Source organism: Photobacterium nomapromontoriensis, assembly GCF_050336815.1.
Taxonomy (GTDB): Bacteria; Pseudomonadota; Gammaproteobacteria; order Enterobacterales; family Vibrionaceae; genus Photobacterium; species Photobacterium nomapromontoriensis.
The window spans coordinates 1-115,343 of the sequence record NZ_JAKJSL010000024.1; the positions used below are offsets into that span (position 1 = coordinate 1).

The 115,343-nt window shown below is 42.8% G+C and carries 105 protein-coding genes and 2 pseudogenes (1 of these 107 running past the window's edge); 55 read left to right on the forward strand and 52 right to left on the reverse strand.

Annotated features, from left to right (window positions below):
• The 5 genes from L4D12_RS09340 to L4D12_RS09360 form a co-directional block, all read right to left on the reverse strand.
• Positions 1-363: phage protein (locus L4D12_RS09340; protein ID WP_428447565.1), on the reverse strand; the 363-nt coding region annotated here is incomplete at its 3' end.
• 645 nt (positions 364-1,008) lie between these two features.
• Positions 1,009-1,470, reverse strand: a complete 462-nt coding sequence (locus L4D12_RS09345; protein WP_428447566.1) for a hypothetical protein — start codon at positions 1,468-1,470, stop codon at positions 1,009-1,011.
• A 9-nt stretch (positions 1,471-1,479) separates the two neighbouring features.
• A complete protein-coding gene (locus tag L4D12_RS09350; RefSeq protein ID WP_428447567.1) occupies positions 1,480-1,932 on the reverse strand; it encodes a BAR domain-containing protein in 453 nt (150 codons plus the stop codon).
• An 84-nt stretch (positions 1,933-2,016) separates the two neighbouring features.
• Positions 2,017-2,787 carry a hypothetical protein gene (locus tag L4D12_RS09355; protein ID WP_428447568.1) on the reverse strand — a complete coding sequence of 257 codons (771 nt, stop codon included), beginning with the start codon at positions 2,785-2,787 and terminating at the stop codon, positions 2,017-2,019.
• A gap of 219 nt (positions 2,788-3,006) precedes the next feature.
• Complete coding sequence (locus tag L4D12_RS09360) at positions 3,007-4,923, reverse strand: ATP-binding protein (protein ID WP_428447569.1); 1,917 nt, start codon at positions 4,921-4,923, stop codon at positions 3,007-3,009.
• Between the two features lie 155 nt (positions 4,924-5,078).
• Between L4D12_RS09360 and L4D12_RS09365 the strand changes: the two genes are divergently transcribed.
• Together L4D12_RS09365 and L4D12_RS09370 are read left to right on the forward strand one after the other, a co-directional pair.
• Positions 5,079-5,204 carry a hypothetical protein gene (locus L4D12_RS09365; RefSeq protein ID WP_428447570.1) on the forward strand — a complete coding sequence of 42 codons (126 nt, stop codon included), beginning with the start codon at positions 5,079-5,081 and terminating at the stop codon, positions 5,202-5,204.
• Positions 5,205-5,218: 14 nt separating this feature from the next.
• Positions 5,219-5,800: an SDR family oxidoreductase gene (locus tag L4D12_RS09370; RefSeq protein ID WP_428447571.1), complete on the forward strand. Its 582-nt coding sequence runs from the start codon at positions 5,219-5,221 to the stop codon at positions 5,798-5,800.
• Between the two features lie 130 nt (positions 5,801-5,930).
• On the opposite strand, the gene L4D12_RS09375 is transcribed toward L4D12_RS09370, so the two are convergent.
• The gene (locus L4D12_RS09375) at positions 5,931-6,374 is read right to left on the reverse strand and encodes a hypothetical protein (protein WP_428447572.1); all 444 of its coding nucleotides are present in this window, start codon (positions 6,372-6,374) and stop codon (positions 5,931-5,933) included.
• A gap of 276 nt (positions 6,375-6,650) precedes the next feature.
• Here L4D12_RS09375 and ccoN point away from each other — a divergent pair, with 276 nt between their 5' ends.
• From ccoN to L4D12_RS09430, 11 genes are all read left to right on the forward strand, one after another.
• Complete coding sequence (gene ccoN, locus L4D12_RS09380) at positions 6,651-8,078, forward strand: cytochrome-c oxidase, cbb3-type subunit I (protein ID WP_428447573.1); 1,428 nt, start codon at positions 6,651-6,653, stop codon at positions 8,076-8,078.
• A gap of 12 nt (positions 8,079-8,090) precedes the next feature.
• Positions 8,091-8,699: a cytochrome-c oxidase, cbb3-type subunit II gene (ccoO, locus tag L4D12_RS09385; protein ID WP_428447574.1), complete on the forward strand. Its 609-nt coding sequence runs from the start codon at positions 8,091-8,093 to the stop codon at positions 8,697-8,699.
• Positions 8,700-8,708: 9 nt separating this feature from the next.
• Entirely contained in the window at positions 8,709-8,882 is a 174-nt protein-coding gene (locus tag L4D12_RS09390; RefSeq protein WP_428447575.1) for a cbb3-type cytochrome oxidase subunit 3, read from the forward strand.
• Between the two features lie 5 nt (positions 8,883-8,887).
• Entirely contained in the window at positions 8,888-9,868 is a 981-nt protein-coding gene (gene ccoP, locus L4D12_RS09395) for a cytochrome-c oxidase, cbb3-type subunit III (protein WP_428447576.1), read from the forward strand.
• 109 nt (positions 9,869-9,977) lie between these two features.
• On the forward strand, positions 9,978-10,469 hold the full coding sequence (locus L4D12_RS09400; protein WP_428447577.1) for a FixH family protein: 492 nt from the start codon (positions 9,978-9,980) through the stop codon (positions 10,467-10,469).
• Positions 10,466-12,859: a heavy metal translocating P-type ATPase gene (locus tag L4D12_RS09405; protein ID WP_428447578.1), complete on the forward strand. Its 2,394-nt coding sequence runs from the start codon at positions 10,466-10,468 to the stop codon at positions 12,857-12,859. The genes L4D12_RS09400 and L4D12_RS09405 overlap by 4 nt, the downstream gene beginning before the upstream one ends.
• On the forward strand, positions 12,852-13,052 hold the full coding sequence (ccoS, locus tag L4D12_RS09410) for a cbb3-type cytochrome oxidase assembly protein CcoS (RefSeq protein ID WP_428447579.1): 201 nt from the start codon (positions 12,852-12,854) through the stop codon (positions 13,050-13,052). Before L4D12_RS09405 ends, ccoS begins: the two co-directional genes overlap by 8 nt.
• The gene (locus tag L4D12_RS09415) at positions 13,042-13,719 is read left to right on the forward strand and encodes a sulfite exporter TauE/SafE family protein (protein ID WP_428447580.1); all 678 of its coding nucleotides are present in this window, start codon (positions 13,042-13,044) and stop codon (positions 13,717-13,719) included. The genes ccoS and L4D12_RS09415 overlap by 11 nt, the downstream gene beginning before the upstream one ends.
• Positions 13,720-13,794: 75 nt before the next feature.
• Complete coding sequence (gene fnr / locus L4D12_RS09420; RefSeq protein ID WP_428447581.1) at positions 13,795-14,550, forward strand: fumarate/nitrate reduction transcriptional regulator Fnr; 756 nt, start codon at positions 13,795-13,797, stop codon at positions 14,548-14,550.
• 270 nt (positions 14,551-14,820) lie between these two features.
• The gene (uspE, locus tag L4D12_RS09425; protein ID WP_428447582.1) at positions 14,821-15,759 is read left to right on the forward strand and encodes a universal stress protein UspE; all 939 of its coding nucleotides are present in this window, start codon (positions 14,821-14,823) and stop codon (positions 15,757-15,759) included.
• A gap of 311 nt (positions 15,760-16,070) precedes the next feature.
• Positions 16,071-16,241 (forward strand): hypothetical protein, encoded by a 171-nt coding sequence (locus L4D12_RS09430; protein ID WP_428447583.1) that lies wholly within the window; start codon positions 16,071-16,073, stop codon positions 16,239-16,241.
• Positions 16,242-16,846: 605 nt separating this feature from the next.
• On the opposite strand, the gene ttcA is transcribed toward L4D12_RS09430, so the two are convergent.
• Both ttcA and L4D12_RS09440 read right to left on the reverse strand, forming a co-directional pair.
• The gene (gene ttcA, locus L4D12_RS09435) at positions 16,847-17,740 is read right to left on the reverse strand and encodes a tRNA 2-thiocytidine(32) synthetase TtcA (RefSeq protein WP_428447584.1); all 894 of its coding nucleotides are present in this window, start codon (positions 17,738-17,740) and stop codon (positions 16,847-16,849) included.
• Positions 17,741-17,922: 182 nt separating this feature from the next.
• The gene (locus L4D12_RS09440; RefSeq protein WP_428447585.1) at positions 17,923-19,098 is read right to left on the reverse strand and encodes a serine hydrolase; all 1,176 of its coding nucleotides are present in this window, start codon (positions 19,096-19,098) and stop codon (positions 17,923-17,925) included.
• A gap of 309 nt (positions 19,099-19,407) precedes the next feature.
• Here L4D12_RS09440 and L4D12_RS09445 point away from each other — a divergent pair, with 309 nt between their 5' ends.
• On the forward strand, positions 19,408-20,892 hold the full coding sequence (locus L4D12_RS09445) for a carboxypeptidase M32 (RefSeq protein WP_428447586.1): 1,485 nt from the start codon (positions 19,408-19,410) through the stop codon (positions 20,890-20,892).
• Between the two features lie 149 nt (positions 20,893-21,041).
• A complete protein-coding gene (locus L4D12_RS09450) occupies positions 21,042-21,317 on the forward strand; it encodes a hypothetical protein (RefSeq protein ID WP_428447587.1) in 276 nt (91 codons plus the stop codon).
• Between the two features lie 78 nt (positions 21,318-21,395).
• Here L4D12_RS09450 and pepT read toward each other — a convergent pair whose 3' ends face one another.
• From pepT to L4D12_RS09465, 3 genes are all read right to left on the reverse strand, one after another.
• The gene (gene pepT / locus L4D12_RS09455; RefSeq protein WP_428447588.1) at positions 21,396-22,625 is read right to left on the reverse strand and encodes a peptidase T; all 1,230 of its coding nucleotides are present in this window, start codon (positions 22,623-22,625) and stop codon (positions 21,396-21,398) included.
• 265 nt (positions 22,626-22,890) lie between these two features.
• A complete protein-coding gene (locus L4D12_RS09460) occupies positions 22,891-23,553 on the reverse strand; it encodes a DUF2987 domain-containing protein (protein WP_428447589.1) in 663 nt (220 codons plus the stop codon).
• A gap of 98 nt (positions 23,554-23,651) precedes the next feature.
• Positions 23,652-24,476: a hypothetical protein gene (locus tag L4D12_RS09465; protein ID WP_428447590.1), complete on the reverse strand. Its 825-nt coding sequence runs from the start codon at positions 24,474-24,476 to the stop codon at positions 23,652-23,654.
• 388 nt (positions 24,477-24,864) lie between these two features.
• On the opposite strand from L4D12_RS09465, the gene potA reads away from it, so the two are divergent.
• The 5 genes from potA (at position 24,865) to L4D12_RS09490 (ending at position 30,127) form a co-directional block, all read left to right on the forward strand.
• Positions 24,865-25,983, forward strand: coding sequence for a spermidine/putrescine ABC transporter ATP-binding protein PotA (gene potA / locus L4D12_RS09470; protein WP_428447679.1), 1,119 nt, complete (start codon positions 24,865-24,867; stop codon positions 25,981-25,983).
• Positions 25,967-26,824: a spermidine/putrescine ABC transporter permease PotB gene (potB, locus tag L4D12_RS09475; protein ID WP_428447591.1), complete on the forward strand. Its 858-nt coding sequence runs from the start codon at positions 25,967-25,969 to the stop codon at positions 26,822-26,824. Before potA ends, potB begins: the two co-directional genes overlap by 17 nt.
• Complete coding sequence (potC, locus tag L4D12_RS09480) at positions 26,824-27,594, forward strand: spermidine/putrescine ABC transporter permease PotC (protein ID WP_428447592.1); 771 nt, start codon at positions 26,824-26,826, stop codon at positions 27,592-27,594. The genes potB and potC overlap by 1 nt, the downstream gene beginning before the upstream one ends.
• Before the next feature lie 110 nt (positions 27,595-27,704).
• Complete coding sequence (locus L4D12_RS09485) at positions 27,705-28,736, forward strand: extracellular solute-binding protein (protein WP_428447593.1); 1,032 nt, start codon at positions 27,705-27,707, stop codon at positions 28,734-28,736.
• Between the two features lie 368 nt (positions 28,737-29,104).
• Positions 29,105-30,127: an extracellular solute-binding protein gene (locus tag L4D12_RS09490; RefSeq protein ID WP_428447680.1), complete on the forward strand. Its 1,023-nt coding sequence runs from the start codon at positions 29,105-29,107 to the stop codon at positions 30,125-30,127.
• Positions 30,128-30,195: 68 nt separating this feature from the next.
• Here the strand turns inward: L4D12_RS09490 and L4D12_RS09495 are convergent, their stop codons facing one another.
• Positions 30,196-31,077, reverse strand: coding sequence for a LysR family transcriptional regulator (locus tag L4D12_RS09495; protein ID WP_428447594.1), 882 nt, complete (start codon positions 31,075-31,077; stop codon positions 30,196-30,198).
• 155 nt (positions 31,078-31,232) lie between these two features.
• Between L4D12_RS09495 and L4D12_RS09500 the strand changes: the two genes are divergently transcribed.
• On the forward strand, positions 31,233-31,658 hold the full coding sequence (locus tag L4D12_RS09500) for a PACE efflux transporter (RefSeq protein ID WP_428447595.1): 426 nt from the start codon (positions 31,233-31,235) through the stop codon (positions 31,656-31,658).
• A gap of 174 nt (positions 31,659-31,832) precedes the next feature.
• On the forward strand, positions 31,833-33,839 hold the full coding sequence (locus L4D12_RS09505) for an LTA synthase family protein (protein ID WP_428447596.1): 2,007 nt from the start codon (positions 31,833-31,835) through the stop codon (positions 33,837-33,839).
• An 89-nt stretch (positions 33,840-33,928) separates the two neighbouring features.
• Here the strand turns inward: L4D12_RS09505 and cobB are convergent, their stop codons facing one another.
• The 9 genes and pseudogenes from cobB to L4D12_RS09550 form a co-directional block, all read right to left on the reverse strand.
• Complete coding sequence (gene cobB, locus L4D12_RS09510; RefSeq protein ID WP_428447597.1) at positions 33,929-34,639, reverse strand: Sir2 family NAD+-dependent deacetylase; 711 nt, start codon at positions 34,637-34,639, stop codon at positions 33,929-33,931.
• 248 nt (positions 34,640-34,887) lie between these two features.
• A pseudogene (locus L4D12_RS09515) lies at positions 34,888-35,817 on the reverse strand (formate dehydrogenase subunit gamma); the annotation flags it as partial.
• Between the two features lie 276 nt (positions 35,818-36,093).
• The gene (gene fdh3B, locus L4D12_RS09520) at positions 36,094-36,711 is read right to left on the reverse strand and encodes a formate dehydrogenase FDH3 subunit beta (RefSeq protein WP_428447598.1); all 618 of its coding nucleotides are present in this window, start codon (positions 36,709-36,711) and stop codon (positions 36,094-36,096) included.
• A gap of 11 nt (positions 36,712-36,722) precedes the next feature.
• Positions 36,723-39,581, reverse strand: coding sequence for a formate dehydrogenase subunit alpha (locus L4D12_RS09525; RefSeq protein ID WP_428447599.1), 2,859 nt, complete (start codon positions 39,579-39,581; stop codon positions 36,723-36,725).
• A 13-nt stretch (positions 39,582-39,594) separates the two neighbouring features.
• Positions 39,595-39,795 (reverse strand): twin-arginine translocation signal domain-containing protein, encoded by a 201-nt coding sequence (locus L4D12_RS09530; RefSeq protein ID WP_428447600.1) that lies wholly within the window; start codon positions 39,793-39,795, stop codon positions 39,595-39,597.
• Positions 39,796-39,968: 173 nt separating this feature from the next.
• Positions 39,969-40,568, reverse strand: a complete 600-nt coding sequence (locus L4D12_RS09535) for a TorD/DmsD family molecular chaperone (RefSeq protein ID WP_428447681.1) — start codon at positions 40,566-40,568, stop codon at positions 39,969-39,971.
• Positions 40,569-40,578: 10 nt separating this feature from the next.
• Positions 40,579-42,261 (reverse strand): 4Fe-4S dicluster domain-containing protein, encoded by a 1,683-nt coding sequence (locus L4D12_RS09540; protein WP_428447601.1) that lies wholly within the window; start codon positions 42,259-42,261, stop codon positions 40,579-40,581.
• Positions 42,262-42,528: 267 nt separating this feature from the next.
• Positions 42,529-43,302 carry a DUF3306 domain-containing protein gene (locus tag L4D12_RS09545; RefSeq protein WP_428447602.1) on the reverse strand — a complete coding sequence of 258 codons (774 nt, stop codon included), beginning with the start codon at positions 43,300-43,302 and terminating at the stop codon, positions 42,529-42,531.
• The gene (locus tag L4D12_RS09550) at positions 43,292-43,771 is read right to left on the reverse strand and encodes a DUF3305 domain-containing protein (RefSeq protein WP_428447603.1); all 480 of its coding nucleotides are present in this window, start codon (positions 43,769-43,771) and stop codon (positions 43,292-43,294) included. Before L4D12_RS09550 ends, L4D12_RS09545 begins: the two co-directional genes overlap by 11 nt.
• 386 nt (positions 43,772-44,157) lie before the next feature.
• Here L4D12_RS09550 and fdhD point away from each other — a divergent pair, with 386 nt between their 5' ends.
• The 5 genes from fdhD (at position 44,158) to L4D12_RS09575 (ending at position 49,631) form a co-directional block, all read left to right on the forward strand.
• Positions 44,158-45,042 (forward strand): formate dehydrogenase accessory sulfurtransferase FdhD, encoded by an 885-nt coding sequence (gene fdhD / locus L4D12_RS09555; protein ID WP_428447604.1) that lies wholly within the window; start codon positions 44,158-44,160, stop codon positions 45,040-45,042.
• Entirely contained in the window at positions 45,042-45,956 is a 915-nt protein-coding gene (locus tag L4D12_RS09560) for a substrate-binding domain-containing protein (RefSeq protein WP_428447605.1), read from the forward strand. Before fdhD ends, L4D12_RS09560 begins: the two co-directional genes overlap by 1 nt.
• Before the next feature lie 432 nt (positions 45,957-46,388).
• Positions 46,389-48,374 carry an SDR family oxidoreductase gene (locus L4D12_RS09565; protein WP_428447606.1) on the forward strand — a complete coding sequence of 662 codons (1,986 nt, stop codon included), beginning with the start codon at positions 46,389-46,391 and terminating at the stop codon, positions 48,372-48,374.
• A 12-nt stretch (positions 48,375-48,386) separates the two neighbouring features.
• A complete protein-coding gene (locus L4D12_RS09570) occupies positions 48,387-48,905 on the forward strand; it encodes a DUF2505 domain-containing protein (RefSeq protein ID WP_428447607.1) in 519 nt (172 codons plus the stop codon).
• A 93-nt stretch (positions 48,906-48,998) separates the two neighbouring features.
• A complete protein-coding gene (locus L4D12_RS09575; protein WP_428447608.1) occupies positions 48,999-49,631 on the forward strand; it encodes a TetR/AcrR family transcriptional regulator in 633 nt (210 codons plus the stop codon).
• Between the two features lie 95 nt (positions 49,632-49,726).
• Here L4D12_RS09575 and L4D12_RS09580 read toward each other — a convergent pair whose 3' ends face one another.
• The 6 genes from L4D12_RS09580 to L4D12_RS09605 all read right to left on the reverse strand — a co-directional run bounded on the left by L4D12_RS09580 (position 49,727) and on the right by L4D12_RS09605 (position 53,662).
• On the reverse strand, positions 49,727-50,089 hold the full coding sequence (locus L4D12_RS09580) for an MmcQ/YjbR family DNA-binding protein (RefSeq protein WP_428447609.1): 363 nt from the start codon (positions 50,087-50,089) through the stop codon (positions 49,727-49,729).
• A 96-nt stretch (positions 50,090-50,185) separates the two neighbouring features.
• Positions 50,186-51,124 carry an alpha/beta hydrolase gene (locus L4D12_RS09585; protein WP_428447610.1) on the reverse strand — a complete coding sequence of 313 codons (939 nt, stop codon included), beginning with the start codon at positions 51,122-51,124 and terminating at the stop codon, positions 50,186-50,188.
• A 314-nt stretch (positions 51,125-51,438) separates the two neighbouring features.
• Positions 51,439-51,798, reverse strand: coding sequence for a phasin family protein (locus L4D12_RS09590; RefSeq protein WP_428447611.1), 360 nt, complete (start codon positions 51,796-51,798; stop codon positions 51,439-51,441).
• Positions 51,799-51,911: 113 nt separating this feature from the next.
• On the reverse strand, positions 51,912-52,499 hold the full coding sequence (locus L4D12_RS09595) for a phasin-related domain-containing protein (protein WP_428447682.1): 588 nt from the start codon (positions 52,497-52,499) through the stop codon (positions 51,912-51,914).
• Between the two features lie 259 nt (positions 52,500-52,758).
• The gene (locus tag L4D12_RS09600; protein ID WP_428447612.1) at positions 52,759-53,040 is read right to left on the reverse strand and encodes a polyhydroxyalkanoic acid system family protein; all 282 of its coding nucleotides are present in this window, start codon (positions 53,038-53,040) and stop codon (positions 52,759-52,761) included.
• A 106-nt stretch (positions 53,041-53,146) separates the two neighbouring features.
• Positions 53,147-53,662, reverse strand: a complete 516-nt coding sequence (locus L4D12_RS09605) for a lecithin retinol acyltransferase family protein (protein ID WP_428447613.1) — start codon at positions 53,660-53,662, stop codon at positions 53,147-53,149.
• A gap of 218 nt (positions 53,663-53,880) precedes the next feature.
• Between L4D12_RS09605 and L4D12_RS09610 the strand changes: the two genes are divergently transcribed.
• Positions 53,881-55,083, forward strand: a complete 1,203-nt coding sequence (locus tag L4D12_RS09610; RefSeq protein ID WP_428447614.1) for a transglycosylase SLT domain-containing protein — start codon at positions 53,881-53,883, stop codon at positions 55,081-55,083.
• A gap of 19 nt (positions 55,084-55,102) precedes the next feature.
• On the opposite strand, the gene L4D12_RS09615 is transcribed toward L4D12_RS09610, so the two are convergent.
• From L4D12_RS09615 to L4D12_RS09625, 3 genes are all read right to left on the reverse strand, one after another.
• On the reverse strand, positions 55,103-55,381 hold the full coding sequence (locus L4D12_RS09615) for a hypothetical protein (RefSeq protein ID WP_428447615.1): 279 nt from the start codon (positions 55,379-55,381) through the stop codon (positions 55,103-55,105).
• Positions 55,382-55,900: 519 nt separating this feature from the next.
• Positions 55,901-57,901: a sensor histidine kinase gene (locus L4D12_RS09620; protein WP_428447683.1), complete on the reverse strand. Its 2,001-nt coding sequence runs from the start codon at positions 57,899-57,901 to the stop codon at positions 55,901-55,903.
• A 51-nt stretch (positions 57,902-57,952) separates the two neighbouring features.
• Positions 57,953-59,458 carry a sigma-54-dependent transcriptional regulator gene (locus L4D12_RS09625; RefSeq protein WP_428447616.1) on the reverse strand — a complete coding sequence of 502 codons (1,506 nt, stop codon included), beginning with the start codon at positions 59,456-59,458 and terminating at the stop codon, positions 57,953-57,955.
• 281 nt (positions 59,459-59,739) lie between these two features.
• On the opposite strand from L4D12_RS09625, the gene L4D12_RS09630 reads away from it, so the two are divergent.
• The 6 genes from L4D12_RS09630 to L4D12_RS09655 all read left to right on the forward strand — a co-directional run bounded on the left by L4D12_RS09630 (position 59,740) and on the right by L4D12_RS09655 (position 65,622).
• The gene (locus L4D12_RS09630) at positions 59,740-60,552 is read left to right on the forward strand and encodes an ABC transporter substrate-binding protein (RefSeq protein ID WP_428447617.1); all 813 of its coding nucleotides are present in this window, start codon (positions 59,740-59,742) and stop codon (positions 60,550-60,552) included.
• On the forward strand, positions 60,553-61,254 hold the full coding sequence (locus L4D12_RS09635) for an ABC transporter permease (RefSeq protein ID WP_428447618.1): 702 nt from the start codon (positions 60,553-60,555) through the stop codon (positions 61,252-61,254).
• A gap of 14 nt (positions 61,255-61,268) precedes the next feature.
• Complete coding sequence (locus L4D12_RS09640; RefSeq protein WP_428447619.1) at positions 61,269-61,973, forward strand: energy-coupling factor ABC transporter ATP-binding protein; 705 nt, start codon at positions 61,269-61,271, stop codon at positions 61,971-61,973.
• A complete protein-coding gene (gene mobA, locus L4D12_RS09645) occupies positions 61,960-62,544 on the forward strand; it encodes a molybdenum cofactor guanylyltransferase MobA (protein ID WP_428447620.1) in 585 nt (194 codons plus the stop codon). Before L4D12_RS09640 ends, mobA begins: the two co-directional genes overlap by 14 nt.
• On the forward strand, positions 62,541-64,310 hold the full coding sequence (locus tag L4D12_RS09650; RefSeq protein ID WP_428447621.1) for a bifunctional molybdopterin-guanine dinucleotide biosynthesis adaptor protein MobB/molybdopterin molybdotransferase MoeA: 1,770 nt from the start codon (positions 62,541-62,543) through the stop codon (positions 64,308-64,310). Before mobA ends, L4D12_RS09650 begins: the two co-directional genes overlap by 4 nt.
• A gap of 592 nt (positions 64,311-64,902) precedes the next feature.
• Complete coding sequence (locus L4D12_RS09655; RefSeq protein WP_428447622.1) at positions 64,903-65,622, forward strand: DUF3581 domain-containing protein; 720 nt, start codon at positions 64,903-64,905, stop codon at positions 65,620-65,622.
• 46 nt (positions 65,623-65,668) lie between these two features.
• Here L4D12_RS09655 and L4D12_RS09660 read toward each other — a convergent pair whose 3' ends face one another.
• The 3 genes from L4D12_RS09660 to nagE all read right to left on the reverse strand — a co-directional run bounded on the left by L4D12_RS09660 (position 65,669) and on the right by nagE (position 69,126).
• Positions 65,669-67,000, reverse strand: coding sequence for a sensor histidine kinase (locus L4D12_RS09660; RefSeq protein ID WP_428447623.1), 1,332 nt, complete (start codon positions 66,998-67,000; stop codon positions 65,669-65,671).
• Positions 66,981-67,658: a response regulator transcription factor gene (locus L4D12_RS09665; RefSeq protein ID WP_428447624.1), complete on the reverse strand. Its 678-nt coding sequence runs from the start codon at positions 67,656-67,658 to the stop codon at positions 66,981-66,983. The genes L4D12_RS09660 and L4D12_RS09665 overlap by 20 nt, the downstream gene beginning before the upstream one ends.
• A 109-nt stretch (positions 67,659-67,767) precedes the next feature.
• Positions 67,768-69,126: an N-acetylglucosamine-specific PTS transporter subunit IIBC gene (nagE, locus tag L4D12_RS09670; RefSeq protein WP_428447625.1), complete on the reverse strand. Its 1,359-nt coding sequence runs from the start codon at positions 69,124-69,126 to the stop codon at positions 67,768-67,770.
• Positions 69,127-69,302: 176 nt separating this feature from the next.
• Between nagE and L4D12_RS09675 the strand changes: the two genes are divergently transcribed.
• On the forward strand, positions 69,303-69,863 hold the full coding sequence (locus L4D12_RS09675; RefSeq protein ID WP_428447626.1) for a hypothetical protein: 561 nt from the start codon (positions 69,303-69,305) through the stop codon (positions 69,861-69,863).
• A 63-nt stretch (positions 69,864-69,926) separates the two neighbouring features.
• On the opposite strand, the gene L4D12_RS09680 is transcribed toward L4D12_RS09675, so the two are convergent.
• Together L4D12_RS09680 and L4D12_RS09685 are read right to left on the reverse strand one after the other, a co-directional pair.
• Positions 69,927-71,096 carry an acyltransferase family protein gene (locus L4D12_RS09680; RefSeq protein WP_428447627.1) on the reverse strand — a complete coding sequence of 390 codons (1,170 nt, stop codon included), beginning with the start codon at positions 71,094-71,096 and terminating at the stop codon, positions 69,927-69,929.
• A 240-nt stretch (positions 71,097-71,336) separates the two neighbouring features.
• A complete protein-coding gene (locus tag L4D12_RS09685) occupies positions 71,337-72,908 on the reverse strand; it encodes a BCCT family transporter (RefSeq protein WP_428447628.1) in 1,572 nt (523 codons plus the stop codon).
• 448 nt (positions 72,909-73,356) lie between these two features.
• Between L4D12_RS09685 and L4D12_RS09690 the strand changes: the two genes are divergently transcribed.
• Positions 73,357-73,989: a phosphatase PAP2 family protein gene (locus tag L4D12_RS09690; protein ID WP_428447629.1), complete on the forward strand. Its 633-nt coding sequence runs from the start codon at positions 73,357-73,359 to the stop codon at positions 73,987-73,989.
• Between the two features lie 111 nt (positions 73,990-74,100).
• On the opposite strand, the gene L4D12_RS09695 is transcribed toward L4D12_RS09690, so the two are convergent.
• On the reverse strand, positions 74,101-74,457 hold the full coding sequence (locus tag L4D12_RS09695) for a helix-turn-helix domain-containing protein (protein WP_428447630.1): 357 nt from the start codon (positions 74,455-74,457) through the stop codon (positions 74,101-74,103).
• Between the two features lie 181 nt (positions 74,458-74,638).
• On the opposite strand from L4D12_RS09695, the gene L4D12_RS09700 reads away from it, so the two are divergent.
• Positions 74,639-75,028, forward strand: coding sequence for a hypothetical protein (locus L4D12_RS09700; protein ID WP_428447631.1), 390 nt, complete (start codon positions 74,639-74,641; stop codon positions 75,026-75,028).
• 92 nt (positions 75,029-75,120) lie between these two features.
• Complete coding sequence (locus tag L4D12_RS09705; RefSeq protein WP_428447684.1) at positions 75,121-75,564, forward strand: DUF411 domain-containing protein; 444 nt, start codon at positions 75,121-75,123, stop codon at positions 75,562-75,564.
• A gap of 116 nt (positions 75,565-75,680) precedes the next feature.
• Here the strand turns inward: L4D12_RS09705 and L4D12_RS09710 are convergent, their stop codons facing one another.
• Positions 75,681-76,640, reverse strand: coding sequence for a hypothetical protein (locus L4D12_RS09710; protein ID WP_428447632.1), 960 nt, complete (start codon positions 76,638-76,640; stop codon positions 75,681-75,683).
• Positions 76,641-76,822: 182 nt separating this feature from the next.
• On the opposite strand from L4D12_RS09710, the gene L4D12_RS09715 reads away from it, so the two are divergent.
• Positions 76,823-77,518, forward strand: a complete 696-nt coding sequence (locus tag L4D12_RS09715; protein ID WP_428447633.1) for a DUF2786 domain-containing protein — start codon at positions 76,823-76,825, stop codon at positions 77,516-77,518.
• A gap of 225 nt (positions 77,519-77,743) precedes the next feature.
• A complete protein-coding gene (locus L4D12_RS09720; protein ID WP_428447634.1) occupies positions 77,744-79,048 on the forward strand; it encodes an inosine/guanosine kinase in 1,305 nt (434 codons plus the stop codon).
• A gap of 143 nt (positions 79,049-79,191) precedes the next feature.
• On the opposite strand, the gene hrpA is transcribed toward L4D12_RS09720, so the two are convergent.
• A complete protein-coding gene (hrpA, locus tag L4D12_RS09725) occupies positions 79,192-83,112 on the reverse strand; it encodes an ATP-dependent RNA helicase HrpA (RefSeq protein ID WP_428447685.1) in 3,921 nt (1,306 codons plus the stop codon).
• A 433-nt stretch (positions 83,113-83,545) separates the two neighbouring features.
• On the opposite strand from hrpA, the gene L4D12_RS09730 reads away from it, so the two are divergent.
• From L4D12_RS09730 to L4D12_RS09740, 3 genes are all read left to right on the forward strand, one after another.
• Positions 83,546-84,079: an LA_2272 family surface repeat-containing protein gene (locus L4D12_RS09730; protein ID WP_428447635.1), complete on the forward strand. Its 534-nt coding sequence runs from the start codon at positions 83,546-83,548 to the stop codon at positions 84,077-84,079.
• 232 nt (positions 84,080-84,311) lie between these two features.
• Positions 84,312-84,770 carry a tellurite resistance TerB family protein gene (locus L4D12_RS09735; RefSeq protein WP_428447636.1) on the forward strand — a complete coding sequence of 153 codons (459 nt, stop codon included), beginning with the start codon at positions 84,312-84,314 and terminating at the stop codon, positions 84,768-84,770.
• A 744-nt stretch (positions 84,771-85,514) separates the two neighbouring features.
• Positions 85,515-86,693, forward strand: coding sequence for a porin (locus L4D12_RS09740; protein WP_428447637.1), 1,179 nt, complete (start codon positions 85,515-85,517; stop codon positions 86,691-86,693).
• 78 nt (positions 86,694-86,771) lie between these two features.
• Here L4D12_RS09740 and L4D12_RS09745 read toward each other — a convergent pair whose 3' ends face one another.
• Positions 86,772-89,156, reverse strand: a complete 2,385-nt coding sequence (locus tag L4D12_RS09745) for a DEAD/DEAH box helicase (protein WP_428447638.1) — start codon at positions 89,154-89,156, stop codon at positions 86,772-86,774.
• A 730-nt stretch (positions 89,157-89,886) separates the two neighbouring features.
• On the opposite strand from L4D12_RS09745, the gene L4D12_RS09750 reads away from it, so the two are divergent.
• The 5 genes from L4D12_RS09750 to L4D12_RS09770 all read left to right on the forward strand — a co-directional run bounded on the left by L4D12_RS09750 (position 89,887) and on the right by L4D12_RS09770 (position 96,918).
• A complete protein-coding gene (locus tag L4D12_RS09750) occupies positions 89,887-91,053 on the forward strand; it encodes an amidohydrolase (RefSeq protein ID WP_428447639.1) in 1,167 nt (388 codons plus the stop codon).
• Between the two features lie 82 nt (positions 91,054-91,135).
• Complete coding sequence (gene dcuC, locus L4D12_RS09755) at positions 91,136-92,386, forward strand: C4-dicarboxylate transporter DcuC (RefSeq protein WP_428447640.1); 1,251 nt, start codon at positions 91,136-91,138, stop codon at positions 92,384-92,386.
• Positions 92,387-92,456: 70 nt separating this feature from the next.
• Complete coding sequence (locus L4D12_RS09760; RefSeq protein WP_428447641.1) at positions 92,457-93,668, forward strand: M20 family metallo-hydrolase; 1,212 nt, start codon at positions 92,457-92,459, stop codon at positions 93,666-93,668.
• A gap of 209 nt (positions 93,669-93,877) precedes the next feature.
• Positions 93,878-95,002 carry a hypothetical protein gene (locus L4D12_RS09765; RefSeq protein ID WP_428447642.1) on the forward strand — a complete coding sequence of 375 codons (1,125 nt, stop codon included), beginning with the start codon at positions 93,878-93,880 and terminating at the stop codon, positions 95,000-95,002.
• Positions 94,999-96,918 (forward strand): DUF3857 domain-containing protein, encoded by a 1,920-nt coding sequence (locus L4D12_RS09770; protein WP_428447643.1) that lies wholly within the window; start codon positions 94,999-95,001, stop codon positions 96,916-96,918. The genes L4D12_RS09765 and L4D12_RS09770 overlap by 4 nt, the downstream gene beginning before the upstream one ends.
• Positions 96,919-97,107: 189 nt before the next feature.
• Here the strand turns inward: L4D12_RS09770 and gdhA are convergent, their stop codons facing one another.
• A complete protein-coding gene (gene gdhA, locus L4D12_RS09775) occupies positions 97,108-98,454 on the reverse strand; it encodes an NADP-specific glutamate dehydrogenase (protein ID WP_428447644.1) in 1,347 nt (448 codons plus the stop codon).
• Positions 98,455-98,871: 417 nt separating this feature from the next.
• Between gdhA and L4D12_RS09780 the strand changes: the two genes are divergently transcribed.
• Positions 98,872-99,258, forward strand: coding sequence for a hypothetical protein (locus tag L4D12_RS09780; RefSeq protein ID WP_428447645.1), 387 nt, complete (start codon positions 98,872-98,874; stop codon positions 99,256-99,258).
• Between the two features lie 28 nt (positions 99,259-99,286).
• On the opposite strand, the pseudogene L4D12_RS09785 reads toward L4D12_RS09780, so the two are convergent.
• Positions 99,287-99,367: pseudogene (locus tag L4D12_RS09785) on the reverse strand (IS6 family transposase); the annotation flags it as partial.
• 76 nt (positions 99,368-99,443) lie between these two features.
• Between L4D12_RS09785 and L4D12_RS09790 the strand changes: the two are divergent.
• Positions 99,444-99,638, forward strand: a complete 195-nt coding sequence (locus tag L4D12_RS09790; protein WP_428447646.1) for a hypothetical protein — start codon at positions 99,444-99,446, stop codon at positions 99,636-99,638.
• Positions 99,639-100,538: 900 nt separating this feature from the next.
• Here the strand turns inward: L4D12_RS09790 and L4D12_RS09795 are convergent.
• Positions 100,539-101,303 carry a tetratricopeptide repeat protein gene (locus L4D12_RS09795; RefSeq protein WP_428447647.1) on the reverse strand — a complete coding sequence of 255 codons (765 nt, stop codon included), beginning with the start codon at positions 101,301-101,303 and terminating at the stop codon, positions 100,539-100,541.
• A 1,346-nt stretch (positions 101,304-102,649) separates the two neighbouring features.
• Between L4D12_RS09795 and L4D12_RS09800 the strand changes: the two genes are divergently transcribed.
• Positions 102,650-104,002, forward strand: coding sequence for a hypothetical protein (locus L4D12_RS09800; RefSeq protein ID WP_428447648.1), 1,353 nt, complete (start codon positions 102,650-102,652; stop codon positions 104,000-104,002).
• Between the two features lie 806 nt (positions 104,003-104,808).
• Here L4D12_RS09800 and L4D12_RS09805 read toward each other — a convergent pair.
• From L4D12_RS09805 to L4D12_RS09835, 7 genes are all read right to left on the reverse strand, one after another.
• On the reverse strand, positions 104,809-105,153 hold the full coding sequence (locus tag L4D12_RS09805) for a hypothetical protein (protein WP_428447649.1): 345 nt from the start codon (positions 105,151-105,153) through the stop codon (positions 104,809-104,811).
• 298 nt (positions 105,154-105,451) lie between these two features.
• Positions 105,452-105,592 carry a hypothetical protein gene (locus tag L4D12_RS09810; protein ID WP_014231391.1) on the reverse strand — a complete coding sequence of 47 codons (141 nt, stop codon included), beginning with the start codon at positions 105,590-105,592 and terminating at the stop codon, positions 105,452-105,454.
• 1 nt (position 105,593) lies between these two features.
• Entirely contained in the window at positions 105,594-105,737 is a 144-nt protein-coding gene (locus tag L4D12_RS09815; protein ID WP_428447650.1) for a hypothetical protein, read from the reverse strand.
• Positions 105,738-105,749: 12 nt separating this feature from the next.
• Positions 105,750-106,061 carry a ParE family toxin-like protein gene (locus tag L4D12_RS09820; protein WP_428447651.1) on the reverse strand — a complete coding sequence of 104 codons (312 nt, stop codon included), beginning with the start codon at positions 106,059-106,061 and terminating at the stop codon, positions 105,750-105,752.
• A gap of 9 nt (positions 106,062-106,070) precedes the next feature.
• A complete protein-coding gene (locus L4D12_RS09825) occupies positions 106,071-106,745 on the reverse strand; it encodes a hypothetical protein (RefSeq protein WP_428447652.1) in 675 nt (224 codons plus the stop codon).
• Positions 106,746-107,068: 323 nt separating this feature from the next.
• The gene (locus L4D12_RS09830) at positions 107,069-107,581 is read right to left on the reverse strand and encodes a hypothetical protein (RefSeq protein WP_428447653.1); all 513 of its coding nucleotides are present in this window, start codon (positions 107,579-107,581) and stop codon (positions 107,069-107,071) included.
• A gap of 110 nt (positions 107,582-107,691) precedes the next feature.
• Positions 107,692-108,009, reverse strand: coding sequence for a hypothetical protein (locus tag L4D12_RS09835; RefSeq protein WP_428447654.1), 318 nt, complete (start codon positions 108,007-108,009; stop codon positions 107,692-107,694).
• 628 nt (positions 108,010-108,637) lie between these two features.
• On the opposite strand from L4D12_RS09835, the gene L4D12_RS09840 reads away from it, so the two are divergent.
• Together L4D12_RS09840 and L4D12_RS09845 are read left to right on the forward strand one after the other, a co-directional pair.
• The gene (locus L4D12_RS09840; protein ID WP_428447655.1) at positions 108,638-109,111 is read left to right on the forward strand and encodes a cell division inhibitor SulA; all 474 of its coding nucleotides are present in this window, start codon (positions 108,638-108,640) and stop codon (positions 109,109-109,111) included.
• A 221-nt stretch (positions 109,112-109,332) separates the two neighbouring features.
• The gene (locus tag L4D12_RS09845) at positions 109,333-110,742 is read left to right on the forward strand and encodes a basic amino acid/polyamine antiporter (protein ID WP_428447656.1); all 1,410 of its coding nucleotides are present in this window, start codon (positions 109,333-109,335) and stop codon (positions 110,740-110,742) included.
• 70 nt (positions 110,743-110,812) lie between these two features.
• On the opposite strand, the gene L4D12_RS09850 is transcribed toward L4D12_RS09845, so the two are convergent.
• The 3 genes from L4D12_RS09850 to phnW form a co-directional block, all read right to left on the reverse strand.
• A complete protein-coding gene (locus L4D12_RS09850; protein WP_428447657.1) occupies positions 110,813-111,211 on the reverse strand; it encodes a hypothetical protein in 399 nt (132 codons plus the stop codon).
• A 498-nt stretch (positions 111,212-111,709) separates the two neighbouring features.
• On the reverse strand, positions 111,710-112,522 hold the full coding sequence (gene phnX, locus L4D12_RS09855; RefSeq protein WP_428447658.1) for a phosphonoacetaldehyde hydrolase: 813 nt from the start codon (positions 112,520-112,522) through the stop codon (positions 111,710-111,712).
• Positions 112,523-112,563: 41 nt separating this feature from the next.
• Complete coding sequence (gene phnW, locus L4D12_RS09860) at positions 112,564-113,679, reverse strand: 2-aminoethylphosphonate--pyruvate transaminase (protein ID WP_428447659.1); 1,116 nt, start codon at positions 113,677-113,679, stop codon at positions 112,564-112,566.
• 272 nt (positions 113,680-113,951) lie between these two features.
• On the opposite strand from phnW, the gene L4D12_RS09865 reads away from it, so the two are divergent.
• Positions 113,952-114,965 carry a putative 2-aminoethylphosphonate ABC transporter substrate-binding protein gene (locus L4D12_RS09865; RefSeq protein WP_428447660.1) on the forward strand — a complete coding sequence of 338 codons (1,014 nt, stop codon included), beginning with the start codon at positions 113,952-113,954 and terminating at the stop codon, positions 114,963-114,965.
• Between the two features lie 142 nt (positions 114,966-115,107).
• Positions 115,108-115,343, forward strand: the 5' portion of a protein-coding gene (locus tag L4D12_RS09870) for a putative 2-aminoethylphosphonate ABC transporter ATP-binding protein (protein ID WP_428447661.1). The gene runs 841 nt beyond the window's last position; 236 of the gene's 1,077 nt are visible here — the first part of the coding sequence; it begins with the start codon at positions 115,108-115,110; its stop codon lies off the right edge, out of view.

Consider the following 115,343-nt stretch of genomic DNA (forward strand, 5'->3'; position numbering starts at 1 on the left):
CGGCAACGGCGTAACGACATTGGAACGCACTGGCACATAGTCCAATTCATACAGTCGCCGGAGCGCATGGTACTCATCAAAGCGCAATGCCCAGCCCATTAATTCCTTCGGACTGAAACGGCGGCCATCCGGGGTAATAATGATGCAGCGATCCTCATCAACCCGGAAACCTTGCCAGCGGGTATCATCCGGGAGGTAGCCACGGGCACGGATCAATAACAGCTTTTCAGCCATCGGATTCACGTCAGATTCACCGGATAGCCAGCGTGTGATGGTAATCGGACGCACATGAAACCATGCAGCCGCTTCAGGGATAGTGTCGAAATGGAGCCAGAAAAGTCGTTTGAAAGAGTCATGCAACATGACAGACCTCACATTTTTCATCATTGATTATAAGTTTGTTCCGATTAATTAGGCCGAAACCAATAGGTGACAGTTATTAATCGGGCATCCATGCTGTCAATGGCAGATAAAGCACAACCATGACGGTTTAAGGATTACATTTAATCGAACGTCAGATAAATCATGAAAGACGAGTATAAATACATGTTTCCAAAGCATTTTAACCGCCAAAACAGGAACGTTTCCTTAATAACACATTCATCAGTAAAATTTGTTAAATTCCGACCCCTCAGTGCGCATTATGTATATTATGTTAAATTCTATTCGGGGAACCATAACTTCATGAGCAAGGAGCCTATTCTTTTATATCAACAACTTATAAATCCCCAAAACTCTTTGGAAAAATGAATATTGTGTGTCGACTATAACTTCATTGAACATAATTGTATTTACCATAAAATAGGTAATAAACACCTTACTTTAAGATACTGCGGCAAATTGTCAGTTTGCCTTGTCCTTCAAGTTCGGTATTTCTTACTAAGAGCTACCGCGTTTAAGATCACTAAGCACATTGCTTCGCTGCTGCTGTAGATACCAGACAGCGCGAGCAATTTGATTGTTTGCGTTGTCTAATATCTAATTGTTTTACCGCATCAGTTCATTCGACTAAGCCATGTTTTTCCAAACATTATTGAAGTCTGAACTGGTCGTCTCTGCGGTGGCAACACTTGGGATGCTAACGGCTTTTATCAGGTGCTCTTCCAATAATACTGGTGTGCTGGTTCGAATCTCATCCATGCTGTTATAGATCGTCATGCCTTTTCGGATAAATTGGCTTTCTACTGATGATAGCGATGTCGACATGACTGGAAACAGCAGGAACAATACCCCCCACAATGTTTCATGATCAGGGGTGTTTTCATGGCTTTGATATTTACCGTTGATAAGCTGAGGTAGCAATTTAAAAGTATTATGATGCTCTGCTGCATTTAGCTTTATCATCAACTCATTAACCAGTAAGGCCGCCACAAAAAGATCACTTCTTAGTTGATTGATTGCTTTGCTACCAATGGGTGACAGTTGTTGGATACGGGCTTCAATTTTCGTTACCCTGTAATGCGTAGGCATCTTTAGTAATTAAATGATTAGATGGGTGTATTTGTAGTGGTCAACTAAAATTCCCCACTTGTCAAAACGGTTAGCGTTTAAATCTTTCAGTGCGTCATTGTGGGTAGCCAGTAACGCGTTGAAAGCATCTTTCGCCTCTTTGTACTCCGCTTCCAGTTCATGCTTCCAAAGCTCTGACTTCCACCAAACCTGCACGAGCTTTTGTAAAGCATCGAGGGACTCTAGCCAGCTTTTTTCGTCTAACTGACACCATTTTTCAACAAATTCCTTAACTAACAATTTGTCAGCGATAATCTGTTCTAGTGATTTACTTAAGGGCTCTAAAAAGCCCATATGTGATTTTAAGAACTTTTGGCTAGATGCAATTCCTTGAATAAAAGCAGACAACTCCCCTGTTGCTTTCAAGTCACCGAAGTAATCATTGAGTAAGATCTTGGCGTCATCCTGCGCAGTTCCTTTCAATTGATAGACTAAAGGCGACAAGCCAAGGTAGTTACTTAACCCTTTGAGATAGCGAAACCATTGATATGTTTTCGACCGCTTTATTTACTGATCTTGCTTGTTTACTTCTACCGCCTTAGCATACTTCTCCATGAATTCTCGTGATTCATGGGTTGGCCAAAACTCTCTTGCAATACAGCGATTTATTTCAATAATGGATTGCTTTAACTGTTCTGTCGTCAGTGGTTCAGCAGCTTCATTATCAGCACCCTCTTCCTTAGAAAGGTGTTTATGTAGCAACTGACCAATGGATTCAAAACACGTATCAACCCAATCAGTGATTGTCATATTGGCGAGTACTGAAGAGCGGCATCGACGATAAATTGTACGGATAGTTGCAAGGTTAACGATTTTATCCTGGTCGTCTTCAGACAGTTGCCAAGTGAGGTATTTCTCGCCTGTCAACTCATGGGTATTTAAGCTCGGAATGAAAGCAACCCCTAATAAATAGCTTTTAGGGGTTACGGTATTAGGATGTAAAGGCTGAGCATTTTCGCTATCCTCGCAGTGGAATAAGTATCCAGCCCGATGGCATTGGAACATTACAAATAGTTTGCTGTCTTTTTTTATTGCTGGAAATGGTTGTTCATCATCCAACCACTTTTTATCAAAATCACCAGCCGGCTCACTGACAATGCCCTTCTTGAAATCATAAGGACATTCTGGGATATCAAATAATTCAAAGTCTAACCAGTAATCCAGTACAGAGAGTATTTGAGGATCCGTTAGTAACGATTGGCTGCTTGATGTGTACTGTGGTGCAATCGCTATTTGTTGTCTGTGGCTTCTTATTGGAGTGTTCAGATTGACGTCCAAACAATGTTTTTACTAATGCTTTCAGAGATAATTGCATCTCTGTTCCTTTATGTGGCGAATGTTTGAACGACAACAAATGTGTGAGAACTCACAAATAGACATACCTGTAATGCCGCGATTATTTCAAATAGTTAGCATTATATCAACAACTTAAGCGTCATCCGGAACAATGTACATCTAGGTTTTGTCACGAGCCAAGCCGAAAGGTGTCCGCTAAATTCACGTGTTCGATTTCATCAACTGGTACTTATTCAATATATTATTGAGCTCTTGAGCTAATATCGGTTTAGCGAGAAAATCATTCATCCCAACGCTAAAATATTTGGCTTGATCAGACTGCATAACGTTTGCAGTTAATGCAATGATCGGAAGATCAACACCTGTCATTCTCAGAATTTGTGTCGCTTGAATCCCATCCATTTCTGGCATAGAAATATCCATAAAAATAATATCGAATGATTCTGGGTGATTTTGTGTCATGTCGATAACATCAATGCCATTGTTGGCAATTTTCACCTGATGTCCTCGTTTTTCTAACATCAATTTTGCAACTAATTGGTTCGTGGGGCTATCTTCAGCAACAAGGATGTTTAGTGATGGTAAATAGTGAGCTGCTGTTGGCTCTACAGGGTGTGTGGCATTATCATTTGGCATGGGTAATAACGGTAAGACAATACGAAAACAGCTGCCAATACCGATGTCACTTTCCAGCAAGATTTCCCCCAGCATTTTCCGGATAAGATGCTGGCTGATAGCTAATCCCAACCCGGTACCACCATATTTCCTTGTGATGCTACTATCAGCTTGCATAAATGGATTGAATAACATTTCCTGGGCATCAGGGGCGATACCTATACCTGTATCTTTTACTGAGATTTGCAGTTGCTGTTCCTTTCGGCTAACCGCTATTGTGACTGTCCCCTGATGAGTAAACTTTATTGCATTTCCAACTAGGTTAAATAAGACTTGAGAAATGCGATTTTTATCACCGATGATTCTTACTGGTACATCGATAGCAACGATGACTTTTAGCTTGATGCCTTTTTTATAAGCCTGCTCATGAAGCTGCGTAACAACCAAATTGATGCATTCAGTTAAACATATTGAAGCGTTGAAGAGTTCAAAATTTGTTGATTCAATTCGTGATAAATCAAGGATGTCGTTAATGATTGTTAGCAAAAGCTGTGCAGAGTGATCCATTTGGTTAACCCAGCCTCGCTGTTTACGACTCGTAATATCTTTGGCAGTCCCACGAAAACTGAGAAGCTGGCCTTGTTTAGTAAAATATGGTGTTCCGCTGAAACTGATCCATAGCCCTCCTTCGTTCTCAGGTAACTGCCATTCAACATCTTCAAACTTTTCTTGCTTAATAAATATGGTTTTAATTTTCTCTGAAAATGCTGAATTCTCATTAAATATATCAAGAATGCAATGAGTATCTACAATGTGACTCGCGATATTTGATGATGATATATATGTAAAGCTGTAGTCAGTATCGACTTCCCCAAACCAGTCTCCAACGGTGTTCGCAAAGTCTCGGAATCGCTGTTGACTGTGAGTGAGCTCTTGAGTACGAGCGGTAACAATAGACTGAAGTCGTTCACGATAATCTATATCAATGATCGCATGTTCTAAGAGTGGTCGAAAACGCTCTAGTACTCGACGGCAATTTGGCGTGAACTGACCTTTATCTGAGTGTAAAAAAAGCAGTAACGCATCACCAGAACAGGCTTTGACCCCAGTAACTAATGCAGAATGACAGTAATACATAATTTCATCTGAAAGCTGTTTAAATTCATAGACCTGCCTAGGATCAAATAGAGCGATGCTTTCACCATTTATTGAACGGATAAATGTCGTCCCTACCGGCCAGATACTCGATTCAAAAAAACGACATGTTGTAACTAGTGTCCGCAACGGCGCCGTTTCGTCATCTCGGGTTAGAACCAGAGCGTGTTCAAAACTTATATACTTACGTAGAATGGAGAGTAAGCTATTGAATACTTGACGCTTTGTGTTTGAACCCGCCATTGCGGTATTTTCATCGTTAAGTTGCTTTTCACGTTCACGGGTTCGCATTAGATCAAGTAAGGTTTCTTGGAGCTTTTCTGATGAAAAACTGGTGGCTATATCCATGCAAAAACGTTCTTTGTTGTTAATTCGTTAAGATAATAATCACTTTTGTTTTGCTAATCAGTGCGGTCTGTCTTTTTTTATAAAATATCATTAAAGTTATTTGATAGGTGTTCGCTAATACTATTCAGATTCAAATTTATTGGAACAACATGGAAATGCTGACAAACAAAGTTGTGATAATTACTGGCGGCGCAAAAGGAATTGGTAAAGGAATCGCAAACTACCTTTCACGTTCCATGACAGTCGTCGTTGCTGATATCGATGAAGATGCTATCAGTTAGTGTCAGAAAACCCGTTGATTAGGTATAAACGAGCAGATGTATCTATAGAGCCTGATGTTGAACATCTGATTACTGAAATCTATCAGCAGCATGGAAGGTTGGACGGCATAATCAATAATGCGGCCATTGCTGATCCATACAACGCGCCTCTAGAAGCGCTTAACCTATACGACTGGCACAAAACGCTAGCGGTAAATCTTACCTCCCCATTAATGATGACTAAATATAGTCTTCCTTACCTAAAGCTTACACGAGGCTCGGTAATTAATATTAGCTCTACACGAGCGCTCCAATCTGAAGCAAATACAGAAGCGTATAGTGCCTCTAAAGGTGGGCTTATTGCCCTGACCCATTCATTAGCCGTTAGCCTGGCACCACATGTGAGAGTCAACTGTATATCGCCTGGCTGGATTGATGTGATTGATGAACCATTACGCGACATCGATCATATTCAGCACCCCGTCGGACGCGTCGGGCAGCCTAATGATATTGCATCATTAGTGAGTTATCTCATCTCAGAAGAAGCAGGATTTATCACTGGGCAAAATTTTGTTGTTGATGGTGGGATGACAAAGAAAATGATCTATAGCGAATAAGATGGCTTCAAATCACTCAGTATCTGAACACTGTGTCACCTAGATTTTTTGATTATATGTGATAAATAAGGGGTTTGATATATCAAACCCCTATAAACCATAATAAGCAAACTTAACTACTTATTCATGTTTACTTTTTCACAGTAAACGTTGCAATAATGGTCTTCTTTCCCTGAATGATTGTTGCTGCCCATTGCATTTCCGTATGGGTACAGATTGGTACAATAAATTTCCCTTGCCAGCCAGTGGTTGTTTTATTGAACACGACCGGTATTGTCCCCATGTACATCGTCACACCTTCGACCGTCGCTGATGGTTTAACAACTGTGTTATCAAACTGTATGATCAACTCGCTATTAGCTGTTGCTGGATATGGATTTAAAGCGATGTCGAACGTTGTTTTCTGATCAGAAGATATACATTTATCTGCGGTTAATTCACACGTAATTTTGTTGTTATTTATTGACTGCATTTCTTCATAGGTAATTGTTCTCCAAGTAAATGCTGTGATAAGAACAGCCATAATAAAGAGAATTTGAATTAATCTGCCTTTGGTGAGTTTTTCTGCTGCCATGATTTTCCGTGCTTCTCGTGTTACAGAGGTCAAGTTTTTCACATAAATGTTACTCATCCGTAAACAATGTGTACCCTTGACTCTGTCAATCAGATGTTAAAACTAGTAGTATACGTCAATGAAAATGCCACTTTTACTACAAAATTGCAATTTAATTGCTGAGTTGTTTTAAAAAACAACATGGTGATTATCAAGCTTTGGGTGGTATTGCGACATCTTCTTGTTCGCACAAGGAAATTGAGTGTAGTTGAACAATTTAAATTGGAAGCATGCAACATGAGCCAAGTAAAGCAGCTTGAACAAAACTACAACTATACAGTCGTTCGTCAATTCACTTTAGTTACCATACTTTGGGGAATTGTTGGAATGGCTGTTGGTGTATTGATTGCCGCTCAGCTGGTGTGGCCGGCGCTAAACTTTGACACCCCTTGGTTGACATACAGCCGTTTGCGTCCACTGCATACAAATGCAGTGATTTTCGCATTCGGAACCAGTGCCTTATTTGCTACGTCTTATTATGTAGTGCAGCGCACATGTCAAACAAGGCTATTCGGTGGGAAGTTAGCTTCGTTTACATTCTGGGGCTGGCAAGCCATCATCCTATCCGCCGCAATTTCATTGCCGTTGGGTTGGACTTCAGGGAAAGAATACGCAGAGCTGGAATGGCCGATTGATATCGCGATTGCTGTTGTCTGGGTTGCCTATGCCATAGTCTTTTTCGGTACCATGATAAAAAGAAACACATCGCATATTTATGTCGCAAACTGGTTCTTTGGTGCCTTCATTTTAACGGTAGCCGTTCTTCATATTGTGAACAGTTTAGCGGTTCCAGTGTCTATGACTAAGTCGTACTCGGCTTATTCCGGTGCGGTGGATGCGATGGTTCAGTGGTGGTATGGACACAATGCTGTTGGCTTCCTGCTTACGGCAGGTTTCCTCGGTATGATGTACTACTTTGTCCCAAAGCAAGCTGGTCGACCTGTTTACTCTTACCGCTTATCTATTGTGCACTTCTGGGCACTCGTATCACTCTATATTTGGGCTGGCCCTCACCACCTACACTATACCGCGCTACCCGACTGGACTCAGTCTTTAGGTATGGTCATGTCGTTGATTTTATTCGCACCGTCTTGGGGGGGAATGATCAACGGGATTATGACGCTCTCTGGTGCATGGCATAAACTTCGCTATGACCCTATTCTGCGTTTCTTAGTGGTTTCATTATCTTTCTATGGTATGTCTACCTTCGAAGGTCCAATGATGGCAATTAAGACCGTTAATGCCCTTTCGCACTATACCGATTGGACCATTGGCCACGTGCATTCAGGGGCATTAGGTTGGGTTGCAATGGTATCTATCGGAGCAATATATCACCTGATTCCAAAACTGTTTGGTCAGGAGCGCATGTATTCAATCAAGTTGATCAACGTTCACTTCTGGTTAGCCACGATTGGTACGGTGCTATATATCGTCGCAATGTGGATCTCCGGTGTGATGCAGGGCCTGATGTGGCGTGCAGTTAACACTGACGGTACGTTAACGTATAGTTTTGTTGAATCACTACAAGCGTCTTACCCGTTCTACTTTGTTCGCTTTATTGGCGGCTTAATCTTCCTATCCGGCATGTTCTTACTTGCGTATAACGCATATAAAACGATTGTCGCGCCGAAAGAAAGCCTACTAGCCACTGAGCAACCAGCATAAGGATATCGACAGATGAGCAATCGTCATGAACTTGTAGAAAAAAATGTCGGCCTCCTAGCAATCCTCATCATCGTTGCGATTAGCTTTGGTGCGTTGGTTGAAATTACGCCGCTACTTTATCAAGACCAGACAACCGAACCTGTTGATAATTTACGCCCTTATACGGCATTAGAGATGGAAGGTCGCGATGTATATATCCGTGAAGGGTGTAATGTTTGCCATAGTCAGATGATCCGTCCGTTTCGTTCTGAAACAGAGCGCTACGGTCACTACTCTGTCGCGGGTGAAAGTGTGTGGGAACACCCATTTCTTTGGGGCTCAAAACGTACAGGCCCCGATCTGGCACGTGTCGGCGGTCGTTATTCTGATGACTGGCACCGTATTCATTTAATAAACCCACGTGCTGTTGTTCCCGAGTCCAATATGCCTAGCTTCCCATGGCTCGAAGAAAACGTGCTTGACGGTAAATTAACCCCCAAGAAACTCGCTGTATTCCGCGATATGTTTGGCGTGCCTTATACCGAAGAGCAAGTGACCAATGCGGGTCAGGAAGTGAAAGGTAAGACTGAAATGGATGCAATTATTGCTTATCTTCAGTCGCTGGGTCATGCAATGAAGTAAGGAGACCAGATGGATATTGGAATCGTTCATAGTATATGGACCGTTATATTGTTTTCTAGCTTCATAGGCATCGTAATTTGGGCATTTAGTAAACGCCAAAAATCACGTTTTGAGGAAGCAGCGAACCTTGTGTTTGCGGATGAAGAAAATGATGTGGCCACGCGAGATAAGTATAGGAGCTAGGAAGCATGACTACGTTTTGGAGTCTATGGATCACTATCATCACTATCGCAACCTTTGTAGGAATTGCTGCTCTACTTATCTGGTGTAGCAAAGACAACATGGGGATCGAAGAAGGTGAAGATATGGGGCACGAGTACGACGGTATTCGTGAAATAAATAACCCACTACCTAAGTGGTGGTCCTATATGTTCTGGGCTACCTTGGTCTTTGGGGCTGTTTATTTAGTGTTGTACCCAGGGTTAGGGAGTTTTCAAGGTGTTCTAGGTTGGCAAAGCTCAAACCAGTCTATCCGTTCGATTGATGAGTCAAATACTGCCATTGCAAGCGCACATAAAGAAAAGCGACTTGACCAATATGCCCGTGAGCTTGATGAAGCAAATGCGCAATTTGGTGAGACATTTAAACGTCTTGCTTATGATGCATCAGGCAATTCACTGCGGCCTATTACCGATATTGCGGTAGACACTGAAGCCAATAAAGTGGGTCAGCGGCTGTTCTTGCAAAACTGTGCTCAATGCCATGGTTCAGATGCGCGAGGCCAATTAGGCTACCCTAACCTAGCTGATAACGCGTGGTTATATGGTGGCGAAGCGCAAGCCATCAAAACGACGATTATGGACGGCCGTCATGGCGTGATGCCTGCATGGATTGACTCGCTAACTGAAGATGGTGTAACAGAAGTGACGACCTATGTGCTCAGCATGTCAGGCCGCAGTGTTAACGTAAAAGAAGCGGCTGCAGGTAAGCAGCGCTTTGTGATGTGTGCGGCTTGTCATGGCACGGACGGGAAAGGTAATCCTGCGTTTGGTGCTCCAGATCTTACTGATAATATCTGGCTATATGGCGGGGCTCGTCGTGACGTAGAAGCTACGATAGCTCAAGGTCGTCAGGGTGTGATGCCTGCGTGGAAAGATATTTTGGGTGAAGATAAAATTCAGCTGATTTCTGCCTATGTCTGGGGGCTGAGTAACAACACAGAGCGGTAATACTCAGTTACATGTTGATTGTGAAATTGGCAATTATCACTGAGACATAAGACTTGGCCCCTGTTATTTTTCAGGGGTTCGTTCCCTCAAAGCATCAAAGGTAATCGCTATGCGTAAACCATGGTATAAGCAGTTTTGGCCTTGGTTCGTTTTTGCCATCCCTGCCACGTCAATCTTTTACAGTTTGACAGCTGTATACATCTTTTCACAGAACCAAGTTGACCTCGTCGCTGAAGATTACTACAAAAAGGGAAAAGCCATCAATTTGGATCTTTCTCGCTTACGGGTAGCGGATGCACTCAAATTAAAAGCCTCTGTTACTGTTAATGGCCATGAGATTATGGTTCATTTCAATAAAGGCGAACTCAAAACACACCCCAATTTACGGGTGACATTTACACACCGCACGCTAGCAGATAGAGACTTTACCCAAATGGTAAGTGCTGATTTAGCGGGCACCTATCGTTTCAACTCAGCAGAGCTATTACAAGGGCCATGGTTTGTTGAGCTTGAACCATTTGATGGCGACTGGATGTTACAAGGTCGTATAAACCTACCAACATCCGGCTCGATCGCGTTGTACGGGCAGATCAAGGAATGACAAAAGATTGTTACCATTGCGGTGATCCGGTACCAAAGAATTGTCAGCATAAGGTTGAAATACTTGGTAAAATTCGTGATATGTGTTGCCCTGGCTGTGAAGCTGTCGCTTCAACAATTGTTGAAAGTGGTCTAACGTCTTACTATGAATATCGAACCGCGCCAGCTGAAAAAGCAGATTTAGTGCCACAACAGTTACAGGCATTACTGCTTTATGATCACGATGAAATTCAGCAGGAATTTGTTCGTAAAGGTGAAAATGGTAAAGAAGTGTCTTTATCCCTTGACGGAGTTTCCTGTGCCGCTTGTGCCTGGCTCATCGAAAAACAATTAAAGCGAGAACCTGGAGTGATCACGATTCGGGTTAATACATCGACCCACCGCGCTTTACTATCTTGGGACCCAGCTAAAACAAAACTGAGTCACCTTCTCAGTATTATCCATCGCTTAGGCTATAAAGCCGCCCCGTTTGAGGCAGATGCTCAAGAGCAACAGTATCATCGCACAATGAAGGGGTATCTTTATCGGTTGGGGATCGCAGGGATAGCAACCATGCAGGTTATGATGCTAGCGGTAGCCCTCTATTTTGAAATTTTTGGTGATCTTGATGCTGAGTTTAAAAACTACCTGCGTTGGGTAAGCCTAATATTCGCCACCCCCGTACTTCTCTACTCTGCGCTCCCTTTCTATTTGAATGCATGGCGAAATTTACGTGCCCGTACACTGGGAATGGATGTGCCGGTCTCTATTGCTTTGCTATTTGCTTATAGTGCCAGCCTGTATGCCACCGTGATGGAAAAAGGTGAAGTGTTCTTTGAATCCATCACGATGTTTACCTTCTTCTTATTGCTAGGGCGTTTTTTAGAAATGCGGGCTCGACGCCAGGCGGCGGCGGCGAGTGCCAACCTATTAAAGCTAGTGCCGGCAATGGCGACCCTTGAAGATGGATCTCAGGTTGCAGCTAAAACATTAAAAGTTAGTGACGTTGTCACGGTTTTGCCCGGTGAGAGCATACCCGCTGATGGTGAAATTATAAAAGGTGAAACCGCCATTGATGAATCGATGTTAACTGGTGAGCCGATGCCGGTTGCGCGCAACGTTGGCGACGCGATCTTTGCCGGTACAATTAACGGCGAAGGAAACATTGTTTTACGAGTCACTCATGAACGTCAGAATTCATTGATATCAAACATTGTTCGCCTTCAAGATGAAGCTCAGGGCTCCAAACCGAAAGTTGCCGAAGTCGCCGATATTGTGGCGCGCTACTTTGTGGCTGGCATTCTCTTCATTTCTGTCTGTACCTGGTTTTACTGGTACCAGCATAAACCTGAAAATGCTTTGTGGATCACCCTTGCGGTACTGGTCGCAACCTGCCCTTGCGCGCTCTCCCTTGCAACCCCAACAGCACTGACTTGCTCTACCTCAAGCTTAGGTCGGCTTGGAATATTACTGCGCCGAGGCCATGTGTTAGAAACCTTGTGTAAGGTTAATCAGCTTGTGATTGATAAAACAGGCACATTAACCGAGGGGAATGTCCGTCTCATTGATACCTCCGTATTTAATACGTATACAAAGCCACAAGCTTTAATGCATGCAGCGGCACTCGAGCAATTTGCAAATCACCCGATTGCTCGTGCATTTAATGGCTATCGTCATGAGACGTGTCAATTTGATCATGTTGAAAATGTCATCGGTAGTGGCTTAAAAGGTATTCGGGATGGGGTTGAATGGCGTATCGGTAAAGCGGATTTTGTTCTCGAGCACCACCCGGATAAGGAAGAGCTACTGGCAGAGTGCGATAACCAGTACCAAGTCTGGCTGAGCTGTGACACGCAACTGGTTGCTGGATTTAAACTTGATGACCCTATCCGAGAAGGCAGCACTGAACTGATTAAGCAATTTCAGTCTGCGGGCATAAATGTAACGATGTTAACAGGTGATAATTCAGCGTCAGCTCGAATCGTTGCTGATATATTAGGGGTGAATGAGCTGGTGGCTGGTGCATCCCCAGAAGGCAAATTAAATTATCTACGCCGCTTGGATAAAAGCAAAGTCGCTTTAATGATTGGTGATGGTGTGAATGATGCACCAGTTTTAGCAGGAGCTCACCTCTCTGTTGCGATGGGGAGCGGTACTGATGTCGCCAAATCATCGGCAGATATGGTGTTGCTTGGTGATCATTTGTCTCGTATTTTACGCGCGAGAGAACTGGCATTAAAAACCCGTAAGATAATTCGTGAAAACCTGGCTTGGGCATTAGGCTACAATTTAATTATCTTACCTTTAGCTGTCGCGGGTCTCGTTGCCCCTTATATCGCCGTTGTCGGCATGTCTGGCAGTTCGATCATTGTTGTATCAAATTCTTTAAGGTTATTAAGAGAAAATGACTAGTCTTTACTTGTTAATACCTATTGCGATAGTTTTTGTCTTCATTGCCGTCGTCATTTTCCTTTGGGCTGTTCGAAGTGAGCAATTCGAAGATCTTGAACGCCAAGGATACGATATCCTGTTTGATGAAGACGATTCATCGCCATCAAAGGGGCAGCCTTCAGCACCATCAAGTGATACCACGCATGAACGTTGATTTTTACGCCGCCTTTCTTATTGGCCTCATGGGAGCGGGTCATTGCCTTGGTATGTGTGGCGGTGTGGCGGCTGCGATTACACTTGGTTTACCAGGCAGTCAGCAATCACAACGATGGCCATATTTAGCCTGTTACAACACCGGACGCCTCGTTTCTTACATGATTGCGGGGGCCATAATCGGCGGTATGTTTGCTAGTATGGCGCATTTTAGTGGTTATATGATGGCATTGTCTGCATTACGGCTGATTGCGGCTATCATGATGATTTTATTGGCCTTATATATTGGCCAATGGTGGCAGGGAATCAGTCAAATTGAACGAGTAGGACAAGGCCTTTGGCGCCACTTATCCCCTAAAGCAAAATCACTTCTACCACTTAAGTCCCCTGTTGCTGCATTGCCTTTTGGGGCTTTGTGGGGCTGGTTGCCATGTGGTTTGGTCTACTCCACTCTCTCTTGGGCTGCCGTCTCAGGCAGTGCGGTATCGGGGGCTGGAGTCATGCTCGCATTTGGTTTAGGTACCCTTCCCGCCATGATTGCGGTGGGCGCAATGGCTCAGCAACTTCAGCAGGTTTTGAGGAGCCTCTATTTTAAGCGTGCGAGCGCCTTGCTGTTACTAGTCTATGGCGTTCATACTGGTTATATCGCAATCAAACAAATAATGTAGGCATTTTTAATACTCGTAATAATGATTCATATCATGTTAAAATATTGACCTACATCAAATTGGTTAGACAAGCTTATGATTTCAGACAAACTAACAACCAAACGTATCCAATCTGGCGGGTGTGCAATTCATTGTCAGGATTGCAGTATTAGTCAGTTATGCATTCCATTTACGTTAAATGAGTCTGAGTTAGATCAGCTAGATCAAATTATCGAACGTAAAAAGCCTATCCAAAAAGGACAAGAGCTGTTCAAAGCTGGTGATGAGCTAAAATCGCTGTATGCTATTCGTTCTGGGACAATCAAAAGTTACACCATAACAGAACAAGGTGATGAGCAAATTACCGCTTTTCATCTTGCTGGAGATCTAGTGGGTTTTGATGCAATCAATGACATGATGCATCCAAGCTTTGCGCAGTCTTTGGAAACCTCAATGGTGTGTGAAATCCCGTTTGAAATCCTAGATGATCTGTCAGGGAAAATGCCAAAACTTCGTCAGCAAATTATGCGTCTGATGAGTAACGAAATTAAAGGTGATCAAGAAATGATTTTACTGCTTTCAAAGAAGAATGCAGAAGAACGTTTAGCCGCTTTTTTATACAATTTATCACTGCGTTTTTCACAACGAGGATTCTCTCCTCGTGAATTCCGTTTGACTATGACACGGGGTGATATTGGTAACTACCTAGGACTAACTGTTGAAACGATTAGCCGTTTATTAGGCCGTTTCCAAAAATCTGAAATGCTAAGTGTGAAAGGGAAATACATTACCATCCTTGATCATGAAGAACTTGCTAAGCTCGCTGGCGTGAACAAAAATACCATTGTCTAGCCATTTCTGAGTGATGTAGTCACCGGTAATAAGAAAGTGATATGCGCTTTGAGCCATATCACTTTTTTTATATTAATTTTCGATCATTACTCCCTAATTTGCTCACTATACGTTACAGTTATAGATACTTAATCGACTATCACTGATTTAAGTAGTTGATTTGAAAAACCATTCTTATTTCTTAGCGTTAGAGATATCGCACAAAGATAATTCCTTAAAGGAAATACAGTCTGGTTTAGATGCCAACACAGTTTGTGTAAGGGGGCAGTTATGACCAAATACAAAAATATTCTCGTTGTTGCCGATCCAACTCAGGATCATCAACCGGCATTATTACGTGCCATTCAGATTGCCAAAAAATCTGATAACGTCAAAATCACCCTGTTTTTAGCCATCTATGACTTCTCTTACGAGATGACATCAATGCTCTCTTCAGAAGAGCGTCAAGCAATGCGTCGTGGTGTTGTTATGCAACGTGAAGAATGGCTAAAAGACATCATAAAACCTTATATTGAAGATGAGCTTGATATTCAGATCACCGTGGTGTGGCATAATCGCCCTTATGAAGCGACAATTGCCGAAGTATTCAGCCATCACCATGATTTAATTATAAAAGCGACGCATGATCATGACAAAATTGGTTCGGTTATTTTCACGCCAACAGACTGGCATCTTCTGCGTAAAAGCCCTTGTCCTGTCCTCATGGTTAAAGAGCATAATTGGCCAGCAAATGGCAAAGTACTGGCGAGTGTGAATCTTGCCGCTGACGATGACACTCACGAGCAGCTGAATGATGCGATTGTAGAAGAAGCAAAAGCCATGGCTGAGCTATTGGGTGCAGAAGTTAATCTCGTCAATGCCTACCCTGCCACGCCAGTCAATATTACTATCGAACTTCCGGAGTTTGATCCGGCCTCGTATACTGATGCGGTTCGGGGTCATCACCTTAAATCCATGAAGGCTCTTCGTCATAAGCATGGTTTGCCAGAAGAGCAAACACATGTACTGGAAGGATTACCAGAAGATATTATTCCACAAGTGGCGAAAGACCTAGATGCTGAATTGGTTATTCTAGGGACAACTGGCCGTACCGGTTTATCCGCCATTTTCATTGGTAATACTGCCGAGCATACTATTGATAGCTTAAACTGCGATCTACTCGCATTGAAACCTGATGGCTATGTTAGTCCACTGAGTCCTAACCTATAACTATCTCTAAACTCCTTCAGCAGTAAGCGTTCTCCAAAGGTGATTGATTTGGTGAACGCTTAGCCAAAATATGTATATTAGTTACAAAACACTCATGTTAGTCATGAAGTTTATCGCATAATTATCTATTTATAATGGAAAAAAACTTTTTAATTTGATAATGAAATCTAAATTTTTAGATGATTAAGGTTTACAATAATGTCGGTTGTAGATATGTCTATTGCTCTTGGTAAGGGTATTTACTCAGTTGGCCAGACATTGTTTAAAGATCATTATTTAAGTCTATTGTAATAATTTTAGAGCATTACTATATGACATTAAGTGATGATGATATCAAAGCCATTTATAAGCAAGCCGGTATTGTAGCATCATATACCGCAGGAAGAATGGTAATTGGTAAAAAGCTTGCTGAGATTATTGCTGTTAAAATAGCAGTTTCTATTGCATCAAGCGCTGCATATAAATGCTTGCACAGAAATTAGGTGTTTCAGCCGGAGCATCAGCGTATACCAATTGGATTATTTATGTTTCAAGGTTTATTACAACGCTCATCAATAGCTGCAAATAAATTAAAGACTAATAACAGTCAATTATATCAATCACTTAAAATGGCTGGTAATTTGCATTTAGTCTACTTTCTTCTAGAAAAAGCGATGGAAAAACATGTTGCAGCAATATCAAAATTCTACTCATTAAAATAATGGTTTAATCATTATGAAAACAAAAAAAATTTTGAGAGTTTTGATTAAGATTTCATTTCTAGATGAAATTTTTGGAATAATTTACTGGGCTATATCGTTATATGGCCTATATCTGCTATCTCAACAAACAACGAATATATTTTATTTTTCAGTGCTTATACTAGCCTACTCATTAATTATAACACTTGCATATATATTAATCATAAAACGGATTAAACAATATTTAAAAAATAATAGCTATTTCTCCTATTAAACATCATTTAACCATACCGGATATTGAATAAAATAGTTAAAAGGAATGTCTGATAATTTACTGTTATCACCCATCTTATATAGCAAACATAAAAAAGCCTCCGAAGAGGCTTTTTTATGTTTAATCAGTCAAGCTACACGTTAGTAACATCGATAAACATTGATTCATCAATGTTGGTTGATGACACCATCGCTTCAGTGAATGCATATTCAGCCCTTTCACCTTCGCGATCAAGCGGTAGGTTTACGAAATCGAAAAGCGCTTTGTCTGCTAATTGACTTGGGCTGACGTTTTGAATTGATTTGAAAATGCTCTCTACACGACCCGGCGTTTTCTTATCCCATTCAATTAGCATCGCTTTGATGCTCTGACGCTGAAGGTTCTCTTGAGAGCCACACAGATTACACGGAATGATTGGGAATGCTTTATGTTCTGCAAATTTGATGAGATCTTTTTCACGGCAATATGTTAGTGGGCGAATAACAACATTACGGCCATCATCAGAACGCAATTTAGGTGGCATCGCTTTCAAACGAGAACCATGGAACATGTTCAGGAACATGGTTTCAACGATATCATCCAAGTGGTGGCCTAGAGCAATTTTAGTTGCACCGATTTTTTCTGCGAATGAATACAGGGTACCACGACGTAGTCTTGAACAAAGGCCACAGGTTGTTTTACCTTCAGGCACTTTCTCTTTAACCACAGAATATGTGTCTTTATCTACGATGTAGTAAGGAATATTCAGGCTAGCGAAATACTCAGGCAGAATGTGCTCAGGAAACCCTGGCTGCTTCTGATCAAGGTTCACCGCAACAACATCAAACTTGATTGGTGCTGCTTTTTTAAGACTCAATAAGATATCTAACATCGCAAATGAATCTTTACCGCCACTGATACATGCCATGACTACATCGTTCTCTTCGATCATGTTGTAATCGGTGATGGCATTTCCAACGTTTCTCCTTAGGCGTTTTTGGAGTTTGTTGAATTCAAGTGTCTCTTTTCTTATATCATTCTGATTCATTGCGACTTCTCACACTGTCGGTTAGACCGACTGTAGATTTCCTAGATGGATTCTTTATAGGGCGTGGATTATACGGATTTTTGTTTTAGGTTGGAACACTCTGTGTGCTTTAGCAAAACAAACATATAAAAATAAGCCCCGAATCCGGGGCTTTGCTTGATACAGTGAATCAACCAGATCGTTTACTTAAATAAATTCATAAAAAACATCTTGATATAATCCACTAAGCGACTGAATAAACCACCCTGTTCGATGGACTCAAGTGCAACAAGGGGCACTTGAGAAATTTCTTTATCACCAACGACATAGTAGATCTTTCCTACAACATCACCCTTGGTAACGGGGGCCATCAAATCACCATTCAATTCAATGCTGGCTTTCATATTTTTCGCGTCATTACGTGACAATGTCACATAGGTATCTTCAGCAACCCCAAGAGAAACAGTATCAGTGTTGCCCATCCAGATTTTTTCTTTTATTAGCTCGTTACCTGTTTTATGCGGTGAAACGGTATCAAAAAAACGGAAACCATAATTGAGCAATTGTTTAGATTCAGCTTCTCGATTTTTTGCACTAGACGAGCCCATGATTACTGAGATAAGTCGCATGTTACCTTCAGTAGCCGAGCTTGCTAAACTATACCCTGCTCCGCTGGTATAACCGGTTTTCATCCCATCAACATTCAGGCTACGATCGGCAAGTAAACCATTGCGATTACGCTGAGTAATATTGTTATAGGTAAAAGAACGCTCGCTATAGAGTGCATAAATGTTTGGTAAATCATTGATAATAGCCCGGCCTAACAGCGCAATATCATAAGGTGTCGTATAAAGTTGATTGCTATCTAATCCATGTGGATTGGCAAATCGACTGTTGGTCATATTCAGGGTTTTAGCCCACGAGTTCATCAAACCAACAAAAGCCCCTTCAGACCCTGCAACATGCTCTGCAATGGCAACACTTGCGTCATTGCCCGACTGGATGATTAAACCCCGATATAGATCCATCATATCGACCTCTGTATTCACCTCGATAAACATCTTTGATGAATCCGGGAAATTTCGAGCCCAGGCATTACGGCTGATCACCACTTGGTCATCTTCGCTAATATTGCCACTTTTCATCTCTTGTCCAGCGACATAGCTGGTCATCAATTTAGTCAAACTGGCCGGATTGAGTTTTTCGTGCGCATTTTTTTCAACCAAAACCTGTCCGGTGTGAAAATCCATCAGGACATAACCCTTTGCACCTAACTCCGGCGCATCAGGAATAACAGTAGGTATAGAAAAGGCAGAAGCCGAAAAAAGTACAGAACCTGCTGCTAAAGTGCGAAATGTTTGATTCAGTATTGTTGTCATGTTTCTCGCCGTCGGTGATCAGTATCAAAGCAGTATAACCAAGACGAGAATGAAATCTTGTGACCTTTACAGTGTCTTACGATATTGTAATTTACGTTACAAATATCATCACAATATTCGTGCTTTTGATCCTATATCGATACATATTTCAGACTCTGAATAGCCGATATCCAAGCAACTGGCTACAAGCAAGCTACTGAACTATTACACGAGTACAAATGTGGCTGATTTGTTAATGGGAAAATGTCATACTAGTAAAAGGTAGTGGCATTTTCTGGTGCCAAAATAAGTCAACATGAAGGATTAATAATGACTTACTATAAAAAATTAGAACAACACCATAAAAAGCTTTCTAAGCTTGAACATTTAGAAGCTATCTGCGGTTGGGATCAAGCGGCTATGATGCCTGAAGGTGGTAATATAGCGCGTTCAGAAGCCATGGCTGAACTTGCAGTGATCAGTCATGAACTTGCAACAGCCTCATATTTGGCTGAATGGTTTGAATTGGCTAAAAGCGAAAAGCTCACGGATGAAGAAAATGCGAGCCTATGCGAGATGAAACGAAGCTGGTCAATTGCCAACTTGCTGCCGGCGGAACTGGTTGAAAATAAATCACTGGCAAGCTCAAAATGCGAGCATGCTTGGCGTACCCAACGTAGCAATAATGACTGGCAAAGTTTCAGCGAAAACTTACAAGAGGTCGTAACGCTTACTCGGCAAGAAGCACAAATTAGAGCGGATGCGACAGGATTAAGCCGTTATGATGCCTTGCTTGATTTATATGAGCCAGGCATGACCTCACAAGCGCTTGACGTGCTTTTTGCTGACGTAAAAAGTTGGCTTCCTCAATTAGTTCGCCAGATCCAAGAGCAGCAAACCCATGAGCTGGCTATTCAGCCCGTCGGCCCATTCCCTGTCGAGCAACAAAAGATACTTAGCCTTGATGTGATGGAAAAGTTAGGTTTTGATTTCCACCACGGACGCTTAGATATCAGTGTGCATCCTTTCTGTGGCGGTGTACCGAGCGATGTTCGAATTACAACTCGTTATGACCAAGAGGATTTTTCATCAGCCTTGATGGGCGTGATCCATGAAACGGGCCACGCTCGCTACGAACAAGGTTTACCTCAAAAATGGGCTGGGCTCCCTGCAGGTAAGGCGCGTTCGATGGGGCTCCATGAGTCACAGAGCTTGTTTTTTGAAATGCAGTTAGCACGCAGCGAACCATTCATCGATATATTGGCCCCTATTGTGGCTGAAACCTTTGACCGCATAGATGACCCCTCTCTAACAGCAGAAAATTTGTCTTTACTGAATACACGCGTTTCACCCAGTTATATCCGGGTTGATGCGGACGAAGTGACCTACCCTGCACACGTTATTCTACGCTATGAAATTGAACGTGATTTGATCAACGGTAAAATTGAGGTTGTAGATATACCAGAGCTTTGGGATAAAAAAATGACTGAATACCTCGGCCTTTCAACAAAAAGTAATTTTACTGATGGCTGTATGCAAGACATACACTGGACATTTGGTAGCTTTGGTTACTTTCCGTCATACACGCTTGGTGCAATGTATGCCGCCCAATTTATGGCGGCGATGAGTAAAGAGATGAATGTTGAAAACCTAGTTCGCGAGCGTAACTTCCAACCGATATTTAACTGGTTAGATCGTCATATTTGGAAACGTGCATCCACAGTAAACACAGATAAATTACTCATTGATGCGACGGGAGAAAAGCTTAATGCGCAATATTTCAAAGACCATCTCGTTACAAGATACCTGAAATAACGAACCGTAAAAAATGCTTACCAAGCCGCTGTTAACAGTGGCTTTTTATTGATTTATGCAATAAAGGATTGCACATTCTCCATCAAGACATCGTAAAGGTATAGTTCTATACTTATGGCAGATATGGATGATTACTCGGAGTGGCAGCAATGAAATATACAGCGCATGATTTAGATTATAAAGGCGAACAATGTGGTGTTCATAATTGGATCACTGAGCAAGGTCAGAGCTATTATTGGCATCCTGACTGGCTGCACATTGCTGAAGATCAAACCGGGTTACATGCGAAACAACAACTCGATATCCCAGCCAATGAAAAAGGCACGAAGAAACATGCGATTGCTGCGATTATCAAGCATCTTAACGACTGGGTCGTGGATGAAATAAATAAGCACCCTAATATCAAAAAACAGCCAAAACTTTAATTTTCAGTATGCTGTGATTAGAAATAAAAAGCCCAGCCTCTATTAAAGGCTGGGCGATAGATAGAAAAAACGGATTAATTACTGGTGCTGTTTTGCCGTATTTTCGGCTAATTTAACGATAACCTTCACCGCCTGCTCCATTCCTTCCACCGTGATAAATTCATGAATACCATGGAAGTTGTAACCACCAGTAAATATATTTGGACAAGGAAGGCCCATAAATGACAAACGCGCCCCATCAGTTCCTCCACGAATGGGCTTGATGATCGGCTCAACATCACACTCGATCATTGCTTGTTTAGCCAATTCGATAATTTGTGGGTGTGGAACAACCATTTCACGCATATTTGAATAGCTATCGACGATTTCAATACTCACGCGGCCTTTCACTAGACGACTATTTAGTTCGTCTGCCTTCTTTTGTAGCAATGTCTTGCGGCGTGCCAAACTGTCAGTATCGAAATCACGCAGGATATAATGTAATGTCGTTTTTGCTACGCTTGGATCCATAGAGACCAGATGGAAAAAGCCTTCATAACCTTCGGTGCATTCTGGCGTATCTTGCTCTGGCATCATCATCTGAAACTGAGCGGCGATATTCATCGAATTAATCATCTTATCTTTTGCTGTGCCAGGATGAACGTTTACACCATGGCAGGTAACAAAAGCAGATGAAGCATTAAAGTTTTCATATTCCAGCTCACCGACTGGACCGCCATCAATGGTATAAGCCCATTGAGCGCTAAACTTGTTTACATCAAATAAGTTAGCACCACGGCCGATCTCTTCATCTGGTGTAAAACCAATACAGATATCACCGTGTTTAATCTCTGGGTTTGCTTTAAGTACTGCAATCGCCGTTATAATTTCAGCAATACCCGCTTTGTTATCAGCGCCCAACAGTGTAGTACCGTCAGTGGTAATAATATTGTGACCGTGTAACTTATTCAAATCAGGATATTGAATCGGTGAAAGTACTTCATCACCAATACCTAGTGCGATATCCCCACCCTGATATTTTTCAACAATCTGTGGGGTAACATTCTTGCCAGAGGCATCGGGCGCGGTGTCCATATGTGCAATAAAGCCAATAGCCGGCACATCCCAATCGCTGTTTGATGGCAAACGTGCCATTAAGTAACCATTGTCATCTAATTCAACATCTGACAAGCCCAGTTCGACCAATTCAGCATGTAATTGCTGCGCTAATACACGCTGTCCTTCTGTACTTGGACAGTGTGAGTTGGCTGCGTTAGATTGAGTTTCGAAGCACACATAACGTAAAAAACGCTCAATTAATTTATCCATGTATCACTCTTTGGTTGATTTAGTTTGATCAGATATACACAGATAATATCAGGTGTAATCCAGATGATGCATTGCGATGAATCATGATTTACTGGATTAGTTTTGCTTATGCATAAAAGGATGCCAGCTTCAAAGGAATTACCATCTAATAAAAATCGAATACCTGGCCTCATATGAGTCATGGGGGTTAAGAGTGAGCTCGCCCTTAGCATATAAACGTCCTCACAACAGACGTTATAAGGGCGGATTGATTTGTTCAGTGTCCTTACTGCGCCTTCGGAATCCAAGGTGTGACTTTCACTGAGGGATAGGGAAAGTTAATCTGTTCACCGGTGTGCAAATCTGCCAGTTTTAAAATGACTTTATTCCCCTGTCGCTCTGTGTTTATCCCATTGGCAAGTGTGATATTCTCTGAGATAGGCTTATCAAAATGCACAATGACACCGGCAACGTCAGGCATAAACCAGCTAGAGAACATGCCACCCAAATCTGACAACGTCTGATCCATCTGTGGAACTAATGACTGAATATCTCTCTGGCTAATTTGGTCACCATAAGCTAATTTAGCCATAACTTGTATTGAGACATCACAGATAATACCGTCATCAATTACAAAAGTGACATCAGGATTGGCCTGCCGCAAATTAGTATCAATTGGCACTAATAGTTCATTATTTGCAGGAATGACGAGCGCTTCGTAATGCTCGTCTTTCTGCATCCATCCTTTTTGGATTTCACACACACGACCGTCACGCTGATCGAGCAAGAAGAAGGCAATTTTTACATCATCATGGCCTTCTTTTTCATTTTGCTTCAGCTTGCTATATAGCACACTGTAGCGCATATCAATGTTCTGAGCCGACACCTCCTGCGTGTAAAAAGAAGTAGTTACAACTAAACCTGCAAGTAGCCACTGAGTTAACTTCATCCTATATCCTTGGAGAAAGAATTGATTCATATGCTACATCATGACTGACACAACATCCTTGTCGTCATAACGGTATACGATCAAAAAAGAGAGTTTTATTACGCATTGAAAACGTTTGGATCATCTTTCTTCTCTGAATAATCCCCATCATCTTTACCGTGTTTAATGGTGGTTACCTGTAGGGTAATGCCAAAAAGATTACGATAAATGATGGCCTTTACATTAAAGTAAAACGGGATTGTCCATATCAAGCAAGCAATAGCTAATGGTATGAAGATATTCAATGCGGCAAAACAAATAATAAACATTGTCAGTATCACAATGTAGACAGCAGTAATTGGCAACAGCTTACGGAAGGTTGCGACAAGTGAATACTGAATGGCTTTTAATGGCGACACGCGTTTTTCGCAAATTAAAATAATTGTCATACTCAAGCCCATCAATAATGCAATCCCTAAAAATGGGAAAAGAGTGCTACCAATTTGCTGTAATGAAGAGGTGAGCAAAACAGTTACAATTGAAATAAGCGCAAACGGCAGTCCTTTGACTAAATGGCTCGGCTTGCTTGGCAGCCCGACCGCATGATTAAGAGACATCAAAGTAACACCGACATAAAGTGGTGCGCTTAATACATCTGACCAAAAATTCGCCATGTAACCAGCATTAATGACTGATAAAGGAATCTCTCCGCCACCTATAATGGTATCAAAAAACACATTCGCACTGCCGAGTTGCACCTGCAATGCGACTAAAAGCAACGCAGCCTGAGCGAGAAACAATCCAACAACCGCCGGAAAAAACGAAATGAAGTTTTTGGCTGTAATTCGCCAAGCTTCCTGTAAAACAGCAAAAGCTTGTAGTTCGCTCTCACCTTTCATCGCTTTATCAATAGATCCACCGACATGGAATGTTTTGTTATTCATCTGTATTTCACTAAATTTTAAACACTAAGGCCTGCGATTGTACGCTAGGTAGGCAAGATAAAGAAACAGATGTTAAATCAAACCCATTTTTCTGAACATCAATCATAACCATCAATGAGAAAAAACATCTGATGTCATGCACTATGATTAAGGGTCAAGGCACGGCCAAAACAACACCTTTATTATTGATTTTAAAGCATTTATCATGCCATTGTTATGGTCATATTATACGTTAGGCATAACACGTGATTGCTTGTGAAAAATTGTTCTTAAAATTTGTAAAAAAACGCTTTAATTTACGCGGTTAGGGGACTATCATGCGCCCCCTAAATTCATCCTATAGTTGGGGGGATTACCTATGAAACCCCTAGGTGGAGAGTACGTAGAATTGAACGCTGCAGAAACTACTAAAGCACCAGTGATTCAGCTTAAAGGGCTGGGTAAAAGCTTCGATGGTAAGCAAATCATCGCTGGTCTCGATCTGAATGTAAATGATGGTGAATTTTTAACCATTCTTGGTCCATCTGGTTGCGGTAAAACAACTGTATTACGCCTTATTGCCGGTTTTGAAAATGCCGACGAAGGCCAGATTGTTATTGCTGGTAACAATGTGACTGATATTCCCGCTGAGCAACGTAATGTAAATACGGTTTTTCAAAGTTATGCGTTATTTCCGCATATGACCGTATTTGAAAACGTTGCATTTGGTCTTCGTATGCAGAAAGTCGCTGCAGATGAGATTGAACCTCGTGTGCTAGAAGCATTACGAATGGTGCAACTTGAGCAGTTTGCTTCTCGTCAACCGCATCAACTTTCTGGTGGTCAACAACAACGTGTCGCAATTGCACGTGCTGTTGTCAATAAGCCCAAAGTGCTGTTGCTGGATGAATCATTATCGGCATTGGACTACAAACTGCGTAAGCAGATGCAGATCGAACTTAAGCAGCTTCAACGTAAGCTTGGCATTACTTTCATTTTCGTGACGCACGATCAGGAAGAAGCGTTATCGATGTCAGATCGCATTATTGTGATGCGTTCTGGTCATGTTGAACAAGATGGTACGCCTCGTGAAATTTACGAAGAACCTGCAAACTTGTTTGTTGCGCGATTTATTGGCGAAATTAACGTTTTTGATGCTGTTGTTAAAGAACGTCTTGATGATGAACGCGTGCTAGCGAATGTTGAAGGACGACCATCAATGATTCATTGCACGTTGCCAGTTAATCAAGGCGATAAGCTGAAGGTATTGCTGCGTCCTGAAGATATTCGTCTTGAAGAGATCCACAATGGCGAAAAAGCTAACGGTATCGTGGGCTATATTCGTGAACGTACTTATAAAGGTATGACACTCGATTCAGTTGTTGAACTGGAATCCGGTGAATCGGTCATGGTTAGCGAATTCTTCAATGAAGATGATCCTGATGTAGACCACTCTCTGGATCAAAAAGTTGCCATTACTTGGGTTGAAAGTTGGGAAGTGGTACTCGCCGATGAACAAGAAGCTTAATCTTCAGAACATCATTATTACGGTCATTGTTGGTTGGTTGTTACTGTTTGTATTCATACCTAACCTAATGATTATCGGTACCAGTTTTCTGACCCGAGATGATGCAAACCTGATTGAAATGACCTTTACACTGGATAACTATATCCGGTTGTTTGATCCGCTTTATGCGAAGGTCATGATGCACTCGTTCTATATGGCGCTGGTGGCTACCCTGCTCTGTTTGTTGATTGGTTACCCATTTGCCTACGCGATTGCGAAGATGCCTGAAAAATGGCGTCCATTCATGCTGTTTTTGGTGATTGTACCATTTTGGACTAATTCTTTGATTCGCACCTATGGTTTGAAGATCATGCTGGGTACTCGCGGTATTCTCAATAATACTCTGATGTATCTTGATATTATCGATAAACCCATTCGAATCATGTACACCGAACACGCTGTAATGGTTGGCCTGGTCTATATCTTGCTGCCGTTTATGGTATTGCCACTCTACTCGGCGATTGAGAAGCTAGACCATAACTACATTGAAGCAGCGCGTGATTTAGGTGCGAATAAGTTTCAGACTTTTGTGAAGGTCATTTTCCCTCTAACCATGCCTGGTATTATCGCTGGCTGTTTATTGGTATTGCTTCCTGCACTGGGTATGTTCTATGTGTCTGACCTTTTAGGCGGCGCAAAGAACTTGCTTATTGGTAACGTAATCAAAAGTCAGGTGCTTAATGCCCGTGATTGGCCGTTCGGTGCAGCAACGAGTATTGCGCTAACGATGGCGATGGCAGTAATGCTTTATGCCTACTACCGTGCGGGTAAGTTACTCAATCGTAAAGTGGAGCTGGAATAATGGGACGCGTATTTAAATTCAGTTTTATGACTGTGGTGTATGCATTCCTTTATACACCGATCATTATTTTGATTGTTAACTCATTCAATGCCAGTAAGTTTGGTATGAAATGGGGCGGGTTTACGACTAAGTGGTATCACCAACTCGTCAGTAACGACAGCTTAATGCAAGCAGCATGGCACTCGATTAATATTGCCGTCTTTTCGGCAACGGCAGCAGCCATTATTGGTAGTTTGACGGCGGTTGCACTCTTTCGCTACCAGTTCCGTGGCAAAAAGTTTGTTAACGGTATGCTGTTTATCGTGATGATGTCACCAGACATTGTGATGGCAATTTCGCTGTTGGCGTTGTTTATTCTCGTTGGTGCTGAATTAGGGTTCTTGTCGTTACTACTTGCCCACATCACATTCTGTCTGCCTTTTGTTGTAGTCACAGTTTATAGCCGCTTAAAAGGCTTTGATGTGAAGATGTTAGAAGCCGCACGTGACCTAGGGGCAAGCGAGTGGGTAATTCTAAAACAAATTATTCTCCCGCTGGCAAAACCTGCGGTTGCTGCAGGCTGGCTACTGAGCTTCACCCTGTCACTGGATGATGTCATTGTTAGCTCGTTTGTCACAGGCCCAAGCTACGAGATCTTGCCATTGAAAATTTATTCAATGGTTAAAGTGGGCATTTCACCAGAAGTGAATGCATTGGCTACAATTATGTTAATTGTGTCTCTGGTTCTGGTTGTAGCCTCTCAGCTTATTGCTCGTGAGAAGCATAAATAAGTTAAGTAAACGGTTTAAAATTGGCAGTATTGCCAAAAATGAGCAAGTGGCCTTTTTAGGCCACTTGTTTTGTATAAACACCCTAAAAGGGTTTTGGAGACGATAATCGAATGAAAAAATGGTCCGCTTTTCTAACCGGTACTGCATGTGCAGCTGCGATGTTTACCAATATTGCCAATGCCGCAGACAAGGAATTAGTCTTTATGAACTGGGGTCCGTATATTTCTACGGAGCTACGTGAACAGTTCACCAAAGAAACTGGTATTAAAGTGATTTATTCGACTTACGAGTCGAACGAGACTATGTACGCTAAGTTAAAAGCGCATCCAAAAGGTTATGACTTGGTTGTGCCGTCAACTTACTTCGTTGCAAAAATGCGCGATGAAGGCATGTTACAGAAAATCGATAAATCAAAGCTAACGAACTTTAAAGAGCTTGATAAGAACTATCTGGACAAGCCTTTTGATCCAAACAACGACTACTCTATCCCACATGTTATCGCCATGACTGGCTTGGCAGTTAACACTGACATGTACGATCCTGCCGATTTCGATAGCTGGGCAGACTTGTGGAACCCTGAGCTGAAAGGCCAGTTAATGCTAATGGATGACACTCGTGAAGTGTTCCACATTGCATTGCGCAAGCTAGGTTACTCAGGGAATACAACCAACCCTAAAGAAATCGATGAAGCACGCGAAGAGCTGAAAAAGCTGATGCCAAACGTATTGGTTTTCAACTCGGATAACCCTGCTGCACCGTATTTAGCTGGTGAAGTTGGTCTGGGTATGTTGTGGAACGGTTCAGCGGCTGCGGCACAGAAAGAAGGCCTACCTATTGAGCTGATTTGGCCAAAAGAAGGCGGCATTTTCTGGGTTGATAGCTTAGCAATTGCAAAAAATGCGCAAAACGTTGAAGCGGCTCATAAGATGATCGACTTCCTATTGCGTCCAGATGTTGCTGCGAAAATCTCTGAAGAAACGGGTTATCTGACTGCGGTTGAGAAATCAAACGCGAAATATAAAGATAATCCTACCCTTTTCCCACCTCAAGAAGATCTTGATCGTGGCGAGTGGCAAGACTCTGTAGGTGATATGAACATCCGTTACGAAAACTACTTCCTTGAGCTTAAAGCCGGGCAGTAATTTCCTAACAATAGGCGGCTCTTCGGAGCCGCTTTTTTTAGTCTGTAGCCAATGTCATTCTTACGCTACCATATAAAAAGATAATTTATCTAATTATTAACTATTTTGTGGTGCAATATTCACCCATTATGGTCGGGTGGCGTACAACATAATGAACAGTCATATCTGTACTTGATTTATGCTTGTCATAACTTGTTGATACTCTGCTATAATACAGGCTGATTTACAGTAGTTATCATCAGTCAGAAAGCAGAGGCCGCGTCTCTGTATTCTTAAATTATGTAGGAGAAGCGGTAAATACCGCTAGAGAGCACTCTCAAAATCCCTGTATGTTAGGAGCATATAAAATGAAAAAATGGTCTTCTTTAATGGCCGGTGGTGTTTGTGCAATGGCTATGTTTTCTAACATGGCGTCAGCGGCAGACAACGAGTTATATTTCTACAACTGGTCTGAATACATCCCTAGCGAAGTATTGGAGCAGTTTACGAAAGAAACTGGCATTAAAGTGATTTATTCGACCTATGAGTCGAATGAAACCATGTATGCAAAATTGAAGACGCACGGTGATGGTTACGATCTCGTTGTACCTTCAACTTACTACGTCTCAAAGATGCGCAAAGAGAATATGCTACAAAAAATCGACAAGTCGAAACTGTCTCATTTTAACGAAATCGATCCTAACTTCCTGCATAAACCTTTTGACCCACAGAACTATTATTCTGTTCCTTACATCTGGGGCGCGACAGGTATTGGCGTCAATACCGATATGATGGACAAATCCTCAGTATCTAAATGGGCTGATTTCTGGGACCCTAAATGGGAAGGCCAGCTGATGATGATGGATGATGCTCGTGAAGTCTTTCATATCGCATTGCGAAAATTAGGCTACTCAGCCAATACTCAAAATCCAGCTGAAATCAAAGCGGCCTACGAAGAACTGAAGAAACTGATGCCAAACGTATTAGTTTTCAACTCCGACTACCCTGCTAACCCTTACATGGCTGGCGAAACATCATTAGGTATGCTGTGGAATGGTTCAGCCTACATGGCTCGTCAAGAAGGTGCTCCTATTGATATCGTGTGGCCAGAAGAAGGCGCTATTTTCTGGATGGATAGCATTTCTATCCCAGCTAATGCGAAGAATGTTGATGCTGCACATAAGATGATTGATTTCTTGCTTCGTCCTGAAAATGCGGCAAAAATCTCACTTGAGATCGGCTACCCTACACCCGTAGCGACAGCGAAAAAACTGTTACCAGCAGAGTTCGTTAATGACCCTAGCATTTACCCGACTCAGGCGGTCATGGATGCTGGTGAATGGCAGAACAGTGTAGGCTCAGCCAATACACTTTATGAAGAATACTACCAGAAGCTGAAAGCTGGTCAGTAATTCGACATTGATACAAGATACAAAAAAAAGCCTGGTTAACTGACCAGGCTTTTTTTCAGTTACCGTTATCAATCATCCAATAGTCCGTTTAACGCCTGTTTTAACCATACCGTTGCTGGTCCCATACTGATCCCCTTGGGGGTCAGACTCTCAACAGGGATAGACCATTCTTTATGATCAAAACTAACGGGAAGCGCATGAAGTCTGCCAGACTCAATCCCATTCAGTGCTAAGTGGCGAGGTAGATACGTCCACCCCATTCCTTTTTCAACAAGGGCCATTAAACTAAATGGATTGTTTGTCGACCATACTCGCGAAGATATCGCAGGGAAATGTTGTTGCTTGGACAGGTGAGAACCACGAATGGATAACTGCCGAATAGGGATCATATCCGCAGGTTCCACCTTAGATAATAATGACAAAGGATGGCTGCTGCATACCACAGGGATAAATGTCATATTGCCGATATAGCAAAGATCCACTTCTCTGCTCATTACGAAATCACTGAGCATAACGCCAATATTGGCTTCTCCTGACAGGATTATATCAATAATATCACTGCTAGATGCCGTCTTCATATGCAGGCTTGTGGATGTAAATTGCTGGCCAAAAGTATCCAGAATGTCGAACAACTTATCCACTTGTAATCCGTCATCAACGACCAACGTCAGCTGTGTCTCTTCATGCTTGGTCAGCGCCTTTGAAGCACTCTCTAGTTCTCTTGCCTGCTGCAATATTGCCTCAGCAAATGTCAGTAGATGCTGACCTTCTTCTGTCAATCCCGGTTTTCTGGTTGAGCGATCAAATAACTCAACATTCAGATCTATTTCAAGATTCGAAATTCCCTGACTAACCGCGGATTGAACTTTTCCAAGGTGTCTGGCGCACGCTGAAAACGAGCCGAGCTTAGCAGCAGTGACAAACATATTGAGCTGATCAAGATTATACATGTAACAAACCTACCTAACTCATTGATTACTGATACGTCGCACTTATACCATCAGTAAATATGATAATAACTAACTAGAATCAATCATATATTAAGATACATTAGTGTGCATTGATTCATTAGAACATTATCAAAAAAGTAATTTGGATTAACGATATGACGATTAAAGAACGTATTTTGCACTCTGTGCTATTTGAAGTCTTTGCATTACTGATCATGATGATTGGTGCAAGCCTATTCACCAACCACAACCCAGCAGCCATTGGCGGTATAGGACTAGCCTTATCTTTAATTGCAATGGGATGGAATTATTTCTACAACCTAGGTTTTGATAAAATCTACGGGGCTGATCGTCTGGCTCGTAAAATCGGGACTCGAATCGCACACGGGATTGGTTTTGAAGCTGGATTGTTATTAGTGACAATCCCTGTTCTTATGTGGGCACTACAGTTAGACTTTTGGACAGTGCTAATTTTAGACCTTGGCATTGTGATCTTTTTCTTGGTTTATTCAATCGTCTATAACTGGATTTACGATCAAGTTCGTGCGAAGTACTTTCACACCAAGCCTGCTAACATTTAACTAAACGCTAGCCCGCGGCTTTTACGTAGCGGGCTTTTTATATCAATTCTAGCCCCTACCTATACCTAATGTACGAGCAAATTATTGCCCTCGTACAAATCCAGACAAAACCTGCATATTACTAATCGATATAAAACGCTACCATCCATGCCTTTAAGGTATGGGTTTTACGCAATGCATAACAATAAGAAAGGACTTTTATTCCCTTTTTGGGTATTTGGTCTTACCACTCTCAGCCTCTTAATGGTATCCCGCTTATCATTAGCATTTTGGCTCAGTGATCGCGTAACAAAAGCTGATGGTTGGATGACGATTATCCTTCAAGGGTTACGAGTCGATATTTCAACCTTATGCTGGCTCTTCATTCTACCTGCATTACTTGCTTGTGTGCTTCCCCAATCTGGCATGGTAGGAAAGATTTGGCGTACTGTATTACGTGTATGGCTAGTCGGCTCCCTCTGGCTGATGGTATACATGGAACTCGCGACCCCTTCATTTATTATGGAGTATGATCTTCGACCTAACCGTTTGTTTGTTGAATATCTTATCTATCCCAAAGAAGTTTTTGGGATGCTGTGGACAGGATATAAATTGGAACTAGCCATCGGCCTCATCGGATCAATCCTTGCCATTATTTTGGGCTGGAAGCTTAGTGGTTATGCTGTCAATCGGATGTCCTCACCACAAAAATGGTATCAGCGTCCAGCACTGATGATTGCCGTGATTGTTGTCGGTGTATTGGGTGCTCGTTCTTCACTCGGTCATCGTCCCTTAAACCCAGCAATGGTTGCTTTCTCCTCTGACCCTCTAATGAATGATCTAGCGATCAACTCATCATACTCACTCATTTTTGCTATAAAGAATATGGCGTCAGAACAAAGCGCATCTAAATTCTATGGCAGTATGCCTGAGAACGAAATTATCTCTCTCGTTCGACAGTCATCAGGTAAATCGTACGAGTACAGCTCGGCTGAATTACCTACATTGAATGTCAATGAACCCAGTTATACCGGAAAGAAAAAGAATCTAGTTATCTTATTACAAGAAAGTCTGGGGGCTCGATTTGTTGGTGAGCTTGGCGGTCTACCCCTGACTCCAAATCTTGACAAACTAATGCAAGAAGGCTGGAATTTCAGACAATTATATGCAACAGGTACACGCTCTGTCCGTGGTATCGAAGCGGTTACAACGGGCTTCTCTCCTACCCCATCACGTGCTGTTGTTAAGCTGAGCAAGAGTCAGACCGGATTCTTTACCATTGCGGATCTATTGTCACAGCAAGGCTACCACACCCAGTTTATCTATGGTGGTGAAGCGCATTTTGATAATATGAAGACATTCTTCCTTGGCAATGGCTTCCAGGATATCATTGAAGAGAAAGATTACGACAATATTGCATTTAAAGGGTCATGGGGGGCTTCTGACGAAGATCTGTACGCCATGGCAGATAAACAGCTAACTAAACTGAGCAAACAAGATAAACCCTTTTTCAGCTTGGTCTTCACCTCTTCAAATCATAGTCCGTATGAATACCCTGATGGTCGCATTACACAATATGATGCTGCAAAAAATACGCGTAATAATACAGTAAAATATTCCGATTACGCCTTGGGTGAATTCTTCAAAAAAGCCAAGCAATCATCATACTGGGACGATACGGTATTTATTGTTATCGCGGATCACGACTCACGTGTCTATGGCTCAGATCTTGTACCCGTTGACCGATTCCATATTCCAGCATTAATTATTGGCAAGGATATACCTGCTCATCAAGATACGCGTCTTGCCAGTAATATTGATATGCCACCAACATTACTGTCTTTGATTGGCGTACGCAGCGTTTCTCCGATGATCGGTCATGATATGACTAAACCATTGGCCCCTCAATATGAGCGTGCAATGATGCAGTTTGCTAAGAACTTTGGCTATCTGACCCGTGATAAATTGATTGTCCTTGCACCTGAACGTAAGCCAAGAGCATTTGATTATAATTTTGAGACTGCTGAAATAACCCCGTCAGAGGCCACGGATACTCAGAAGAACATTGCGAAAGCAAACGCGCTGTGGGGATCGTTAGCCTACAACAAAGGTTTATACAAGATGCCAAGTGAAAGAGAAGTCGCCAACATTCTGGCACTCGAAGATGAAGCCGTGCAAACGACAGCCGCTGCTGTAAAATAAATCAGTAAATTAGTTATAAATTAAAAACGCCATATTCTCTTCATCAGAATATGGCGTTTTTACTATATCCACGTTGGCTCACTCACTGGCTACGCTAATAGCTCAGCAACAAATTCAGGTACAACGATAGATGCAGGACCATAACGCTTCTCTGCAAATTCACTCTCTACTTCACTGGGTTCAAGATTTAACTCAATGGTATGTGCACCATGCATCGCTGCTTCATGGACAAAACCTGCTGCGGGATAGACAGCCCCAGACGTCCCTATCGAAATAAACAAATCCGCTTCCATGAGCAAATCATGAATCCGATCCATACCAATCGGCATTTCGCCAAACCAAACCACATTTGGCCTCATCGGTGATGGCATCTGGCAACAATGGCAGTGATCATCAAGTGATATATCCCCTTTCCAATCTATTGCCTGTCCAGTATGACTACATTGTGCTTTCAGTAGTTCACCATGCATATGGATGATATTGCTACTGCCAGCCGCTTCGTGAAGATTGTCGATATTCTGCGTGACAACCGTTACTTTGCCATCAAGCTCACGTTCTAATCGCGCGAGTGCTTTATGTGCTTCATTGGGAAATACAGTACTACTTTCCAGTTGTTGACGACGCAGATTGTAAAACTGCTGCACGAGCTCTGGATTTCGATGGTAGCCTTCTGGCGTTGCAACATCTTCAATACGGTGATCTTCCCATAATCCATTACCATCGCGGAATGTCCGGATGCCTGATTCAGCCGAAATTCCGGCTCCGGTTAGTATGACTATATTTCGATACGGGAAAAGCATATGGCATCCTTTTATCTTAGAGAAAACAGTTAACGCTTTCTTAGTATATAGCTTTTATATCCTTGTTTTCATGTGGTTATTCAACGTTTTTGTACGACATTAGTCTAATAATAGGTTACCAATAAAAAGTTATAGTGCGTTAGAGTGGTTAATTAAACTTATTATTTCCAATTAAATCGTATAAAAAAGCGGGTAACTTGCGCTACCCGCTCTATCAGACTCAAAAAATTAACACTATTTACTCAAAGCTAAGCTTTATCTTGTGTAGAACTGCCTTTTTGAGAGGCTTCAACCTGAGCATCGTAACCCGGTTGATTTTCCGGTAGATCCTTCACTTCTTTGAACCACATGTCGTGGTGCTCTTTCGCCCATGTCTCGTCTACTTCGCCGGTGATCATGCCATCCAGCGCCGCTTCCATACCGAACAAACCAATATAGATATGGAAAATAAAGCCACAGATCAAAATCAGCGCAGAGAACATATGCAGCAAATTAGATAGCTCCATATGACGACGGGTTTGACCAAAAATTGGGAAGTCTAAAATGAATCCACTGATCGTGATGAATATACCAAAAAAAATAAGCAACCAGAAAATGACTTTCTCACCACCGTTAGAGAAACCTGCCGATGGATGCGTCCCCTTATGCTTGCCTACCATCCCGCCCATTTTCATGAACCACTTCATATCAATCATGGTGAACAAGCTTTTACGCCACCACTTGATCAATACTGCAAGCAGCAAAATACCAAAAATTGGACCGATATAGTTATGGTACTGTTTCGCCGCATAAATAACCCAACCCCACACTTCCGTAGGCACTACAGGTTTAATAAAGTGCTTACCATAAACCAAGGTTAGGCCACTGAAGGCCAAGGTTAAAAATGTAAACGCCATGCTCCAGTGCAACGCGCGGTCAAAACGGCTCCAGCGTTTAATTTTACGCCCTGTTTTCGGCTTACTCAGCTTCAACGGACCGACAACAACATAAGCCAGTGCAACCATGGCAAGGCTACCAAAAATAGCTAATGCTCCAAGTGGTGACATCCATTTTTCTTTTAGGATATACCACGTTTGTCCAGGTACACTGATCAATACACCATGCTCTGGTGATTTTGAGGTGGTATACCCTTCTTGGCCGTCTTTTACTGCACGCCAATAATCAGCGCCAGCAAAACCAATAGCTTCTGTTTTAACGACTGATTCACCCATTGCTGCGTTATTTGACGTCCCATCCGCCTCATTATTCGCCAAGGCTGAAATAGAAAAGGCCATGATGAATGCGGTGAAAATAACCGTAAACCAGCGTTGAATTCGCTTAGTCATTAAAGCTCCTGCCTGCTCAACTGAGCAGTTTAATGAAATGCCACAGCTAGTGTTGTGGCATTTAATGTTACCTACAAACGAAGTAATTCAGCATCAAAAGCACACTTAAGACGCCGAACCACTCAATTATTAAGCTTTACGTACCTTGCTTGCGTCATACGCTAGATCTTCAGTACTTGCCCAACCCGCATCTTTTGCACCACGAGCCACAACGCGCTTGCTGTAAATCTCAGAGATTTTTTCAGCATCACCCGCAAGAAGTGACTTAGTCGAACACATGGATGCACACATTGGCAATTTACCTTCAGCAATACGGTTTGCACCGTACATCAAGCGCTCCTTCTCAGAACCAGGTTCTGTATTCGGACCACCTGAACAGTATGTGCACTTATCCATCTTGCCACGCTCTGCAAATGCGCTCTGTTTCGGGAACTGAGGTGCGCCGAACGGACAAGCAAACAAGCAGTAACCACAACCGATACACAGGTCCTTGTTATGCTGGACAATACCGTCTTCAGTCTGGCTGAAACAATCAGCAGGACAAACCGCCATACAAGGCGCATCGCTACAGTGCATACAAGCAACAGAAACCGATGTTTCACCTGGTAGACCATCGTTTAATGTCACAACGCGACGACGTTGGATACCCCAACCAACTGCTTCTGAGTTGGCGTTTTTACAAGCTGTCACACAACCATTGCATTCAATACAACGCTTAGAGTCACAAAGAAATTTCATACGTGCCATTAATGGACTCCTTACGCTTTAGTGATATTACAAAGGGTAACTTTGGTTTCTTGCATTTGAGTAACAGGGTCATAACCATAAGTGGTTGCCGTGTTAGCTGCTTCACCAGAAACATATGGCGCACAACCTTCAGGGTAACGGCCACGCAAGTTTTCACCTTCAAAATAACCACCAAAGTGGAATGGTAGGAATGCAAGTCCTTCACGAACACGTGGAGTAACCATCGCCTTCACTTTAATGCGACCTTTTTCTGCACCTTCAACCCACACCATCTCGCCATCACGAATGCCACGATCGTTAGCATCTTTCAGGTTAATCTCAACAAACATCTCTTGTTGAAGTTCAGCTAGCCATGGGTTAGAACGAGTCTCTTCACCACCACCCTCATACTCAACCAGACGACCAGAGGTCAAAATAATTGGGTACTCACCTGATACGTCTTTCTCTTGGATTGACTTATACAGGGTTGGTAAGCGGAACATCGCTTTGCTGTCATCCCATGTTTGGTATTGTGGCAATAGGTCACGACGAGGTGTGTACAATGGCTCACGGTGAATAGGCACGGCATCAGGGAAAGTCCATACTACAGTACGAGCCTTCGCATTACCGAATGGGATACAACCGTGCTTAATTGCAACACGTTGAATACCACCAGACAAGTCAGTCTTCCAGTTCTTACCTTCAGCAGCCACTTTCTCTTGAGCCGTCAGATCATCCCACCAACCCAGTTGCTTCAGCATCTTGTCGGTAAACTCTGGGTAACCATCTTCCAGTTCACAGCCTAGTGAATAGCTGTCATCAGCAAGCAGGCTGACACCGTTATGTTCAACACCGAAACGCGCACGGAAGTTACCGCCACCCTGTGCCACAGTCTTAGAGGTATCGTAAAGAATATGTGTACCAGGGTGCTTCATCTCTGGTGTACCCCAACATGGCCATGGCAGACCATAAGTCTCACCATTTACTGGGCCACCAATCGCTTCTAGCGATGTCGTATTGAAGGTGTGCCAGTTTTGCTGGTGCGCTTTCAAACGCTCAGGGCTTTGACCTGTGTAACCAATTGTCCACATACCCTTGTTAAATTCACGGGTAATGTCTTCGATAACAGGTTTATTGTTTTCGACTTTAATGTGTTTAAACAGCTGATCTGCAAGGCCAAGCTTCTGTGACAACAAGTACATGATCTCGTGGTCAGGCTTCGCTTCAAATAATGGTTCAATAACCTGATCACGCCACTGAATTGAGCGGTTTGTCGCGGTTACAGAGCCATAAGTTTCAAACTGCGTAGTCGCCGGGAACAGATAAACGTTGTCTTTACGACCGTTCATAACTGCAGCAACACCTGGGTACGGGTCAACGATAACCATCATATCCAGCTTTTCCATCGCCTTTTTCATCTCTGGACCACGGGTTTGTGAGTTAACCGCATGACCCCAGTAGAACATGGCTCGGATATTATCGCGCTGTTCAATCTTGTCTTTGTTTTCCAGTACGCCATCAACCCAACGAGAAACAGGAATACCTGCGCTGTTCATTGGTTTTTTGCCGTTATAGGTGTTTTGGTCAAAACGACCTTGTAGCCATTCGTAGTCTACATCCCAGACTTTCGCCCAGTGTTTCCATGCACCTTCTGACAGGCCATAGTAGCCAGGCAGATTATCAGACAATACGCCAAAGTCTGTTGCACCCTGAACGTTATCGTGACCACGGAAAATGTTTGCACCACCACCTGATTTACCCATGTTGCCTAGGGCCAATTCAAGAATACAGTATGCACGTGTGTTGTTATTACCGGTAGTATGCTGAGTACCACCCATACACCAGACAACACAACCCGGACGGTTTTCAGAAAGCATTTTTGCCGTCTGGTAAACCTGACCTTCAGGAACACCAGATACGCGCTCTACTTCTGCTGGAGTCCATTTCGCCACTTCGGCACGTACTTCATCCATGCCGTAAACGCGTTGACGGATAAACTCTTTATCTTCCCAGCCATTATTGAAGATGTGGTATAGCACACCCCAAACAAAGGCAACGTCTGTACCTGGACGCAGTGATACATAATGATCCGCTTTTGCCGCAGTACGTGTACGACGCGGGTCAACAACAACAATCTTACAACTGTTTGTTTCTTTCGCGATAAGGATGTGTTGCATCGCAACTGGGTGTGCTTCTGCAGGGTTTGAACCAATAAACAACATCGACTTACAGTTATGCATGTCATTTAGCGAGTTTGTCATCGCCCCGTAACCCCACGTGTTTGCAACACCGGCTACTGTGGTTGAGTGACAGATACGCGCTTGGTGGTCAACGTTGTTTGAACCCCAAAGTGATACCATTTTACGGAACAAATAGGCTTGTTCGTTGTTGTGCTTCGCTGAACCTAGGAAGTACACAGAGTCAGGGCCTGACTCTTCACGAATTTTAAGCACTTGCTCGCTGACTTCATTCAGCGCTTGTTCCCAGCTCAGTTTCTGCCACTTGCCGTTAACCAGCTTCATTGGGTATTTTACGCGTTTTGCCCCATGGCCATGCTCACGAAGAGCAGCGCCTTTAGCACAGTGTCCACCGGCGTTAAAAGGGTGGTCAAAAGCGGGTTCCTGGTGAGTCCAGACACCGTCTTGGGTTTCAGCATAAATACCACAGCCCACCGAACAGTGAGAACAGATAGTACGTTTTACAACTTTTGGTGCACTGTAATCAGCTTCCGGAAAAGCTTCTGCTTTACGCATCACACCGGGAGCGAACATGCCAGCACCAGCAATACCACCAGCCGCAGCTAATGATGTATTACGAATAAAGGAACGACGTGAAATACCTAGCTGGTTTTCGTCCTTGCTCACATTGTCGGAACGTTTAGTCAGTTTCATTTATTGCTCCGCCTTACAAGGTTTCATAGTAATCGCGAACATGCTGTGTTTCGCGATAGCCTGTTGTTTTGTCATTTTTTTTCTCTTCAGGCTGGGTAACGCTGGCTTGTACCGCCGTCGTTGCACCGGCCGCAACAGCGCCAGCAGCCACACTCAAGCCAATGTTTTTCAACAACTGGCGGCGGCTTTGATTAGGTTTGTTTTGCTCACTCATACAAGCTTGCTCCTTTATCGTGGCCCTAATTTTGTCGACTTTCGCCATACGCTTTAAGGCTCTATTTTTATACTACGATTTCTGTAAAGACATAATGTTTACAAATCAGTTAATTAACCAACTAGCAAACTCGTATTACCGTTACGCCGTCACTGAAATAAATTAGGAAGATCTTAGTTCACTTCCACGAAACGTGTTTTTTCAATCACTAAAAACTGCATTGCAAGCTCACCCACCGCACTATAGAAAACAGCGCTTTTTGCCGTTTTCATATCACTGCAGAGCTGCTCAATCCATGCGGCAAGGTGACGATTAAAGAATGTACGTTGTAGATGAAGGTCTCCGCCCTCCACCAGCATCGCCATCACTTCCAGTAATGCAGCAATATGATCCTCAGGCTCTTTCACCGATTCATCACGCTGGAAACCCAACTGAATCAGATCACGACGTAGATGCGCCAATGGCATTTCCATTAGCGATCCGGTCAGATACCAAGAACCAAAAGGCACGATCTCACCACGGCCAATACCAATAAATAAATCCTGATACTCTTCAGCCACAGCAAGAACTGAGGTTTTTTGGGCTGCCAGTTTCAGAACCGGCCAAGCCGCCCCCATGCCTGTAGTCTCATGATTGGTCGCGTTAACATCCAAATCAGCTAACCAATCAAGAACATTTTGATCCGGCGCTCGATACAATAAATGCGCAAGCATGCCGTAAATCTCAACGCGCAATGCCATTTCTTCTTGTTGGGTATTCATTTGCGGTTCCATCATTACGCTCCTACAGCTTAAGTTGACTTTCAGGATCATCGACTATCGACGTGAAAATATCGCGAACACGACAATCTTCACACATAGATAAACGTCGAATGGCTTCTCCCTGAAAATGAGAGTGACCTTGTAACTTTTCAGTCAACATTTTAACCATAGAGGCAGGTGCAAATGCTTTACCACAAGTAGTACAACATGCGGCAGGCTCTTCATGAACAGTACGTGTTTCCTGACGTGTTTTTTGATCCCAAGTCAGACCCGGTTTCAAACTAATCACGTTTTCCGGACACGCTTTTTCACACATACCGCATTGAACACAATCTTGTTCAACCAATAACAAACCAGGACGATCGCCTATTGCATGCAGGGCGCGTGTTGGACAAACCGCCACACAACTCATGCATAAAGTGCAATCTTCTGTACGGCATTCAACTGAACCATAAGGTGCATCTGCAGCTACGTCAGAAAAATCCGGCTTAACTGAAGCGTTGGCATAAAGCGCATCTAAAACAACAAACAATTTTTCACGCTTAGTGCCATCAATTTGCGCATCAATGTTTAAAAGCGCCGATTCGAAGCCTACAAACGTTTCAGCATCAGCAAAATTAAACAACGCTATGCGCTCTGCTTCATAACCTAAATCTGTCAGAAATGTTTGCGCTATAGTGATCTCGTTACGAAGAACCCGATCGATAGTGGCAGGAATATACGCCGTATTGGTTGCCAGAAGCACCTGGTGAGCACCATAAGCCAGCGCACTAAACCAAGTATCAATTCCAACTGTTGCCAATTCTTCCAATGCAACAGGAATAACCGTTGCAGGAAGTAAAGGAAGCGTTTTCGCTACATATTTTTCATCACGATTACCATAAAGCAGTAACGTTGGCGTCTCTCCCCCCTCTTGCTGATAACGAGAAAGTAAGCGATGAACAAAATGCTGCGTATTCACTGGATCAGGCAAAGCGTAACTAATGGCTTCTGTTGGACACGCTGTTGCACAAGTACCAACACCTTGACAAAGATACGGGTTGATCTCAATCGAGTGACCAGTACTTGACAATGCACCCGCAGGACAAGCATCAACACAACGATCACAACCTGCAACACCGCGTGATGAATGCGCACAAAGATCCGGGTTTAGACGAAAATATTTAGGCTTATCAAAGGTACCCAACATCTCTGGGAGCGCTTCAACAACATCCGCTAATTTCGCTCTACCCGCACCAACGGCGTAATAACCGGGAGCTGGAATTTCAACAGCGATCACGCCATCAGCGGTCATATCAACCACCAAATCGAAACAATCTCGGCCAATCGCCACTTTTGCTAGATTGGCCGACGTCAATAATCCGCCCAAATCAACGCCACCAGCATCACATGTCACATCAAAAGCACCTAGGTAACCTTTTACTGTGACATTATTCGCGTAATACAGATTGCTATGCTTAACACTTGTCTCTGCTTTTTCAGTCGCAAGTAGGGTGACTGAATTTAGCGTTGAGAACTGAGGGGCAAGCGCTGTAATCACTTCTTCAGGACCTACGATCACAACATTCCCGCGGCTTTCATATGAAACCGTTGGGGGAATGAGGTTTGAAAGCTCAACGGTGCCTTTTACCGCAGCCAGTCTTGCCTTACCATTACGATCAGTAAAGGTGCTTTCAGTCAGTGCTTCTAGTGTACTATTTAACATTCTTATTCCTGTCTACTCGTCACCGTTAGTCAGTGCCGATTGAAGCGTTTTGTTTTATAGTATGTTTCCTTAAAACGCTTCATACTCATATAAAGAGCAATAACCGATCCAACTTTTCACGGAATAAAATGACCTAAAAGGAGCTAGGGTCTGCAAGCGACACGTTAACTCACCTCGCTAGCGACAATTTGTCTCACGCGAAAGTACGCGTTGCGCCAAAATGTCCCGCTAATTTTTAAGGGTATCATTCCCTTTTTGTCCCAATTGCTATTTTTTGCTCGCGAAATTATGGCGAACCATCTCATTTTCTTGTACTGCAGAATCGACAAAAGCAGATGTTGGCTCAATAACTGTCTGACCGTTTGCATCATTGTCAGCCATTCCATCGGGTGTATCGTCTTCGGCAGCGAGATCATCCCCTTCTAAAGCCCTAATCATGGGTTGTTCAGAATAATGGGTCAGTGATTGGGGCATCTCTACACCCGATTCAATCCCATCCGCCGCAGTCGGTAACGGCTCAGACGTCGTTGCAAGTGCATCGTTAATGTTTTCCGCGACTTCCGTAATCCAGTTACGCAGTCCTTTAACTTCATCAGCATTTAATGCAGGGATATTTGAAAAGTCTTCCGTATGATCATCCATATCACTGATATAGTTGAATTCATCTGAATGAAATAACTTTCTCAAAGCCGCTTTTTTTACTGACTTTTCTACGCCCTCTTTCATGAAAGAGGTCACGCCTGAATCAAAGGTGACCTTAACGACATCATCGAGAGTAAGCGCCGATTCTTCAGCAACAGGTGCGTCACTGCTATCATCTTGTTCAGAATGTTCTGAACGTTCACCGTTATCAGCACCGTAATGAAATGCCTCATCTGGGATACTGGTAGCAGCATTTGAAATTTCCGGTTCTAGAACAGTCTCTTTAACCAGATTAGTCTCATGGCCTATCGCCACGTTTACATCTTCAACATCCTTGGTTTTCTCTTCCTTCGCTTGAAGCTTGCGACTCGACCATCGCTGGAAAAAGTTAGAGGCCACTAGAACGTCCTTTCTTATCTTTATTTGGATTATCTTTACAACGCTTACGACGATGCTCAATAAGCTCACCATGTCGTCCGATAAAGGCTTCCATCCAAGCTTGTACCTGTAGCGGGGTATTAATATGAAGAACCTGATAATCACCGTCCATGTAGCCACTCGCGACACCTTGAGAAGCGGTGATCAAAAGTGGCGACAACTGTTCATTTTCTTCCTCACAAACAATAAATAAATGCGGTTCGCGAGAACTTAAGTTAAAGCGGTAATCGGTACGTTCATAAAGGTGCAACTCCAAAGGCAGGCAGTAGCCATCATCAATACCCGCCAATGTTTCTTTCTCTTCTTCACCATAGAGACAGACGTCTTCTATCGACCAGGACAATGTCGTCCAGCGCCCTACTTGCTTTTCTTCTGATACCAATCGAAAGGCTATTGGCCAAATTGATTCATCTTTATGTTGTTCCAGCACTCTCGCTCCTTAGTCATCGCATTAACGTTGATGATCACGACTACAACAGATAAAGCAAAGATCAGACCAACAATTTATACTCATGAGAATTAATAAAATAACTGGCCACTAAACAGCCGATTCATTGCGGATGCCCTCGTCCCTTTTTTCGAAAAATAATGTGTTTTACGTGGTGTTGAATAATTGGAACGATGTTTGCTTAGATTGTTTTACTACAATGTGCCTAACGTTCTGGTACATCGCAGCTATTAATGGCCGCTATATAATGATTGATTCAAAATTAATGCATTACTGAAAAGCGTAGACCGACTGAGAGATTTCGCGAACACCAAGCGAATGATGCTATTTAACCCCTGAATAACCAAACTAACGACCAGGAATTGTTGATGAGCCAACTGCCAAAAATCATTAAAACCAATTCATCCGTCAGCCAGACCATGACCGTACAGGTGATGGATGAATATGGCGACATGATGGAAAAAGAAATTGCCTGTGAACACCCGTTAACGGTTTATCTCAACTGGATTGAAATCGTCACACTGATGACATTGGGCGAGCGCCCCTCTGCGCTAGTACTCGGCTATCTAAAAAATCAAGGTTTTATCGAAGATATTGAGGCCATTGAGTCGCTCATTATTGATTGGGAAACAAATTCAGCGGCAGTGATCACCAAAGAAAATACAGACGGCCTTGCAAAGAAGCTAGAAAAGAAAACGGTCACATCAGGCTGTGGGCAAGGCACGATGTTTGGCAATGTGATGAAAAAATTAGACGGTGTCACACTTGTTCAGCCAACCATTCTTCAATCAAAGCTTTATGGTTTGCTTGAAGCTCTGACTCATCATAATGAAACCTATAGAGCCGCAGGGGCGGTACACGGTTGCGCAGTATGTAAAGACACCAGCATTCTCTCCTTTGTCGAAGATGTTGGTCGCCATAATGCCGTTGATACGCTAGCCGGTGAGATGTGGCTAAACGGTGAAGTGGGCGAAGACAAAATTTTCTATACCACAGGTCGCCTAACATCAGAAATGGTGATCAAAGTTGCTCAAATGGGGATCCCCGTGCTGCTATCGCGGTCAGGTGCAACACAAATGGGCTACGAATTAGCGAAGAAGCTGGGTATTACCATGGTTGCTCGCGCCAAAGGTCATCGCTTCCAAGTGTATAACGGTGTTGAAAACATCATTCTAGATGTGAAAGGTGAAGATCCTGATCACCGGAACAGTAATGCGAACAACATCGATGTTAAAGATCGAGGTAACGCATAATGCACTCTGCTTTCCCTGAATTTATGAATGCTAAGCAAGTTGCAGAGTATCTCGACCTCAATGAAAAGAAAGTTTATGCCCTCGCCAATGAAGGCTTACTACCCGCAACAAAAGTAACGGGTAAATGGCTATTCCCCAAGGCAATGCTTGATAAGTGGCTGCTGGAATCCTGCCATAATGGTGCCCTCAACGACCGATTGCTAATAGCAGGATCTGATGATCCACTATTGCAAATGATAGTCGGTGACATGGCAAATAAGCTCGGAAGTACTGCGCTGGTTGGCTATACCTCTACAGGAACTCGTCAGGGCCTTGCAATGCTTAGCAAGGGCCATGTTGATATGTGTGCCATCCATTGGGGGCATGCCGAAGAGGCCGCGTTACGTCACCCTGCATTACTACAACAATATGCTGGCCACAAGAACTGGGTGCTGATCCACGCTTTCGAACGGCAGCAGGGTTTGGTGGTTTCGCAAGAAATCGCAGATTGTGTCAATAACCGTTCTATCATGCCACAAGAGTTACTGGCTCAACGTTGGCGCTGGGTGCTGCGTCAGGAAGGCGCAGGCAGTATGCGAGCATTAGGAGAATGGCTACATGGCCATGCGTTCACGATTGATATGCTTACCCAAGCAGACACCTGTAATAGCGAGCGAGAATTGGCGTCGTGTATTGCCCGAGGGCAAGCTGATGTCGGTTGTGCCAGCCAAAGTACCGCTGGAGAGTTCGGTCTTGGCTTTATCCCACTATGCACAGAAGCCTTTGAATTAGTCATACCAAAGAATATTTACTTTCGGACGCTACAACAACAGCTACTTCATGCCTTAAGCTCATCAGAGATCCAGGCTAAAGGGGATCAGCTGGGCGGTTACAACTTTGCACGCACTGCCGTTCAGGTCTGGAGTGCAAAATAAAGTAATTCCCACATTTGTTTTACAAACCGTCCTACAACAAGGGTGATAACAATTCACCCTTCTTCTTCCTTAAAAGCATATTGATAGCTTTTTTGTTTTCACCTCCGATACCACCACCCGAAATATGCAATCAAATAAAACTTCGCTCAATCAATAAGCTGATATTGCTATCAATTTGGTTGCTTATTTGTAAGCAACGTTTAATTTGCGACATTAATCACTGGTCGGATGTGAGTTGTGAAACTTTTTAACATGTTTTGTGAGCAATTACTCTAATTTGACCAATTCCTTTATGGAATCATGAGCTATACCTCACTTTGGCTGTATTCCCTTTGAGCTATTGTGCTACTGAGTGCACACTAGACATTGGTCCTCAGACCAGTAAATTACTCTGCAAATGAATGTGAATATAATACCGCGTAAGGAGTGGTCATGAATTATTTCATAACCGGCGCAACTGGATTTATCGGTTCTCAGTTAATACAACGGCTGGCAAAGCGCCCTGGTGACATTTACCTTTTAACCTACGACAAACTGTCTGAAGATAGACTTCAAGCTCTTATTGAGAAGTACCATCTTCCAAAGAATAAATTTCATTGTATCAAAGGGTCGATCACTGAAACCAATCTTGGTATTTCGGCTGAAGATACTAAGAAACTCACAGGAAAAATCGACCAATTTTTCCACCTCGCTGCCATTTATGATCTGACGGCTGATGAAGAAGATATGATGCGTGCTAATCTTAACGGCACCGAATATACCCTCAGATTCGCAGAACGTATTAATGCAGGTTGCTTCCACTATTTCAGTTCCATTGCCGTGGCTGGGCAATACCGCGGCTGGTTCAGAGAAGATATGCTTAACGAGGCGACTGGCCTTGATCATGCTTATTTCTCAACCAAACACAATGCTGAAAAACTGGTTCAAGAAACAGCAACGATTCCTTGGCGTGCTTATCGTCCTGGCATGGTGATTGGCGACTCTAAAACAGGTGCAGCCGATAGAATCGACGGGCCTTATTATTTCTTTAAAATCATTCAGAAAATCCGTCGTATGTTGCCTGAATGGGCACCGCTTGTCGGCCTAGAGGGTGGACGCTTAAACCTAGTACCCGTTGATTATGTCGCTGATGCTATCGATCACATCGCCCATAAAGACAACTTGGATAATCAGTGTTTCCATATTGTTGATCCCGACCCTTATCGCTCTGGTGAAATCGTTAATATGTTTGCCGAAGCGGGTCACGCGCCGCGTATGGCGATGCGATTAGACATGCGTGTATTCCGCATGGTTCCTGCACATTTTTGGGGACAACTGGGCGAAGTGCCTGTTCTGAAGCGCTTTATTGATGCAATCAGTAATGAACTTGATGTCCCTAAAGATGCAATGGGTTACTTTAATTACCCGACACAATTTGATTGCACAAACACCTTAAATGCGCTGGCAGACAGCAATATCACATGTCCGCGCCTGCCTGATTACGCAGATAAAATCTGGGATTATTGGGAACGCAATCTCGACCCCGAATTGCATGTTGAAAAAACACTGCAAGGCTGTATCAATAACAAAGTCGTCGCGATTACCGGTGCCTCTTCCGGTATTGGTTATACCACGGCGATTAAACTGGCGAAAACCAAAGCACGCTTAGTGCTGATAGCTCGAGACCTAGAGCGCCTGCAGCATACACGCAATGAAATTGAGCGCTTAGGTGGTCAGGCGTTTATTTATGAGTGTGATCTCAGCAAAGATGAACCAAGCCAAGCCGTTCTTAACCAGATTAAGCATGATCATGGCAAGATTGATATTCTGATCAACAATGCAGGCCGCTCTATTCGCCGCTCTGTTGCCAACGCTACCGATCGCTTGCACGACTATGAGCGAACAATGCAGATCAACTACTTTGGCGCGTTGAGAATGATCCTTGGCTCTCTTCCAGAGATGATTGAAGCGGAAGAAGGCCATATCATCAATATTTCATCCGTCGCAGTCTTAACCAGCCAACCGCTGTTTTCAGCCTATGCAGCCTCAAAAGCCGCATTGGACTCCTTCGCTCGTACAGCAAGCATTGAGCTGGGTGGCCAAGGGATCAACTTCACAACAATCAATATGCCGCTCGTTGAAACGCGAATGATTGATGACCACTACCGTGGTGTTGAAGGGGGTATTCCACTACTTAGCCCTGAAGAAGCCGCCGACTTAATCATTAAAGCCATTATCGAAAAGCCAAAGCGTATTACCACTAAATTGGGACTACTTGCCGCGTTTGTTCACGGTGCTTACCCTAAGTTGGGTGAACTGCTTATGGCGACAGGCTTTAATCCTAACCATGGTAAAGAAAGTGGAGACGGTGAAGCTAAGAAAAAACCGACAGCTGATGCGGTTGCACTTTCTAGCATCATGCGTGAAATACACATGTAAGGAATCCATCTTATGAAAGTAACCGCAATTCATGATTACAAAGAAGATCTGGATATCTTACTACGTTATTTCAGTGAAGAGCAGCTTATCATCGACAAGTACCACCAGCTTGGTGGTACAAAGATCACGGTGAATAAACTGGAAGAGACCGAAGACGGCTTCGTGGTCGAAACACAACGTGATATGCCTGCAAATGTACCTGGTGTGCTCAAAAGCTTGCTCGGGAGCTATAACACGATTAAGCAATCTGAGACTTGGCACTGGCAGGAAAATAATCAGTTGTTATGCAAAATGTCGGTTGAGATTTTGGGAGTACCCGCCAGTATTTCCGGCCAAATGGTATTTAGTGAACCGAGTGATCGAGCCAATATCGCGACAACGAACAGGGTTGCGGTTGAAGTCAAATCATCGGTGCCTCTGATTGGTAGTACTTTGGTGTCCTTCATTAGTGGGAATATCAAAGATCAGATGGATGATGAATACCACTTACTGTGTAAAGTGCTCCCTCAGCTTGCGGCTGAAACGCAGTAACCAACCATTCAATGCCACCAGTAGTCGATGTGCTTCCGTCAAACGATGTACATGGCTACTGGCCATTGATAACGACCAGGCTAGGAAAGGACGATGAAAACCAAAGATAGAATTTTATCGGTAAGTCTTGAGCTGTTTAATCGTGAAGGTGTCGCGCAAGTCAGCACGCTAATTATCGCTACAGAAATGGGGATAAGTCCGGGTAATCTTTATTACCATTTCAGGGGTAAAGATGAAATCATTGCAACGTTGGTGTCTGAACTGCAAAACTCGCTGACCACCATCAGTAATGAATACGCAAACAAAGTCAAAGATTTCGATGACTATTGGCCGTTTATGCATACTGCGATGGCCTTGTTTACCCACTACCGCTTTCTGTTTCGAAATTTGGATAGCCTCAATGGCCAGAATCCTCAAATTAAACGCAAGATCAGAACCTTGATCTTAAAACTTCGTCATTTGAGTAATGAGATGCTCAAGCACTTAGTGGCTCTCGGCAAGTTGAAATGTGACAATGAAAGTCTACCGTTGCTAGCTGATAACTTATTGCTAGTAAGCCTCAACTGGCTTAATTATCAAACGTTACTCGACGATCATTATAGCGAAACTGAATTGGTTCGTTCTGGAGTACTGCGTTTAATCTCGATGGTAGAACCATACCTGACAGATAATGCGACTTCACCGTTCTTTACCCATAAAGATTTGGTGAAAGAACTGGTAACCTAATCATTACGGTTTATTTCTCAATACAATCAAAACAGCCGATACAACTGACATTGTGAGGCTGTTTTTCATTTTGACTTGTATACGCGTTATTGAATTCAATTCCCCTGTAAAATAAGCCGATTACGCTCAGCCTTGGGTAATTTACTGACCACTAGCTGATATGAACCTTTCACAAGATCACAAATCATACCTGCATTAACATCCTGTTCCAGTGACACCGTCAGCCAGTGTTGCTTATTCATGTGGTAACCCGGCATGATACCGCTAAATTGGCTGACTAACAGTTCATTATCCGCAGGCATCCCTTTCACGGTAACTCTTTCTTCGTTCTGATGAAATGCGATAAGCGCAAACATCTTCCCTGCGACTTTATACACCATCGCTTCAGGACCGAATGGATAGCTGCTCTCCGTTTCGGGTAGCTGATTGACAAAAAACTCTAACTCGTTTCGCTTCATCGCTGGTCTTCCTTGAAATACTTAGTCTCTAAACTTCTCCAAATTAAACCGTTTCTTATAATAAAAAAATCTTTTTACCAAAATCGTTCCAAGACATTAACTCGCTTTCTTTTCACCATCAGTCTTAGCACGCTGAAACTTATCCAAGATATACCCTGAAATGAGTTTTAGTGCTTCTCTGGCCTCACTGAGTTGATAGAACAATGGATAGACATGCGGAACACCTTTCACTACATGAATGGTTACATCATTTCCACTTTCACCCATTCTTTTTGCCAAATTAATCGCATCATCCATGAGTAACTCTTCTGTACCTGCTGTGATCAATACAGGCGGTAAGTCATGGTGCTTTGCATAATAAGGGGAAATATCTGGATTACAGGGGTTTTGTGAACCAATGTAGTTATTCCGCATAAGAAGTAACGTACTTAAATCAAAGAAGGGATCATCTTTACACTTCTTAAAGGCTGACTCACCCGTTACTGCCATATCAGACACTGGCGACATCAAAATAGCCCCTGCGGGCTGAGGAAGTGATGCCTCCCGTAATCTCAGCATCGTCGTCAATACGAGGTTTCCGCCAGCTGAATCACCAGCAAAGAAAATTTGACCCGGTTGGTAACCTTTTGCGAGTAAGGCGCTATACACGGCAAAACAATCATCAGGAGCCGCAGGATAAGGGTGCTCTGGTGCTAACCGATAATTAACCATTAACCCTCTAGCATTAGTTTTATTGGCTAGACGCGCTAAAAAAGCAGTGTGAATTTTAGGGCTATGAAAACAAAACCCACCACCATGAAAATAGAGGATGATTTTATTGCCACTGCTATTTGGCATATCAACCCAGTCACAAGGTACACCTGAAAAACTGACAGGTGTCGCATTCATCCCTTTAGGTGCAGCAATAAAAGTGCCATAGTTATCTATCGATAAAATCAGATTACGCATCTCTTCTGTCGAATTACAATTCGCCAGACGCTGTCGCATTATTCGGAATAAAACCTTATTGAAAGCCCTATTACGCCAACTGTCCATAAACTCCACCTTTATTACAATTCATTTACAAACTTAGAATCAAGTGATGGGTTTGGTCAATAGCTATTAGTGATTCATATGTAATTAATTTACGTCCATTGCCACCATGGCTGTCAACATTCCAACACAATAAGGCTCTGCTATCCTTCTTTTAATACTGTTTCACCACGTACATCAACAGAACGTAAAATGGTTGCGCATGCATGGCCCATGCGCAACCTAAAGGCAAAGCTACCTGCAGACTGGGTTAGGCAGCTAAGCCACCAAAGCCACTTATGATCTGGCTGGCTTAGAATGTGGCTCTGGACTGGCAGTTACTCTGCTTCTGCCAATTTCTCGACAGCTACCGTTAGCTTGTCAATTTTTTCATCCATACGCTCTAGCTTTTCGCGATCAACACCGCTGAGGCGATAGAACAAGTCATTCATTCCTGCTTCAACTTCATCAGTCGCTTTTTCAGCATTTTTCCCAATACACTCTTTTGCTTGGATTTCGACTTCTTTTCCGCGCTCCACGAGTTCATCAAACACTTGGTTTGATTTTTCATTGATTTGTTGCGCTTCTTCCAAACTACGGCTATATAAACCAAGCCCAGCCAACCAAATGTTGCGCGCAACACCTTCACCGCTTTCTACGACATTTTTAGCCGCTTTTACAACTGTACTATTACTCATAATATTATCCCCTTACGTCACTATGCTTAACTAACGTCACGGATACGCAGCCACATTCAACGACTATGACTTAACCACTGCTGCTTCCTGCTATCCACGGTCCTATTACCAAATTAATTTGTTTCTGATACTTTCGGTGTTTCAGTAACAGGTTTCGCTGCTACGACCTGAGGTTTTACTGCCGATTCAGCCTCTTTTTTTTCTGCTTGAGGTTGAACATCAACAACAGGTTGTGCCGCTTTTACCGTTTTACGCCGCGCGACACTATTTTTTTTACTGACAGGATCCGCCACATCTGCTGCTTTCGTCACTGCTCGCTTTCGTGCCGGCTTTTTATCTGCTTGCTGACGCTCAAGTAAAGCTTCAATATTGGCGGTTAATTGATCGATCTTGTCATCAACACGATCTAAACGCTCATTATCAATTCCGATGAGCTTCTGCACCATGCCGTGCATGCGCTCCTCAATAGCAACAGATGTCTGACTACGTGCGGTATGAACGCGTTCTTTGGTTTTTGATTCCACCGCGCGCCCGCGCTCAATCAATTCATCAAACAGGCTTTTTCCCTTTCCTGAGAGCTGATTGACTTCTTCTGCACTCTTGGCATAAGCACCAAGGCCTGCCAACCAAATGTTGTAAACCATTGCATCACGAATCTGTTCTTTTTTAGATTCATTTGCAGTCTGTTTTAAAATTCCCATCAATGTCCCCTCCATACTTTTGCAAAATGCCAGTCAGTGGGTAATTGCCTGACTGCTTATAGGTAATTTACGAATTTCAATTAGAATGTTCTCCCTAAAACAATCCTTTAGCTAAGCATGTTTTAAATTGAAAGGGGATGATACAGGTTGCAGTCGAGCAAGGGGATAATATGGGAAAGTACAGTGGCTTCATGAAGATGGACAATGGAAATAAAACAAGGGTATGATAAACCCTTGTTTTATATGTTTGAATTTTGATTTAACAGGGTATGAGCAATTTATCTAATCGCTGTGAAATACTATTCTCAATACTTACTGCAAACAAACTGGCTGCAAATCCGATTAACTGCAACTCGATGGTAATTTTCCCTTCTTCAGCAAGAAGATAGCCTTTCGCTGAGGAATGGTGAATATGTAATTTATCATCTTGCCATAACCAAGTCAGGCCATATTCTAACGCTAACTCGTCCGCAATTGTTTCACTCAAAGCCGTAATATCGTCATGATCCCTGTCATGATGGCGCTCAATTAGAATCGTCACAGATACTCTCACAAAATAGTGTTTTTACTCAGTTACCTTTTATTAACATACTTGTCTGTGAGGAATAATTCTGTGTCTGAGATCGAACTTTGAGCAATTAGTTGCATTAAAAAAAACGACGTAATAGCGATATAACCAAGAGGGTTGAACCCACGGCTAACTTGGCTCCATTCACTGCGCTTTTATAGGGAGAACGCTCTGATGATGATATTGCGGCCCCTATCAATAACCCCAGCCCCGCCATTTTAATGAGTGGCGTTGTCGCACTCATGCTTATATACCCTCCTGCGGCGACCACCACAAGCCGTTGAAATTGAGTGCATTCAACCGGTAAACCATGTGCCTCTCTGACAAACTGTTCACAATTCTGACTAAATAAATCATAGGGACGACCTAGTTGACGCAGAGCAAAGGAAACGGCAATAGCCGGATCCTCACCTCGGATACTGCTTTCAACGATAACGTGACCTTCGGCAAACTCGTCTTCTGTTTCCCGGGCAACTTTACGCCACTTTTTTGAATTATGAACAACGTATCCCTGCCCATCCGAAATTCCATAGTGCCAATATGTGCTACAGCGTATCTTAAGTACAGTACCAGCTGGCAATACTTTCTCATGCATGAAACGATCTCTTTCCAACCTATTTGATATTTAGACTAGTCGGGGTCAGTCATAAATGCGAAACACCTCACATTTCTAATCGATTAGAATCGCAGACCAAGATTAACGGCTTTTTTGCTTTACCCACTATGTAAATCGGTTATAGCTGCTAAAATAACAGAGGGTGTCAAAATAATGACAGTTTTATCGGTCTGTTTTATGCGGCTTGTGACTTATTTATGATTAGACGATTTCTTCTTTTACTCTCATGCCTCGCCCTTATTACTGGATGTCAAAACCTGCCATTGGTATCTAATAAGGCGTTAGTACAAACGCCTGCTCGGCAGACGATCATCTTTACTCATGATGACCTACAGCAACATTGCATGATTACCCAATCGTTATTTGATGGAAGCTACATTGCAACGGGCACAGTGAACTCTATACATTACTCCCTGCTCGCATTAGCAACCAACACCCCTGACCTATGGGATGTATTAGCCAAACAACTTGAGTTTGATGTACCGAATAATCAGCGTACTAATTATTACCGCCGTTGGTTTATCAACAACCCTTACCACATTAAAACCGTCACTACTCGCGCTGAACCTTTTTTATATTACCTTTATCAGCAGGTCAAAAAGCGTGATTTACCCATCGAGTTAGTGCTTCTGCCATTCATTGAAAGCAGCTTTGACCCCTATGCACATTCTCACAAAGGTGCATCAGGATTATGGCAAATCACTGCTGCAACCGGTCGTACATTCGGACTTAAAATAACCCGCGGCTATGACGGCCGCCGCGATGTAATTGCATCCACTCAAGCCGCACTCGATCTACTTGAATATCTATACGATAAGTTCGATCAGAACTGGTTACATGCGATTGCCGCTTATAATACAGGAGAGGGACGGGTCAGAAATGCCATCAAGCATAACCGTACCATCGGTAGATCAACTGATTTCTGGTCACTGAAATTACCAAAGGAAACTCGTCAATATGTACCTAAACTGCTAGCAATGGCTGATTTAGTAAAAAATCGGCATCAATACGATCTGTCGTTTATCCCCATTAAGGCTAAGCCTGTTGTCGATGAGGTCATTATTCGTAACAGAGTGAAATTGAAAACAATTGCAGAACTTGCAGATATCTCCAGCAAACAACTCTATCAACTTAATCCTGGCTATAAGGATGGATACACATTTAATCAGCGAGATAATAAAGTGTTAATGCCAATACACAGTCGAACGCAATTCTATGAGAGTAAACACTCAAAATCTTATGCGAAGCCGACATTTGATGTGTATCACATACAAGCGGGAGATTCATTGAACGAGGTAGCCCAACTCAACAATACCTCTGTGGCTTTGATCAAGCAGATAAACAATCTGACAGATTCATTGATAATAGCCGGACAAAAAATTCTAATTCCGACTAACTAACTTAAAAGAGGCTTGGTTATCACTGAAGCGGTTGAGAGGTAAACAAAGACGCAGCACGTTGTTCAAGATCTGATAACAACTGTAAATCTGAATCATTATGAGATAAAGAGAGCCCGACCAAAATACCAGCAAGTAAACATACTGGTGCCGTAAAACTACGAATAACCGTAATACACCCTATTGCCGCAACAGAAATAAGAGTCGCAAAATAAATATTTCCTTGTACGTCAGAAAAAAACGCGACATAGAACGCAACCAATTGTAGACATACGCCGATGGATAATACTTTTATTGTCATGATACAAACCACATAATTTATTTCGCTCGATTATATGAAAAACCGTTCAAAATTAATCAGTTTCATCAATCAGTAACTGTGCATTGAGACTCACCATTCATTTTTGTTGTCCCATTTCTTGCTCCCCACCTAGTAATGTGACGCACATCTCACACATGGATTCTGTACTTTATACTCAAAGAGTTTTATGACAGTCACAAAAAAAATCTTACCCATCACATTTTTAATATCTAATTTATGAGAAATTTGATCTATGCTTTAAATATAGCAATAAACACACAAGGTTCTTTCAATTGTCATAAAAAGGAAACATATGCAGCATCAAGAAATGATTAACCCAACTCACACAGGCCTTATCACACGCACAGCTCTAACCGGTTTTGCCTTTATGATCATTGGTTTGTTTTTTATGTGAACACCTAGTTAGGTAACATATTGTGAACAGCATTACCTTAAGCGTAACATAGTAAGGGCATGATAATTCATGCCTTTACTTTTTCCGTATCCTACATGCCGATACTAAACAATATTTTCCAGATCCAGCATTAGTTTACTAGTATATGAAGCTTTTTCACGAAGGCAAATTGTAAATGTTGCCCCTTTACCGAGAACAGAACTGACTAATATTTCCCCACCGATACCGCTAATAATTCCCTGACTGACCGAAAGGCCTAACCCGGTACCGCTTCGACGAGTGGTGAAAAAGGGATCAAAAATGCGCTGCATGTTTTCTTCACTAATCCCACAGCCTTGATCGGTGATGGTCACTTTTGCCCCCACCAGTTGACCCTCTGCATCCAACCAATCCTCAGTGCCAACCACCAGCACTCCAGAATCATCCATTGCATGGACACCGTTCATCTGTAGGTTTACCAGTACCTGCAGCAGTTGGTGACGATTAACTTCAACACAACATTTGGCATTTAAATTCGCTTCAATCCGCACATCCATTTTTTTAGTGCCTGTTCTAACCAAGATCAGACTTTCTTCAACCAATGGGTTCAGGTGCTGCCAAGTCACCTCATCTTGCACTCCCCCCTGACGACTGTATTGCAACAAGCTACGAGTAATATTGCGAATACGGTCAATTTGCTCGTGAATAGCATCTAGCTCTTCTTGAACACGTTCAGTTTCTGTACCGAGTTCCAGTTGCAGTAGCTCAACATTGCCTAAAATCACCGCTGTGGGGTTATTTATTTCATGGGCAATACCCGCTGTCAGTTCACCCAGCGCGGCCAGCTTTTCACTGCTGACTAGCTTCATCCTGGCTTGATTGAGTAATTTAATATGTTGTTCAAGCTCCTCGGTTTTTTCGCTCAGGCTCTGAGTTCGATCTTTAACCTTGTCTTCTAATTCCAATGACGCCAGTTTTATCGCTTCATTTCTTTGATGCAGTTGATCCAACATGGTATCAAACTGCTGACCTAAGATTTCCAATTCATGCCCCGGCGTCAACGCTAAACAGCCAATACGACGATCCAGTCCCAATCTCACGGCTGATACCACCTGATGCATTCTTTCAATCGGCCGAAATAAATCCCGCGCCCCACGATATACGATGACACCAGAAAGCAGCAGAACAGCCACAATGCCAAAGCCCAATTCGACCAAGTTGGTCAGATAAATAACCACCATCGGCCATTCAAGATAACCGGTGTAAAGCATACCGATGATTTTGCCGTCATGATCTTTCAGCGGCTCATAGGCAGAAACATACCAATCGTCATAAACAAATGCCCTATCCACCCAAGTGTTGCCTTTCTCCAATACCTCATCATAGACTTGTTGTGAGACCCTTGTACCAATCGCTCGGCCATTTAGCTGCTTGCTATCTAAGGGCACATTGGTGCTCACCCGGGTATCCCCCATAAACAAGGTCACCGTTCCAATCGAACCATCAGGCAATGTATCAGAGGCATAAACCAAATCACGGATCCTATCAACCAATGACGTACTGTTATTGAGTAACATGCCGCCATCAACGATCCATTGCAATTGACCGGATTGATTAAAAATCGGGATCAAACTTCGACTAACTAACCCTTTGGAAATAATACCCTTTTCATTGAGTAATGGAATTTGTGCCATCGCGGGTAAATCAGCATTCAGGTTATAAAGCTGATAAGCTTCAAGCGTCTGGAAAAAAGTCTGTTCATTGCCACTCATCAGTAAGTGGCGGTTCTCCTTAGAAAATTCAGCCAATGCAGACGCTGGATGGATCACCACAAAATCAAGATCATAACGTCCAGACTGCTGCTTTACCCATTCAATTAATTGATGTGGATTATGACGCAATTGATTTTGAAAGTCGTAAGATTCGGTCAATGACATCAAACGCATCCGCTGCTCTTTCTGTAACAGCTCCATACTATGATGTGCTACGGCTAAATCCGCTCGCACATTCATCAGCGCACTCTGCCAGGTATACCTCAGTGTCCAGTACAAGGTCAGCGCCATCAGCGCCAATAAGGTGATGATAATTGGTACAGAAGTCAGCATCAGCAACCGATAACGAACCATTGTACGAAAACGTCGGATCCACAGTGCGATAAAGTGTTTCACAAAAAATACCTAGCCCTGTGTCTGAGTCATAACGGCTTCATCAGCCCATTCTTTGTATTTACGCTCCAATGTTTTACGGGCGACCCCTAATTGGCGGGCTGCGGCGGATTTATTGCCCTGATTAATATCAACCACTTGCATAATGTGCGCTTTTTCAACGTCTTTTAATGACCAGTCACTTGGATAACAAAACGTTTCTTCACCTGATTCATTATCATGGCAAGTACAAGGCCGCTTTCCTTCATCACCAAGTGTCAGAGAGGCATCAATCGACACCGGTACGTTCAATATTTCTGATTCATCCATCGCAACTTGCTCGGTTAATGACACCTTTTCTCCGGCAAGCTCGCGCCAGTAATGAGCAGGAGGCTTACCCAGCAGAAGGCAACGTTCCATCATATTACGTAACTCTCGAATATTGCCCGGCCACTCGTATGCCTGCATCGCTTGAATGTCTTCATGCGTCCAACTTACTGGCTTAGAACCCAGATCTTTTGCTAACTGCTGGGTAAAATGATGGGCGAGTGCGGGAATATCTTCTTGCCGCTCCCGTAATGACGGCAATTCAATCGTCAAAACATTCAACCGATAGTACAAGTCGCGACGAAAGCGCCCCTGTTCAACTTCCTCTTTCAAATTTCGGTTAGTCGCCGCGACTATACGCACATCGACTTGCACCTCCCGCTCAGCACCAACGGGGCGAATCGCCTTCTGCTCAAGAGCTCGTAACAGCGACGACTGCATCGACATCGGCATTTCGCCAATTTCATCTAAAAATAAAGTACCGTTATTGGCCACCCGAAAAAGTCCTTCGCGACTTTTCTTTGCTCCCGTAAAGGCGCCAGACACATGGCCAAATAACTCACTTTCCAATAAATCAGGAGCAATGGCACCACAGTTCAGAGGGACAAATGGACCATTGCGCTTACTGAGCTGATGCAAAGCGCGAGCCACCAGCTCTTTACCGGTTCCCGACTCCCCTTCCACCAACACCGCCGCCTGTGACGGCGCAACCTGACTGATCAATTTTTTCATTGCCAAGGTGCTGTTAGCATCCCCAATAATATCAGCGGGATACGTACGTTCAACATCACGTTGCAGGGCAAAATTCTGTCGTTCAACCAGCCGGCGTTCGATACAACGTTGTACCGACTGCATCATCTGATCAAGATTAAAGGGTTTGAGAATAAAATCCGATGCGCCAGCCCGTAACGCTTTGATAGCGGTATCTAAATCCGCATAGCCCGTCATGAAGATAACATCGCTACGCCGGGTAGCCGGATCAAACGCTTCATGCCACTCAATACCAGAGCGACCAGGCAAGTTAATATCCAGAATCAACAAATCAAAGTGACAGCGTTTACGCAGCTCTTCCGCTTCCTCGATACTGCCTGCAACATCAACTTGGGCAAATTGCTTACTCAGGGCTTTTTTAAGAATGGCGCGCATACCCGGCTCGTCATCAACAACGAGTACCGAGACAGCAGACCATGTCACTGCAGCATTTTCAGACATATATACCGATTTTAACTAATTTTATAATGCGACATTTTGTCCCACAGTGATTACCTCTGTCAAAGGTGTTTATCCTTATTTACATCTGTAATATGATACTCAGGTATCTCACACTTTAAAATCATGTACTTAGAGCCAGTTAGTGTTAGTAAATATCATTCATCGAAAAACTGGCATCCGATTTGCTTAAAGTGCAACGAACAAGAGCGTGCTATCTCTTTTACTCGCACCTCTATTGCATTTTTTCGTTTAAACTAATGACATCGATGTCAGGAAGACCTATGAAATTACTAAAGTCTACACTTATTGTATTAGCGCTTGCCTCTGCCAGTCTGGCGCACGCAGCAGAAAACATGACAATACGTCTGGCAACTACAACCAGTACTTACCATTCAGGCTTACTTGACTACTTATTACCTGAATTTAAGAAAGACACAGGTTACAGCGTTGATGTACTGGCTGCCGGTACAGGTAAAGCATTACGCATGGGTGAAAATGGTGATGTTGACCTGGTCATGACACATGCACCAAAATCAGAAGCCACCTTTGTTGAAAAAGGTTATGGTGTACTGCCTCGCAAACTTATGCACAATGACTTTGTACTTGTGGGGCCAAAATCAGACCCTGCTCATATCACTGGCATGAAGGATGTGACTAAAGCGCTAACCACCATTGCTAATGACGATGATGCTTTTGTTTCTCGTGGTGATGACTCAGGCACCCACAAAAAAGAACTTCATCTTTGGGCTCAATCAAAAATGGAACCTAACTTTGGTGGCTATAAAGCTGTCGGTCAAGGCATGGGTCCCACTCTGAACATGGCATCTGAGCTACAAGCTTATACCTTAACAGACCGTGGTACTTGGCTAGCCTATGAAAACAAACTTGATCTAAAAATTGTTCTGCAAGGCGATCCTCGCCTGTTCAACCCTTATCAAGTGATTTTAGTTAACCCAAGCCGCTACCCTGACATCAACTACCAAGGTGCAAAATCATTCAGCGATTGGCTGGTAAACTCGAAGGCACAAAACATGATCAACGATTATAAGCGACATGGCGAACAGCTATTTGTTGCGGATGCACTTACTCAATAAATGGATATCTGGCAGACAACACATCAGGCGATCCTCCTACTTTTTAGCGGTGATACCGCTCTGTGGGGGATCGTCGGTGTTTCATTTTCTGTTTCATTACTGGCAATAGGCATTGTACTATTGCCAGCAATGTTAATAGGTTTCGCCCTCGCCTATGGGTCTTTCCCTGGGCGCTGGCTGATTTTATCACTTTTTAATACATTCCAGTCGATTCCAACCGTGGTGATAGGCCTACTACTGTATATGCTGCTTTCACGTGCCGGGCCGTTAGGCGACTGGAAAATGCTATTTACTCAGCAAGCGATGATTTTGGGACAAATCCTAATTTGTTTACCCATTTTAGTCTCAATGATGCATGCTGCATTTCAAAATAGTGACCGACGCGCTTGGGAAACATCATTGACGTTAGGCGCCAGCCTGCCAAGAGCATTTATGAGTCTAATGTGGGAAAGTCGTTTCCCACTGCTAGCTGCAGTCATCGCTTCATTCAGTCGTGTGATTACTGAAGTGGGTTGCTCTATGATGGTCGGCGGAAACATTTTAAATTCAACCCGCAACATACCAACTGCGATTGCCCTTGAAAGCTCAAAAGGGGCATTTGCGCAAGGCGTTGCTTTAGGGCTGGTGCTGTTGATTTTAGCACTGGGACTAAACTTCTTCTTATCTGTGGCTCGTGGCAAAGCCCACCTGCGTACTAACTAAGCCGGAGATATTGAATGACACAGCTCTCGATTCAGGCACATGACTTGTCCGTTCGATTTAAAGATCGGCTACTTTTCCATATCCCAAACCTCGTGCTTGGGCCGCAAGATGCGATCTATCTGACTGGGGATAATGGCGTAGGGAAAACCACCCTACTCAAAGTTCTTAGTGGCTTACAGAAACCCACTACTGGCTCCATCAACTTAGCGAAACACTCTTTATTACGCAGATTATTTTGCGCTCAAAGTAATAGCGGCATTATTTATATGCATCAAACACCTTATATGTTTGATGGTAGTGTACTTGACAATGTTAGCTATGGTTTAAAATTCACCATTCGAGAACGCCGCAAACGCCGAACTGAAGCGATCAATGCGCTGCGTATGGTAGGATTAGAAACACTGGCTGATGAACATATTTCAGTATTATCTGGCGGCGAAAGACAGCGCGTTGCCATGGCCCGTGCTTGGGTTATCAAACCCAGCGTTCTATTAATGGACGAATCCAGTGCAAGTCTGGACAGTGAGTCCATCAACCGCCTTGTCGTACTGTGTCAAGACTTGCTGGCCCGAGGCACAAGTTTAGTCATTACCAGTCACCAGAAGAATGCTCTGACTGATCTCTGCCGTCGCCAATGGACAATATCAGACTCAAAACTCATTGAGCGCGCTGAACTACAACTGGTAGATGAGGATAACAATACTTATGCCTATGCCTGAAAACACCCGCTGGGTGATCCTAGCAGGTGGACAAGCCAGCCGAATGGGTGGCAATGACAAAGGGTTAGTGCAGCTCGCAGGTCGAGCCATGATTGAACATGTGATGGACACACTCCGGCCGCAAACATCAGCCATCACAATCAATGCTAACCGAAATCAAGACACATACCGCCAATACGGTAATGTGTTTGGTGATCATATTAAAAACTATCCTGGCCCATTAGGCGGGATGCATGCCGCACTGCACCATCTTGACAATGAATGGATTGGCTTCGTTCCTTGTGACTGTCCGCAGTTACCCATCGATTTAGTTTCCCGCATGGCCGACGCCTGTGATGAACACACGGACATTGCAGTCGCCCATGATGGCGAACATATTCAGCCTGTCGTGACTCTCGTTAACCGCCGAATTCTTCCTAAGCTCGAACAGTTTCTTGAAAACGGTGATCGAAAAATAATTTTGCTTTATAAGCAATGCAATATGATCACTGTTGATTTTAGCGATCAACCCAATGCTTTCGTCAATCTCAATACGCCAGAAGAACTAAATCTATTCGGACAACAATCATGAGCCAGATTAAAGCCACCCTACCCTTATTGGGTTTTGCTGCATGGAGCGGAACAGGTAAAACAACCTTACTTGAAGCCATGCTGCCTAAGTTAGTTGAACAAGGGATCCGTGTTGCAGTCATCAAGCATGCCCATCACAACTTTGATATCGATAAAGAAGGTAAAGACAGCTATCGCCTGCGCAAAGCCGGTGCGAATCAAATGCTTATTTCTTCACGCTATCGCCGAGCATTGGTAACAGAAACTCCAGATGAAGAAGCTAGCCTCACCCAGCTGATCACTCAGCTTGATCAAAACCAACTCGATCTCATCTTGGTTGAAGGTTTTAAACAACTCGATTTTCCAAAAATAGAGCTACATCGAGAAGAAATCGGCAAGCCTTGGCTTCATCCCGACGATAACAACATCATTGCTGTTGCCTCGAATGTTCCGGTTGACACTGATTTACCCATACTTGATATCAACAACCTCGAGCTACTCACCCGCTTTGTGGCCGAATTTGCCCACACACAGCAGGTAACATCGCTAAGCTGCAGTGATATCGATCCATCAGGCATGCTTTCTGTCGCTCAGGGGCGAGAAAAGATACTGGCACAGATTGTCGCACCAACCACTAAAACGGTTGTCTCGCTTAAAGCGGCATTAGGACAAATTGTCGCAGAAGACATTTTGTCACCCGTCAATGTCCCCCAGCATACAAACTCTGCAATGGATGGCTATGCAATCCGAGGCGATGATATTGATCGTGAAAATTATCAAGTCGTTGCCCAAGTCATGGCCGGCCACAGTTATGATTTACCGCTTGAACAAGGGCAAGCAGTACGCATCATGACTGGCGCACCGGTTCCTCTGCATGCTGATACTGTTATTATGCGCGAACAAGCACAACAAAATGGTGACAGCGTCACGTTTGATGGTGCTATGGGAGCAATTCGTCGAGGCCAGAACGTTCGCCAAGCCGGTGAAGATCTTGCGTTAGGTCAGGCCGCTGTTACTGCAGGCACACAAATAACAGCACCTGAACTGGGTATGATTGCCTCTCTCGGATTAGACACCGTTAGCATCAAGCCACAAGTTCGGGTCGCAATCTTTTCTACGGGTGATGAAGTGCAACATCCGGGAGAAGACCAAAAAGCCAATTGTATCTATGATTCTAACCGCTACACCCTTCATGCCATGCTAACCAACGCTGGCTGCACGGTGATTGACCTTGGGATCATTGAAGACAGCGAAGCCTCACTAGAAACAACATTGACAGCGGCGAGCGCACAAGCCGATCTCATCCTCTCTTCTGGCGGTGTATCTGTTGGCGATGCCGACTACATTAAAACCGTATTGGATAAGCTTGGTCAGATTAATTTTTGGCGCATTAATATGCGACCAGGTCGTCCACTCGCATTCGGACAAATCCAACAGACCCCATTCTTTGGCTTACCAGGAAATCCGGTCGCCGTTATGGTCGCCTTCTTACAATTTGTTGAGCCCGCCATCCGTAAACTTCAAGGCATAGAAAACTGGCAAGCGCCTTTCTATATGGCCACCGCAGAAGAAAAACTACGCTCACGTCCAGGCCGCACAGAGTACATGCGCGGTCAGTATTGCTTTGATGCCAATGGCCGACTAAGCGTAAAATCAACGGGCCAACAAGGCTCAGGGATTTTACGCTCGATGAGTGAGGCAAATTGCTTGATTGAGATTCTGCCAGAACAGCCAAATATTGAGGTGGGAGAAAAAGTTAGAGTGATCCCGCTGTTAAACCGCATCTAATACTCGGTTCAATGCATATTATAGCGCTCAGAAAACGGCTGTTTATTGCTGTTTACTGAGCGCTTATTTTTTGCAGCTTCCTTGCCACTTTATGTATCCTGAGCTTCTACACGTCTAGAAGATGGTTATGCGCAACTATGAATAAAATAAGCATAATTACATAATCCTTCTCAGGTAAAGTAAGCCTACTGTTGTGCCTAAGTTACCGAATACTTACCTGTAAAATGATGAGGTTAAACATTATCGTTTTTTTTGTTTTCATACTTCTATAACTCATCACATCCATTCATAGTACATATTTATGCTATTCAACGCACCTATAAATTATAGAATCATCAATAAACACGTTATTTACGTGATATGCAACCGATTTTAAGCGGTCAACTTACGTTCAATCAGCCTTAAATTTCTCAATTCAGCTAAAATTCCACCTGAACGCGGGCATCTTGATCGCATTTAGGTATAATGCCTACCGTATTTACCATTTCTGTCAATAACTACATTACGTTCACTGGCTAGACCATTAGGAGTGATCGGATCATGTAGAATAGCTGACAGTTTACATATCCTACTAACTAACAGTACGTTAAGCATGTTTATAGAATCCTATTATTCCGAACAGAATGGTGAATTCACGTTTACCCGCGAGCAAGCGAGCCACTTTGCAAAAATGGTCGCTGGCGATTTTAATCCCATTCATGATGAAGACAACAAGCGTTTCTGTGTCCCTGGTGATCTACTCTTTTCCGTCGTGTTGGCTAAGGCTGGGATCAGTGAAAAAATGCGGTTTGAATTTGCCGGCATGATTAACGACGGTGTTCCACTGAAAGCAGCGCATAGCTGTTTCAATGATTTCGCTGTAGTTAATGATAGTGGCAAAGAGTACTTGCATGTCACCCGAGAAGGGAGCATCACAACAGATCAATCACTGATCGAGCAAATTACTAAAAGTTATGTGCAATTTTCAGGCATGAACTTTCCACACATCATGGTCCCTTTAATGAAGTCAAAAGAGATCATGATCAACCCTACCCGCCCATTGGTTATCTATGAGAGCATGGAAATCGATTTTACTCGACTTGATCTCACAGCACCTGTTGTTGAGCTTATCGACTCACAGATCGAGGTCGAAGGAAAGCGCGGTAGCGTTACCCTGTCATTCTGTTTTAAAGAAAATGGTGAAGTGGTCGGTACTGGCCGTAAGCGTATGCTACTGAGCGGACTGAGACCTTACTGCCAGGACGATATTGATGATCTAGTCAGTCGTTTCAACCAGCGTAAAGTTGATTTTTCAGCCAAGCTTGCCGCTTAATTTCATCGCTGACTCCAAGGTCGTTATCCTAAACGACCTTGGTTTTTTAAACACGGCATTCAAACATCATTCTTGCTCGTAAGCCGGGCTGATTATCACTCAATACAAGTGTGCCATTATGACGTTTAAGTACCGCGGCAACTAAAGCTAATCCCAGCCCATCGCCTTCTGTTGTACGGCTACAATCACATCGGTACATCGGCTCACAAACCTGCTGTTTTTCACTCTCTTCAATCCCTATGCCCAAATCACAAACAACCAGCCCAAAGTGATCCACCACAACCTCGATCTCACTACCTTCCGAAGAGAATTTAATCGCATTTTCAAGTAAGTTAAATACGGCTCGAAATAGTAAAGTCGGCTCCCCTTGCATGGTATAGCTTGCATCTTTGCGTAGTGTGATCTTCTGATATTTTTGGTCGGCTAATGGTAGTAAGAACTCAACAACATCAGTGCATATGCTGTATAACGAAACGGTTTTTTTTTGCATACTCGATTTTCCACAATTCAGGTTAGCGATTTCGAGCATCCCATTAAAAAGCGATAGCATTCTTTCCAAATCATCACTACAAGCAGCTAGTTCTTGATGAAATTTATCACTCGTATTTCCTTGCTCATCATCTTGTAGCATTAAACTATCAATGCGTAATCGCATCCTCGCGATAGGTGTGCGAAGGTCATGGGCTAAACCTGTTGTGAGTGCCTTTAACGCATTTTCATTTTTTTCAACTTGTTCTATAAGAAAATTCAAATGGATTGCAAGGATATCAAACTCATCGCTATCCCGACTTATCGGCAATTTCACTTGTTTCTCGCCACATAAAACACGGTTCATCGCACTATTAACCCGCTGTATACGGCCAATAATATTCAAGGCAAATATCGTAGCAATACACAGCATGACCACTGCAGGCAGCAAAACGCCCGTTAATAGCATTGGCATCAACGTATCGCGGTAAGTTTTCAGTAACTTTGGATCAATCCCTATCACTAACTGCTTAACATCATCAACCACTATGTGAGGTTGAACGCTGTCATTCCCTCCGGTTCCTGACAGTAATGCTGGGTAAGAAGTAACAGGCTGGGGAATGGTTGAGGGTAATTTGCTCGGTATTAAAGAGTATGAAAATGGTGTTCCTTGCTGCTGCCGCTTCTCAATAAGATCATAAACGGCATTACTATCATGAGAGACAAGTTGTGAAAACACATCATATTCAGCAATCAACTCTCGCTCTAACTGACTGGCATGAAAAGATTCTGAACTAAAATACACCATATGGACAATCAAACCGTAAAATATGGCAATACCTAAGCATGTATACATCAATACTTTGTATACAAAAGAACGGTATAGCACATCACGACTGACGAAGAACATAACCCGCACCTCTAACCGTATGAATCAATGTGTCGAAACCACCTTCATCTAATTTCCGGCGTAAATTTGCGATATGCACATCTATCACATTGGTTTTCGGATCAAAATGATAGCTCCAAACCGCTTCAAATAGGTGCATCCTTGACACAACACTTTCCACATTTTCCAATAAACATTGAAGAATTAAGAACTCTTTTGGTTGTAACTCTACATGTCGTCCAGCTCGCCAAACACGGTGCGATTTCAGATCAAGTTTTATATCGGCATAACAATATTCATTAGTGACTTGTTTGGCCGATTTATCTCTTCGAACCAATATGTTGGCACGAGCGACTAACTCTGAGAGCGCGAATGGTTTCACAAGATAATCATCACTACCAGCCGTCAATCCAGCGACGCGATCCTCTACACTACCTAACGCACTTAAAATCAAAACTGGCGTCACATTTTCTGTTGCTCGTAATACAGTCAATAACTTCATGCCATCTAAATTGGGCAACATCCTATCAAGAATGATCAGCTGATAATCACAGCTTGTCGCCATCACAAGGCCTTGATGCCCATCCCCGACATCATCAACAACAAAATTTTGCTCACGTAACCCCGCCGATATAAAGTCCCGCGTCGTTTTATCATCCTCAATAACCAGCACTTTCATGACATTTACCTGTATCCATACATCTTTCCCTTATCATACAAATAAGCGTGACCTACCAATAGGCAGGCCACATACGATTTAGGGGGAAACCGCATTTATTTTGAGTCAATTATATAACTTTCATCGCCGAGGCCAGTGATTCCGCCGCAGTTCCGATAACCACCTGTATATTATTCTTTCCTACTTTCACCATTCCTTTCGATCCGAGAGCTTTTAACGCTGTTTGATCCACTAACTCTGGATTAACCAATTCCAGACGTAGCCGTGTAATACAAGCATCAATATCCGTCAGGTTCTCTTTACCACCAAGCGCTTGAATATACTGACAGGCCAATTTCGAGGGATCTGATTCCACCAGCTCACTCTGCTCTGCATCTTCCCGGCCAGGCGTTTTTAAATTCCAGATTCGAATTGCAGCAACAAATACCACAAAATATAACCCACCAAAAACAGCCCCCATCGGCAGCAGCATCCATGTGTTTTTAGCCGCTGGCGCATTAAAGTTCAGCACATAATCAATAAAGCCAGCAGAGAAGCTAAATACCAAGTGAATATCTAGCGCTTGAGCAACAACCAAGCTAACCCCCATCAAAATGGCGTGAAGTACAAACAGCGCAGGGGCAAGAAACATAAACATGAACTCTAAAGGCTCAGTGATCCCCGTTAAGAATGAGGTAAAGGCGACACTTATCAGTACCCCTGCGACTTTCACTTTATTTTCAGGTTTTGCGGTGACATAAAACGCCGCGGCGGCTGCTGGCAAACCGAACATCATAACCGGGAAGAAACCACTAAGCATCAGCCCAGCATCTGGGTCATTTGCCCAGAACCGTGATATTTCACCTGTAACGCCATTAAACTCACCAAATACAAACCAAACCATCGTATTGAGAATATGGTGCAGGCCAAAAGGTATAAGGAGACGGTTAGCCAAACCATAACTGAATGTACCAGCAGATCCACTACTCAACATCCATTCACCTAATGCATTGATAACTGATTGAATAGGGGGCCATACAAGGCTAAAGGCAAACGCCAAACCTAGCGCACTAAGCCCAGTAATGATGGGAACGAAGCGCTTCCCCGCAAAGAACCCTAAAAATTCAGGTAATTTGATAGTATAAAAACGATTGTACAAATGCCCCGCTAATATACCGGCAATGATCCCGCCGGCCGCTCCTGTATCGATATCAGTATTCAAAACCTTCAATGCGGCCGTCATAACAAAATACCCCACAACGGCTGATACTGCCGATGCCGCAGAACTATCTTTCGATAAACCAGCCGCTACCCCCATTGCAAACAACAGGGGCAAATTGTCAAAAATGGCCTGTCCTCCCTGCGCAATAAAAGCAATATCTAACAAATCTGGCTGACCGAAACGCATCAATAAACCCGCAACCGGCAACACCGCAATAGGGAGCATCAATGCTTTACCTAACTTTTGGAAATAGCCCAAAACACTCATTCTTATTCTCCATTAATGACTAAATATCATATGGATACTATAAGTATGAAGGCATTAACCTTTGATTTTTAATACATTAATTATTCTTAATCTCGCATCACAGAGTCCCCTATACTTTAGGTGATATTTTTTTGCCAACTCCAGAGTGTCACTTTCAATATCTTGGAGAAATAATCATGGTTAATGTTTTGAACAGAACACTGTGGGTAGCTGGAGCCCTTGCTTCAGGGTTACTCAGTGTCAGCTGCTTCGCTGATGAGAATACGATGTCAGAAGATCTTATGACGGAGAAAATTGGCAGAGCTAAATCGGCCGCTCCTGCCTCTATCAGTGATCATGCAACTGTCATTGTTGATGGTAAAGTTGTCGTGAAAGGCACCAATGGCTGGACATGCCTACCTGATACTTTCCCTAATGACGGAATGCCAATGTGCAATGATGCAGTATGGATGGAAATGTTGTCAGCCATGGTGAATAAGAAAGATTTCAAAGCGACAAAAATTGGAATTTCCTACATGCTTCAAGGTGACCGAGGTGCGGGTGTTAGCAATTCAGACCCTTATCATCCTGATCCAAAAAAAGCAGATGACTACACAGAAACCGGTCCACACCTAATGATCATCGTACCTAAAGAATTACTGGAAGGATTAACCGATGATCCAAGTAGTGGTGGCCCCTACGTAATGTGGAAAGATACGCCTTATGTCCATATTATGGTGCCGGTTGCTGATAAATAACGACTAAGCCAATACGACTGCCCGGCACAGATCGTACCGGGTAATCAAAGGTATCGTATAACCTTAAGCCATAGCTAAGTTCAGTCGTGAGCCAACTTTATGTCGTAAAAATGTCATAACTGGTCGTTCAAAATACCGATAACTGATCGATGACACAATCACAGTCAGGGTGATAAATACAGCCACTCCATACAGTCCAGCGAGCCAACTCGTTTGAGCAAACCATCCTGACAATAGATCTGGAAAAAGTACATTTATCAACTCAACACCCGGTAAAAGTAAAACTACGTGCCATAAGTAAACTGAATACGAAATATCACCTAGATATCGCGTGATTTTATTATCAAATAACGTAAAAATTAGCGTAGTTCGCTTTTCTTGCTGTGATGCAATAAAAATCAATATAGCGAATGTCATAACAACAAAATGTGCTGACAGTTTCACATGCATGACACCAACAGTTAATGCAATCAGAACAAGTAATAATGCATCACTATTTATCAATGTCTTATGTTTTTCAGACAGAGTGATATTACACAGCCAACCACCCAAGAACATACCACATACAGCTCTTAATAACGATGATATCCCATTTGTTATATCCAATGACCCATGGGTCTGATTTAAGCTAAATAAAATAATCCATACAAGCACAGGAACCCACAACGTGACTCGAGTCCGCATTGAAAGAACAGACACCATAAATGGAAAAACCATATAGCTTAGCCATTCAGCACTCAATGACCAAGATGCAATATTCCAGGTTAGGCTTGTCGTGGTAACGGCGTGAAGCATAAAGAAATTAGACAGTAACGAGTCAGAAGTGTTGAAGGGACCATTAAATGCCGGTATCCCTGTTAACCCCCAAGATTCTAATAACGGCCCACCATAAAACCCAAGCCTTTGATTAAGCTTAATGAATTCCCATAACACAAGAACAGACAGAGTAATAAAAAATAATGGGTAAATACGGCTAAACCTCAGCCACATAAACCCTTTCCATTGAGAAAAACTCACGCCATCAACAAAGTTCTTTTTATAGACATGCATCATGACAAAGCCACTTAACAAAAAGAACAGGTCAACGAAGAGGTAACTATTTTCCAAAAAATGGGTAAATTCAATTAGTGGTTCTTTCCATTGAGGGAAAAATATAAGGCGGGCATGAAATAGAGCAACACATAATGCCGCCAGTCCACGCAACGGTGTAAGTAGAGGTACTTCAGTTTTCATTATTTTTCTCAGTGATTAATTTTTTTATTGTCTAATAAATTAATTCATCAACCAATCAATCCAGAAAGATTAATTTTGTTCTGTGAATTATATATAAAACTGATGAAAAATGATGAAAACTAAGGCGTGAATTTTCCGTGCCAATAATCGAAAGACTATTAGCACAGAAAGTGATGTTACCAAGTTAACTCAAAATGCAGAATTCGGAAAATCTGTCCTGAGGTCACTTGAGTATATTCTTTAATAAAACGACGAACTGGCTACCTCACCCTGCTGCCAACGCTGCTGCCGTTCAGCGGCCACTTTTTTACCCGCCATCCGGACAACCGCCAGCGGTCCAGTCACCAAGGTTGCCGCCACCAGAATGGAAACAGGTACCGCGGTAATAACAATGAAAGACTGCAGAGCATTCAGGCCACCATCACCCGCAACTAAAAGTACGGCGGCAATACACCCCATTGCGATAGCCCAGAATAGACGCTGTGATTTAGAGGGCTCATTATCACCCGACACAACCAGTGCGATTGAATAAGCCATTGAATCTCCCGTCGTGACAACGAATGTCGTGGTCAGAATCAAGAAAACTGGGATCAAAAAATCACTGAACGGTAGCTGCGCAAGCGACGCCAGTAACACCGCAGGCAAACCTGACTCAGCAAGTGGCCCTGAAATACTGCCCGGGATCTGTAACTCAAAGAAGATGCCCGTTCCACCCAGAACAGTAAACCAAAAATTAGTCACAATGGGTGCAGCAATCGCAATCGTCAATATCAGCTCTCGTACTGAACGACCTTCAGAGATACGAGCAATAAAAATAGCCATCATAGGTGCAAAACCAATGAACCATCCCCAGAAGAACCATGTCCACCACTGATTCCATTCTGGGGCATCAGCATTCACACTCATCTCTGGTAGATGCTGCAAGTAAGAGGCAAAAGCAATACCAAAATGTTCAAAAAGAAACTGAGTTGGCCCCAATAGCAACATGACTAACAATAAGCCAAATGCCCCGATAATGTTAAAGCGACTCAACCATTGCAGACCTTTATCCATACCCGTGAAAGCAGAAAGCGAGTAAATGGCGACAACAACCGCCAATATACCTAACTGAGAGCTGGTGTTATTTTCTAGCCCTGCCACAACCTCAAGGCTGTAACCCAGTTGAGAAGCAAGAAATCCAATCGGACCAATGGTTCCCGCAGCAACAGCGATGATAGAACATGCATCGATCAACGATCCTAACCAGTGATTCTCAAGTTTATTACCCACTAATGGATACAATAGCGCGCGCGGGCGCAATTTCACCCCACCTTGATGGTGTGCATACATTAAGACAATAGTGGATAACGTACCAAGCGCAGCCCAAGCTAAAAATCCCCAATGCATAAAGCTCTGGCTCAAAGCTGGTCCAGCAGCCTGTAGCGATTGTGGTTCAATACCATCAAAACTCGGTGGAAGGGTCATGAAATGAAATATAGGCTCTGCCGCGGACCAAAACACCCCGCCACCAGCTAGCAAGGTACACATGATCATCGCCAACCAACGGAATGTCCCAATACTGGGTGCTTGTTGACGGCCCAAGCGCAGTTTGCCGTAGCGGCTAACAGCAATAATAATTGCAATAACAAAATTGAACACCATCAACCACTGCCAATATTGACCAAACGCTGCAGTTGAAGCGGAAAAAGCGGAGTCTATAATTTGCCCAACAAGAGTCAGATCATAGAGGGAAAAGAGAAGGAACAGCCCAAGAAAACCAATCGTTAGTACTGAAACTGTTTTGTCGCTACCTTTTAGGGTATTGCTTAGCATAACTATCTCACTGTTTGTGTGAGGGGCGGCACCTTAGCAGCTAAAAAATCAGATTTCCAGTGAAATGTGTTTTAAATTATCCTTATTAATCGCGATGTTAATACATCAAGAGTGCTCTATTGTACAAAATAGCGCTATGATTCTAATTACTTAGCGATGATTCGCAAAACCCAACAACTTAATTAGTACACAAAACATATTTATACCCCAACCACCTCCTCGTGCTTTCTGTTTTACTTCTTCACAATCACCACTACAGATACCTATAAGGAATAATTTACCCCGTGAAATGACATTTCTTTTACTTTTCCCGCTTTATACTCTGTTAGAATCTCTCCCCTCATTTTTCTGATGAAGTAACACAATGTTTGTACGTTCATTTTTAAGTCAAAAAATACCAGGACTTATCGCCCTACTGATCTTCGCTACCCTATTATCAGGCGTATTAATGTTTTACTCTCAGGCCGATCTGGCAGGGCCTGCTGCAAATTCAACTGGGCTGTTTTTTTCTAGCTTGACGTACTCAGCCGGAAGCCCAGGCTTTCTTCTCACAGTCAGCCTATTGATGCTGATCCCGATAGGATTAAAATTACCCCGTAAGCAGATATTCAAGCTGGGTGTACAATTTGCCATATTGCTTGTTTTAAGCTTCGTCGCAAAAACCGCGCTTAAACATATCACTGAAGTACCTAGGCCTTATACCTATCAACTGGAAACACTGGGTCTCGTTGAATCACCAGAGGCGTTTTATCAACTAAGTGACACGAAGAAAGATCACGTAGTGGAACAAGCCAGCTATAGCGTCAGCCATTGGCGCATTGAACATTGGCGTGGTGAAACGAACTATTCATTGCCGTCAGGTCATACCATTTTTGCTGCTGTGTGTGTCGTTTTTTGGGGTGGATTTTTTGTACGTCGCAAACAGTTTCTGCCAACGGCGATTATTCTATTGTGGGCAACAGGTGTCGGTGTCAGCCGAATTTGGCTAGGTATGCATTGGCCGACTGACTTACTGGCATCCATTTGCAGTGCTGCGATACTGTATTTGTTTGTTCCTGAGTGGCCATTGTCTAAACAGTGATGTCAAATCGGTAATAATCGCGTCATGTAAAAACAAAAAAGCTCTCATTGAATGAGAGCTTTTTATAACCACGTTAGTTCAGCCTGCGGTCGGTCCAAACTAAACAAATAATCAGTGAATTTCCACACTGTGAACATATTCAACCACTATCTGATTACCACTATAGCGGACATTTTTTATATCCCCATCAACAATATATGTATTGGTTAATGTCACTGAATTGGGCATTGAGCTACCAATATGATTACGCAGTGATGGCAGTGTGATCACTGGGTCTACACCGATAAAATTACAAAATTGATTAACAAAGCGGTGTTCAAGCGGCATCGTGCCCCGGAGTATGTCTGAAAAGACTAGCTGGCTGACACCCAGCTTCTTCGCCATTTCAATCTGCGTGATTCGCATCTTCGCTTTATAGCTCATCCATGTATCGTGAAGTACCTGACGGTCTTGTTCGGTATAGTGCATGCAAAATTATCCTAGCGCTTTGTATTTTTTAATGGTCATTATTAAAGCTCAAATCCATACGGTTATTGTCAGAAAAAAGTAATGTCTTTTTATAGTAAAGCACTTTTATCGTAATCTTAGGATTGTTAACCGAGGGATTATCTGGATATACTTGTTACATTGTTTTGTCTTTGGTTTAGCTATGCATTTACAGCAGCTCGTTACAAAATGTGTGATCGCCTTGATGTTACTGTTATCGGTATCATCAAACGCGTTTGCACAATTTAGCGAAGTCCGTGGTGTCATGCCTACTGATTGTGTCATGAATATCGCATCATCCGATTGCTGTACATCCATGACCAACGCAACAACCGATAGCCATCACTTTGCTCATGATGGTGCGGCAAATCAAACCGAACACGTAAATGGCTGCTGTAATGATGAGCAATGCCATTCCAGTACGCTTCAGCTAGCCATTCTGGCAGACTCTGTCGTTATTGCCCCTTTTACAGCTCACGTACATTTTACGGATCCTGCGGGTGAACGTCAGGCCATCAGTAAATTCATATTCAGACCTCCTACAGCGGTCTAATCGCTTTTCTCATTGATACACGCTGTGCAGCAATACTTGCTGATACTGCTATCTATTTTGAACGATTTAAAACCGTAGGAATCATTATGAAAATGTCTCTTAAAGCCCTTATTGCCTTCTCTCTTCTGACGGCTAGCTCATTGTCTATTGCTGCGACGATTAAAGGCACGAATTACCAATCCCCCTATTGTGGCTGCTGCAAAGAGTGGGTAAAGCATATGGATGAAAATGGCTTTGAACTTGAAATGGTCTATGAGCAAGATCTCACTCCGCTCAAGATTAAGCTAGGTATCCGCCCACAGTACGCCTCTTGCCATACCGCAGAAATTGAAGGCTACTCATTCGAAGGGCATGTGCCAGCAGAAGATATTATCCGTTTTCTTGAATCCAAACCAAAGCGCATGATTGGCTTGGCCGTCGCGGGAATGCCAATGGGCTCGCCGGGCATGGAATATAAAGACCAAAAAGATCCGTATAACGTGATCGCATTTGATAAAAATGGCAATACGATGGTGTGGTCTCGACACAATCAGTAATCAGTAACTGGAAAGGGTGAGGCATCAAGCCTCACCCTTTTCACAAACTATACCCAATTACCTCAGAATACAGGATTCAGAGTGCGCTCGGATTAATAACATCTATTGCAGACGCACTACAGCAGATTAAAAAGCGCCCTATTCGGGTCTTGCTCTTCGGCCCATTGCGTCTCTAACTCTCGGTGTTCCAGGTATATCTGTACGGCGTTGAAATAGGTAAATGCAGTCAGCTCAGAATCAGCACTGAAATATGCAAAGAAAGCCTCTTCATGTTCCGCTAGTTGGCTTAGGGTTGTAATTCCTCGCTGTAATATCCATTGAATCGCATACGGTGAAATCAATGTCCGATGCAAAATCAACTCTTGGATCTCGCCAATCTCAACATCAATGCCGATCTCTCGTTTTCCCTTCGGAAATGACAATCCTTGCTCTTCTGCAAGCAACGCCTTCAAACTTGAAATGCTTGATTCACGCTCTTGCGGCGAATAACCGTAGGTTGTTTTAGCAAAACGGATTGCATATCCCAGCCTGTCACGGCCAACTACTTCAATCACAGCTTCGAGGTAAGGCTGTGGAATCGCGTACGCTTTGGCAAGTTGCTCCACCGCCTGAGTCAAGCTGGTATAAGTTATACCATCAAAATGTACATGAAAACGGGTACTCATTATCGAGACGGGCAATCCATCAATCGTTAAAGGCCAGCCAGCATAATTCACTCGCGCTTTGGCTATTTCAAACATCTGCCAAGCACTTTCTCTAAAACCCTCTAGCGCCTTACCTTCAAACTCACAATTGTCGAGCTCGTCTTGTGTCCAATTGACACCTATTTGTAGGTGTTTTTGATACTTGTGGTGTAGCTGCTCTTTGACTTTATCACGCAGTAAATCAAGCCCACTGACTTTTATCGGCCGGCAAATACCGTAGCATTCCTGACAGCAAGGCAGCATAACGGGTAAGGCTTGTTGTTCATAATTAGGCGATGCCATGAAGGGATAGGATTCATAATACGGCTCACCACAAAACCAGCAGGTATGGCGGAACTCAAAAGGCACATCAATGGTTTGGTAAGTCGTCATGGCTCTTATTCTATGAGTAAATTCATGAAGTATTATGCTTTTCGGTTACTAAAGACTCAACCCCCCATCAAGGCCCATTCACTAAGAATCCTGTATCTTGACGTAACTTAGGTATAAAGAGAATTGTACTGCCATGATGAACACGTTAAAATATGTGCCCTTTTCAACCATGGTGTGATCGAATGTCTGAACAGAAGCGAAAGGCGCTCAAGAAAATAGCTAAATGCCTCGAGCTAGGTAACTCTGCCAACGTTAATGAAGCCGCCCAAGCCATAAAAATGGCCCATCGGTTGATGCTGAAATACGGCCTCGAACAAGATGACATCGAATTCATCAAAATGGGCAAAACTAAAACAGCTACTTTGTTACCCACAGACATCAGTCCGCAGATCCTGAAAATCATTCGCGGTATTAATCGCCGTTTCGGTGTTGAATGTGTGTTAACCAACCACAAAGGGCTGAAACAGGCTGAGTTTATCGGTATGGCTGAACGCGCTATTTTTGCTGCTTTTGCTTTTGACGTTGTCTACCGTGAGATGAATCAGCAAACCGGTCAATTCCGTAATAGCTTCCAAGGGAGCGGCACCAGTAACCCAGAGATCACTCGTCGAGTGTCATCGTTCCTCGCTGGATGGATTGAAGGGGCACTGGAAAAATTACCGGAACTCAATACTGATGATGATCATGAAAAGCGCATGAATAACTTCATTGATAAAGAGTTTGAGAACATTGATCGCGAAACCTTTAAAAAACAGCTTCAAGAAGCAATGAAGGCCCTCACTGACGATTATGAAAAAGGCATGAAAAAAGGCCGTTCTATTTCAGTGAACCGTCCAGTCGGCAATGGCCGGGCGCATCAACCTAAGCTACTCTCTTAATACAGATTCAGAATGATTCGTTGACTAAAACACAGCCAGAACACGGCTGTGTTTTAGTTTGAAAAATAAGCAGTTATTGAAATTAATTTTTCTTCACATCATTTTTCGAACAAATAATCAGCAACCACTCATCTCATCACATCTTATCGTCACGAAGTGGGATATAAATCTCACTTTTATGATACAATGAAACAAAATCCCCTTTATCGACGATAGCCTTCACACATGAAATTCCCTGGTCAGCGTAAATCCAAGCATTACTTTCCAGTCAATGCCCGTGATCCTTTAGTTGCTCAAATCCAGCAAGAAAATCCGCTGTCTCGTACACACTTAGTTGGTGTCGGTCAAACCATTGTTGATATTGAAGCACGTATTGACGATGACTTTCTTGCCCGTCACAATCTCAGCAAGGGACACTCTTTAGTACTGGCTGAAGATAAAGCCGAACAGCTTTACCAGGAACTAAAAGAGCGCAACCTCATTAGTCACGAGTACCCAGGTGATACCATTGGTAACACCCTACACAACTACTCTGTACTTGCGGATGATAAATCAATTCTGCTGGGCGTGATGAGTCAAGATCTAAAAATCGGTTCTTACGCTTACCGCTATCTTTGCAACACATCCAGCCGCATGGACCTTGATTTCCTGCAGCCAGTTAATGGGCCTATCGGCCGTTGCTACACACTGATCACCGAAGATGGAGAGCGTACATTCGCCATCAATGAAGGCGAAATGAACCAGCTTAGACCTGAGTTTGTTCCAGAGTGTGCTTTTGAAAATGCCTCTGCGCTAGTGCTTTCTTCGTACTTAGTACGCGGTAAGCCGGGCGATCCTATGAAAGACTCGGCTCTAAAAGCTATCGAGTATGCCAAAAAACATGGCGTCCCCGTTGTTCTAACGCTTGGAACTAAGTACGTCATCGAAGGCAAACAAGAGTGGTGGATCGAGTTTCTAAAAGAACATGTGACTTGTGTTGCTATGAACGAAGAAGAAGCAGAAGCCCTAACCGGTGAAAAAGATCCGCTAACGGCTGCTGATAAAGCATTGGAATGGGTTGATTTGGTACTGTGTACTGCCGGTCCAGTTGGTCTGTACATGGCGGGTTATACCGAAGATGAGCTGAAACGTGAGTCTAGCCTACCGCTTCTGCCTGGCCGTATTGCTGAATTTAATAAATATGAATTCAGTCGCCCGATGAAGAAGTCAACGTGTGAAAATCCTATTCGCGTTTACTCACATATCGCGCCATACCTTGGCGGCCCGATGCAGATCAAAAATACCAATGGCGCAGGTGATGCGGCATTATCAGCCTTACTTCACGACATGTCGGCAAACCGTTACCACAAAGCAAACGTGCCTAATTCCGCTAAGCATGCGGGTGAATTCTTGAGCTACTCCTCTTTTTCACAAATTTGCCAGTATTCAAACCGCGTTAGCTATGAAGTCCTCACGCAACATGCCCCGCGCCTGTCGCATGGCCTACCTGAGCGAGAAGACTGCCTAGAAGAAGCCTACTGGGAACGTTAATTCTGACCAATTTGCCTAACACAAAAAAAGCCCTTTCGGGCTTTTTTTGTTTCTACAGCTGCTAACGTCTTTCAGAATAATGACAATAAAAAACCAGAGATTATCTCTGGTTTTTTATTTAAGCTTGGCAAGTACCTATTTAATTAGCACTCAGTGATCGCATTGCGTACCCGCTTATCAGACACCGGATACGGTGTGCCTAACTGCTGAGCAAAGAAGCTTACGCGTAGCTCTTCAATCATCCAGCGGATCTCCTTCACTTTTTCCGGTACTGGCTGACCTTTCGGAATCTTATTCAGTAGCTCTTTATAATCCGAAACCACCGATTCAATTTTGAGTATGTGCATCCGATCTTTATTTGGATCAATCGGCAGTTTTTCCATTCGGCGTTCAATCGCGCGCATGTAACGGAGAATATCCGGCAGCCTACGCCAACCACATTCGGTCGCGAAGCCTTTAAAGATCAGCCCCTCAATCTGCGCTTTAATATCAGACAAAGCAAACGCCATCGTCAAATCGATGCGACCTTTCAAACGCTTGTTGATATTAAATGCCGTAGTCAGAATTTCTTCAACCTGTTTGGCAATATCAACAACCGTATCACCCAGCTCACCTCGAATGTGTTCCTTCATCGCCTCGAAGGCTTCCGGTTCCCAGACTAAACCACCCTTTTGCTCAATTAGCTTATCGATACCGCAAGCGATACAGTCATCAATCAGATCCATCACTCGACCATACGGGTTAAAGTACAGGCCCAACTTAGATTTGTTTGGCAAATTCGTATGCAGATATTTAATTGGTGACGGCACGTTCAGCAAGACCAAACGGCGTTGACCTTGCTGCATTGCGGTACGTTGCTCTTCTTCTGTTTCGAACAGTTTAATGCCGACTGAATCTTTATTATCAACAATGGCTGGATAGGCTTTGACTTCAAAACCACCACGCTTTTGCTGATAGCGTTCAGGTAACTTACCGAAACTCCATGTTTTCAGTCCATCTTGCTCGATATCATCATCCGCCACTTTTGACAGCGTTTCCTGTACTTTTTCTTTTAAGCCATCTTTCAGACTGTACAGATCTTTGCTCTCTTTCAGCTTACGGTTACGATGGTCCACCACACGGTACGTGATTTTCAGGTGATCCGGTAGTTGGTCTGGATGCCAGTCTTCGCGCATCACGGATACCCCGGTCATACGCTTCAATTCTTTTTCCAGCGAATCCAACAACGGCATCGCCATCGCTTCAGCACGAGCAAGAAATGCATCTGCATAGTTCGGTGCAGGAACAAAGTTACGACGCACAGGTTTAGGCAGTGACTTGATCAATGCGACAACTAACTCTTGGCGTAAGCCTGGAATCTGCCAATCAAAACCATCGACGGTTACCTGATTCAAAATAGGTAACGGAACGTGAACCGTTACACCGTCACTATCTTCACCCGGTTCGAACTGATAGCTCAACTTCAACTTCAAGTTACCTTGATGCCAGAAATTAGGGTAATCCAAATCAGTTACATGACTTGCATCCCCACGGAACAGCATTTCACGCTCAAAATTCAACAATTCCGCATTATCACGGCTGGCTTTTTTCCACCAAGTATCAAAATGGCGGCCAGAAACTACGGTATGTTCAACACGCTGATCGTAAAAATCAAATAGCGCATCGTCATCAATCAGGATGTCACGACGACGAGACTTGTGCTCCAGCTCTTCAACTTCTTGCAATAGTTTACGGTTTTGATGGAAAAACTTATGTTTTGTCTCCCAATCCCCTTCCACCAGCGCAGAGCGTATAAATAGCTCACGAGATAAAACAGGATCAATGCGGCCATAATTTACTTTGCGCTTCGGTACGATGGGAATACCGTACAAAGAGACTTTCTCATAAGCGGCAACAGACGCTTGTTTCTTCTCCCAATGCGGTTCACTGTAACTGCGTTTTAGCAAATGTTCAGCCAGCGGCTCTACCCACTCAGGCTGAATTTTCGCCGCAATACGGCCCCACAATCTGGATGTTTCAACCAACTCCGCGACCATCACCCATTTTGGCTGCTTTTTGAAAATGCCAGAGCCAGGGAAAATATTGAAGCGAGCGTTACGGGCACCTTGATACTCATTCTTCTCCTGATCTTTCATACCGATGTGCGACAACATACCGGCTAACAACGCAGTATGTACGCCGTCATAACTGGCTTCTTGTTCGTTCAGGCGGAAATCCAACTCTTTCACAACTTGGCTGACCTGATAGTAAATATCTTGCCATTCACGCACACGCAGGTAGTTCAGGTAATCTTTCTTGCACTGTCGACGGAATTGATTACCTGACAACGCTTTTTGCTGCTCTTGAATATAATTCCACAAGTTTACAAACGTCAGGAAGTCCGAATCTTTATCGTAGAAACGGCGGTGTTTCTCATCTGATGCCTGTTGCTTGTCAGATGGACGTTCACGCGGGTCCTGAATCGACAACGCACAGGCAATGATCATGACTTCACGCAGCGCACCTTGTTTCGGCGCTTCGAGTACCATGCGCGCTAAACGGGGGTCAATCGGCAAACGGGCTAACTGACGACCAATGCCCGATAAGCGCTTACGTGGATCGGTTGCTTTTACATTGATTGCGCCCAGTTCTTCAAGCAGGCGAATACCATCTTGAATATTACGGTTATCCGGCGCTTCAACAAATGGAAAGGCTTGAATATCGCCCAAGCCAATCGCGGTCATCTGTAAGATAACCGATGCTAGGTTAGTACGCAGTATTTCAGGATCGGTAAATTCCGGACGAGAGAGGAAATCCTCTTCCGAGTACAAGCGGATACAGATACCTTCGGCCACACGACCACATCGGCCTTTACGCTGATTAGCACTGGCCTGTGAGACACGCTCAATCGGTAAACGCTGTACTTTGGTTCGATAGCTATAGCGGCTGATGCGCGCTGTACCAGGGTCAATAACATACTTAATCCCCGGTACCGTCAGCGACGTTTCCGCCACGTTCGTTGACAGAATAATTCGTCGACCAGCATGGGTATGGAATACGCGATTTTGTTCACCCGCAGACAAACGTGCATACAGCGGTAAAATTTCGGTATCTCGCAGATTACGCTTTTCAAGTGCATCTGCAGTATCGCGAATTTCTCGTTCACCGTTCATGAAGATCAGGATATCACCCAATCCTTCATCACACAGTTCATCGACCGCATCAAAAATGGCTTGCAGCTGATCACGGTCACTGTCATCACCGTCTTCTGACATCGGACGATAACGCACTTCAACCGGATAAGTACGACCAGATACTTCGATGATTGGGGCATTAAAGAAATGCTTTGAAAAACGCTCAGGATCGATTGTCGCAGAAGTAATAATAACCTTTAAATCTGGGCGTTTCGGCAGCAGTTCTCGCAGGTAACCCATAATGAAATCGATATTCAGGCTTCGTTCGTGCGCTTCATCGATAATAATGGTGTCGTACTGGCTTAAAAAGCGATCGTTCTGAATTTCCGCCAGCAGAATACCGTCGGTCATCAATTTGACCTGACTACGATCTGAAACTTGATCGTTAAAACGCACCTTGTAACCGACATAAGAGCCCAGCTCACACTGCAGCTCTTCAGCAATCCGGTTGGCTACTGAACGAGCCGCTAAACGACGAGGCTGAGTGTGGCCTATCATGCCCTTGGTACCGAGTCCAAGTTCCATACAGATCTTTGGTAACTGGGTGGTTTTACCCGAACCAGTTTCACCCGCGACAATCACGACCTGATTATTTTTAATCGCTTCTGCGATATCATCTTTTTTCTGGCTGACAGGCAGCTGTTCTGGGTACGTGATTTTAGGTCGCTGAGTAGCACGCATTGCGACAGTTTGCATCGATTTCGCAATATCGAGTGCAATCTCATCAAACACAACATGTTTGGCATGTTCTTTCTTTATTCGAGCCGCACCTTGCACACGTTTGTGCAAACGAAACTGATCGCGGATCATGCAATCTTTAATCGCGGCTTTGAGCGTTTTCTCATTATTCAAAACGCTAGACGGAGAGGTATTCGACTGAGTCAATGTCATTCCTGATAGTTCAGCATCAAATTTCTTTGTGCATTCTATCACATTCTCAACCTGTCACGCAGGCTCTCGTATTGAGTCAATTAGAAATATCCACACTCGAGCAAAATGCGGGCTCAGCGGGGAATACGCCCCCTTTCACACTCATCTAACAGTGACAGTAGCGAGCCCGCCCGCCAGTAACAATCGAGCTATCTATCCATTACTCTATCTTACTAATTTTTAACGATAAGCTGTTATGCCAGCCAATATTTACCTGAATAATACGTCAAAATATTCTGGCTGAAACGATTCTTTCAAAGAGCGGGACGATTCTTTTCTGAGTATTTATTGAGCGCCCGAAATACTTATGGCTAAATATCATACAAGTATCATTGCACGACTAGCATTACAGCAGTAATATTCCGTTCATATTTGTTCTAATGAGTAAAATGTCATGAAAAAAACACTAATGGGCCTGGTGCTTGCATCTGTAATGGCCGCACCGGCTTTTGCTGCACAACCAGTACAATTATCTTTACCTAACAATAACCTACCAGCAGGTGATGTGTACGGTTTCCGTGCTTCTCTTCTGTATGGTCAAACACCTTCAGTAACTGGTTTCCAGCTTCCTATTCTTGGTCTTGCTGAATCTCAACAATTCAAAGGGTTAAGCTTTGGTATGCTTTTTGGGGCAAACCGTGTAACGGGCAACTCAACAGGTGTTAAATTCGGTCTGGGTAACTGGAACGACAATACCGCGACTGGTGCAGATTTTGGCTTTGCTAACTACACTGGCGGTCAATTCACCGGCCTGCAGTTTGGTGCACTTAACTATGCACATAGCCTGAACGGTCTACAATTTGGTTTCATCAACGCAACTGACCGAATTGAGAAAGGTGTGCAGATTGGCCTAATCAACTACGACAAGTCTGGTACTTTCATTGGTAAGAACGTGCCTGTATTCCCAATTATTAACGCCCGTTTCTAATTGAATGGTATTAATAATTAAGCCGAAAAGCCTCTGCTTCTCGGCTTTTTTTCCTCAAAAAGGCCGTTTTCGTACCAAAGGCACAGAACATCTCACGCTAACTGGAACTCCACGTATTTAATCGAGTCATACTCGTATTGGTTGAAAAATCACATTTCAACCACACTTATTGTATACCCAACACCATTATATCTAAGCAACCTAGAGAAATCAGAACACCAGAGGCATTAGCATGTTCAAACAATTGCGTTCAATCTTCCGTCAAGTCATGCATGAAGGCACTGGCGGCGGTGCTGTCGATACCCCTTCCCTACACCTTGCAATGGCTTGCCTGTTGTGTGAAGTTTCTAATGCAGATCATGAGGATGATCCAAGAGAAGTGTCGGCTAAAGTGCACTTAATGACTGTACTTCTCGATATCACGGAAGATGATGCCAAGGCTTTGCTCGATAAGGCGCTGCTGAAAAGTAAGCAATCTGTCTCGCTGTATGAGTTCACCACTAAACTGCGTACCCTAGCCCCCGAGCAACGCTACGAACTCATTGAGGCTATGTGGCAAGTCGCTTTCGCCGACGAAGTACTCGACCCAATGGAAGAAGCGGTGATCCGCCAAGTGGCCGAATTAATATACGTCGACCATTCTGAATATATCCGCGCAAAACTATCGGCGCAAAAATCAAAACCTGAATAATAGGTACCCAAGCAACCTCATACTCATATTCTCCTTTCAACGACAATATGACTTTAGGTCGCTTGGGACTAGCTCTCAGAGAGATAGCAACCAAGACCCCTTGCGTAAATTGACAATAAAAACGCAACTGCTGGTAAAACAAACAGCAGATCCCCCTACCGATGAAGTGAAAATATGAAATAACGCTCTAGGATACACACCTAATACAGACGCATTGCCAGATTTTTAACATTCGCAATGGTCTTGGTTAATATATAAAGATAATTTGGACTCAGTAGGAGGTTCAACGTAAATACTGCAGTCATAAAGAGTACCCCCTTAAATCTGACATAAACACTCTTGTTGCATAAATTGTACAAAAAATTAAGTACTAATATTCATATCCATATAACGCTAAAACACTGCATACATCCTGCACTTCAATCTACATCCTCTCCTCTTATTAAAAAGACAAACAACAAGAAAAAATCAACAAATTTAATATTAATCAATGTGTTACATAAAGAACAAATAGACGCTGATAAGTTAAATAAACAATAAACAGAATATTGCGAGTATTCAACTCACCAGCATAGACAAGATCATCTGCTTATATCCTTGCGCCATAAACAATCACGAGAGTAATCCTTTTCCAAGCTAGCACTGACAACCAACAATACTTTGCTAATCTCTAATGTAACAGGGATGAAAAGAAATGATGGATCGATATAAGTCAGGTCAGACAATCAAAAGGTAATATCCATAATGAACAAAACTCTATTTACTGCAGTGTTTATTGCTCTCAGTACGATACCAACAGCATCTGCAATTGAAATTTACAAGGATTCTAAAAATGATGCCTCTATCGGCGGCTATGCAGGTGTCCGTCTGTTAACAACCGATAATACTACAGAGGTCGTTAACGGTAGCTCTCGTATCAACTTCAACTTTCAGCACACCCTAACAGATGGTTGGAGTGCATACAGTACTTTTGAATGGGGAGTCAGCCCTTTTGGCGATACAACTCTCGTCTTTAACAATCAGAGTGAATTTGAAGCGAAAAACGATGATTTGTTTAATAGTCGTTTGGCTTACATTGGCCTGAGTCATGCTCAATACGGTAGCATCACTTTTGGTAAGCAATGGGGGGCTTGGTATGATGTGGTGGTCGACACTGATAATGCTTATGTGTGGGGGGGAGAAGCTTCTGGTGTCTACACCTTCGGCTCCAACGGTGCGATTAATGGTGTAGGTATGGCTGATAAATCCATTTTATACCGCAATAGTTTTGGTCAGTTCAGTTTTGCACTCCAGACCCAGTTACAACAAAATGACATAGAAATAGCGGCTAATGATCAGCCTGGGGCGGTACAAGGCACGCTGAATTATGACGATAGCTATGGCGTATCGTTTACTTATGCCTTCACCAATATGTATAAAATGTTCATTGGCGGGAATATCGGTGAGTTTAAAGGAAGTAGTCTCGACAATTCGCGCACATCTGAAACGGATTTCATTTATGGTATTGGGGCAACGTGGGGGGACTTGTCGAAACAAGGCTGGTTTGCCTCTGCCAACTTAAACATCAATGAGTGGCATCAGACGGACAATAATGGGTTTATCATCCCAGAGGCTGAAGGTGGCGAAATCTTTGTTGCCTATAACTTTAAAAACGGCTTCAGACCATACGCCGCATATAACTATCTTAATGCAACGAAAGATTATGAATTTTCAGGCATCGATAGTGACGGCAACAGTGCGGTATTTCGCACGACTGAATATAAAGACCAGTCGATCTTAGTTGGCTTGTTATACCAGTGGGACAGCGTAATCCTTATGTACCTCGAAGCCCAATTTGATATGAGTGACTATAAGAGTACCTTGCCTGGTAGCGCAACCAGTGGTGATAATTCCGCAGCGCTTGGTATACGTTACACCTTCTAATACTACAATAAGCCAACGAAGCTTTTAATGGCAACTCACTATTATCAATGGCTTCGCTGGCTAACTTTCCTTTTTAGACTAACGAATATCAATGGTACGGCTGGCTTTACGATATTGTATTTTCCAGCCTTGCCAACGTGGGAGCTCCCAGCGTTTAGGATCAGCTTTACGCTTGCCATCTACATGCACGGCAATAACCAGTTTACGGCCGATATGGTATTCAATCTGCATCGTAAGATCATTGAGGGTAACATGATGAGGAAACTCACTATCAAAATCTGCACGCTCCCATTCTGGAATACCATCAAACGGAAAATCTTCCTGACTGAACATTTCTATATCGTCTGCTGACTCTACGCCAAGGGCGATAAGCTGTTCACTTAACCAGTCGCGCATATCGACAGGCTCAGCAATGCGTTTACACGTATCTGGTTGATAACGCCCTAACGCTATGTACAGATTCCATTGGTGAATATCGATCTGTAATGTTTTAGCCAGCCCATCAAGTAATGTGCCATTCAACACTAAATCGACCAATGTTTCCTGTGCTGACTCACCTTGCGGTGCCTGCCAGAGTGATTGGATCACCCTACCCGCGTAAACTTTCTGATGTTCAACCAAGCAACCATCATCTGTATTTTTCGTTTTACCAAAAACCGCTTCTCCCATACCCAACGAATTCATCTGTTCAAAGGTTATAGGGGCCATACACGTCGCAAGGATCAGGTTTTGTTTAACCCCTTTACCCGGCAGAGCAAACTGGTCAAAAACCACTGCCGCTTCTGCTTCATCCGGATAACGACTATCTCGTCCAGTACTGACTTCACAATAGCCGTTACCTAACGCTTGACGCCGGCGCTCGCGGCGCACAAATACCAACTCTGGAGCTGCGATCATCACCGCTTTGAGCCACGCCTCACGACGAACGGATGTCGCGACTTCTAACGCCGGTAATTCGAGAGCTGTACGCATTTGATCAGACAGCATACGAGCTTCATTCAATACATCAGGATCAACATCCAGCCATTCAGGCACACTGCCTCGTAATAGTTTGATCAGTGCCATCGCATCGCAATGATGCGGCTCCCACTTAGCCAGTGCTTCCCGTTGCTCCTCACCTGATGGCAATTTCCACACCCGCTGATACACACTCAGAGCGGCAGATAAGTCGACCATCGCTTCACGACTGGCCTTATCGGGCATCGCGGTGATCAAGTGAGCAAACAGCGTATCAATCGGTAGCGGGTAAAGTACCTGTCCGTGAGGGGTTACAAAGCCATCCTCATCGATGGCCTGCATCTGCCGTAGTTTCTCATACGCCTGAGCTTTAGACTTATCGGGAACACGGTCAACAAATGTCAAATCATCAAGCCGATACCCACAACAAGCTGCAGCCAACATTGGCTCAACCAACTCTTCACGGTGCAATTCTGGCGGGGTAATCAATTCTAATGGCGCGGCCTGACCATAAAGCCGAATACAATCACCGTCTTTAATTCGACCCGCTCGCCCTTTACGCTGTTCGGCGCTAGCCCGAGAAATAGCATGTAATCCCAGCACCGTTCTACCATTACGCTGGTGGGTGCGGCGCTCAAGCCCCGAATCAACAATCAATGTCACCCCAGGAATGGTTAATGACGTCTCTGCAACATTGGTCGCGAATATAATGCGCTGTTTATTACTTTCGGTCAGGGCTCTGTGACGTTCATCATCCGTTACCGACGCGTGGAGGGGAACAATATCCGCCAGCCCCATCTCAACCTCACGACGAAGCGCTTGTTTTAAGCTGGATACACATTGGGCAATTTCTTTTCTACCCGGTAAAAAAACCAAAATATCCTGATGATCGGCATAATGGGCCAGCACCACACTGTTCACTTGTTTATCGAGATGACGAATATCTGGCATACTGCGACTATCAGACGCCAAATGTGACACCGTCACATCAAAATAACGACCTGATGCTTTTAAGCAGTTCCCGCCAAGATATTCCGTCAATCGCTCACTATCAAGGGTGGCCGATGTGACAACCAATTGATGCTCACCCCTGGCTTTCAACATCGCAAGTAACAAGTCGGTATCCCATCTCCGCTCATGAAATTCATCGATAATGACCGTTGATAAACCTTTTAAATTACCGTCACTTAGCCACCTTAACGCGACACCTGGTGTCACGAAAATCACATCGGTATTATCATCAAAATGATTTTCAAATCGAATCGCATAACCGACAGACTGTCCGATCTGCTCACCGCGTTCATGGGCAATAAACTCCGCCAATGAACGACAAGCAACCCGCCTTGGCTCCACCACCAGCACGCGCCCGTGTTCTGCAGCCCAGAGAGGTAAGCGGGTTGATTTACCGGACCCGGTTTCTGCTACTACCACTAAATGTTGCTGTGGTAATAATGCAAGGACATCCGGTTTGATTACGTCGATGGGTAAGCAAGAGCAATTAGGCATAAGAAATCAGTGTGAGATAAAAAGACAGCGTATTTTGGCAATATCAGTGAATATCTTCAAGTCACTCGTTTCCAATACGCATTAATGGCGTAGCTTGATTAACGGTGATGACCTTTCACAAGATAGGTTAAAGGTGAAAATAAGTGCAACTTACAACTCGACCATTCATACCTTTCTCCATTTTAGGCCCGTGTAATTCTGAACAATCAAACGCTGTATTATTAAGTACGAATGAAAATTCGATAACACCCCCTAATTAATAACTTTATTTATGGTTATTTAAGACCATAAAACAAGTCTGTGAATGTAATCGATTTTATATTTCTTACCGTAACATCAACATGTATATTCCGATTGTAAATGTCACTTCCTGTAACGACTTAATTTTATATGTATTCATGAAAGTGTGACTTGCTTCTTAGATATCATCCGATTTATGGTTGAGTATACTCTCAACAATTAAAATATATCACTAAAGGATTTCAGCACACTACATCTCAATTATATTAAACAAATGACGATTGTATTAATTTGAAATTTCTTTGAACCTTATTCAAATTGATTATGCTTCGCTTTATCTATAAATAGTCATGTTCCATGTTTATTAATCCATAGATGTATACATGAACCCATTCATTGATGTGCCAACAATTGCTCTATCTTTTCGATAAGGTGGCTTTTCAAGTCGCCCTTTTATGATTTTTCTCTTAAGCCAATAGCAGGTGAAAAAATGTTTGTTAATAAAGATGATATTGCCACTATTTCAAGTTCTATGGTTGACTATCGTCAACTATTTCATTCCACTCCAGAGGTTGGCTTTAAGGAATTCGAAACAGCTAAATTTATTCAGACTTTTTTAAATGAATTAAATATCCCATTTAAAACAGGCTATGCAACAACAGGTATTGTTGCCACTATTGATGGCATTCATCCTGGTCGGGAAATTTGCTTACGATGTGATATGGATGCACTCCATATAGACGAAAAAAATGATCTCCCGTATGCATCAAAAAATCCGGGCGTCATGCATGCTTGTGGTCATGATGGCCATATGGCTATGATGCTAGGTGTAGCAAAATACCTCACGTTACATAATGACTTCTCTGGTAAAGTTCACCTACTCTTTCAACCAGCAGAAGAGAGTTATGGTGGTGCAAAATATGTCATTAATGATGGTATTTTCGATGATTATCCAAATATTGAGGCGATTTACGGCCTGCATAACTGGCCAAAAGTCCCGTTAGGTACACTTGCAAGTACAACCGGTGCTATGATGGCTTGCAGTGACACATGGGAGATGAAGGTAACTGGCTCAGGCGGACATGGTGCAATGCCGCATGAAGTGACAGACCCAACGCTTGCCACCTCTAATATTATTATGAACTTACAGAGTATCGTCAGCCGTAACGTGCATTGCGCCCGTGCCGGTGTGGTCTCTGTGGGGTATATCAACGCAGGTAAGTTTGAGTCACCGAATATTATCCCATCTCAAGTTCAACTTCGTGGCACCGCTCGTGCCTATGAGCCAGAAGTCCGTGATTTAATTGAGCAAAGAATTGGTGAAATCGCATCCGCCTCTGCACAAGCGCATGGCTGTGAGATTGAATATAATTATATCCGTCGTTACCCTGCCGTATATAACCCTCTTGCACAATTTGAAATTGTCGCACAAGCAGCAAGAGCGACTGTGGGCACGTCTAATTTCAATGCCGCCATTACTCCTGTTGGTGGCGCTGAAGATTTCGCTTTCTATTTAGAGAAAATACCTGGGGCCTTTATGTTCCTGGGTAATGGTGATAGCGACCCACTTCATACTCCTGGCTACAACTTTAATGACGAGATCATTCCTGTTGGTATTGAATACTTCATCAACGTTATAAAAACAGAACTAGGGTAAAGAACTTATTATTCATATTAAATCCAGACTAAAAAACCAATAAAAATAACCGTACAGTTTATTAATATAAATGGTGATTAGCATGACTGAAATATTAGCTCTCGCTGTCGTATGCCTAACCGTATTTGCCATGGTAAAAGGCTACGAAACACGTTTAGTTCTTATTACTTCGGGTTTACTCATGGGACTCATTGCATTTGACCCATTAGGTGGCTTTGATGCTTTTTCAACCCGAATGACATCTGGCAGTTTAATTCAATCCATCTGCTCTGTTATGGGCTTTGCGTTTGTAATGAAATATACCAAATGTGATTTACACTTGGTTCGTTTACTCTCATCGAAAATAGACCGAGTTAAACTGCTTATTATCCCCGCAGGGACTATCATTACATTCGGGATTAACATCGCCCTTCCCAGCGCCGCTGGTTCTGCAGCGGCAGCGGGTGCCGCAATTATCCCGGTAATGATACGTGCTGGTGTCTCGCCAGCCGTTGCTGCCGCTGCTGTTATTGGCGGAACGTTTGGTTCGATGCTCAATCCGGGTATGGCGCATAACCCATTTATCGGTGATATGGCGGGTATCACGCCAATGGATGTAATTCTTAATCACCAACTGCCCACCGTTATCGCGATGCTACTCGGTGCTGTTGTCCTCACCATCATTGCTGTTGTGAAAAAAGAACACACGGGTTATGTCATTGAAGGTGAAGCAACTGACATTGAAGAGGTAAAAGTCAATTTGCTGTGGGCCTTAGCACCGATTGTACCGATCGTCATACTGCTGCTTGGTGCCACCATCATTCCTGAAATTAAGATGGGTGTTCCACAAGCCATGTTATTGGGTGTGGTTTATACCTTCGCCGTCACACGTGCCAACCCAGCAGAAGTTACCAAGTCATTTTTCTCTGGCATGGGAGAAGCATTTGCAAACGTCTTTGGGATCATCATTGCAGCTGCCGTCTTCGTGTTTGGTTTAAAAGCAACAGGACTCGTCGATGCTGGGCTGGGCTTCTTAACGGGCTATCCTGATTTAGCCAAACTATTAGGCCCTGCAGGAACATCAGCCCTTGCCATACTCACTGGTTCTGGTGACGCGGCAGCATTTGCCTTTAATGAAGCTATCACGCCTAACGCCGCTGACTTTGGTCTGGGCATCCCTGACATGGGCTCAGCCACAGTACTGGCGGGGTGCTTTGGTCGCGCCATGTCTCCTGTTGCGGGCGCAACTATCGTAGCAGCCGCTATTGCAGGTGTAAGCCCGCTTGAAGCAGCCAAACGGCAATGGCCCGGTATGCTTGCTGCATTAGCCGTAACGGTATTTATTATGCTGTAGCCAATTTATATAAACGATATCAATTCAAAGCCCTTTATTTATTGAGGGCTTTTATCGCTAGGGGAACGGTATGGACTCAACAGAATTACTCACTATTTTTAATCACATTGGTACTTATGGCGAAACTGAAAATGGCATGTATCGCCTTGCGTATTCCGATGCGGATAACGCGTCTCATGATTACCTCTTTAACTTACTGGTAGAGAAAGGGTATGACGTCCATACCGATGCGATGGGTAATATTTTCGCAAACATTCCTTCAACCGATCCCAACGCAAAAATCATTGCCACAGGATCTCATCTCGATACTGTCCATTGCGGCGGTAAATACGATGGTACCGTTGGTGTCGTCGCTGGGCTTTATGCACTGGAAAAACTCAAAACGCGTAAATTAAAACACACCGTACAACTCATTATTTTCCGCGCTGAAGAATCTTCACGTTTTGGTTTTGCCTGTATGGCCAGTAAGGCGCTCACCGGTCATGCCGATCTCAAAAAATGGCTCGAAAACACGGATTCAGATGGCATAAACTTCTTTGATGCGTCTGGCACAACACCTAGCGATATTGAAAACATCAAGCTAAATCATGAGTGCTACAAATCTTTTGTGGAAGTGCACATAGAACAAGGCAATATCCTCGAAAATTACGGGCAGCATGTGGGAATAGTCTCTGCGATTGCCGCCCCTACCCGTTTTCGCATCACTGTGAAAGGTCATGCAGATCATTCTGGCGCAACACCGATGGATTTACGCTCTGACGCCCTGTGTGCTGCAGCTCGAATTATTAATGACATACACCATGAAGCCTATATCCGAAAAAGTGAAGGTACGGTTGGCACTGTTGGCAAACTTGATGTCTCCCCTAACTCCATGAACGTTGTACCGGGTGAGGTTGAATTTACTGTTGATATCCGTGGCATCAATAAAGACAGTGTGGATGCAGTAGTGAAACACATGTACTACTCCATAGAAGAAACCAGCCAAATACACCATGTCACATTTGATGTTGTCGAGCTGTGTAATGATCTCCCTGTCAGCCTAGACAACTCAGTATGTCAGATATTGGTCAACGCAGCACAAGATGAAAATGTCCCCTACTATGAGATGAACAGCGGAGCTGGCCATGACGCAATGTACATGTCGACGCTTATTCCCAGCGCAATGATGTTCATCCCCTCAAAAGGCGGGATCTCTCATCACCCTGACGAGTACAGCGAATTTGAGGATATTCTTCTGGCTGGAAATATTTTAGCTAACGCGATGGAGAAAATGGCAAGTTAAATAGGCTCTATCACCAAGCAATAAATGAATAACCCTTATGAAAAGTCGAGTCAGCAAAAAAGCTGACTCGGTTTTTTCTGAAAATGCATTTGAACCATTACGTGGCATTCGCAATATTAGACTAAGTTCACAGACACTGTTCAGGATCATACTCTTCATAATGTGAATAACTTATCATATCATTATAATAATTTTGAACTTTAACCATAATGACGAAAAGTATCCTATCTGTAGCTGAGAATACGCGCCCTGATCCCGAGACAGATCCTACAGAATTACAACTAACCTCGATATCGAATAATGGTGCGGAAAATCCTCTAAACGAATCAATTACCTTACGGGCGCCACGATCGCCGTGGTGGGAATTCTTCTTACATTTTTCAACATTCGGCATTTATACTGGTTTCTGGTTCGTCGCTCGCATTAAAGAGGTAAAGCTGTTATCAAAACAACCATTAAAACCGTGGCTCTGGATATTTGTACCTAATGCTGTTATTTTTCAACCGTTTGTATTGCCTGCACTTAACAAAATTCTCGTGCAAATTGAGAAAGATAACAACGTTCAATATCCACGTTATTATTTCAGACTCTGGGCGACAGCTGTATTCACACTAAGCATATGCCTCTGGATAAATTCTAAATATGCACTACCACCATGGTTAACATTAGTTGGTCTACTACTCTGGTCTTGCGTGTTTTGTATATTCTCTCAGCGTATAAATAGTATTAAAAACAATTTAGTTAATGTGAATTTCAAAGGTAAGACGTCAGGATATGCAATTTGGGAATGGTTAATTGTTATCCCACTTTTACCGATTGCACTTATCATGCTCCTCTATTTATCAATAACACCTTATATGGTAGAGGAAATCAGCCCCCTTCCTGATCAAACTACCTATTCAAAACAAGGTGAATACCAGTTAGCCATTCATGGTGACGGTTGGCGCAATGTCGAAATAGGAACATTCACAGACGGCAGTGCTGAAAATGAATTCGCAGGTGCAGTCGATGGTTCTTATTTTATCGTCTTTAAATTCAACGATGCGGTCACGTTAAACGATATCGTAGATAGCAGAATAGATCATATTCAATCATCATTCTCCCGCAGCCAATGCCGTGAGGAAAGAAGCCTTGCTCAATCACAACTCAATGTCATTGCGTACGTGATTTGCGAAGGTCAACATGTCGGTGACCCACAATTAAACACTGTGACCGTTTTTAAGAATGGTGACAATCTCTATGAATTATATGGCAATCTAAACGCCCCCAAATACAGCTATCCTGGACGCGCTGCTGAATTCAAACAAATGGCGAAGGAATTTCAACCGCTATGAAAACTGTTTCAATTTTCCTCTATATACTTTCCGCACTCATACCGATAAGAAGTGCGCTAGCAACGGAAACAATTCAGTGGAAGCTGACTGAGTCAGGCAAGCTATTTGATATGGCACACGCTTACAGCCAACAAGAATCTCTACCCAATGAAGTCACTCAAATACTGAACTCAAACGATGTCAGCTTGGTTGGAAACCACGTTATTGAACATGTGAAAACCTTGTGGTTTTATCCAACCTCTCGTGATGTCGAAAACCATGGCGACCATTCAATTTATCTCACAGACGGCATGGAAAAACTGACTCTTTTGTCAGTTGCCTCAGTCAGTAATACTGGGGATGTTAAATCAATAGACCCCTCTTCATTACAAATATTGGATACCGATAACTACCGTAGCTTTAGTGACAGTAAAGAAGTGGTACTTACCCTTCCCGGACTCACAGCGGGAAGCCTGTCAGTCATTGAATATGAAATTGTTCGAGATCTGTCACAGCAAGAAGCCGACTGGTCACAAATTTTCTTCACCCAGCATGGATACCCTTCATTACAGTATGATTTGAACATTAGCTGGCCAGCATCAAAGCAGGTGTATTGGTCATCAAATAGCACTGATGTTACATGTAAAAAAACAGACAATAAGTTGCACTGTTCTGGCTCGAACATAACAGCATTCAAAAACGACAACAATATATACTGGCGCGATCATATCGGTCAAATTGCTATCAGTGAATCGCAAAACTGGCAACAAGTGATTGATACATCGAGTGATGCAATGAATCATGCACTGTCCGATACAACCGGGATTGATGAATTACTTAACAGCATTATTGCGGGTAGTAGTAATATTGATGAGCAAATCAGCGCTATTCACCAATTTGTCGCCAGAAACATTCGCTATATTTCAATGTCTGAATTAGGTCATACCATTACACCTCACACCATCGCTTCAGTCATTAAAAATCGATATGGTGATTGTAAAGACAAATCAATGCTACTTTATGAATTACTACGCCGCATTGGTATTCATTCTTATCCCGTTTTAGTGGCAACCAATCGAAGCTTACCTGATCAATTAATCATCCCGACAATCAACTATTTTAATCACGTTGTGATCTGCTTTAATCACGATGGAATGGACAGATGTTTAGATGCGACTGATCAGGATACCTATTGGCAATATATCCCAGCCTGGATCCAAAATAATGTCTCACTGACGTTAAAAAAGAATCAGTTACCCTCTACTATTGAGAGTAATCAATTCCGTTGGAAAATGTACATCAACACGGCTATTTCATTCACAAAAGAGGGTGGACAAAAAGAAGGTCAGGAACGCACATATTTCGGTGAATATGCATCGTCTATGCGCAGCTTACTACTTAACAAAACGCCAGAAGAGCGTGATGAATGGCTAACTAATCAGTATCATGAAGAGGTATCAACGTATGCTGATCCCCTTTTTAATATCGTTGAACTGTCTGAAATGAATCCAGATTTGACCATCACTTCCCAAGCTGATGTCAGTCCGTTTCTTGATACTGCTATCGATTTGATTTACGAAGAAAATGACGCTTGGATCAAGAATGAATTTGAAATAATGCGTTTACAGAATAAATATTACGATGAGCTATTTCCGGGACTCAATATCCGCTCTGAGTTTGAGTATGATACCCATGGCATTTGGGATATCACAACACTATCCCCCAATCTAAATTTTGAACATACTTTCGGGTCAATGAAAAGAGAGGTAATACTCACCAAACAAGGAAAGCTTAACATTATCACTCAGCTTGTTATCCCGCAGCAAACGGTCAAACAAAGCCAGATTGGATCTTTTAATGCTTTTCTTGATTTGCTTAAGCGTGAATCGTTAATTCGTTTTACCGGGAAACTAACTAAGCCAACGAATAAGTTATAGAGGCTCAAGAAAACAAACTGAGACCTCAATGTTAAGAAACTCGTTGTTATCGCTTGTCTAAATAGAATAATGCACCGGAAAAATCGGAAACCAATCACTGATTTCCGATTTTTCCGGTTATAAAGGATCAATCAACAAACCCAACGCTGATCAGAAAACGCGTAAAGCGGCCTGATATAAACTCAGTGTTTAGCAAACACCCTGAGCCAGCATCGCGTCAGCAACCTTCACAAAACCGGCAATATTTGCGCCCAGTTCATAGTTCACGTTACCTGACTCATCTCGACCATATTCGACACATGTATCATGGATACGACGCATAATATCCTGAAGACGCTGGTCTACTTCTTCTCTGCTCCATCCAAGGCGCAGCGCATTCTGGCTCATTTCCAGACCCGATGTAGCAACACCACCCGCATTGGTGGCTTTACCTGGCGCATAAACAATACCGACGTTATTAAAGACAGCCACGGCCTCGGCAGTACTTGGCATGTTTGCACCTTCAGCAACAAGCTGAACACCGTTCCCGGCTAACATTTCAGCGTCATGGCCATCCAACTCATTTTGGGTTGCACATGGCAGGGCGACATCCATCTCGTACTGCCAAGGTTTACCCTCTTTGCTGTAGGCAAGCCCCATCTCATGTGCGTAATCAGCGACTCGTCCACGTTGAACATTCTTGATTTCCATCAGTCGAGCCAGTTTTTCCTGGGTAAACCCATCTGGATCGTAAACGGTACCGCTCGAATCAGAAGCCGTGATCACCCTGCCACCCATTTGCATCGCTTTTTCGATAGCATATTGTGCAACATTGCCTGAGCCCGACACCCCCACACGCTTACCAGCCAGTGTTTGTCCTTTCTCCTTAAGCATGGCTTCAACGAAATAGAGCAACCCATAGCCTGTTGCTTCAGGGCGGATCAAGCTGCCACCAAATGACAAACCTTTACCCGTGAAGACACACTCTGCACTATTGGAAAGCTTTTTCATCATGCCCGTCATAAAGCCGACTTCACGTGCACCAACGCCAATATCCCCAGCTGGAACATCAGTGTCGGCACCCAGATGACGATGTAATTCCAACATCATGGCTTGGCAGAAGCGCATAATTTCATTGTCACTTTTACCTTTAGGTTCGAAATCGCTACCGCCCTTACCGCCCCCCATAGGAAGAGTGGTCAGCGCATTTTTAAAGGTCTGCTCAAAGGCCAAAAACTTAAGCACAGAAGAATTAACTGATGGGTGGAAACGCATGCCACCTTTATAAGGACCAATAGCGGAATTGTGCTGAACACGGAACGCACGGTTAACGTTAACCTTACCTTGGTCGTCAACCCAACTGACGCGAAACTGGATTAATCTTTCCGGTTCTACCAGGCGTTCGAGAATACCCGCTTCAATATACTTTGGATTTTTTTCAACAAAAGGCCAGATAGATGTAATCACCTCAGTCACAGCCTGAAGGTACTCTGGCTGGTTAGGGTTATTGCTGGCGACACGCGCTAAAAAGGCATCTTTAAGCACCATTTCTTTCATCACGAACTCCTGTAAAAGTAAATTAAACTACCCTGTGGATGATGTTGTGTTTGGATTGGTATTATTATTCCAGCAGCTTTTATATCAGGGGCGTGATCTAGCCCCTAAAGGATATGAATGACTTTTTATCACCCCTCGCAATTCGTAAATATAATATTTTGTTTTGTTTATTTTAATATGGGAGTATTGTATGAATGTCGATTTACATATCTATAAAAATGACAGTTAGTACACATCGATACCCTATTCATCACGATGCGTCATCTGAACGCAAAGGATTGTCACCAACAGCCCTTTATCCCATACTGTGAGTAAATGATAATTTGACTCATTGGATGCACAAGAAATAGGATATAAAGGCATATGACAATAATGTTAGTTATATGCGGTATACCTTAATGAGTAAGAGCAACCCAAATGTCTAATGTCGTTCAGTTATCCATGTTCAGTGGTCGTAAGAAGATCAACACTGCACCAACAATCGAATCACCCAGCCCGAAAGCGTTAAGGGAACAGGCTGCATTGAAGCAAGAGAATCGCTGCTACTTTTGTGGCAAGCATAAAGCCCCAAAAGAGCTGAACTGGCTTAATAAGATTGCTTTTAAGGAAAAGGCGCATGTTGTCTGCGGTTCTTGTAGTTCTGACGCTAAATCACGTTCAATGGATGAACTACGCATAATCCTTGCGCTGAAGGCTATGGATTTCAGAACGGTTAAGATTCAGCAGTATCTTGAGTTAAGAGAAAAAGGTATTCAAATAGACGGTGTACGAGAATACAAGTTCCACTTTGAAATGATTGAATAATACTCTGTTTATTCGCTGATACTTTTATCGGTGTTGAACCATACCAACGGAGACACCAAAGGATGACTTCAGGCGCAAAGTGTTTCCATTTAAATTCAGGATTGATCATCGCATCGCTAGATTAGAGGGAAGTGAGTGAAATCTTGGAGCTAGATTGAATTTTTTGCTACAAACCCTATAAAACTATGGATATAGGAATAGCTTTAAACGGGCTAGCAAAACATGTGATTAACCCTGCAAGTATCAAATTGTATAATAATATTGATACTGATAACATCAGAGCTTATAAAACATTAACAAAATATGGTTTAGGTAAAGAAGTAATGGGGATTGGTATTACAGCATCAGAAACATATGAGGAAGTAGAAAATGGAAATTGATATTTCATTATATTTACTGTTGTCAATAATAATTGCATACATGCTTAGACTTATTATACGTATGTTTGCAAAAGGATATTTTAGTGTATTACTATCTTTAGCTGTCTATGGTTTCGTAGGTAGCTTCTATTTAATCATTTTCCAGGATGGGAGCTTTTACAAAACAGTAATAATTTTAGGCAAATCTTGGATGGTCGAGTTATTGAGTTTAATAATATCCATTTACTATTACTTTACTATATGTACAATGAAAATTCATAAAGACAACAAATAGTATTTTATAACAAAGTAACCACCTATATTACTGGTGGTTTATAAGGTAGGGATAGCGGTTACCCGCTATCCCTCACACAGATCCGTATGTGCGCTACTAACGCATACGGCTCCTACCTTGGGTCGAACGTCAAAACGCTTCTCTGGGTAAGGATGTGTAATTTGAACTTTTGGGATCCAATAATCAACCAAGCGTCGAAACTTTTGCCATGTCATTGCGTGTCTTTGGCTTCGTCTTCGAAGTTGTTTTAGCCACACATTCGTGACTTCTTTAACGAACGTATTAAGCAAGCCTGAAGCTGCGTATCTCAAGCTCTTATAAGCCTAATTTTTCCGGTCTGTCACTACAATAAACAAAATCACTTTCCACATTATATGACTCATTATATGACTGAGTCCTACTTTATCTTTAATCACTAGCTGAGGTTCGGTGGTAATCAAATAAGGTTAAACAATTAATATTGAATATAATTCAACCGAAAAATTTTATTGTTGCCAAAGTTTACTATAAATCCTGTTTTAGTTAACAAGCTCATGGTGTGTCCTCGCTTCTATAAATATTAAAGCATCAACAAGGGCAATTCTTGTATTAATATTATCATATATGTTTTTATTTTAATTATATTATCACTTATCATTACCATCTCCATTTAGCTCAATGTAATTAATAGCATACTTATTGCCTGTGCTTGCTGCTTTTTCCATAAGTTTCCAGCCCAAGCGAGGGTTTTTATCTACAAATTTCCCTTCAATATAAAATACAGCCAGAACTGCCATTGATGCCACATCACCATTTTCTGCTGATAAATTTAAATAATGAAGTGCTTTATTTATGTCTTGCTTAACAATAACACCATCAAAATAAATTCGTGACAATAATGATAGCGACTTTAAATTCCCTTTTAACGAAGCACCTTCTAGGTAATCAATCACTAAATGGTATTTACTAGTATCTGCACTTTCCTTTATTATTTTTGATGCATTATACATTGACTTTGCGTAACCATAGTTAGCAGATCTAATAAACCAATATAAAGCAGAATCAAGATCTTTTTTAAATCCATATCCATTGAGATAACTAAGCCCAACAAGATATTGGGCTAGTACAACATTACAATTAGCTGCTTTTAGATAGTAATAATTTGCTTTATTTATATCTTTATTAACAAAAATACCAGACTCATACATCATTCCTAATTTGAAATTTGCAGCTTCATTCCCTAGTTTTGATTGATTTAAAAGCTCTTCAAAAAGTTTTTTTGGTTGCGTTGAATTGAATAGCTCATTACAAGGTTTATACCCTAGTAACCTTCCTGTACACTCAGCAAGTGAGTTGCTACTATACAAACCAATAATTAATATAATAATGGAAAATATTTTATTAAATTTCATTTTTAGTTTCTACATTAAATATAGTTCACTCAGAATCATGTTTTATTCTGTTGTTAATTAAAAATTAACATCTAAAAAACACATATTTATCAAGGCACGGATGCCTATATTTCAATGCGCCTGTGATTATTACTCAAAAAACAACAATGTCAATAATTTGGCGCAAAATGATTTTAGCTAATGAGTTCACAACAATTTACAGATATTTACAGTTTTTCTCCGGCAAATATGATGCTTTGTTAATGATTTTAGATTGAGTGGTTTGGCTGTGATCTTGTGATCTAATAGGCCTTCCAGCCTTAACTCAAGATAAAGTATACGACCGTACTTTTGATCTACGAATTTAAGTTGTTCTTTAACGTGTCGCGCCCACGCTGTCCCCTCGTGAAAATATGATATCTCAGGCCAATTCTTCGTCGACATTTATCCCCCAAGCAAAAAACGAATCGCATCGACTCTCTTCATCAGATGATCCCACACTTGGTAATGCATCAAAACCCAATCATTTAACGGACACCAAGTCACACTCTATCAATGACATTGATTTAGATCCGTCAACAAATACTGAAATTCAGTATCCACACCGAAGATTCTACTGGCAAGGTGGTGATCCATAAAACCTGCTCAGGTTCAAAAACATTGAGGCAATCGAAAGTTTTAACCATATTTGCGCATACATATTGGAGATATCCATCCACTACAGTTTGCCTAAATCGGCTCTGACACACCTTTGGGTAGGCGTGTGTTAGCAAATTTGTTGATGCGGGCAGAAATTGATTAGCTTAGATATGGCAGCTTTCTTCTTTTCTTTTACCGAAGTATTTAGCTATGAATTTTAATAATATTGTGAACACAGGCTTCGCGGTAGGATTGCTTCAGTTATCCCGCTGACATTCGCCAGAATTTAAGCCGCTTGTTATTGGCTCCAACCAAAGACATTATTTATTGTGCGCGGAGCGCAAATCGACCACGACCTCGGTCCTGTTTTGGCGATTATAGGTAACGTTGAGGTCAGCTTGCCTGCCCCGATTTTTCCTCATGAGACCCTCTCGGAAGTCTACCCTCCTTCCTATTATCGTTTGAATGTATAACGTGAACGCTATATTATTCACTGAGGCGTTACGTGTTTACTGTAAAACAGAACCAGCATAAGCGATATAAACGGCACGTTTAGCCGTTTCACGCTATCTGAGAGAGCCATTGTTAACCATTTTATAAGCTACCTTTTGGGACTCTTTTCTGCCGGTTTTGACTAATCAGACCATAGTTTTTATTTCCTATGGCGAAATCGTACACCTGAAATTTATTGCCTTCGTGGCTTTTTCTTTTTTATTATTGAATACATTATGAAAATGAAACATTTATTTGTTGTACTTACTTCGACCATGTTATTTGCGTGTGGTGGCGGGTCTGGTAGTGACTCTTCGGATAATACTAAATCCCCAGCAACGGAGGTAGCTTCTCCTACTCAACCGGTTCTGCAACCTGAAACTAATAATGAGGTTCAATTTGCAGAAGCACCCATTACACCTGCCGTACAGCCAACTCCGCAGCAGAACAAGGAAGTCGTGCTACCTGAGCCAACTTTTATCTTGGATCTGGCAGGACCGGCCCCCATGAGAGGGCAAATAGTCTCTGGCAATCTAGTGACGCAGCCTGACTATCAAGTTAGGTTAGAGTGGCAAATTGATCAGCGTGGTGTTAGCCAGTGTACGGTGACACCGACAGAGCCTACCTGCTCTTATACGATTACCAACGAGAATGAAGGACATCTTCTACGTCTGTGTAGCGTTGCGGGAGAACAGAGCAATTGTAGTGAGGAGCAGCAGTTGCCACAGATCAGTTTCACCGGATTGCTCAATTACAAAGGCGAGGTGAATGCGCAGCTAGCCGGTTTTTCTGAGCAGTCGGAAACAAGCTGGTACTTATTTTATTCGGATGAGTTTAATATTGATAACGACGGCCCCGGCAGCCTCGCGCCGGGTATAAATGAAGGGCTTACTTATCAGTTACAGGAGGCCTCTCATACCGCCAAAGATTATGTACATAATTTCTTAATCTTCTGTGTGAACGACCGTACGCGGCGTTGGGGAACAGTCTGTCGTGTCGTGGGGGATATGGATTCTATCTCTTCGTCAAGGCAAGGGATGGACACTCTGTTTCCAGTATTCCTTGAAGAAGATAAAAAACAGCATCTTGTGGGCGGAGAACTGTTTAAACGTGGTGATAGCACTCGACGTATTGCGCCAGTTTTTGAAATTAAACATGAATTCCGTACTTATACCTCTTATATCAATAGGCCAATAACATCGGCAGAGCTGGACTATTTCCAATTTACGTTAGCTCCATTGTACTCGTCCAGGTATTTACAAGAAAAACAGGGCTACTATCCATCTCTAGTGTATAAATATCAGGATGATGAAGACACAAGTGAGAACCCATACGATAAGATCATCACGACGGCCGACGATTTATGTAGCAGTATTGGCCGACGATTACCTGAAGCCAGTCAATTTGAGCACAGTGACTTTACAGATTCAGGCTGGCCAATGGATGGCTATCCGTTTGGTCTATTCTGGACTGCTTCAAGTAAAATAGGGGCGTATTTCCCTAACTTGGCGACAGATATTAATACCGGAGAAAGTTATTCGGAACGTTCTACTCTGCCTTACTATGTGGCTTGCGGGCACTACGGATGATTTAGAATTGCACAAAGAAATGTATGTCGAATACGTACTCTGATTGTTAACGAACCTCGCTTTTTAGCGGGGTTCTTTTTCTCGTGGCGTTGTTCAATCGCCGCAATAAAACCAGGCCTGATGCACCGCTGTGTCGGTATTGATTGGCTAACCATTGAATGTGCCTTCGCGTTAAGTTGAGCAATCTTGATACATCGATTTGGGTTAATCGTTTTTCACAAACATTGCGAATGGCATCAAAGTAATTTAATTCTTTTGGACTCATAGCAAGCAGCATGACACATAGCTCTGAATACGGTTAGTAACGGGGGCTAACCATACAAGAATGTGACATCTCTAAGTTGGCGATTATCGCAGCTACCCGGTCACTAGGCATAACCGGATAGGGTATGAGTAAGATTAACACAGTAAATAATACTGATTTTAGCAAACGAATTTCCCTGTTTTGATGCTGTCATTGACCTCCCAAATGACATCAGCTATTCAATTAATAAGAACTATCGAGCAACGACATCATGGCCCTTATCTTTGCTTGAGCCACACCTATTGGTGCACTAATGACGGACATACAATGTAAGAAGTCACTTCGGTGACCTTTTTAAACACACTTTTGGACAGAAGTTTGTTAGTGCTTTTGATTTAACGGGTAAGGTTCAGATTAAAGAATGTATAGGTAACGGTAATGCTTTGCTAAGCAGCCTAAAATACCACTACCGCGCTCAAGTTACGCGCTATAAACACCAAGGCGGAATGAACTAAAAACGCTATCGTTTTTGGTCTGATTAAGTGGTTTGTTCACATTTTTCTTACATTTTTACGCACACTAACCTTGGTCTCGGCTCGTAATAAACAAGGAAGTCTCTTGAATCGCTAGGCTCAGAAAAGTAAACACGAATTACTTTTTGTCCTGACCACGTTTGAAATGATATTTGTGAAATTCGCTCTTTATAAACGCGGAAAACGTCCTCACCTTTAACTACTAGCTTCACCGTTACGCTACCCTGACCCATTGGAGAGTGCGTGAAAACTAAGTATTCATCGTGACCATAACTTTTGATAAATGAAAACAGCCCTTCATCATGGTCATACTCTTGAGAGTAGCCGAAGCCTCTTATAAAAAATTCCTCTTCCTCTGGAACTTCATAGTTCAATAGCCTAACTCCTTTTACACATAACACTCTGGTAAATAGAAAAAACTATACCACCTAACCAATTATAAGCCCTATAAGTAAGGCAAACAAAAGATGAACAAACTATGAATAAGCATTTACTCTAAGCTAGAAAGGGGCATAAACAAGTAAGCGGAGAGTTGGCTAACTCGGCGGTGGACAGGAGCGTGTTAGCAACTTTGCTAAATTTACAAAAGATAAATTAGTTCAATTATGGAAAATTCCTCCATGCAAATGAGTAAATTCGGCCACAGTCAAACTGACTATGGCCGCTTGCTACTTATTCATCATCGCCCAAGTAATCATCATTATTTGGGTTATGAGCATCTGCCCAATCATCCATATCAGCATCGTTATTTGGGTTATTGATATCTGACCAGATATCAAGCTCATCTTGAGACATTTCACTTGGATCTGGCATATTATTTCTTCCCTTGCTGATTAGGGTTTATCTGCTTACCGCGATTACCTTGATTCTGATCGTATTGACGGTTGGTTCCCTTAGTGCCTTTATTTGCGTTTGAGGTATTTGACGCATTGTCAGCAGGTGTTATTTTTTTATCCATATTCTGATTTCCTTAATTAAAACTAGACTTATGAATTTGCTTGATAGTTCGCTCAAATCCTTGCCTAGTTGTTATCGCTTTAGGGTGCAGTCCATCAGACTTATCCTGCCAAACAAATCGAAGTCCTCTTCCTAATCTGAACCTAATAAAGGTCGGGGAACTGCGAATCTTCTTCCCTCCTAGACTAAGATAAGAAACCCCCGATTTAAGTGAACTTTCAATTTCGAAAGCACGCTTAATCTGGCACAGTGGAATATGAGATTGGAATATGTCATTCTTGCTCTCCTTGATGAACTGAGAACAGAATGATTGAGTGCACTGCACTCGCAACAGCTAATTAAATAAATCGTCCAATAAATTATCGAACTCGTTCGCTTCGAGGTATTGCTGGGTTATCAGTGACTGATACTTGGATAGAACAGGATGTTCAGTTTGAAGTGAAGATGCTGCTTCATAAGCCTTTTCAAGATCGCCATTTAAGTAATATAGCATCATGGTTTCGCCATCACTAAATACAGCACTTTGAGCTAGTAGAGCTTGCATAACACTGGTGATATTACCAATTGATAATTGTGGGAGTTCATAGAATGGATTTGGTAGGCGATTTTCCGACAACGAAATACTCGATTTCATTATATTAATAAACTGCTCCAGCGCTTCAGATTGGATACCTACACCAATAATGGATTGTCGACCAGCCAAAATAACGTTTAAAAATTCGGCAGCCTCCATCCGCTTACCACTATCGGTAAAGATAGCCTTAACACGTTTGCTATCGGCAAAAAAACCTTGTAGCAGCACTGCATTGTGAAACTTATTTAGGCTTTCACGTGCTATGAGCAAATGGTTTTTCTCTGAACCAATCCCCATCTGTTCTTTGTTGACGATAAGGAAACCTTTACTTCGTACAAGTGGGTAAACAAGATCTTTAAATGATTTGTACTCAGACAGTTCAACAGAAAACAACGTTCTTATCGCGTCAGGAGGTGACAATCCATCATATTTCACAAGACAACCTTAACAACTTTTTTTCAGATGGTGGGTTTTCCTCAAGAGCGTATTTCGCAATAAATTCCGCTCGCTTAAACCAATCAGATCGACAGTGATACTCACTTTTTGCGTACTGCTCTATCACACCCAAACAGTAACCTGCCCTTAAGCTTTCGGATAACGAAGTAGTTTGGGCAGCTAATAGATGCTTTTCATTTTTGGACGCGTATATGTTAATTAACTCAGCACAACTATCTGTCAATGAAAGAGATTTAGCTGAAGTGATTGCTGGTACTAGCAAAAGACTAAGAGCAATGATAAAGGTATTCTTACGTAGCATTCTAGATATCCGATGTTGTTTTTGGGGATTGCTCCTGCGAAGTAGCATTGATCTTGTCGCTACTGTCATCCCCATTTAGAGCTTGAGAATCAATAACCTTTGTCCTTTTCTTCTTGCTGGGCACTGCTATGTATAGGCTTAAAAGAATACAAGCAAACGCATACATCTGGCTATAGTTATCACCATGAAGCATTGCCCAGTTTAGATATTCAGTCCCCTCTAGCAAATCAGAAAAAGCTACAACACTGGCGGCCAACCAGACGAATAGTACAAATCTTCCATACCAGATTAAAGGCATGGATAGAATATTCCACCAACGCTCACTAGTTTGACGTGTGTAGAAGATATATCGCCTTAAAAGAACTAGAGCTAAGACGGCGAACACAGCCTCGATAGTTGATATGTCGGACAGGCCCTCTTGGTATTCGAAAATATTGATAAGCTCCAACCATAAGGATATCAGAGCCATTCCCACTAGAGTTATGAACAAACATACGTTGAGTAGTGTTGCCACTACTCTCCCTACTGCCCAATCCAATTCAAATAACAGATGGAGAGAGCCTACCGATTTTTCAGGCTCACTGATTCCTACTTGCTGTTGCCGTTCTACGTTTGATCTATCCATTATTCAGAGAGAAAGAAGTAAATTTGATATTCCACCAGTTTAACAAGCTCATCCGATAAATGTAACGGCTTTTCTTTTACTTTCAGAATGTTCTGACCGTTTTCAGGCAAGACCACACTGTAGAGGCTGGTTGAAATTGGATATTCAGTTGGAGGAATTATCTGACTACGTTTCGACAATGGTGACATTACTTTAATTAAGCCAAATAATGCTTCGTTGAAATTTTTAATAATCGATTGCAACTCGTTTTGGGGGCACAAACGAGTCAGCAGAGAATTGGCTAACTCGAAGGTGCGCAGAACCGTACCAGAAAACACAGCTTACTACCCTCCCGTTAGATATAGTTATTGTCCATTCAGTATCAGACATCCTCTGCACACCAAAACAATGTAGCCTCGTCGAGGCTATACAAACAAAGCCTGCCACTCACCATTGCTAGCGTGAACTAGTTCACACTTCAAAGCTCTCTTTTTTTGGGTGTGTGAAGCGCAAAGTTGGACAACGCATTTCCCCCAAAATATCTACCATTCACAAATTAACCACATAAACAACAAGATAAGCCAAAAACAAGAATCTCATTTAGCTGGACAAAATCTCAAATAAGACTGGAACTGACACACCATCGCTTCCTTCTATCGGCACTGTATAAACCACTGTATAAAGCGTCATCCATACAGTGATTTTACCTGTATAGCGTACATTTCTACAGCAAACTTTTGAGCCACTCCACACTCTACTGCTTTAAAAATCAGGTGGGCTCATTTTGAGTACGTTTAATTTAATCAATTAAAACATAATCTTATAGTTACACAAATATAAGTAACACCTTAATTCACTGCTTATTGATGATTTTTTAAGTTAGAAAACACTTGCATCAGCATCTAAAAATAAATACTGTATAGATGTACAGCATGTACATATAAACACTACTGAGGATGATGGACAATGACTGCATATTTTGATCAGCTAATTTCGGTTTCGGCATCACAAGCTTATAAAGCGACTTTTTCGACTCAGACTGCAGCACCAACCTCTCCTCATGCCGTTAAGTGTCCTATTGAAGTGTGCTTTTCAGAGCAAATGCAAACCCAACTAGCCTATTTTCTACGTATTCTGAAACAAGCAAGCCTGCAAAACCGCTGGATCATGTTTATCGGTCAGGAAGCATTGATTGATAAAAATCTATTAACAAGTGCGGGTATCGATATTAATAAGATCTTAGTTATCACGAATAAGAAAGGGCTGACTGATCAGCAGCTAATGGAGAAGGCATTACGCAGTGGAAATTGTAGTGCTGTTGTCGCTGTAGGTGATATCGAAAACTTTGCCAGTGATACATTGCGTGATGCCTCGGATTTTGGTGCAAGCTATTCTTTTGTAATTAATCGTCACAGTAAAAGCAACGTCACCGTTCACTGATTTCTGCCGTTTTAAGTCGCGGTTAATCCCCCCGAAATCAGCCTTGTCATCTATACTCATTGAGCCATTAGTTTGTACTGATGGCTTTTTTGATCCTGCATCCTTGGAACGGATAATACCGTTTCTGACAGTGACCCCCGTCACTTAATTCGTGCAATGTCATGTAAAATCATCATAATACGGCAGATAAGTGTAATTATTTGTTACAAGCGGAATTTGCTATGGAAAAAAAACTGGGATTAGGATCGCTAACCGCCTTAGTGATCGGATCTATGATTGGGGCCGGGGTATTTAGCCTGCCGCAAAACATGGCTGCTGTCGCCAGCCCCGCCGCCGTCATCATTGGCTGGACTATTACGGGGATTGGTATGATTTTCCTCGCCCTCGCCTTTCAGCAGCTTGCGCATCTCAAGCCTGAGATCAATAGCGGTGTATTTGGCTACGCACAAGCAGGGTTTGGTGACTTTATCGGTTTCTGCTCTGCATGGGGTTACTGGCTAAGCGCAATGCTCGCGAATGTCTCTTACCTTGTGATTGTATTCAGTACCCTCGGCATGCTGTTCGATAAACCGGATTTGGTTCTATTCGGCGCTGGCAACACATGGTTATCCCTCATCGGTTCATCTGTGCTGCTCTGGTTAGTCCATGCGTTAGTTTTACGTGGCGTTCAAACAGCGGCAATGATCAACCTCGTGACGACCTGTACTAAACTTGTTCCCATCACTCTCTTTATTGTATGCACTTTTATCGCGTTCAAGTGGAATACGTTCACGTTTGACTTTACCGGATTGCATTTTGGAAAACAGCATGACTTACTTGCACAAGTAAAAAGTACCATGTTAATCACGGTATGGGTGTTTATTGGTGTTGAAGGGGCTGTTGTTGTCTCAAGCAGAGCAAGAGATCGCCGGGATGTTGGCCGTGCAACTATACTGGGATTACTGACTGCGTTGATCATTTATGTGTTTGTTACCCTGCTTTCAATGGGCGTAATCAGTACGCAAGAACTCGCCACCTACCAAAACCCTTCAATGGCCACCGTATTAACACATATAATGGGACCATGGGGCCAATATATTATTGCAGGAGGTCTGCTGGTATCTGTCTGTGGTGCTTTTCTTAGCTGGACAGTACTGGCTTCTGAGGCTCCCTATATCGGGGCGAAAAATAACATGTTTCCGAAGAGTTTTGCTTTGCAAAACAAGGCGGGCAGCCCTGTAACATCGTTAATGCTGACAACGGTCAGTATTCAAGCTGCACTAATTTTTGTCATGTTTGCGGGCAGTACCTATGATACGTTGCTGACGATAGCGTCTGAAATGATCCTAGTGCCGTACTTTTTGGTGGGTGCCTATAGCCTCAAGCTAGCGATTGAGCATCGAGACCGTGGTTCACTGTTATTTGTTAGTGTATGTGCCTGCGTATACGGAATATGGCTACTGTATGCCTCTGGCTTACACTATTTATTGCTCTCTACCCTGCTTTATCTGCCTGGATTATATTTCTATATTCAAGCTAAGCGTGAACAACAGGTACGCCCATTCATCGGTAAAGAAGTCACCGCAGCCAGTCTATTAACGGTGGCAGCCTGTCTGGCAGCCGGTATGCTTTGGCACGGTCAGTTACTATAACCTCATCCCTCTTACTAAAAAGCCAGCATAAATATGCTGGCTTTCTTCGTTATTATCACAAATTTTGCACTCATAACATGTGAGCTCTTAATTCTTCGGCCAAATCATCCAATATAATGATTTTACATATCGCCTTCGCCTCTATCTCTGCTAGTTGGCTTGCATCAAGCGCATAAGGTAACTGAATAGTAAGCTCATCGATATGCTCTACACGGGCTAAGCGTAGCAAGCGGATCAAGTTATTGGTGTCACTAATATTGGTTGAAAGTACTTTCAGTGCTTGCATCTGTAGCTTTTCTGAGTCGGTGAGCCCCTGCGGCATCGATGATGTTCTTGCTATTTCAAACGTCGGAATCAACGCCTTTAGCGCGTCCATAACTGTCACTTTATGCTTGCATGATGCTGACAAGAATGTTGTGTAATCGAATACAACATTACTTTCATTTGAGAATTCAACTGCTGTTTCCATAATCATCCCTAAGAGAAACATAACTGCTGTTGTAAATAATTCAGCGCATCGAATGAGCTACGAGTTTATTCTCAAACTACTATACGACTTACTTTAGCTTGATCGATGTCTAATTTATTAAAGTATGCAGTTGATCTTCTTTTAAGAATAAATAATTCAAACATTAAATATTAAAAGAACAAACGATTAACATTATTAAAACCAGAAGTGACAAGGTTCACTTTTTTATAACCTCACGCCCTACCTTATTGATAATTAAGTTACTTACGATTGATGGATAAACAAAGCAAATATATGCTACTTGGACGGAATGTTATTCTTATAACAAAAAACGCTATTTCTGAAATTAATATCACATATCAACTTTTGCTACTTTTAACATAATTATCATTGAACGAGGTATTCATAAATGCATGTGTATACTGATAAAAAAATAAATAACAGCCCATTTGTATCACTAAATGGGCTATTTTAGTCACTCTTTTTATCTCCGATATATTACGGCTTCTCACCCTTTTTTAGTCGACGTTCAATATCAGCAACCACATCGGATAAATTGGCAATTGTATCAATCAGGTAATGTGCACCTGAATGGGCGAACACATCAGCTGCTTTTGTACGAGCCGCTGCTAATGTTGCCTCATCAGCCTGCTCAAACTGCGCTTGTGTTAATCCTGCTTCATTGCCAGATAGCAATAAGGCCACGGTCCACATACCGGCCTGTAGACCTTCGCTGATCCCAGGTACCGAATCATCCACTTTGATACAGGCTTTAACATCATCAACCTGCAGCGTTATCAGGTTTTGTAGTGCCATATATGGTGCTGGTCGCCCACCAGCGGGCAAATCATCAGTCGCTACTGCACAATCAGGGCTGTAACCATTGGTTTTAGCTACCGGAATCAAGGCATCCAAAACAATACGAGGATAACCCGTACAAGAGCCAATTTTTATGCCCTTCGCTCGCAGCTTTGCAATTGTAGCCTCAGCACCAGGGATCAAATCGGCATGCTCGCCGACTTTAGCTATCTGAAGTGGCATAAAAGTTTGGTATATTTTATCAATATCTGATTTTTGCATCGGCTGACCAAATTTCATCTGCCAACGTTTATTCACTTCCGGTAATTCCCCTACCGCTTTAATATGATCCCACTTACCTAATCCCATCGGTACTCGCGCTTCTGCCAGTGAAATATCAAAATCATATTCACGGCGAAAAGCTTCTACAAAAATAGTGGTTGGCGCAAATGAACCGAAATCAACAACCGTGCCTGCCCAATCTAAAATAACTGCCTGAATGTACTTGCTCATGATGTATTCCTTAATTTATATAACACAGTGCACTATGATAATCATGCCCAGTACATTGACGATTCAATGGCATCTATCAGACGGTACATATCAGCATTATGTACATCACCAATATTACCAATACGAAAACAATCCGCATTGGAGACTTTACCGGGATATATCACAAATCCCTTTTCTTTAAGTAAGATATAAAATTGATTAAAATCGTAGTCCGGATGTTCAGGTGAATAAAACGATGTAATAATGGGTGATTGCTTCGATATATCGAGCAGGCAATGAAACCCCAATCTCTCCATCCCCTCAACAAGAATACGCTGATTGGTTGAGTATCGCTGATAACGCGCAGCGACGCCTCCCTCTTGCTCTAATTCAAGTATCGCCTGATAAAATGCACGGACAGTGTGTGTTGGAGATGTGTAGCGCCATTTACCATGATTTTTTTCCATGCACTGCCATTGATCAAATAGATCCAGTGATAATGAACGTGCTCGCCCTTGACATGTTTCGAGCTCCGATTGTTTAGCAATAACGAAACCAAAGCCCGGTACACCCTGTATACATTTATTGGCCGAGCTGATCATAAAGTCGATTCCCAGTTCAGCGATATCTAACGGGATCCCGCCAAAGCTCGACATCGCATCGACTATCATTATTTTATTATTGGATTTCACCACATCACACACGGCCTCTATCGGATTAAGCATGCCTGTTGTCGTTTCACAATGCACCATAGCAACATGAGTAATAGCGGTGTCTGATTGCAATATTTCAGTGACTTGAGCTATATCCGGTAGGATCTCTTCACCCAGATCCAAGATGTGGTTGTCAATGCCAAGGCGCTGAGCAATCAGGCCAATACGCTCTCCGTAAGCCCCATTATTGATCACCAGCAGTTTCCCCTCTTTGGGAATAACGCTACCAATAGTGGCTTCAACCGATGCGGTTCCACTGCCCTGCATCAACACGCTGGTATAACCGTTACGATCTGTCGCCAGGTTAACCAACTTATGGCGAATCACCTCTACAACATCTTTATTGTACTCATCATCCCATGTACACCAGTCTTTCAACATTGATTCTCGAACAGTTCGACTTGTTGATAGCGGGCCAGGCGTTAGTAGTAAATATTGATTATTCACATTTTCCATTCTATTCATTCCACATAGGAGAGATATCAGATGCGCTAAACTATAACGATATCATTTAATTTCTGTAAACATCCTAAATAACTATTAATAAAAAATTCATCTTTGTTTTAATAATGTTTAATTTAAAGATTTACCACTGTAATAAAAAACCACTAAAACAGTTAGCTAACTGACATATTTCAATCATATAACTGTCATATTCTCTGCCTAGCATCATCGCCATCAATAACATTACACGACAATAACTTGTCACTATTGAATATATACATGGAGAAGTAGAAATGAAATCTCATTGGTTGATCAGTTCATTACTCACTGTCGCAACATTACCCATCAGCTCAACTTATGCCGCTGAAGAGCTGACGGTTTACACCACGTTTGAAATAGACATGCTTGCGAAATTCAAACACGGCTTCGAAAATGCAAATCCTGGAATAAAAGTAAAATGGGTACGCGACTCAACTGGCATCATGACAGCAAAGCTACTTGCAGAGAAAAATAACCCCAAAGCGGATGTAATATGGGGATTAGCAGGCTCATCTATGGCACTACTGAAAGACGAAGGTATCGTCAAACCCTACTCACCAAAAGGTTTAAACGCGATCCGTGGCAATATGGTTGACCCTCAATCTAATAAAGCTTGGTTTGGTACTCAGGCTGTCTATATAGCCCTCTGCTTCAACGACAGAGTCGCTAAAGCCAAAGGACTACCTACGCCAAATAGCTGGGAGGATCTGTTAAACCCGGTATACAAAGGCCATATCGCAATGCCAAATCCAGCTTCTTCAGGATCCGGTTATATACAGGTTACGGCATGGCTCCAGTCGATGGGAGAAGAAGCGGCATGGCGCTACATGGATAAACTCAATGACAATATGGCCTATTATACGCATTCAGGCTCTAAGCCTTGCGTCCAAGCCAGTATGGGCGAAGTCGCGCTTGGGATATCTATGGCAATTCGAGGTGCCACACTAAAAACACAAGGTGCACCTATCTCTGTGATCATGCCTGAGGGCGGTGTCGGATGGGAAATGGACGCGGTTGGTCTGGTAAATGATCAATCCGAAGCTGCCAAAAAACTCATTGACTGGGCATTAACAACGGATGCTAACCGTCTCTACAGTGCCTTCTACCCGAATGTTGCACACAACGCGATCCATTCCAGCGTGGCAAACTATCCGAATGTAGAAGGTGCTGCGGTAAACATGAACTTTAGTAAAATGGCAGAAAATCGTCAGTCCGTACTAAAACGTTGGTCAGAAAATTTTGATAATAAATCAGAATCAAACCAATAATAATGAACCAACATAAGACATGTATAACAAATAAAAAACCACTAACAACACACCGATTCCACCTATTTTTCTATCTAGCTAAAAATGTAAGTTTTTATAGATCTATTTATGTTTCACACATACACAAGTAGTGAGTAAATGTATGGACTCTTATCTGAAAATTATAAATATTAACAAGCAGTATGGCCATTTTATTGCATTAAATAATATCTCATTGAATATTAATAAAGGCGAATTTATTTGTTTTTTAGGCCCTTCAGGCTGTGGTAAAACAACCTTACTCCGTGCCATTGCAGGCCTTGATCTGGCATCTTCAGGATCTATATTTCAAGAAGGTAAAGACACGACGTTTCTCCCCCCTGAAAAACGTGATTTTGG

Excerpts from the sequence above, each read along its gene's own strand:
- L4D12_RS09345 (WP_428447566.1), bottom strand. The coding sequence starts at position 1,470 with ATGCCTACGCATTACAGGGTAACGAAAATTGAAGCCCGTATCCAACAA.
- L4D12_RS09360 (WP_428447569.1), bottom strand. The coding sequence starts at position 4,923 with ATGGATATAGCCACCAGTTTTTCATCAGAAAAGCTCCAAGAAACCTTA.
- L4D12_RS09365 (WP_428447570.1), top strand. The coding sequence starts at position 5,079 with ATGCTGACAAACAAAGTTGTGATAATTACTGGCGGCGCAAAAGGAATT.
- L4D12_RS09375 (WP_428447572.1), bottom strand. The coding sequence starts at position 6,374 with ATGGCAGCAGAAAAACTCACCAAAGGCAGATTAATTCAAATTCTCTTT.
- ccoN (WP_428447573.1), top strand. The coding sequence starts at position 6,651 with ATGAGCCAAGTAAAGCAGCTTGAACAAAACTACAACTATACAGTCGTT.
- ccoO (WP_428447574.1), top strand. The coding sequence starts at position 8,091 with ATGAGCAATCGTCATGAACTTGTAGAAAAAAATGTCGGCCTCCTAGCA.
- L4D12_RS09390 (WP_428447575.1), top strand. The coding sequence starts at position 8,709 with ATGGATATTGGAATCGTTCATAGTATATGGACCGTTATATTGTTTTCT.
- ccoP (WP_428447576.1), top strand. The coding sequence starts at position 8,888 with ATGACTACGTTTTGGAGTCTATGGATCACTATCATCACTATCGCAACC.
- L4D12_RS09400 (WP_428447577.1), top strand. The coding sequence starts at position 9,978 with ATGCGTAAACCATGGTATAAGCAGTTTTGGCCTTGGTTCGTTTTTGCC.
- L4D12_RS09405 (WP_428447578.1), top strand. The coding sequence starts at position 10,466 with ATGACAAAAGATTGTTACCATTGCGGTGATCCGGTACCAAAGAATTGT.
- ccoS (WP_428447579.1), top strand. The coding sequence starts at position 12,852 with ATGACTAGTCTTTACTTGTTAATACCTATTGCGATAGTTTTTGTCTTC.
- L4D12_RS09415 (WP_428447580.1), top strand. The coding sequence starts at position 13,042 with ATGAACGTTGATTTTTACGCCGCCTTTCTTATTGGCCTCATGGGAGCG.
- fnr (WP_428447581.1), top strand. The coding sequence starts at position 13,795 with ATGATTTCAGACAAACTAACAACCAAACGTATCCAATCTGGCGGGTGT.
- uspE (WP_428447582.1), top strand. The coding sequence starts at position 14,821 with ATGACCAAATACAAAAATATTCTCGTTGTTGCCGATCCAACTCAGGAT.
- L4D12_RS09430 (WP_428447583.1), top strand. The coding sequence starts at position 16,071 with ATGACATTAAGTGATGATGATATCAAAGCCATTTATAAGCAAGCCGGT.
- ttcA (WP_428447584.1), bottom strand. The coding sequence starts at position 17,740 with ATGAATCAGAATGATATAAGAAAAGAGACACTTGAATTCAACAAACTC.
- L4D12_RS09440 (WP_428447585.1), bottom strand. The coding sequence starts at position 19,098 with ATGACAACAATACTGAATCAAACATTTCGCACTTTAGCAGCAGGTTCT.
- L4D12_RS09445 (WP_428447586.1), top strand. The coding sequence starts at position 19,408 with ATGACTTACTATAAAAAATTAGAACAACACCATAAAAAGCTTTCTAAG.
- L4D12_RS09450 (WP_428447587.1), top strand. The coding sequence starts at position 21,042 with ATGAAATATACAGCGCATGATTTAGATTATAAAGGCGAACAATGTGGT.
- pepT (WP_428447588.1), bottom strand. The coding sequence starts at position 22,625 with ATGGATAAATTAATTGAGCGTTTTTTACGTTATGTGTGCTTCGAAACT.
- L4D12_RS09460 (WP_428447589.1), bottom strand. The coding sequence starts at position 23,553 with ATGAAGTTAACTCAGTGGCTACTTGCAGGTTTAGTTGTAACTACTTCT.
- L4D12_RS09465 (WP_428447590.1), bottom strand. The coding sequence starts at position 24,476 with ATGAATAACAAAACATTCCATGTCGGTGGATCTATTGATAAAGCGATG.
- potB (WP_428447591.1), top strand. The coding sequence starts at position 25,967 with ATGAACAAGAAGCTTAATCTTCAGAACATCATTATTACGGTCATTGTT.
- potC (WP_428447592.1), top strand. The coding sequence starts at position 26,824 with ATGGGACGCGTATTTAAATTCAGTTTTATGACTGTGGTGTATGCATTC.
- L4D12_RS09485 (WP_428447593.1), top strand. The coding sequence starts at position 27,705 with ATGAAAAAATGGTCCGCTTTTCTAACCGGTACTGCATGTGCAGCTGCG.
- L4D12_RS09490 (WP_428447680.1), top strand. The coding sequence starts at position 29,105 with ATGGCCGGTGGTGTTTGTGCAATGGCTATGTTTTCTAACATGGCGTCA.
- L4D12_RS09495 (WP_428447594.1), bottom strand. The coding sequence starts at position 31,077 with ATGTATAATCTTGATCAGCTCAATATGTTTGTCACTGCTGCTAAGCTC.
- L4D12_RS09500 (WP_428447595.1), top strand. The coding sequence starts at position 31,233 with ATGACGATTAAAGAACGTATTTTGCACTCTGTGCTATTTGAAGTCTTT.
- L4D12_RS09505 (WP_428447596.1), top strand. The coding sequence starts at position 31,833 with ATGCATAACAATAAGAAAGGACTTTTATTCCCTTTTTGGGTATTTGGT.
- cobB (WP_428447597.1), bottom strand. The coding sequence starts at position 34,639 with ATGCTTTTCCCGTATCGAAATATAGTCATACTAACCGGAGCCGGAATT.
- fdh3B (WP_428447598.1), bottom strand. The coding sequence starts at position 36,711 with ATGGCACGTATGAAATTTCTTTGTGACTCTAAGCGTTGTATTGAATGC.
- L4D12_RS09525 (WP_428447599.1), bottom strand. The coding sequence starts at position 39,581 with ATGAAACTGACTAAACGTTCCGACAATGTGAGCAAGGACGAAAACCAG.
- L4D12_RS09530 (WP_428447600.1), bottom strand. The coding sequence starts at position 39,795 with ATGAGTGAGCAAAACAAACCTAATCAAAGCCGCCGCCAGTTGTTGAAA.
- L4D12_RS09535 (WP_428447681.1), bottom strand. The coding sequence starts at position 40,568 with ATGGAACCGCAAATGAATACCCAACAAGAAGAAATGGCATTGCGCGTT.
- L4D12_RS09540 (WP_428447601.1), bottom strand. The coding sequence starts at position 42,261 with ATGTTAAATAGTACACTAGAAGCACTGACTGAAAGCACCTTTACTGAT.
- fdhD (WP_428447604.1), top strand. The coding sequence starts at position 44,158 with ATGAGCCAACTGCCAAAAATCATTAAAACCAATTCATCCGTCAGCCAG.
- L4D12_RS09560 (WP_428447605.1), top strand. The coding sequence starts at position 45,042 with ATGCACTCTGCTTTCCCTGAATTTATGAATGCTAAGCAAGTTGCAGAG.
- L4D12_RS09565 (WP_428447606.1), top strand. The coding sequence starts at position 46,389 with ATGAATTATTTCATAACCGGCGCAACTGGATTTATCGGTTCTCAGTTA.
- L4D12_RS09570 (WP_428447607.1), top strand. The coding sequence starts at position 48,387 with ATGAAAGTAACCGCAATTCATGATTACAAAGAAGATCTGGATATCTTA.
- L4D12_RS09575 (WP_428447608.1), top strand. The coding sequence starts at position 48,999 with ATGAAAACCAAAGATAGAATTTTATCGGTAAGTCTTGAGCTGTTTAAT.
- L4D12_RS09580 (WP_428447609.1), bottom strand. The coding sequence starts at position 50,089 with ATGAAGCGAAACGAGTTAGAGTTTTTTGTCAATCAGCTACCCGAAACG.
- L4D12_RS09585 (WP_428447610.1), bottom strand. The coding sequence starts at position 51,124 with ATGGACAGTTGGCGTAATAGGGCTTTCAATAAGGTTTTATTCCGAATA.
- L4D12_RS09590 (WP_428447611.1), bottom strand. The coding sequence starts at position 51,798 with ATGAGTAATAGTACAGTTGTAAAAGCGGCTAAAAATGTCGTAGAAAGC.
- L4D12_RS09595 (WP_428447682.1), bottom strand. The coding sequence starts at position 52,499 with ATGGGAATTTTAAAACAGACTGCAAATGAATCTAAAAAAGAACAGATT.
- L4D12_RS09605 (WP_428447613.1), bottom strand. The coding sequence starts at position 53,662 with ATGCATGAGAAAGTATTGCCAGCTGGTACTGTACTTAAGATACGCTGT.
- L4D12_RS09610 (WP_428447614.1), top strand. The coding sequence starts at position 53,881 with ATGATTAGACGATTTCTTCTTTTACTCTCATGCCTCGCCCTTATTACT.
- L4D12_RS09615 (WP_428447615.1), bottom strand. The coding sequence starts at position 55,381 with ATGACAATAAAAGTATTATCCATCGGCGTATGTCTACAATTGGTTGCG.
- L4D12_RS09620 (WP_428447683.1), bottom strand. The coding sequence starts at position 57,901 with ATGGTTCGTTATCGGTTGCTGATGCTGACTTCTGTACCAATTATCATC.
- L4D12_RS09625 (WP_428447616.1), bottom strand. The coding sequence starts at position 59,458 with ATGTCTGAAAATGCTGCAGTGACATGGTCTGCTGTCTCGGTACTCGTT.
- L4D12_RS09630 (WP_428447617.1), top strand. The coding sequence starts at position 59,740 with ATGAAATTACTAAAGTCTACACTTATTGTATTAGCGCTTGCCTCTGCC.
- L4D12_RS09635 (WP_428447618.1), top strand. The coding sequence starts at position 60,553 with ATGGATATCTGGCAGACAACACATCAGGCGATCCTCCTACTTTTTAGC.
- L4D12_RS09640 (WP_428447619.1), top strand. The coding sequence starts at position 61,269 with ATGACACAGCTCTCGATTCAGGCACATGACTTGTCCGTTCGATTTAAA.
- mobA (WP_428447620.1), top strand. The coding sequence starts at position 61,960 with ATGCCTATGCCTGAAAACACCCGCTGGGTGATCCTAGCAGGTGGACAA.
- L4D12_RS09650 (WP_428447621.1), top strand. The coding sequence starts at position 62,541 with ATGAGCCAGATTAAAGCCACCCTACCCTTATTGGGTTTTGCTGCATGG.
- L4D12_RS09655 (WP_428447622.1), top strand. The coding sequence starts at position 64,903 with ATGTTTATAGAATCCTATTATTCCGAACAGAATGGTGAATTCACGTTT.
- L4D12_RS09660 (WP_428447623.1), bottom strand. The coding sequence starts at position 67,000 with ATGTTCTTCGTCAGTCGTGATGTGCTATACCGTTCTTTTGTATACAAA.
- L4D12_RS09665 (WP_428447624.1), bottom strand. The coding sequence starts at position 67,658 with ATGAAAGTGCTGGTTATTGAGGATGATAAAACGACGCGGGACTTTATA.
- nagE (WP_428447625.1), bottom strand. The coding sequence starts at position 69,126 with ATGAGTGTTTTGGGCTATTTCCAAAAGTTAGGTAAAGCATTGATGCTC.
- L4D12_RS09675 (WP_428447626.1), top strand. The coding sequence starts at position 69,303 with ATGGTTAATGTTTTGAACAGAACACTGTGGGTAGCTGGAGCCCTTGCT.
- L4D12_RS09680 (WP_428447627.1), bottom strand. The coding sequence starts at position 71,096 with ATGAAAACTGAAGTACCTCTACTTACACCGTTGCGTGGACTGGCGGCA.
- L4D12_RS09685 (WP_428447628.1), bottom strand. The coding sequence starts at position 72,908 with ATGCTAAGCAATACCCTAAAAGGTAGCGACAAAACAGTTTCAGTACTA.
- L4D12_RS09690 (WP_428447629.1), top strand. The coding sequence starts at position 73,357 with ATGTTTTACTCTCAGGCCGATCTGGCAGGGCCTGCTGCAAATTCAACT.
- L4D12_RS09695 (WP_428447630.1), bottom strand. The coding sequence starts at position 74,457 with ATGCACTATACCGAACAAGACCGTCAGGTACTTCACGATACATGGATG.
- L4D12_RS09700 (WP_428447631.1), top strand. The coding sequence starts at position 74,639 with ATGCATTTACAGCAGCTCGTTACAAAATGTGTGATCGCCTTGATGTTA.
- L4D12_RS09705 (WP_428447684.1), top strand. The coding sequence starts at position 75,121 with ATGTCTCTTAAAGCCCTTATTGCCTTCTCTCTTCTGACGGCTAGCTCA.
- L4D12_RS09710 (WP_428447632.1), bottom strand. The coding sequence starts at position 76,640 with ATGACGACTTACCAAACCATTGATGTGCCTTTTGAGTTCCGCCATACC.
- L4D12_RS09715 (WP_428447633.1), top strand. The coding sequence starts at position 76,823 with ATGTCTGAACAGAAGCGAAAGGCGCTCAAGAAAATAGCTAAATGCCTC.
- L4D12_RS09720 (WP_428447634.1), top strand. The coding sequence starts at position 77,744 with ATGAAATTCCCTGGTCAGCGTAAATCCAAGCATTACTTTCCAGTCAAT.
- hrpA (WP_428447685.1), bottom strand. The coding sequence starts at position 83,112 with ATGACATTGACTCAGTCGAATACCTCTCCGTCTAGCGTTTTGAATAAT.
- L4D12_RS09730 (WP_428447635.1), top strand. The coding sequence starts at position 83,546 with ATGAAAAAAACACTAATGGGCCTGGTGCTTGCATCTGTAATGGCCGCA.
- L4D12_RS09735 (WP_428447636.1), top strand. The coding sequence starts at position 84,312 with ATGTTCAAACAATTGCGTTCAATCTTCCGTCAAGTCATGCATGAAGGC.
- L4D12_RS09740 (WP_428447637.1), top strand. The coding sequence starts at position 85,515 with ATGAACAAAACTCTATTTACTGCAGTGTTTATTGCTCTCAGTACGATA.
- L4D12_RS09745 (WP_428447638.1), bottom strand. The coding sequence starts at position 89,156 with ATGCCTAATTGCTCTTGCTTACCCATCGACGTAATCAAACCGGATGTC.
- L4D12_RS09750 (WP_428447639.1), top strand. The coding sequence starts at position 89,887 with ATGTTTGTTAATAAAGATGATATTGCCACTATTTCAAGTTCTATGGTT.
- dcuC (WP_428447640.1), top strand. The coding sequence starts at position 91,136 with ATGACTGAAATATTAGCTCTCGCTGTCGTATGCCTAACCGTATTTGCC.
- L4D12_RS09760 (WP_428447641.1), top strand. The coding sequence starts at position 92,457 with ATGGACTCAACAGAATTACTCACTATTTTTAATCACATTGGTACTTAT.
- L4D12_RS09765 (WP_428447642.1), top strand. The coding sequence starts at position 93,878 with ATGACGAAAAGTATCCTATCTGTAGCTGAGAATACGCGCCCTGATCCC.
- L4D12_RS09770 (WP_428447643.1), top strand. The coding sequence starts at position 94,999 with ATGAAAACTGTTTCAATTTTCCTCTATATACTTTCCGCACTCATACCG.
- gdhA (WP_428447644.1), bottom strand. The coding sequence starts at position 98,454 with ATGAAAGAAATGGTGCTTAAAGATGCCTTTTTAGCGCGTGTCGCCAGC.
- L4D12_RS09780 (WP_428447645.1), top strand. The coding sequence starts at position 98,872 with ATGTCTAATGTCGTTCAGTTATCCATGTTCAGTGGTCGTAAGAAGATC.
- L4D12_RS09790 (WP_428447646.1), top strand. The coding sequence starts at position 99,444 with ATGGATATAGGAATAGCTTTAAACGGGCTAGCAAAACATGTGATTAAC.
- L4D12_RS09795 (WP_428447647.1), bottom strand. The coding sequence starts at position 101,303 with ATGAAATTTAATAAAATATTTTCCATTATTATATTAATTATTGGTTTG.
- L4D12_RS09800 (WP_428447648.1), top strand. The coding sequence starts at position 102,650 with ATGAAAATGAAACATTTATTTGTTGTACTTACTTCGACCATGTTATTT.
- L4D12_RS09810 (WP_014231391.1), bottom strand. The coding sequence starts at position 105,592 with ATGCCAGATCCAAGTGAAATGTCTCAAGATGAGCTTGATATCTGGTCA.
- L4D12_RS09815 (WP_428447650.1), bottom strand. The coding sequence starts at position 105,737 with ATGGATAAAAAAATAACACCTGCTGACAATGCGTCAAATACCTCAAAC.
- L4D12_RS09840 (WP_428447655.1), top strand. The coding sequence starts at position 108,638 with ATGACTGCATATTTTGATCAGCTAATTTCGGTTTCGGCATCACAAGCT.
- L4D12_RS09845 (WP_428447656.1), top strand. The coding sequence starts at position 109,333 with ATGGAAAAAAAACTGGGATTAGGATCGCTAACCGCCTTAGTGATCGGA.
- L4D12_RS09850 (WP_428447657.1), bottom strand. The coding sequence starts at position 111,211 with ATGGAAACAGCAGTTGAATTCTCAAATGAAAGTAATGTTGTATTCGAT.
- phnX (WP_428447658.1), bottom strand. The coding sequence starts at position 112,522 with ATGAGCAAGTACATTCAGGCAGTTATTTTAGATTGGGCAGGCACGGTT.
- phnW (WP_428447659.1), bottom strand. The coding sequence starts at position 113,679 with ATGAATAGAATGGAAAATGTGAATAATCAATATTTACTACTAACGCCT.
- L4D12_RS09865 (WP_428447660.1), top strand. The coding sequence starts at position 113,952 with ATGAAATCTCATTGGTTGATCAGTTCATTACTCACTGTCGCAACATTA.